This window comes from Paenibacillus sp. RC84, from assembly GCF_041260495.1.
Taxonomy (GTDB): domain Bacteria; phylum Bacillota; class Bacilli; order Paenibacillales; family NBRC-103111; genus Paenibacillus_F.
In genome coordinates this window covers 1-115,343 of record NZ_JBGBYL010000004.1, presented here as the reverse complement: position 1 = coordinate 115,343, position 115,343 = coordinate 1, and the positions used below count along the sequence as shown (strand labels likewise).

Sequence of the window (115,343 nt, the reverse complement as noted above, 5' to 3'; positions counted from 1 at the left end):
AAGGCTACCTCAAGAGAGAAATTAACCCGAACAACCGCCGGGAAATTCTCGTCGAGCTCGATCAAGCCGGATGGGATTATTTCGAACGTCAGCAGAAGGTCGAGAAGAGCATCGCGGAACGCTTTTATTCCAAACTGGACCCTGAGGAATTAAGCGCGCTGCGCAAAATCACGTTCAAGCTTCAAAAAATTATCGAAGCTGAACTAAGGTGACGTCCTGCGTCCCTTTTTGTCCAATATGTAAGTAATCTTAATTATTACGTTGACTTAATTATTTTTATAAAAATAGGATAATTGGAGGGATTACCATGCAAAACAAACAGAAACAACTTCAAGAACTTTTTACGGCCATGTCGGCGAAAGGAATTTTCAACGGAGCGTTTTTGGCGGCGGATAAAGGAGAAATTGTCTTTGAAGGCGCGTATGGCCTCGCGGATAGAGAGACCGGGCGCTCTCTGACCGTTCATTCCGTCTTCGAACTCGCTTCCGTTTCCAAAACCTTTACGGCCATGGGCATTCTTATTCTCGCCGAACAGGGAAAACTTTCTTTGAGCGATTCCGTGGAACAATGGATACCGAACTTCTCCTACAAGGGTATCACAGTGAAGGACCTTCTCCGGCATACTTCCGGCCTGCCTGACTATACGCCGCTTTTCATAAAAGACTGGGACCGCTCCAAAATCGCCACGAACTGGGACGTCCTGGAGTATTTTAATGTCCATCAGCCTCCGCTCCAGTTTCAGCCGGGGGAAAATTGGGAATACACCAATACGGGCTATGTTTTGCTGGCCCTGCTGATCGAAAAGATCTCGGGTCTCTCCTTTGCCGACTATATGAGCGAAACACTGTTCAAGCCTCTGGGCATGCATTCCACCCGCATTCATAACCGGCGTCTTACCGGAAACGTGCCGCCGGATTTCGCTTTCGGATACGTATATTCTTTCGAGACGCACAGCTACTACCTGCCGGACGAACAGCCTGCGACTGATTTTGTCGTATACCTGGACGGAATCCAGGGGGACGGGACCGTAAATTCCACGCTGCACGATCTATTGCTTTGGGATCAGGCCCTGTATACGGAGAAATTGGTCAGCAAAAAGACACTCGACGAAGCTTTCACTTCCGGAAAACTGCCGGATAACAAACCTTATTCGTACGGGTACGGCTGGATCATCGAACAGAAGGAGCACCTGGGTAAAGTCGTGTCCCACAGCGGCGGCTGGCCCGGCTACAGTACGAATCTGGCCCGTTACACGGATCACGGAAAAACGACGATTTATCTTTCCAACACGGATCGTCAGCTGGACATTCAGCAGCAGATTATCAACGAGGCGGAGAACATTCTGTTCGGGCTCCCCCACTCCGTTCCCGATGTCCCCGCGGAGCTGAAGTCCGTTAAAATCGACAAAACCGTGTATATGCGGTACAGAGGAGTTTACAAGTTGGATATGGGACTCGACCTCAGCGTGACGACCGGTCCCGAGCAAGATCAGCTGTTCATCCAGTTGAGCGGGCAGCCCCAGTACGAGATTTTACCGCTGTCCGAAACGCGTTTCTTTGTCCGGGAGCTTCAAATCGAAATCGAGTTTGCGGCCAAAAAATCGGGCAAACCCGCCGACGAGCTTACGCTGTATCAATACGGCGAACACCGGGGCGTACGGGCCAAGTAACGGGTGATCCCAGTCAAGCGGGCGCAATACCGCACGCCGAAGCTGCGCGCGATGCGTCAAGTAAGCGCCGGATAAACGCCAAAAGGATTCCCCTGCACGTTTAGCGTGCGGAGGAATCCTTTTTTTAACGGAGCCGGTGGTGGTTCAGTTGTGCCGCTTTATTACGGATTCCTTATTCCCGTAAGCTGTTCGACAAAGGCAGGAATAGGCTTGGGGGCGTATACCAGACTGTTGAATGAATCGCCCGCCCTGATCTTCAGACCGATACAAACGTTCCGTGCAGCGGGATCACATGCAGAACCGGTTTTAACGGAATGCAGATCTGCACCTTGAGGCCGCTCTTGTCCGACACGCACTGAATTTCTCCTTGAAGGCTCCGCACTCTCTGCTGCATCCCGTATATCCCCATGCTGCCGAACCCGGGTTCTTTCCGTTCCCCGTTTACTGTTCCAACTCCGTTATCCCGATAAGACAGAAGCAGATTCTGTTTGCCGCCCGTCAAAGTCACATGAACTTCCTCGGCCTTGGAATGCTTCATGGCATTGGACATGAGTTCCTGCGTAATCCGGTACACCGCAATCCGCTGCTCATCGTTCAAACAATCCCTGAAATGTTCCGCTTCGAAATAGATCGTAAAATCCGCGTGAAGCTGGATATGATCGAACAGGGCCTCCAAAGCCTGGACAAGTCCCCACTCTTTAAGAAAAGGGGGCCTGAGTTCGTTGCAGGTCAGGCGGATCTGGTACATCACATCGAGAAGTCCGTCTCCGATTTGAGCCAAGCCTTCTTTAAGTTCATCCGGGCCAAGGCCCGAAGTCCGCAGCTGCTCCAGCTTCCGGTACCAGATAATTTGCTCCTGAAGGGCCGCATCGTGCAAATCTTGGGACAGCCGCTTCCGCTCGTGCTCGGACAAACTGAAGAACAAGCGCAGCAGCCAGGTAGGGGGCTCCTGTTCCTCCATCGTCCGCTTCAGCTCAGCCGATAAGTCCTCAATGACAGTGAGATTTTCGTACACGACGTTTACGTAACGGATCAGTGTTTTCAGCCAAATTCTTTTGACGGGAAGACGCGTACTGTCCGTCAATTCTCCGAAAATGAGCCAGAACGTTCTGCCTTTGATTTCTCCTATTTTCAGAAAAGATCCTTCTTCGTATTCGAAAACTTCGCCGATCGAGAGCTGCTGGCTCTGGTGCTGCCGGATTTTGTCCAAAACGGCCCGGGGCACTTCGCCCGTTCCCGCTTTTACCGAGCAGGACGGATAACCCGCTTGGGTTTCGATCAGGGAGACGCGGTCGATTTGAAAAATCAGCTTCACTTCAGCCAGCAGACGCGCCTCCAGCTCCGCGATTTTCATAATACCGAACAGATCGTGAGAAAAACGGTCGAGACTCGCCTGAAGTGCGGAATATCTCTCGTCACTGCGGCGCAGCTGCTCCCTGCTGATATGGAGCTCCTGATTAATCATATTCAATTCAGCCGCGTAATAGCGGGCTCTATCATAAAAACCGCCCAGGAAATAAGCGATGACGATGCAAAAAACGGCACCCGCCGCCTGCATCTCCCAGGTATCCCCGACTACGAAATAGTAATGTAGAAAAAACACAATGCCCACAACGGCAGTAAATCCGGCGCCCGCAAGACGCCCAGTCCTTTTCATCCGCAACGTTCAGCTCTCCTTCAAACTACTTGGTGCATGTCCATCTTCGTCAATATATCATCCCCGGAACGAACCGATCACGCAAATTTGTTGCGTGCGCACGCAAAAATTTCCGATCCTGTAGAATCCGAATTGTGTCCAGTGCTATGATTCTAGTTAACCCGAGCCCCTGACACAGGAGAAACGATAAAAATGGAAATTCCAATAGAAAAGGGTCAAAAAGAGCTTCCCTTTTATCGGACCCTAATTACAGCCCTGATCGAACATGCGCCAGTCGGCATCTATATGATGGAAAACGGCGCCTTAACATATGCGAACGATTCTTATGCCAAGCTTGTCGGCTATGCCGCGGAAGAAATCCGCCGGGAGAAGTTTGGTTTTCTCGAGCTTGTTCACCCGGATGACCGTCTCCTGACCGCGCCTCTTTTTTCCGAATCGGACGGCAGACGGAAGGGCGCACCTGTCCGTATCCGGACGCGTCATAAAGACGGACATTGGATTTATACGGAAATCCACCCGTCCACAGCCCTTCTAAACGAAAAGAAGGTCCAATACGGCACCGTGATAGACATTACGGAGCAAGTGTTGGCGCAGCGGCAGCTTCTGGCCTATCATGAAGAGATTAAAGCGTTATTTATCCATAGCCCGGACGCCATCTTCTCCTTGGACGAGCATGGGAGATTTACAAGCACGAATCCCCGGTGCGAATCCTTGACGGGATACACGAAAGACGAGCTGATCCATAAGCCGTTCTTCACGCTCATCGATCCGGATGACCTGCAATCCGCCCTGGACCGTTTCGGCGACGCAAAACGATTTATTTCCGGCAGCACGAATCTCAGCATCATCCGTAAAGACGGAGAAAAAATTTCCGTGATTGTGACTCACTTTCCGGTAAAGATGGACGGTTTCCTTAGCGGCACCTACGGAATCGCACGGGATACGACCGACCAAGCAGCGGCGGCCCGAAAGATGGAAGAATTCGCCTGTGCCGATCCGGTTACCGGATTGCCTAACCGCAAGCTGTTCGAAGACCGGCTGGAGCAGACGATCCGTTTCTCCAAAGACGGACGTCTTCCTTTCGCCGTCCTTTCGATTAATTTGAACCGGTTCAAATTAATTAACGATTCTTACGGCCACCAGTTGGGAGACGACCTGTTGACTCTAGTCACCGCCCGTATCCAGGGGCATTTGCGGCTGACGGATACATTGAGCCGGTTTGCGGCAGACCAATTCACCCTCATTCTGCCCGAAACAGTGCAAGAAGAGGTCATGCGTCTCATCCGCTCCATCCAGGGCGGAATGCGGGAGCCATTCGTGCTGCACGGTCATTCCGTAGCCTTGACGGTCAGCATAGGGATCGCATTCAACAGTGGAAAAGGCGAAAGCGCTCAAGACATGATCCGGTACGCGAACATGGCCATGGATCACTCCAAGAAGCTTCGTACGGACGCTTACACCGTGTATACGGAAGAAATGGATCTCCAGACCTCCTACAAGCTGCAGATTCAGAGGGATCTGGAAACAGCTTCGGCCAAGAACGAGCTGGAGCTCTTTTACCAGCCTATCATGGCGTTAAAAACCGGCAAGCTGACCGCGATGGAAGCTCTGATCCGCTGGAATCATCCGCGGCTCGGGTACATTCCACCCTCGGATTTTATTCCGGTGGCCGAGGAATGCGGCCTGATTTTGTCCGTCGGCATCTGGGTTCTGCAAACGGCGTGCAGGCAGGCCAAAAAGTGGCAGGCTTCGGGAGCCGCTCCGTTCAAAGTGGCGGTTAACGTTTCGACCAAACAACTGCAGCAGCCTTTTTTCGCCGAACATGTCCTGTCGATTATGAAAGAGGTGGAGCTTGAACCCGCTTGGCTCGAATTGGAAATTACGGAAAGCGTCCTGCTGGACGATGTCCGTTCGATTAAGGAATGTTTGTTGAAACTTAAAGAGGCGGGGATTTGCATTTCTATCGACGATTTCGGGACAGGATACACCTCCCTTAACTATTTGCGTGAATATCCTTTCGATAAAGTAAAAATAGACCGGGCGTTCATCGAAGACATTAACCGGGACCTGAACGGGAAACGGATCGCGTCCGCCATCATCTCGCTCGCGCACAGTCTCCATATGGACGTGGTCGCCGAAGGCATCGAAAACGAGCTCCAGTACCAATACCTGCTCGGCGAAAACTGTAATGAAGGGCAGGGCTATTATTTCAGCCGCCCCCTTCCCGCAGATTCCCTGACCGGCCTGCTAAACCGCCCATGAAAACAAAACGCCTGCGCAAAGGGCTGACGCTGCGCCTGATTTTAAGCCTTCTCGTTCTTGCTACCGCTTTCCTGACGGCCGCCGTAAGCGGATATGCGGCCTATGAGGCCAATTTGAAATCCCTGTCCACGAGTTACCTGGAAAATAATTCTAATTATGCCGAGAAACTTTCCGCCAACACGGGCAACTTGCTCAATCTGATGCAGACAAGTATGAACTCGATCGCGCAGTTAGCGGGAAAGCAGTCGTTTACGGAAAAGGATCTCGAGATGTGGTTCACGTTTAACCGGCAGTACTTTAACTCGGTTTTTGTCGCGGATGACGAGCGGGATATAGAAGTGGTTCTGCCTGCCGACGCCGGTGCCGTTGTAGGCACACGGCTGCTGTCCGAAGCGTCCAAACGTGCGGTTGAGTTTAAAAAACCGTTTATTTCCGAGCCTTATGTCGGCACAACCGGACGCCTGATCGTGCTGATCTCCTCGCCAATTTTTAACGGGGACGGGTCCTATGCCGGCTTTGTCGGCGGCACGATCTATCTGGAGGAAGAAAACGCTCTGAGCAAGCTGCTTAAAGAGCATTTTTACGGGAACGGGTCCTACGTCTATGTCGTCGATAAGGAGTCCCGGCTTATTTTTCATCCCAACAAAGAACGGATTTATCAGATTATCTCCAGCAATGAAGTCATTCAAAAAGCGCTGGCAGGCAAAAAAGGCTCCCAAAAAATCGTAAACTCGGAAGGGAACGAATTTTTCGCAGGCTATGCGTTTGAGCCGATAAGCGGGTGGGGAATTGTTTCCCAGACGCCTACCCGAGTGCTCGAGGAACCGCTTGAACAAATGATTTCAAACTTGCTGATGCAAGCGCTCCCCCTGCTCGGCGTTGTGCTGACCGTCGCCTGGTGGCTGGCTAGCTGGATCACGAGACCTCTGTATACCCTTGCCCGGTATTCGGAAGAGTCGGCCGTCCACGCAAACCTGACGGTACCCGCTTCCCCCAGCATTCATTCCGGACTTTACGAGGTCAGGCAGCTGTACCAGAGCATCAATTCCAATCTCAACCGGCTGAAAGCGGAATCACTTACCGACGGATTGACGGGCCTTGCCAACCGGAAAGCTTTCGATCTGCTCATCGCCGAGTGGGCGGAGCGGAAAGTTCCTTTTACCCTTATTCTGATGGACGTCGATCATTTCAAAAAAGTCAATGATCTTCACGGACACCTGATCGGAGATGAAGTGTTGAAATATTTGGCTTCGACGCTTCACGCTTTTTCAAGAGAAGAAGATTTATGCTTCCGCTATGGCGGAGAGGAATTCGGGATTTTGCTGAAAGGCTGCGATCTCGGCCGAGCTACCCGTATTGCGGAGCGGTTGCGTGAAAAAGTGGAAAAAAGCAAAAGTCCGATCGCTCAGCCCCTGACGGTTTCGATCGGGGTCTCCTTTTCTTATAGCCGGGATACGGACGTCAAAACCATCATTGAAATGGCGGATAACGCGCTCTATCAATCCAAAACCGACGGAAGAAACCGGATAACGATTTATTCGTGACGGGGCGCATAACAAAAAACGGCGGAGAGCTTAGGCTGCAGCATGCAGCTTCTGTCTTTCCCGCCGTTTTTTTTGCCAAGCCCGCCTGCTGTATTCTCCCGCAGGGTGTCAGCCCAGCTCCAGCCAGGCCGTCATCTCCGCGTCGAGCCGCGTCTGCAGCTCTTCCCGCTCGCGCCACCGCGCTTCCAGCAGCGCGGTATCGCCGCAGCCGCCGAGCTGCTGGAGCTCCGCGTCCGATGCGGCCAGCTGTGCTTCCAGCGCAGCGATCTGCGCCTCCAGCTGCAGCCGCTTCCGCTCGGTTGCCCGCGCCTCGGCCGCCGCGGCTTTCGCTGCGGCGTTGGCCTCCCCCGCGAAGAGCGGCTGCTCGCCCGCGCGTACCGCGGGGCTGGCTGCGCGGGGCGCGCCCGCTGGCGGCTGCTCGCCTGCGCGTACTGCGGCGGCCGATGAGCCGGTCGAGCCTGCCGGCGGACGTCCGTGACCGGCAGCCGTCTGCTCCAGCTCGCGCTTTTTCGCCCGGTATTCGTCAAACTGTCCGATATAGCTCGTTATTTGTCCGTCTTGAAGCTCCCAGACCCGCTGCGCGAGACGGTTGATGAAATACCGGTCGTGGGAGATGGCAAGCACGGTCCCCGGATACTCCTCCAGCGCCTCTTCTAGAGCTTCGCGGGAAGCAATGTCCAAATGGTTGGTCGGCTCATCCAGCAGCAGCAGATTCGGCTTCCGCCGGACAAGCAGCGCGAGCCGGAGACGAGACCGCTCTCCTCCCGACAGCATGCTCACCGGTTTAAACACATCCGTCCCATAAAAGAGATACTTCGCAAGAATGCCCCTTGCTTCTCCTTCTTCTACTCCGGCCTCCAAGCGGAAGTAGTCTAGGACTGTCTTTTGAGGGTCTCTCGTTTCCTCCTGCTGGGCCATATAGCCGATCTCCACTCGCGAGCCTAGGCCCAGCTCTCCGCAATCCGGAACTTCCTGCCCAAGCAGCAGCTTAAACAAGGTTGTTTTCCCCGTTCCGTTGTCTCCGACCAGAACGATCTTCTCGCCGTAATGAAGGCTTCCTTCCGCACCTTTGAGAATCCGGCGCTCTCCGTACGATTTATGCACGCCTGAGAACTCCGCTACCCGTTTCGCGGAGCGGTCCTGAAGGCTCAAAGCGAAATCGGCGCTTTTCTGCTCCAGTACCGGACGCTTCATTACCTGCATCCTCTCCAATGCTTTACGCATTGAAGCCGCCCTTTTGAAAAACTTTTCGTTGTCCCCGACCCGGCCCCACTCTTCCAGCTTCCGGATCGTTTCTTTCATTTTTTTAATAACTTTCTGCTGTTCCTGATACTGCGCGAACTGCTGCAGCAACCGTTCTTCCTTCTCTTTCATATATCCGCTGTAGTTCGTTTGGTACGTAAAAGCTTCCCCGTCTTCCAGCTCGATCATTTTGGAAGCGGTACGGTCAAGAAAATAACGGTCATGCGAAACGAGGACACAGGCCCCCGTATAACCTTGTAAAAACTGCTCCAGCCATTCGATTCCCCTTAAATCCAGATGATTCGTCGGTTCGTCAAGCAGCAGCAAATCCGGCCGCATGATTAATTGGGAAGCGAGCGCGATCCGTGTTTTTTCTCCGCCGGAAAAGGTAGAGAACTGACGGGCATACGTCTCTTTCGAGATCTGAAGTCCGATTGCAACGGAGTCTATAGCGGCATCCATTTCATAGCCGCCTCCGCGCTCGAAGCGTTCCTGGACCGACGCGTACGCGTTCAGCAGCCCCTGCATGCGAACCGAATCAGCCGAAGCGTCCGGCTCTGCCATGTCGTGTTCCAGCGCCGTCATCTCCTGCTGACACGCTGTCAAATGCCGGCAGCCGTAAGCGAGCACTTCATATACCGTAAGCCCTTCGAACTCCACCGGTATTTGCGGCAAATAACCGATCGTGAGCTCTTTTTTGAGTGTCAGCATTCCCTCGTCTATGCTCTGATGGCGGGAGATGAGCTGGAGCAGCGTCGATTTCCCGCTGCCGTTTCGGCCGATCAGACCGATTTTTTCTCCGGCATGCACTTCGAATGTGACTCCATCCAGCACGAGGTTAGCTGCGTGGTATTTCTTTATCTGTTGACCGTTAACAAGTATCATAATGGATCCTCCTAGGAATGAAGACCCTTCTCCGTACGACAAAAAAGAGCCGCGGCAATAAGCCCGCGACCCTTCTTCGGATGTGAAATTATCCGTATCGGTTAAGGTAGGCGTCTTCTCGCGATTGGGTGTACCGTATTCGTGAAAATGGACAGACTTCTCCCGTTAACCGGAAAAGCATGAACGATGCCAGCCATAGCAATCGGCAGCTGGCTAATACGGTCGTTAACCTTCTCGAGATTCACCTACCTCACCTCCTCATCATTAAAGTTACGTTTACTTTAGCATGAAAATTGTAATTTTTGCAAGTTCCGTTCACTAATTGTGCAAGTTCCGCTCTCCAAAACAGACTCATGCGCTCTTTGGGGGCTTGAATGCTTTGGTCTTGGACGGGTTCCGGATACTATCAATCCAGATAGCTTGCAATCCCTTTATCCATGAGAAAGTCCATTTCGGCGTCCAGAATATTATCCACTGTTAGCTCATCCAGCTTGATATCGGGCCTGCTCAACACATAGTCGGCAATATCATCGCTGTCGATGTCGACCTCGCCCTTAGCATTTTTATGAGCTTTGTTGATAAAATCCTGCTCGTATTTCAGCACCGATTTTATTTTTTGCGGGTCCGCTTTAGTTTTTCCCGCTATGTAAGCTATGAGCTCCTGCTCGTTGATCTGTTCTGCCATCAATCGCCATCTCCTCGTCCATTCGGTGTCCAACTGCCATTGTACCACATCCGAGGAGAAAAAATTAAATCAAAGAAGCTCCCGCCCGGAACGGGAGCGGCGGATAAAACGGCGGCGGTAAAACCTACGCGGACATCCGCAGACTGCTTGGCAAGTGAGGCACGGCGCCTGTACGGCGTCTGCCGCTGCGCAGAATATGATTCTGGGCGAGACCCAAGGCAACTGCCGGCTCCACTTCATCACGCTGGGCAAGCTCGACAAGGAGAGCGATATCTCCCATTTCATAAGCGGCCGCCATCATACGCAGGTAAGCTTTCATTCCGTTCTCAGCCGGTTCGACCTGCGTGCCGGTCTCCATGTCTCTTCTAACGTCTTCCAAGGAATGACGAGCGCGGTATAGGGCCGCTTTAACCGCTCCTTCCGTAGTTCCGAGCCTAACAGCTGTTTCAAGACTGGAAAACCCCAGCACATCCCGGAGCAGGAAAACCGTTCTTTGCAGCGGGGGCAAATGCTTAAACAAAGCGCGAAAGGCTTCTTCGATTACCAAAAGTCCCTCATCCCGCCGCGTTACTGCCTGCGTCTGCTCACTTTTCATAATGCGGGCCAGGACCTGCTTTCGCCGCGATTGGTCGATCCACGTATTTTTAGCGATGCGAAGCAGCATAGCTTCTACGTTGGCGTGCCGCTTTCCTTGTGAAGACATCGCTCTCAACCAGGTCTCCTGGGCCAGATCCTCCGCATCCCATGAAGATTTTGTCATGGACAGGCAGTACCGTTTTAACGTCTGCTGAAACTGGTTGATCCGGGTGCTGTCCTTTTCTTTTCCTTTTAATAGAAAATCGGCTGTCGACATCCGTATTCGCCCCCTCTTTTTCCTGCAGCCGTTCAAATGCATCCGGCTCCCGGCCTGTAATGAACCTTTTTATATCCTAAGCGTCATTTTCCGGTTTTATTAATCCTTCTGCAAAACGGCTTCATTTTCTTCTTGTATTCGAATCTTAACGGCAAAGCCGTTGTAATCAGTAAACGAACGAACGTCCGAAAAGGATACGCCGTTTCACACATTCTTAAAATATTTTCAGGATTTAAAATTCTGTGCTGTCCTCGTATCTTTTGGAGAGCCGCATTCGTTTACAAGGAGAAATGCCATAACGAAACACATTGGAGGTTTTTGACGATGAGCAATTACGTCCCTTACGTCGTGGAGCAAACGAGCCGTGGTGAGAGATCCTATGATATTTATTCCCGGCTGCTCAAAGACCGGATCGTATTTCTGGGAGCGGCGATTGATGATCAGGTAGCCAACAGCATTATCGCCCAGCTTTTATTTCTCGAAGCCGAAGATCCGCAAAAGGAGATCAGTCTATATATCAACAGTCCCGGCGGCTCAACGTCGGCCGGATTTGCCATTTACGATGCGATGCAGCTCGTGAAGCCGCCTGTGCATACGATTTGTACGGGTTTTGCCGCTTCATTTGCCGCTATTCTACTGCTGGCCGGAGAAAAGGGCAAGCGCTTCGCGCTGCCGAACAGCGAGATCATGATTCATCAGCCTCACGGAGGCGTTCAGGGCCAGGCAAGCGACATCGCCATCAGCGCCAAGCGGATACTCGGCATACGTGAAAGACTGAACCGAATCACCTCGGAGCGCACCGGACAGCCCGTCGATAAAGTCGACCGGGACATGGACCGCGACTATTTTATGTCGGCTGAAGAAGCCAGGGAATACGGGATTATCGATCAGGTTGTAACGACAATTTCCTGACGAAACAAATCTGTCTGTAAGACGTACGCTTCCCCTAACAACCAGCACAGGTTCTATCTTCCGTTGAGGGCCTGTGCTCCCTTTTCTCCGAATTTCAATTTACCGGAGCGGCATTTCGGCGGATAAGATTTTTACATAGATTCCGTTTTCAGACTTCCTCCGCGCTTCTTCCCCCCATTTTTTCACGTTTTCGGATAATTCGGATGCTTTCCACAGCTTATTCCCCCTCAATACGTCAGGGTCGATCAGCCTCATTTTATTCGTCCGGTGCAGATCGTAATCGTCCACATCTTCTTGTACTCGTACGTTGCGGTGAAGGTGTTTTAGAAGCCGCTGAATATCCGGCTCATCCGATGCATGCATTAAACTCAGAACCTCCTTATCTGTCAAAAGCAGGCTGCTGAGCGTAATCACCTTTTTTGCCAATGCTGTTTTAAGCGCTTTCGCCAAAAAATGGCAGCTGTATGCATTCAAAGGGTGCATAAAGAAATCGATCACTTCGCGATAATAGGTTTTAACGAACCATTCAGCGGACTCTATTCGGGTGAGCACCATTTTTCCGTCAGCCGCCGTTAAGTTTTCCAGGAAAAATACGATCTCTTCCATGGTAATCTTTCCGTCATGAAACTGATCCCGCAGTGTATAGTCGACCCGGTCTGCGCATAACGCGGGGGCAGGCTGTTCAAGAAGCGTCCATTGGGAGTCTTCAAGCAGCAGATTCCGGTATGTATAACCATATTTCTTCAGCAGTTGAGGAATTTCGGATTCTTCGATAAACTGCTCATAAATGTTCTCATGGTAGTTTTCTTCCCTTTTGTCCAGCGCATAGTCGACCACATGTGAAAATGCCGTATGGGACACATCGTGAAGCAGCCCCGCAACCTGTTCTTCCAGAGAACCTCCGAGCCGCCGAATTAAGAGCATGACTCCTACCGAATGCTCGTACCTCGTCACATCCCACTTATCGTTCACCAGATAGCTCGCTCCGCCTTGGTAAACGCCTTTTAACCGCTGCACGGGTTGGCTGAGAACAAGCTCTTCCAGTAGTCCATCCACCACAAATTCTCCGTAAATTGGATCCGATATACGCAATTCGCACCTCCGCTAAAGTCACTAGTCAATAGATAAATTGAGCCTACCATAAGTCATGTACTTAGTTAAAGAGGCAGGCTAAAGTCTTCTTATGCCTTTTTCACCGGGTACAAAAAAAACGACCTCTCGCTTCAAGCGCAAGAGATCGTTTTCCGACTAAAACTGGCATAAGACGCTGCTTTGGTTACAGAAATTCTTTAACAACCGCGCCTTTACCGGCAAGGTCATCTTCCGTTTTTTCTTTGTCGGCGGTTTCCGAAGGAATCTGGAATGTCCTCACCGCTTTTAACGCCAGCAGCAAAACTCCGCATGCGACAATGACCAGAGCGCTGATGAACAAAACGCTGTTCAGTTCGAAACGCAAAGCGAGAATGCCTCCGATAAACGCTCCCAGCGGTAAAGCCGCGTTGGACAGCGTATGCAGGAAGGCCATCACCCGGCCCATCAATTGAGAAGGTGTGATAATTTGGATCAGCGAAGTCTGCAGCACATTAATAATACCAGTAAACACGCCCATCAAAAGGATTGCGGTAAGCTTCATCCACAGCGCGGGAACAATCGCGAACAGATACAGCGAAGCGCCCATAAGCAGCCAGGATATAGCGATCATAAGCCCGTTTTTTTTGAGCACGTTAATCAGCGCTGACCCTACGAATATGCCGACGAAAAAGGCGATGTACAGCAGGCTGTAATAAATCGGCGATCCGTAAGAGACCGACATGGACGGAACGGTGATGATGAGAATGGACATGGAGAAGTTGGTCAGTGCAAAGAACGGCAGCATGATTCTAAGAAACGGGCTGCTCGCGACAAACCGGTAGCCTTCCACAAGCTCGCTTGTATACTCTCTGATCTTCAGCGGACCTTTCGGCGCGCCTCCTGCGGTTTTCTCAGGCTCCATCTGTTTCTTAAGCTGCACATAGATGAGTCCCGACAGGAAAAGCATTCCGCTGGCCAGATAAAACGTGTTTTTCATCCCCAGCAGCAAAATAATAGAGGCCCCGACCAAGTATCCCGCTACATTAATGAGCTGGTCTGTAGACGAGATCATGGCATTTGCTTTGACGATTCTGTCCGGTGACTGGATCAACTGCGGAAGCATTTTATTGTTCGCCGGATAGAACAGCATCGAAAAACAGGATGCAACGAACACAAGGATAAGTATCGCCAGCAAATTGGCGCCCCCGTCAGTGATCAGAAACGGTACCGCCAAAATCAGTACGGCCTGAACGAATAAGGAGATGCTGGCCAGCAGCGATGGAGAATATCGGTCAACCAGCGGCCCCAACAGAAAGCTGAAGATAGAAGCCGCCGAAATAGCGGTAAACGTAAAGCTCGTAAACGAAACGGAGGCCGTCGATTTCTGAACGAAATACAGCAAGACGATCGAATAAATGCTATCCGCGATGTTGGCGGAGGTTCTGGACAAATAAAAGCGGACAAACAAACTGTTTTTAAACAAAGACATCTCATTTCAACCCCTTACTGCTTGATGGTCTGGAAGGTCGGAATCACGGACTCGAACATGCGGCGGATCGTTTCTTCGTCTTCCTCATAAGGCAGCAGGAGAGAAATGTGCAGAAGGTTGCCCGAATGCTGTACGGTGAAATAAATGACAGGCCGAACTTCCGTCGAATTAATGTCCGGATCGTCCAGTCTTTGGAGAAGTCCTCCGTCTTGCTGGATTTCGCCGAGATAATTCACAACAATCGGCAGCTTATGGAGACTGTTCTGTAAATAATAGCCGGACAGCGGATAATCTTCTGCCGTTTCCCGATTATAGATCAGGTTGAAAAAGTTCAGATTATGCGTCGAAGCCGCATGAAGAAGATTTTGTACGGAGCGCTTCTCTTCACCGGATATTCCGCCGAGCAGAACCGGAATCTGATCGATGCATTCGCCGATCGTATCGTAATAATGGCGCCCCGTATAATGCCTGCCGTAATTCGTAAGCCAGACCGGCACTTCTTCCAAGCCGAAATACCTTGAGAAAAACCGTTCCGCAAGATCAAGAGCCTTATGCCACATACGCTCGGCAAGATCCGTTCCGGCAGCCTGCTCTTCCATGTTAATCTCATGCAGATACTTTGTGGCTTTGGAGCGGTTTTTCCCCTGTAGGGCTTCTCCGATCACCAATGTTTGCTGGTAAAAAGATTCCAGTCTGAAGCGTTCGTTAATCTCGGCATCGCCGATTCCAGCCGGACCTTGCCGGACTTGACCAACATAGCTGCGGTACGAGTGGTCGGGCCTGTTTATTTCATGCCTTGAGGCCTCCTCCTCGCCCGCATTGTAAAACGCAAGCACATCTGTTCTGAGAATTTCACTGCTCATGCCGTCAAAGATGATGTGCGAGCACGGAAGCAGCAGGTAATGCTCCCGCAAGTTGAGCGAAACCAGGGCAAACCGGTATAGGACGCTGCCTCCCAGCTCATAAGGTCGGAAATAAAGCTCTTTCAACAGCCCTGACATGATTCGCTGCTGCACGGAAGGCAAGTAAGCCGATAAATCAACAACTGGAAGAGCAAATTCCGGTGATCTTTCTTTCAGTTCCCAGCCCCACTGTTCCCCCGTCTGCACGAGTTGGCTTCTCAGGAGATCATGCTTCCCGATCACCCGCTGCAAACCCGCATTTAACCGCTGCGTATCGATCATTTCGTCAAAAGATAGGAGCGTGCCCGATGCTTCGGGATAAGCCAGATGATATTCTTGGATCGGCGCCAGCGAGTACTGCTCGACAGTCGGCATCTGCGCCAGGGCGGTTCCCCAAGCCTCATGGGAGGATGAGACTTCTTTCTGAACATGCATCAGAGTATCCTGCAGGTCCGATTCCGTTAAATTAAGCGCTTCTGCTGACAGTTCTAGACCTGTCTTTTCATTCTCACCGGCTGCAACCCTTTCCCCGTTTCCATCTTCAGAAACGCCCTGCGGTACGATGAAATGAGGATGAAGATCTTCATGGAAGTTGGAACGGATAAGTTCAGTAATCTCCGGCAGCCGCTTCTCGTGATCAGGAATGAGCAGAAGAAGCACAACCTTTTTGTCCTCACGCATGTCTGCCTTTAACCTGAATCCGGGACCGAACGTGACGTGCAGTAGTTGCTCCGCTTCTTCGAAAGTCTTAACGCCAGCATTGTCCCTAACATGGACGGAATGCTTGCGGGGCGACTCTGATCCGGCTTCTTCAGCCTCCTTAAAGGCAGGAAGAAGTTCCGACAATCCGCGAATCGTCTGCACCTGGAACAACTGGTGCATCCCTATTTCCAGACCCAGCTCCTGCGCTTTGGATATAAGCTGGATAGCTTTGAGGGAGTGGCCGCCGAGTTCGAAGAAATTATCGTCGAGACCGACTCTCTCCACACCGAGTACGCTTTCCCATATACCTGCCAGAAGTTTTTCCTTGGTGCTTCTCGGCGGGGCATACGGGGATGAGGAGAGCCCGTCCTGCTCCGGTTCTGGAAGCGCGCGGCGGTCGATTTTCCCGTTTTTCGTGAGCGGCAGAGAAGGCAGGAACACGTAGCGGGCAGGGATCATGTAATCGGGAATGCGTCCGCTCAAGTATGCTTTCACCTCAGACGGCGTGAGGTATTCGCTTGTTCCGATATAAGCGCAAAGGAACTTAGAACCCTCGCCGGATTCTTTAACGGCGACAAATGCCTCGCGCACAGATTCGTGCCCAAGCAGCCGGGTCTCGATTTCCCCCGGTTCAATCCGGTAGCCCCGGATTTTGACCTGCTGGTCCATCCGCCCCAAATATTCGATGCTCCCGTCCGGCAGCCACCGTCCCAAATCGCCAGTCCGGTACATTCTTTCACCGGGTCGGAACGGATTCGGCACGAATTTTTCCCGGCTCAGATCTTCACGATTCAAGTAGCCCCTGGCCAGCCCGTCACCGCCGACGCAGATTTCTCCTTGAAGACCGACAGGCAGCAGCCTGCCCGACAGGTCCACCACATAGGCGGTGGAATTCGCGATCGGTCGGCCGATCGGAATGTTTCCATACTCCCGGTCGATAGGAAAGCAGCAGGAGAACGTCGTATTTTCCGTCGGGCCGTAGCCGTTGATAACCGTGAGCTGCGGGCAAGCGTTTCTTACGGAAGCGATCATGGTCGGCGACAGCACATCTCCGCCTACGAGCAGATACCGAAGCGGCGCGAACAAGGCCGGATTGGTTAACGCCAGCTGATTGAAAAGCGGCGAAGTCAACCACATCGTGGTAATTCCGTACGCTTGCAAAGCTTCCTCCAGATTGCCGGCGTGAAGGAAAACGGATTCCGGCACAATGCATAGCTGGAGTCCGTTAAGCAAAGCGCCCCAGATTTCAAACGTGCAAGCATCGAACACAAGCGCGCCGGTAAGCAAAATGCGGTCCGACGGTTCAAACGTAACAAAGTTGGTGTTTTTGACAAGACGGACAACGCTTCGGTGCTCGATCATGACCCCTTTGGGACGCCCTGTCGAACCTGATGTGTACATGACATAAGCGAGAGATTCCGCGTCCGCTGTGCGCGGTAAGTTGCTTTCGCTGCCGGCATACACAGAAGGGTCCGCCAATCCAAAAACGGTCCCTTTGAAGCCTCCAAGCAAACTTTGAGCCAAATTCGGGTCTCCTGCAAGCATTACAGCTGCCGCACTGTCATCCAGCATGTACGCGATGCGGTCTTCAGGGTACGAAGGATCGATGGGCAGGAACGCTCCTCCCGCTTTGAGAATGGCTAGTATTGCAACGATCATTTCAGGCGACCGTTCAGCCATAATCCCCACTAGCGTATCCTTTCCGACACCAATTTCACGCAGCTTCCAGGCAAGCTGATTGGCTTTCCGGTTAAGCTCGGCGTAGGTGATCTCCTTGTCTCCAAAAAGAACAGCCGCTTCATCGGGCCTCAGCGCAGCCTGTTGTTCAAACAATTCATGTACGGCGGCATCCCTCGGATACTCTGTCTTCGTCGCATTGAATTGTTCCAAAATCAGGTCCCGTTCACTCACGGTTAATAAATCGATATCCGACAGTAACATGTCCGGGTTCTCTGAAATTTGCTTTAATAGTTGCACATAATGATCGGCAAATTTTCGCACAGTGTCTTCTTTGTATAGCTTTGTCGCATATTCAAAACTGAAAGAAAGAAGCGGGCCTTCCGAGCTTTCCGTTTCCTGGGCGGTGAGAGTCAGATCAAACTTGGAAATTCCGTTGTGATGCTCAACCGCCGCAAACTCGACGCCATCCGCTCCCAGCTCGCGGGATTCCGTATTTTGAAGCACAAATACGGTATCGAACAGCGGGTTGCGGCTAACATCCCGGCGCAGCTGAAGTTTCAGAATCAGGTCCTCAAGCGGTACCAGTTGGTTTTCAAACGCCTGCAGGGCGTTCTGCTTCACCTCATCGAGGAAAGCCGCGAACGTCTTCGAACCTGACGGATAATTACGCAGAGGAAGAGTGTTTACGAACATGCCCAAAACGTCCTCCAAATCTGCATGAGGCCTTCCGGCTACAGGAGTGCCGATAACCAGATCATCCTGTCCGGAATACTGGGCAAGCAGCGCGTTATAAGCGGCAAGCAGAAGCATATAGAGCGTTGCACCCTGACGGGAAGCGGCCTGCTGCAGCCGCCGTGTAAGTTCGTGATTCGCCTCGAAACCATAGACGGCCCCTTCAAAGCTCTGCAGTTGGGGACGCGCATAATCCGAAGGAAAGTTCAGGACGGGAATCTCGCCGCTGAACGTATCCAACCAAAACTTTTCCTGCCGTGCCACGGTACCGTCTGCCGATAACTGATTCTGCCACATCGTGTAATCTTTGTACTGGACAGAAAGCTCCTCTAGTTCTTCTCCCCGATAAAGCCGGGTAAACTCCTCGGTCATCCGTTCAAGAGAAGTGCCGTCGGTAATAAGATGGTGTATATCGATCAGCAGCAGGTGACGCTCGGCCTCCGTCTTTACGAGACCCGCACGCAGAAGAGGGGCCGTTCCCAAGTCGAACGGACGGATAAAGCCATCTGCAATTGTTTGTATATGCGCTTCACTGTGATCGTCCGTCCAATCGGTGGACAAATTAGTAAGCTCCGTAACCTCTACCTGAAAAGAGACCTGCGCCGGATCATGAATAACCTGCACATATTCCTCCTGAATTCGGGTGAATGAAGTCCGAAGCGCTTCGTGCCTTGCAATCAGCTTACGGAAGGTCTCATTAACCTGCTCCGGATTAAGCGCCCCTTTTGCCTCGAGAATCAAAGGAACGTTATAGGCTGTTGCGGCTCCCGATATTTCCTGTACGACCAGCAATCTGCGTTGGGCCGGAGATACCGGATACCAGGGTTTTTCGGGAGCTTTAGGGATCGGTGCATACGCTGCCTCCGTTATGCCCTTTACGGTGATTGCAGTCGCCTGTGCTTGCAATGTCTGGGCCTCGAATACTTTTCGGAGAGGAAGCTCAACGCCGAATTCCTTCGAGATTCTGGCAAGAAGAAGCGCCGCTTTCAGAGAATGCCCGCCTCGTTCGAAAAAATTATCGTGGAGGCTCACACGCTCCGCGCCAAGCACTTCCTGCCACAGCGAAGCCAGACGAACTTCTGTCTCGGTTTCCGGTGCCGTATACTCATCGGAAGATCCATTGGACGGATCGGGCGCTTGGAGCGCTTTTCTGTCGATCTTGCCGTTAGGCGTTAGCGGAAATTCCTTCAATGGGATAAAATGAGCCGGCACCATGTAAGACGGCAAACCCGAAGCCATATGTTCGCGAAGTTCTGAGGCAGCCGGAGAGTCCCCTTCGGAGGTGTAATACGCGCACAGCGTTTTTTCCGATGAGATTTCGTGAACGAGAACAATCGTCTCCCGTACCCGGCCGTGCTGCAGTAGTCGCGTTTCGATTTCACCGAGCTCGATCCGGTAGCCCCGGATTTTGACCTGGTGATCGATACGTCCCAAATATTCCAGATTGCCGTCAGGCAGCCATCTGGCAAGATCGCCCGTACGATACATTTTCCACCCGGGCTCAAAAGGATTCGGAACGAATTTTTCGTCGGTGAGAGCTTCGCGATGCAAGTAGCCGCGCGACAAAGCCTCTCCGCCGATACAAAGCTCCCCGGCCGTTCCCCGAGGTACAAGCTGCAAATCGGCATTCACCAGATACACCTGCGTATTGTAAAGCGGCTTGCCGATCGGAATCATCCGGTGATTTTGCACGGCAGTACCCCGCTTCGCTTCCCATACAGTCGCGCAAATCGTCGCTTCCGTCGGACCATAAGCATTAAAATAATCCACATGCGGACTCCATCTGCGGACCAGTTCCGGTGAAGACTCGGAACCGCCCGTAATCAATATCCGCAGCGACGGCAAACGTCCGGGGTCCAGATAAACGGCGAAAGTGGGCGGAAGCATGGCAAGCGTTATTCCGTTATCCCGCACAAACGCTTCAAAGGAATCCAATTGAACCAGCTTTTCTTTCGGGGCCAGGTATAATCCTCCACCCATAAAGAGCGCCATATACATTTCCCAAACGGAAGCGTCGAATGAAAAACTCGCAAATTGCACGATACGGTCTTCAGGGCCCAATCCCAGCGTATTCTCGTAGAAAAGCTTCATGTTTGCCATACCCCGATGCTCGATCATGACGCCTTTTGGCTTACCCGTAGTTCCGGATGTATAGATCACATAAGCGAGATGGTCAGAGGTGACAGAAACGTGCGGATTGGTTTCAATCCCCGTATACCACTGCTCGTCCTCCATAAAGACCGTATGTCCGGTAAATTCCGTATTGCCCGCGAGATGCCGGTGCGTCAGCAAAATCCGGGTTCCGCTGTCCTCGAGCATGTACGAGATTCTCTCCTGCGGATACTCGGGATCTACCGGGAGATAGGCGCCTCCCGCTTTTAGAATGGCGAGAATGCCGATCACCATTTCGGGAGAGCGTTCGGGCATAATAGCTACAATGGTATCCGGCCCGACACCCAAATCTTGCATTGCGGCCGCCAGCCGATTAGAACGTGCATTCAGCTCGTTGTAGGTATACCGCCGATCCTCAAACGATATGGCGATACGGTCGGGGTGTTTTTCCACCTGCTCTTCGAATAAGCCATGTATCGTTGAAGTTCGGGCGTACGGTGCGGCCGTCTCGTTCAGTTCTTCCAGAAGCAGCCGCCTTTCGTCTGCGGACAACATGCCGATTTGCGAGAGCATTAAACTCCTGTTCGCCGAAATTTCCCGGAGAATCTGTATATAATGGCCGGCTAACCGCTCGACAGTCTGTTCTGCGTATAGTTTGGTCGCATACTCGAAAGTAAACGTCAGCTCTTCGTCCTCCTCCGCCAAAAGCGAAAGATCGAATTTGGAAACGCCCGACTGCGCTTCATAAGGCTCCAGGAGCAATCCGTCCATTTCCATCGACTGGGAACCTTTAGTCTGCAAGGAAAAAACCGTATCGAAAAGCGGATTGCGGCTGACATCCCTGCGAAGACCCAGCTTTTCAAGCAGGCTTTCCAGCGGATACTCCTCGTGGTCAAAAGCTCCCAGAGTTCCTTCCTTGATTTCGTTCAAGAAGGAGAGGAATGTTTTGGATCCGGCAGGTGCCTGGCGGATGGCCAGCGTATTCACAAACATCCCGATCAGCGGCTGAAGCTGTGTATGAGTCCGGCCCCCGACTGGAGTTCCGATGACGATGTCTTCCTGATCGGTATATTTATGAAGCAAAACGTAATAGGCCGCAAGCAGCACCATGTACAGCGTAGAACCGGTCTCCGAGGCCAGACGGCGGAGTTTATCCGCAAGCCCCCGGTCCGTCTCAAACTCGTAGCGTCCGCCTTCGAAGCTTTGCAATTGAGGCCTCGAGTAATCGGCGGGCATGTTCAGTACGGGAACTTCGCCCTCGAACACGTCCAGCCAGTATTTTTCCTGCTTGAGGAATACACCGTCGCGTATTCGCTCCTGCTGCCAATATGCGTATTCCTTGTAGTGCACGGGCAGTTCGAGCAGAATTTCACCGCGGTAGATCCGGTTGAATTCTTCCGCCAGAATTTGCAGCGACAGGCCGTCCGAAACAACATGATGCATATCCGTCATCAAAAGATGCCGTTCCGGCGCCAACCTGATCAATGCGGCTCTGAACAGAGGTGCCCGGCGTACATCAAACGGACGGATAAATGAGGAAACGCATCTTTCGATGACGCTTCTCTCTTCTTCCACGCTGGAAACCGTTTCTTCCGAATAGTCCAGCTTAAACAAGATCTCGCCCGGTTCATGAATGATCTGTTCGTACTCCCCATCCTTCTTCCGGAAGGAGGTACGCAGCGTTTCATGACGGGAAATCAAGACTTCAAACGCTCCTTGAATCTTCCCGACATTTACCGGTCCTCTAGCTAGCAGGACGAAAGGCATATTGTAGGCGGCGGCCGTATCTCCGATTTCCTGAATCAGAAGCAACCTTTTCTGGCCGGCCGATACCGGATAAGCGTCCATTTTCTCCAGGGGACTCGGCCCGGCCGACGTGCCCGCCCCGCCTCCCGCCGGGCGGGACGCGGACAATCCTTCCTGAGCGAGCCTCAATTCCAGAAGTTTACGTTTTTCCGGTGAGAGACTGGCTATTCGCTTCGATAAATCCACTTGGCGCACTCCCCTCTCCTGGTCTGTACCGTCTGCACCCTCTATACCTGTTCAAGCGCTTCGATTTCCCGTAAAATTTCCTCTAGCCTGCGAATCTCATCCAATTCCTTCCGGAGATGCTCTGCTATTTCCGCGATAGTCGGCTGCCGGAAAAGCTGGCGCAGCTCCAGTTCGATTCCCCATTGTTCACGGACTTGGGCAACGAATAAAGACGCTTTGAGCGAATGTCCGCCGAGCTCGAAGAAATTATCATGAACTCCCACCCTGGTAGCACTCAGGATGCCGACCCACATGGCGGCTAATTGTTCCTCGATCTCGTCTCCGGGAGCAACGTAATCGGCTGCGGAAGTTTGCACGGCATCCAGGCCGAGCAGCGCTTTGCGATCCGTTTTTCCGTTCGGCGTCAAAGGGAACTTCTCAAGCTGGGCGAATGCGGCCGGGATCATGTAATCCGGCAGGTTTTGTCCAAGGAAGGTACGGATTTCCGATGCCGGAATCTCCGTTTTCACAACGAGATATCCCGTTAACGTGTGTCCGCCGGAAACATCCTCTCTGGCGAGGACGACAGCTTCTTCCACGGCTTCATGGCGGACGAGAGCGGTCTCGATCTCACCCAGTTCGATACGATACCCTCTGACCTTGACCTGGTGGTCCAAACGTCCGAGAAACTCGAGGCTGCCGTCCGGGATCCATCTGGCAAGGTCGCCTGTCTTGTACATGCGCCCCCCGCCTTTGCCGAACGTGCAGGGAACGAATTTCTCCGCCGTCAGATCAGGCCTGTTCCAGTACCCGCGTGCCAGTCCTTCGCCCGCAATACAGAGCTCGCCCGGCACTCCGGCAGGCTGCAGCTTGCCTCCTGCGTCGACAATATAAATCTGTGTGTTGGCGATGGGCCTGCCGATATCGATGGAGGCGGCGTTCGTCAGGTTCTGCACGGCAGACCAAACAGTCGTTTCCGTCGGTCCGTACATGTTGAAAATGTTCAAATCCGGGAATTCCTGCAGTGAACGCAGAAGCGCAGTCGGCATAGCCTCGCCGCCTACGAGAATATTGCGGACGTTCTGCAGGCTTGAGGCCCCTTCAGGGCTCCCGAGCAGCATTTGAAGGCGCGAAGGCGTAATCTGCAGCGTATCTATACCGTGAACGGAAATCAGGCCGCTGAGCGCTCCCGGTTCCGTCTGATGCAGGGTTTCCGCAAGGACGACGCTCATCCCGCAGGTGAGCGGAAGCAGCGTCTCCAGCACGAAGATATCGAAAGATACGGTCGTTAAAGCCAAAATTTTACGACCGGGGACAAATTCGATTTTTTCCCGCATTCCGGTAAAGAAGTTCGATACGGAACGGTGCTGGAGCATGACCCCTTTCGGATTCCCCGTCGAGCCCGACGTGTAGATGACGTAAGCGAGATGATGAGGTTCGCTGGCAGGCTCCAAATTGCCGGTCTCGCCGCTGTAAACTCCTTCCTCATCAAGGGAGATGACGGCACCCTCAGTCTGTAAACCTTCCGCCAGTGCTCCCTCGGTCAGAAGCACACGGGCTTCGCTGTCTTCCAGCATGTAGGCAACGCGTGCCGCCGGGTAATCGGGGTCAATCGGCACATAGGCGCCGCCCGCTTTCAGAACAGCCAGGAGGCCGATCATCATCGAAGGAGAGCGCTCCGTCAGCAGCCCGACGAGCCGGTCCGGTCCGACTCCGTGACTTTGCAGCGTGCGGGCCAGCGAGTTCGCTTTTTCGTTCAGCTGCCGATAAGTAAAGACCTGATCCCCGAACAACAAAGCAGGGTCATCCGGAGTCAAGGCTACCTGTTCTTCAAACTGGCGGTGAATCGTTTTGTCGTAGGCGAATGCAGTGGCCGTATCGTTAAATGACTCCACAAGCATGTGTCGTTCCCGTTCTTCCAGCATATCGATTACCGACAGTTTCATGTCCGGATTGCGAACGGCAGCCTCCAGTATGCGAAGATAATGACCCGCAAGCCGCTGAACCGTTTCTTTTCTGAACAAGCCGGTTGCATATTCAAAGTGGAAATCGATGCCGCCGGTTTCGTTTTCTTCCGCCTGGAGTGTCAGATCCAGCTTCGCTACCGCATGTCCGAACTCGTAAGACTGGAACAGCTCACCTGGCTGGCCGATCTCTTCTATACCGAGATTCTGAAAAATAAACATCGTATCAAACAAAGGATTTCGGCTTAAATCGCGCTTGAGAGAGAGCTTGTCCAGAATCGTCTCCAAGGGAATTTCCTGGTTCTGGAACCCTTGTAGCGCGGTTTGCTTGACCTCTTCAAGCAACTGACTGAACGTCTTATCCCCGGCGGGAAAACTTCTCATCGGCAGCGTATTGACGAACATCCCGATCAGCGGCTGCAAATCCGCATGCGTCCTGCCGGCGACGGGCGATCCGACAATAATGTCTTCTTGTCCCGTATAGCGATGCAGCAGCGTGTTGAATGAAGCGAGCAGGACCATATATAAGGTCGCGCCGGCACGGGCTGCCGTTTGCTTCAACGCCTCGGTTTCACTTGATTCGAGCTTGAAGACAAACTGGTCTCCCTCGAAGCTCTGGAGCGGTGGCCGCATATAATCGGTCGGGAAGTTCAGAACCGGCAGCTCGCCGCTCAGCTTCTCCGTCCAATAAGCTTCCTGGGCGTCCAAAACGCCACTGGAACTGCGTTTTTGCTGCCAGACGGCGTAATCCTTGTACTGGATTTTAAGAGGAGCCAGCTCTTCTCCGGCATAAAGCCGGTTAAATTCATTGGCAATAACCGCCATGGAAACACCGTCGGCTATAATATGGTGCAGATCGATTAGAAGCGCCGTTCCCCCGCAGGTCAGATTCGCCGCTCCAACTCGGATGAGCGGAGCCTCCGCCAGGTTAAAGGGACGGATGAACCCTTCGATAACCCGGTCAAGCGCCTCTTTCTCGGCAGGTGTAAGGATATCTTGTACCGCAGTCCGATTTTCCGGATGATCGCTCGCTCCGTTACCGCCCGTATTTTCCGGTGCGATCTCTTCATCGGTTTTCACGATCTCCCATAATCCCGAAAATGCCGGAATCTCCTCAATCCCGCTCTTCTCCTTCGTTTCCCCGCTTCCGCCAAGTTCCGTTAAGGAAGTTTCCTCCGCTCCCGACAAAGAGATTTCTTCTACTTCAAAAACCACCTCCGGGTGATTTCTCTGAACGATATCGGATTCAATCTGCTCAAAGGAAGTACGAAGCGGCTCATGGCGGGCGATCAACTTCTCAAAAACGGTTTGAAGGCGTCTGCGATCCAATGGAACCCGGCTGATCAGCACATGCGGAATATGATAAGCCGTGCTCTCTTGTTCGAGTTGATCCAGCACCATTAATCTTTTTTGCGCCGAAGTGACAGGATAAACGTCACGTGGTTCGGCAGGTTCGATAGCTTGGTGAGCCGAGTAGGCTTCCTTGCGGATCGCTTCGGCCATGGAACGGATCGTAGGCGACTCGAACACCTGACGCAGTGGTAGATCAACCTGCAACCGTTGATGTATTTTGGAAACCAGCAGCGCCGCTTTCAGGGAGTGCCCGCCCCGGTCAAAAAACGAATCGCCGGCACCGAGGTGTTCCACCCCTAGCACTTCCTTCCAGATGGCGGCAAGCGCTTCTTCCATTTCGCCCTCGGGCGGAATATACCCGCTTTCATCCCAGACCGTGTCCGGTGCAGGAAGCGCTCTGCGGTTCACTTTGCCGTTGGATGTGAGCGGCATTTCCGGAAGGAATACGAAATAAGAAGGAATCATATACCCCGGAAGCTTTGCGGCAAGGGACTCCCTCAGAAGTACCGTTTCCGGAGCCGGGTCCGGACCGCAAACGAGATAGGCGCACAATACCTTCTGGCCTTGCCCGTCGGTCCTGTCCATCACGAGTGCTTCCTTTACCATCGGATGCCGGAGCAAAGCCGCTTCGATTTCGCCCAGCTCAATCCGGTAGCCACGGATTTTGACCTGGTGATCCAGCCGTCCGAGATATTCGATGTTGCCGTCCGGGAGCCATCGGGCCAGATCACCCGTTTTGTAAATGCGGCCGGAAGGATCGAAATCCGCTGCCGCGAATTTTTCAGCTGTCAGTTCGGGCCGGTTTAAATAGCCTCTGGCCAACCCCGTACCTGCGATACAGAGCTCGCCCGCAACTCCGACAGGCTGGAGGCGGCCAGCGTTATCCGTAATGTAAAGTCGGATATTATCAATCGGTTTTCCGATCGGCACGCGATCCAGCGGATTTTTTCCAAAGGAGCAATCAAAATAGGAAACGTCAATGGTCGCTTCCGTCGGTCCGTACAGATTGATCAGCCGGGAGCCGTTGGTCCGGTAAAACAGCGAATTAAACCGGTTCGCCTGCTGAGGATTGAGTGCTTCTCCGCTGGCGAATACATAGCGCAAACTAGCCAGAGCACCCGGTTCCAACCGGCTTTCCGCATGGTCAAGAAAAACGGATAGCATGGAAGGTACAAAATGTATCGTCGTCACATTGTACTTGTCGATAGCCCTTGCGATCTGCGCCGGATCTTTTTCCGCGCCCGGCTCCAGAAAAACGACTTTAGCCCCGTACGCCCCCCACCAGAACAGCTCCCAGACGGATACGTCGAAGCTGTAAGGCGTTTTCTGCAAAATGACGTCTTTTTCGTCCAACGGGTAGCGTTTTTGCATCCAGTGAAGGCGGTTGATCAGGGCGCGGTGCTCGATCATGACCCCCTTCGGATTTCCGGTCGTACCTGACGTATAAATGACATAAGCTAGATGCTCCGGTCCCGATCCGCGAGAAAGATTACTTCCGTCACCCGTCAAAAGATTTTCAGCATCGAGCTCGACAGTTTCTGCACCGGCCGGAGCACGTTCCAACAAATCCTTCTGCGCAAGTACAAGAACAGCCCCGCTGTCGGCGAGCATATAATCGATTCTTTCCTGCGGATGCCCCGGATCAATCGGCAGATAGGCCCCGCCCGCCTTCAATATAGCCAGCAGCCCGACCATCAACTCAATGGACCGCTCGCAAAGAATACCGACCACTGAGTCCGGCTCCACGCCCTTTAAGCGCAGCTGCCGGGCGAGACGGTTGGCGCGCACGTTCAGTTCACGGTACGTAAGACGCTTCTCACCGAATATGACGGCGATTTTTTTCGGTGTCATGGCTGCCTGAAGTTCAAACCAGCCGTGCATGGTTTTCTCGGCAGGATAGGAAGCGCCAGTGTCGTTAAACGCACGCAGTTGGCCGCGTTCTTCATCCGTGAGCAGATTTATGCTGTCCAACGGAATGTCAGGCGTTTCCGTAATTTGCTCCAGCACTTGATGCAGATGCCCGGCAATCGCGCGGATTCCCGCATGTCCGACAATCTCCGCATTATAGCTGAACTTGATTTCAAGCTCTCGTCCCGGTATTACCGTCAGCGTAAGCTCATAGTTTGTCTGCTCGAAGCCGTCCACTTCCGTGATGCGCAGGCTGTTTTTGGCCGGTTCCCCGTCCGTCCGCCCGCCTCCTCCGGTCTCATCTCCGGTTCCGATCAGTTCTTCGGATATCGGATAATTTTCGAACACAACGAGATGACGGATCAGATTGTGCTTTAACTGGGACTGCGCCTGGATGTCCGCAAGCGAAAGATAAGAATGCGCGTTGGATTCCATCCAGTCGCTCTGCACACGGCTCAATAAGGCGGCAAAACTTTCGCTCTTCTCCCCGCTGATGCGTAATGGAATTGTATTGATGAACAGCCCCACCATGTTCTCGATGCCTTTAATTTCTTCGGGCCGGCCCGAAACGACGGTGCCGAACACGACATCCGTGCTGTTGTTATACCCTTGGAGAAGCATGCCCCAGGCTGTCTGGAAGACAGTGCTTACCGTAACCTGCTGGCGCTTTGCGATCTGCTCCATCTTGTGTGTAAGTGCGGCGTCCAGCTTCAAAGAATGATGTTCAAGCCGGAAAGGGGTGTTACCCTCCGCCCGGCTGAACCCGGGAACTGTCGTTTCGTTTTCCAGGCCATCCAAGTATTTGCTCCAATAAGCTGCGGCTTCTTCCCTGTTCTGATTTTCCAGCCACTGGATAAAACTGCTGAACGGATACACCGGCTCCAGGTTGGCCCGAATTCCGTCCCGAAGCGAAGTATACAGGCTGAAAAAGTCGTTGGCGACGATGCCGAGGCACCAGCCGTCCATAACGATATGGGGAAAACTCCATACGAGTTTGCAGGTGGTTTCGCTCCATTTAAACAAAGCCAGACGAAGTGGAACGTCCTTTTCCAAATCGAAACCGTTCGTCCTGTCGCTTCCGGTAAACTGTTCAAGCGCAGCCGTTTTGCGAGCCTCGCTCAAGCCGCTAACGTCTTCCGTATGGACGGAAGGCGCCTCTCTTTCCTGGAGCACCACCTGAAGGGGACGCTCCGTTTCTTTATATACAAACACCGTGCGGAAAATATCGTATCTCTCTATAAGCAGCTGAAGGCTCTTCTGAACCAGCTCACGGTCCAACACTTCACCGACGGTAATGATATTTTGCTGAAAATAAGCTTCGGAATCCCGATCCAGCATGGAATGATACAGCATGCCTTCCTGCATGGGGGACAGCGGATAGATGTCCTTAATCTTCACTTGAGACACAATTTCACTCTCCTTTAAACTTCCGGCCGTCCCGCAGGACAGCCCGGAAGCGTATGTCCGCCTTAAGCGGTGAAACGGGGAGGACCAAAGGTTTTTAAAGTTTTAGTTTGCCGGCCAACTGGGCCGCCATATTCTCGAACTGTCCGATGGATAGGTTCTGGTAAGTAAAGTCGGTCGGGCTCTGCTCGGCGGTCTCTTTTTCGCAGCAGTGTCGGATCAGCTCCAGCAGGTGTTTCTTGAATCCGCCTGCCAGCTTCGCGACCGTGTCGTCCCGGTACTGATGACGGTTGTAATTGAAGGTTAAGCGAAAAACTCCATCCGAGACCTGCCCGTTGATATCGAAAGCGAACGGTCTCTCGCTGCCGCCTCCGATTTCATCGCCTGTCTGGTGAGAGGAAGGCCCGAATCTTGCTCCGCCGTCGCCCTCGCCGTCGAATTGTCCCAGGTAATTAAAACTGATCTGCGGTTCTTCGAAAGCGAAAGGGAGTTCCTCAAGATGGATGCCTTCTGTTAAATAGCGCAGAATGCCGTAGCCGATTCCTTTGTTCGGTACGCGTCGCAGCCCGTCCTTCACCAGCTTGATCTGATGCCCCAAGTCTCCCTGGCCGCTCATATCAAGCACAAACGGATACATGACGGTAAACCAGCCGACGGTACGGGATACATCCACATCTTTCATAATTTCTTCCCGGCCGTGCCCCTCGATGCTGACGGCAATCCGGGAAAATCCGCTCCATTCTTGGAAAGAAAGCCCTAACGCCGTAAGGAGCAGATCGTTAATTTCGGTGTTGTAGGCTTGCTGCGCGTGTTTAAGCAGCTTTTCCGTGCTGTCGCGGTCGAGCTCGATTTCAAAGTCTCTGTCGTCTTCGACTTTATCCGAAGCTGTCTTATTATCGTACGGCAGCGAATCCGGAATCTGCGATGAGACAGCGGACCAATAACTCAGTTCCGATTGAGCGCGGCTGCTGTTCGCATATTCCGCCAGCCGGGCAGCCCACTCGCGGTAGGAATCGGTTTTGGCCGGAAGTGAAACGGCAGGGCCGTCCAGCGCTTGTCCGTAGGCGGTTTCCAGGTCTTCCAGCAGAATTCTCCAGGAAACTCCATCGACAACCAGATGATGAATAACGATCAGAAGATGGTCGCTTTCGGCTGTGCGGAAAAGAGCGAGCTTTACAAGCGGGCCGCGATTCAGCGCGAATCCGCTTTGCAGCTTATCCGCAAGCGTCCCGATCTCTGGGCCGGGTTCTCGCGCAAGAGTAAGATCATAGGCCAGCAGATCGTATGCCTCTCCCTCTTTCCAGTCCCGCGTTTCAGCTGTAACGCCGCCTTCTTCCGTAGGCCGGAATACGGTGCGGAGCGCATCGTGGTGCAGGGTCAGCTTATCCCAAGTCTGGCGAAGCGCTTCTTCGTTCAGCCTGCCTTTGCTTTTCAGCATAACGGCCTGATTATAATGATGCCGGTCCGTATGGTGACGCTCGAAAAATCTCCGCTGAATAGGAGCAAGCTCCGTCTGCCCTTGGACGATCCCTTGGGGAATTGTCCGCTGCACAACCTGGATATAAGGAATCACCAGCTCGATCTGCGGATGGCGGAACAAATCCCGCAGCTCCATTTTGAGCCCTCTGCCGTTCAAACGTGCGGCAATCTGCAGAGCTTTGATCGAATCGCCGCCCAGTTCGAAGAAATTATCGCGCACTCCCACCTTCTTGATTCCCAGCACGTCCTGCCAGATTTCGGCCAATGTGTGTTCCATCTCCGTTTCCGGCTGGACGTAATCGGCCGTCAGCCTAACCGAGCCGTCCGGTTCCGGAAGGGCCCTGCGGTTGATTTTGCCGTTGCTTGTGAGCGGCATCGCATCCAGAAAAACGAACTGCGCGGGTATCATATAATCCGGCAGTCTTTCGGCGAGTCCGCCGCGGATCTCGGAAACCGTCAACTCCGCATCTTCCGTGCAAACCAGGTAGGCGCACAAATATTTCTGCCCGTTCGCGTCCGTCCGGTCCATTACAATCGTTTCTTTTACTTCGTCCCGGTTCAAAAGCCTCGCTTCGATCTCACCCAATTCAATCCGGTAGCCGCGGATTTTGACCTGATGGTCGATCCGCCCGATATATTCCACGCTGCCGTCCGGCAGCCAACGGGCCAGATCTCCCGTTTTGTACATCTTCGCATCGGGGCGGTGCGGGATCGGTACGAACTTCTCCGCTGTCAGCTCGGAACGATTCAGGTAACCTCTGGCCAAGCCCGTGCCGGCGATGCAAAGTTCCCCCGGTACGCCTACAGGCTGGATTTGATGCTTGGCGTCCACGATGAACAGCTCCGTGTTGTCAATCGGTTTGCCGATTGGCACCTGCTCCAGCTGCTGACCTGACGGGCAATCGAAATACGTCACATCGATGGTCGCTTCGGTAGGACCGTACAGATTGGCCAGTACGGCTCCGGCCGGGGTACCGATCAGCCGGTCAAACCGGTTGGCATGCTGGGCCTGAAGCGCCTCCCCGCTGGCGAAAACATAACGGAGCGAGCCCAAGTCTCCCGCCTGCCTGTTTTGCTCGATATGATCAAGAAAGACAGACAGCATGGAAGGAACGAAATGCAGGGTGGTCACGCGGCTTCGCTTGATTTCATCCACAATAAGCTGCGGCTCTTTCTCTCCGCCGGGAGCCAGGAATACGACTCGTGCGCCCTGTGTCCCCCACCAGAACAGCTCCCATACGGATACGTCGAAGCTGTAAGGCGTTTTTTGCAAAATGACATCGTCGCGGCCGATCGGGTATTTTTTCTGCATCCAGTGAATTCGGTTCACCAGCGCCCGGTGCTCGATCATAACGCCTTTCGGATTACCGGTCGTACCTGACGTGTAAATGACATAAGCCAGATTTCCGGGCCCTGCCGCTCCATCGGAAGACAGCGGGCTGAAATCTTCATGATAAGATTTCTCCTCATCCAGCAGGATGCACTCGTACCCGGCAGGCAGTTGCTCGGCCCACTTCGATACGGTAAGCACGATACGTGCTCCGCTGTCATCCAGCATGAAGCCGACTCGGTCACGGGGATGAGCCGGATCGACCGGCAAATACGCGCTGCCCGCTTTCAGGATGGCAAGGAGACCGATCATCATTTCGGCCGATCTCTCGGTCAAAATGGCGACAACTCCGTCTGGCCGCGCCCCTTTGGCCCTCAGAGTACGGGCGAGGCGGTTCGCACGCTCGTCCAATTCCCCGTAGGTGAGCCGGTTCCCGCCGAAAACGACGGCAATCCGGTCCGGATCCTCCGCAGCCTGCTCCTCGATCCACCCGTGGATCGTTTTATCTTCCGGGAACTGGGCCTTCGTATCGTTAAATTCCACGATAATCCGGCGTTTTTCCGTTTCGGTCAGCAGCTCGATATCGGCGAGATTCACATGCGGATTGCGGACGACGGTTTCAAGAATATTAAGGAAATGACGACTCAGCTTCTCGATCGTTTCCCGCTTAAACAGCTTGACCGCATATTCGAACGACAAGCCGAGCCTATCGGGGAACTCTTCGACGCTCAGCGTCAGATCGAATTTCGCGATCCCCATCTCGAACTCAACCGGCCGGAACGTAATCCCGTCGAACTGGAACTGGTTCATGCCGGTGTTCTGCAGGACGAACATCACATCGAACAGCGGGTTGCGGCTCACGTCACGGCGCAGTTGCAGACGCTCGACGACTTCCTCGAACGGAATATCCTGATTTTCGTAGGCATGCAGCGCTCTGTCTTTTACTTCCTTCAAAAATTGCGTAAACGGCTTATCGGCGGAAGGAAAGTTCCGCATCGGCAGCGTGTTGACGAACATTCCCAGCATCGTCTCCAGATCGGGGTGCGGGCGTCCCGCTACCGGAGATCCTACGACAATATCTTCCTGCCCGGTGTATCTGTGAAGCAGGGTATTGAAGGCAGCGAGAAGGACCATGTACAAGGTCGTCCCCGTCTGGGCGCACAAGCGGTGCAAGTCGGCGGTCAGTCCGCTGTCGATTTCATGGGTCAGGCTGTCGCCTTCAAAGCTTTTGATCGCCGGCCGGATATAATCCGCGGGCATGTCCAGAACAGGCACGTCTTCTCCGCCGCCGAAAAGCTCCTTCCAGTACGCGGCTTGTTTCTCGGCCGCCCCTTGGGCGATTTGCCCGTTCTGCCACGCGGCAAAATCTTTGTACTGGATGCGGAGCGGAGGAAGCGTCTCGCCGGCATAAAGACGGCTGAACTCCTCAACGAATACTTCGATCGAGATACCGTCGGTAATAATGTGGTGCATGTCGGCCAGAAGCAGATGCCGTCCTTCTTCCAGCTTGATCAGCTCCGCCCGTATAAGAGGCGCCTGCTCCAGATTGAACGGGCGGATAAATGGCCCGATTAGCGATTCCAGCACCGAATCCGGCTGCTTCGCTCCGACTTGCACACCGCCTGAGACGGCTTCGGCCTCTTCCGTGAGCCCGCTTACCAATGCCGTGGCGGCTTCAGCGCGGGCTTCGTGGTGCCCGTCCGAGTCCAGCTCGCGGTAGGAAACCCGGAAATCCAGCGCTTTGTGGATACGCTGCACAGGTGCTCCGTCGATGACGGCAAAAGACGTCCGCAGGGACTCATGGCGGCCGATCATCGTCCGGAACGCCTCGTCCAGCCGCTCTCTGTCAAGCGGACCTGTCATTTCCAGCGCGGCGCACATGTTATAAGCGCTCTCCGCGTCTCCCAGACGGTCGATAATGAGCAGTCTTTTCTGAGCCGGAGATACCGGATGGTATTCCTTCTCGCCGACTGGTTCTATGTCCGCAAAGGCGCTTTCCTCCGAGCCGGCGATTAGCGGGGCCAGCCCGCGCACGGTCGGATGGGCGAAAACTTCCCGCAGCGGCACTTCGACGCTGAACTGCTTGGCGATGCGGCCAATGAGCAGAACCGCCTTGAGCGAGTGCCCGCCAAGCTCGAAGAACGAATCGTCGATGCCGACGGTTTTGACGCCGAGCACTTCCTGCCACAGCTCCGCGAGCTGCGCTTCCGTTAAAGTGCGCGGTGCGGCGTAAGCCGACACCGGTGCCGGATCCCCGCTCGGCGCAGGCAAACCCTTGCGGTCAATCTTGCCGTTAGGCGTAAGCGGCAGGCTTTCCAGCCGCACGATATGGGCCGGAACCATGTAGCCCGGCAGCTCAGCGGAGAGCCGCTTCCGCAGCCCGGCCTCGTCGGCATGGCCCGCCACATAAGCGCACAAATACTTGTGCCCGCTTGAATCCGTGCGGTCGGTGACAACGGCCTGCGCGACTCCTTCAAGCTTTAGCAGCGCCGATTCTATCTCGCCGGGCTCGATGCGGTATCCGCGGATCTTGACCTGGTAGTCGATCCGGCCAATAAAATCGACGTTTCCGTCCGGCATCCAGCGGGCCAAATCTCCCGTCCGGTATAAACGTCCGCCTTCGGCAAACGGGCTGGGGACAAACTTCTCCGCCGTCAGTTCAGGACGGTTGAGGTAGCCGCGCGCCACGGAATCTCCGCCGATGCACAGCTCGCCCGCCACACCCACCGGGACCGGCCGCAGCGCGGAATCCACGATGTAGAAACGGTGATTTCCCAGCGGCTTGCCGATTGGAACGTTGCCGGATTCAGGCAGCTTGTCCGCAGCTTCCTCGTAAAAGCTCGAATCGATGGCCGCTTCCGTCACACCGTAGCTGTTCATGATCCGCATGCTTCCCGCAAAACGCGACAGCAGCGTCCGGTAATCGTGCACACTGCAGCTGTCGGAGCTCGTGATCAGCAGCTTCATCGCGCTGATGTCCGTCCCATGATCGTACACGTGCTCCATAAGCGGCAAAATGAGAGCCGGCGTAGATTCGAACACCGTGATCCGATGCTTTTCCAGATAGCTCGCCAGCGCGGAAGGATCGATCCGCACCTCCTGGGGACAAATAACCATCGTTCCCCCGTTCACGAACGTCCGTGCGAGATCGCCCGCAAATACGTCAAACGAAAAACTCGCGATCTGCAGGAGTTTTACGTCAAATCCCCCCAAACGATACCCGTACCGGTATCCGAATGAAGTGTTCACATAGTGCCGGTGTTCGATCATCACACCCTTGGCATTGCCCGTCGTTCCGGACGTGTAGATCACATAAGCAAGATCATCGGGTTTATTGACCGGCTCAAGGTTGCTTACCGCTTCTTTCGGGTTCAAACCGGAAAGCCAGGCCTTCTCCTCACCTGAATCCGGGGCCTCTTTCGCCCCCGCTTTCAAAGGCTTTACAAAACCTTGATTTTCCGCGGCTTCCAGAAAGCCCTGCATATCGAGAATATTTCCTAGATAGTCGGCTCCATGGAGCAGACCGGTCAGTTTTGCCTGGGTAAGCAGTACCCGGGCACCGCTGTCGCGGAGCATGTATGCAATGCGCTCTGCCGGATAAGTCGGATCGATCGGTATATAGGCACCGCCCGCTTTCTGAATGGCGAGAACTGCCGTCACCATATCGGCCGAGCGCTCAAGCAGAACGGCGGCCGGACTGTCCGGCCTCACGCCCTGTTTTCTCAAAATACGCGCCAGCACATTCGCCCGCTCATTCAGCTCCCCGTAGGTCAGCGAGGTCTCTTCGTACACGACCGCCGTTTTATCCGGAGTCTGCACCGCCTGTGCCTCGAAAAGCTCATGAAACGTCCCTTCCGGATAAGAGGCCGAAGTACCGCTCCATACTTCCGCAAGTTCTTTTCGCTCCGGCTCGGACAAAAGAGTGAATTCGGAGACGATTTTTTCCGGCTGGCTGGAGGCTTGGCCCAGAACCGTCTCCAAGTGCCCCTGAATTCTCATGATTTCCGCTTCGCCGTATGTGTGTCCGTTATAGGAAAGCGTGATGTTTAAAACTTCCCCGTCTTCTACCTCGATATTGAAATCGTAAGGAGTCTGCTCGGATAATCCCGCCTCCGTAATAGCGAATCCGAGCCGGTTTTCCAAATCCTCCTGACCGATCAGCTCCTGCAGCGGATAATTTTCAAATACGACGATATGCCCGATAAGATCCTGTTTCAAGGCCGATTGGGCCTGGATTTCCGCCAGTGAATAATAGTCGTACGCACGTGATTGAACCGTCTGCCGCTGAACTTCCTTCAACAAACCGGTAAACGTGTTGTCCGACTGCAGCGAGATCCGCACGGGAACCGTATTAATGAACAAGCCCACCATCCGCTCAATGCCTTCAATCTCCGGCGGTCTGCCTGACACGACAGTCCCGAAAACGACATCCTCGCTTCGGTTATAGCGACCGAGAATGAGTGCCCACGCGGCCAGGAACAAGCTGCTGATTGTCGCACCGCTGCGTTCCGCAATGCCGCGGAGCTGGCGAGCCGTATCCGCCCCGACCGTAAACTTCCGTTCCGACGGCAGGTAGCCTTTACCCCCGGATATCCCGGTATTGCCAGGCAAGCCCGACGGTTCTTCCACGCCTTCCAGCAGAGCCCGCCAGTAATCCGACGCAGCCGTCTGATCCTGCTTTTGCAGCCACTGCACATAAAGGCTGTAAGGCCGGACCTCAGAAAGGGACGCTTGCCGTCCGTTTTTCTCGGCTTCGTAGTAACTGAGAAGCTCTTCCAGCACAATGCCGATGCACCAGCCGTCCATGATAATATGGTGAAACGTGAAGAGCAGCGTATATTCCTGCCGGCTTGTCCGAAGGACAGTTAACCGCACCAGCAGTTCCTTGCTTATGTCAAAAGGACGATTTTTATCGGCTTGGATCAACGATTCAAGTTCGGCATTCCGTTCGCTGTCCGGTAACACGGCCAGATCCTCGAAAAAGACAGAAGCCTCCCGTTCTTTGAATACGATTTGCCGGGGCTTCGCGACATTTTTGTGATACATATTCGAACGGAGCGTTTCATGCCGCTTCACAAGAAGGCAAAAGCTCCTTTCCAGCGCCTGCACATCCAGATCTCCGCGTATGGACAGGCTCACCTGCTCCAGGTAGGCGTGCGAATCGGGATTCATCAGCGCATGAAACAGCATGCCTTCCTGTAAAGGCGTCAAATGGGACATTTTCTCAATTTCCAGCCCTTTACTCATCCGTAACTCCCCCTCTGCAACCCTTATACGCTCTCATAAAATTGTTTAATGTCCTCGAACTCATCGAGATCCAGATCGTTTGCCCCGACATCGGCCGGCGTTAACTCCCTCTCTGTTTTGGCCTCGCAGTGGCGCAGCACTTCATCCAAATTTTCTTCCAGACGATGAAGCAAATCCGAGGCTGTCTGTTCCGTGTACGCATGGCCGTCATAATCGAGCCGGAGGGTGAGGGCGCCCGATTCGATCGTGCTCTTGAGATACCAGCTGTACTCCCGTGCCGCCCACAAATCGTCTGTTATTCTTTCGCCCGCGTTAAACGAATCAAAATAAGGAGTTACGACACCCGAAGGCTCTAAGTGGACGAACCCGATCCGCGGCTTCTTCCGGACTGCGGTCTCTTCTACTTGCCGGCGCGAAGACGCAAGATCGTACAAAGCCCCGTACCCGATGCCTCCGTCCGGGACTTGACGCACCGTTTCTTTAACTTGTTTAAGATAGCCCGCCAAGTCACCGGAATTCGAGGTATCCAGCACAAGCGGATACTGCGTATCGAACCAGCCCACTGTCCGCGAGAAATCCAGCCTCTTGTCTGCGCACAGCTTTCTGCCGTCTGCCGTCAGTTCGACGCGGAAACGTTTGAGTCCGAACCAATCGCCGAATGTTTTGCCGAATGCGGATAAAATCGCTTCGCGGGCCTCCATCGAATAAATATCCTTCACCCCTGTGAGCAATCGGCTCGTCTTTTCCGCCGGGATAACCGTGCAGATCGAGTTTCGGAGCGGCGGAAGTCCCGCCTCGGTTTCTTTATCAAGCGGAACAGTCCATTCATCCGCATTGCCCGACAGAGTCCAGTACTCCCGCCCGGCCTGCGCCTGGTTGCTCTCCGCGTATTTTTCCAAATGGGCTGCCCACGTCCGGAAAGCATCTGTTTTCAGAGGAAGCGACACGCTTTCTCCCGCCACAAGCTGTCCGTAAACGGTCGCCAAATCTTCCAATATGACCGAAAAAGAAGTATCGTCGGTAATCAGACGGTGGATCGCGATCAGAAGATAGTCACCTTCGCCGGTCTTGAACAGCACGCTTTTCGCCAGCGGTCCTTCTTTCAGGGAGAGACCCGATTCAATCGCTTTACTTTGCAGCTCAACGGCCGCTCTGAGATCGGGCTTGTCCCCATCCAGACGAATGACGCTCAGTCCCGCAGCTTCTTCCTCCAGGGAACGGTGTTCCAGCTTCAAGTCCCCTTCCTTCAAAACGGCACGCAGACGAAGGGCGTCATGCTGTTTCAGCACCTTGTCCCAAGCCGAACGGACATGGTTTTCTTCCAGACCGGCTTCCGAAAACAACAGCGCCGAAAGCGATGAGGCGGATTCGTAACCGCCTTGTTCGAAATACCGGTTCTGCACAGGGGTCAGCACCATTTCTCCTTCGACCGGTCCTTGCGCGATTTCACGAACGGACGACTTCACGTACGCGCCGAGATCCCCGATGGACGGATGCTCAAACAACTGCTTGATGTCCAGCGCATACCCTTCCGCTCTCATACGGGCCACGACCTGGATACCTTTGATCGAATCTCCTCCTAGGAGAAAAAAATTGTCATGAATGCCGATGCCGTCCCGGCTCAGCACATCCTGCCATACGGCGGCCAGCGCCTCTTCCACTTCATTGCGGGGAGGGGCGTACTCCGTATCCGGACGGAACAGGTCATCCGGTTCGGGAAGCGACTTCCGGTCGGTTTTACCGTTTGGCGTAAGCGGAAGCTTATCTAGAAATACATAGTGCGAAGGGACCGAATAGTACGGCAGTTGTCTGGCCAGCTGCTCCCTGACCTCCGCCGCGCTTATCGCCGAATCCGACTTTGGCACGACATACGCGCACAAAACGGCCTCGTGTCCGCCGCTTTGATTGACCGTGACAGCCGCCTCCTGAACGGATGGCAGCCTTATCAAAGCATTTTCTATCTCCCCGAGCTCGATGCGGAAGCCTCTTACTTTCACCTGGTGATCGATCCGGCCCAGGAATTCCAGGTTCCCATCCGGCTTCCAGCGGGCAAGATCGCCCGTTTTATACATTTTTGTTCCGGCGACAAACGGATTGGGCACGAATTTCTCCGCCGTGAGATCTTCACGCTTCCAATACCCCCGTGCCAGTCCTTCTCCGGCTATGCACAATTCGCCCGGCACTCCGACAGGCTGCAGGTTGGAACGCGCATCGACGATATACACCTGCGTATTGGCGATCGGTCGGCCGATATCGATCCGGCTTGCCTGAGTCAGCTCCCTGACTGCGGACCATACCGTCGTTTCGGTCGGTCCGTACATGTTGTAGATTCTCAGTCCGTCAAGCGTCTGCAACTGCTCCAACAGCGCATGCGGGAGGGCTTCGCCGCCGACCATAATTTCCTTCACTCCGCTAAGTGCCCGCTTGCCTTCTTCGTTGGCGAGCAGCATTTGCAGACGGGAAGGCGTCATTTGCAGCATATCAATCTCACGCGAACGGATGAGTTCACCGAGAGCTTCGGCTTCAAGCTGATGATGCCGGTCTCCGATGACGACTGTCATTCCGGTCAGAAGGGGCACTAGAGATTCCAGAACGAATATATCGAACGAGATGGTCGTTAACGACAAAATCGTTTTATCCGCGCGGAAAGCAATCTCTTCTTTCATCCCGGTTACGAAGTTCATGACGGAACGATGCGGCAGCATGACGCCCTTCGGATTCCCTGTCGATCCCGACGTATAGATGACATAAGCCAGATGCTCTGGCTTTGTGCCCCCGGCGTCCAGATTGGAACCGTCGTTCCGGTAGATTTCTTCCTCATCGAGGAACAGCACGCTTCCATCGTAGTCCAAGTCCTCGATCAAGCTGCGGCTGGTCAGCAACACCCCGGCTTCGCTGTCCTGGAGCATATAGAGAACACGTGCCGAAGGGTAATCCGGATCGATAGGCACGTACGCGCCTCCGGCTTTCAGCACGGCGAGCTGGCCGATGATCATTTCGGCCGAGCGCGGCATCATCAGCCCGACAAGCCGGTCGGGTCCCACGCCCAGCTTTCGCAGCGTCCGGGCTGCGGAATTGACGCGTTCGTTCAATTCCCGGTATGTGAGGCTCCGGCCCTCGAAAACGAGCGCGGCAGCTTCCGGCGTTTTTGCAGCCTGCTCCTCAAACGCTTCATGGATCGTTATGCCAGAAGGAAACTCCGCCGCCGTGGCGTTAAACCCGCTGATCAGGTCCTCTTTCTCCGAAGCCGTGAGCATCCCGATATCCCCAAGCAGAATATCCGCCGATCCGGCTACCGTCTCCAAGATGGCCGAATAGTGCCGCGCCAGACGCTCCACTGTTTCACGCGCGAACAGATCTGTAGCATACTCCCAAGTAAACAGCAGCCCGTCTTTCTGCTCCGTAACATGCAAGGAAAAATCAACTTTGGAGATGCCTGTATTAAACTCCCCTGGCTTGAAGGAAAGCTTGCCTGCCTTCACGACATCCGTACCTACATTCTGCAGGCTGAAAATCGTATCAAAGAGCGGGTTGCGGCTTAAATCCCGCACGAGCTGCAGCTTCTCGACAATTTCCTCAAAAGGATATTCTTGATTTTCGAACGCTTCGAGAGACTGGCGTTTCACCTCTTGCAAAAATTGTCCGAAAGCCATTGAGGACTCGGGCTTGCTGCGGATCGCCAGCGTATTTACGAACATCCCCGCCATGTTTTCCGTATCGGCGTGTCTTCTCCCTGCGGCGGGCGTACCGACAAGGATGTCGTCCTGACCGGAATATTTGGCCAGCAGCACATTATAGGCAGCCAGCAGCACCATGTATAGCGTCGTTTCATTGTCTTTCGCCAGACTGTACAGCGCCTTTGTCAAATTCCCGTCCGGAAGCTGGACAAAGCTGTCCCCTTTAAAGCTTTGAGCGGCCGGGCGCGGATAATCCGTCGGCATCTGAAGAACGGGAAGTTCGCCTTCCAGCGCCTGGAGCCAATAAGCTTCCTGTCCGCTGAATTTACCTTCGGCCAACTGCTCGTTCTGCCAGATCGCATAATCTTTGTAATGCACATTTCGCGGAGGCAGAAGCCGACCCTGATAAAGCTGGATAAAATCATCCATAAGCACGGCCATGGAGTAACCGTCCGCCACAGCATGGTGAACATCGATCAGCAGAACACTGCCGCCCGTTTCAAGCTCGAACAGACCGGCCCGGAATAAAGGCGCTTGCGCGAGATCGAACGGCCGGACGAACTGCATCTGCAGCGTCTCTATCTCTTCCGCCCGCACTTCCGAAACGGGAACATCGAAATCGGCCTCTTCCGCGATTTTTTGTACCACTTCCCCGTTTTCCAACTCGAAATAGGTCCGAAACGATTCATGACGCGCCACCGCCTGCCGAAGTGCCCGGATAAGGCGCTCCCGGTCGATTTCTCCTTCTATAAAAAGGCGTCCCGGCACGTTGTAAGCTGTCCCTCCGCCACCCAACTGATCGAGGACGTACATTCTTTTTTGGGCCGACGAGACCGGATAAGACCGCTCCCGCTGAACCGGATGAATCGGCTCGTACGTTTGTGCGGAACCGCCCGTGATGTACAGTTCCAAGTCCCCGACCGTCTGCAGGGCAAAAAGCTCGCTTAACGGAATGTGGATGCCGAATTCTTTGTTTACCCGGGAAAGAATGACGGTCGCTTTTAACGAATCACCGCCCAGCTGGAAAAAATTATCCGTGGAATTTACATGAGCGGCGCCAAGCACATCCTTCCAAATAGCGGTGAGCTTGTCCGTTACGGTTCCTTGCAAGTTTTGTTTGCCGGGAACCGGCAAATTGCCGCCGGCGGGAACAGGTAAAGCCGCAAAATCCGTCTCTCCGTCAGGCAGCAGGGGAAGCTCCGCCATCGGGATCACATACCGGGGGACCGCATAATCCGGCAAGGTTTCATGAAGCAGAGAAAAACTTTCTATTTCTTTCCATATCTTTGAAGGGTTGGCAACGATGTATGCCGTCATATAGTCAACTGCTTCATTTTCAGGGTGAAGATGAGCGGTTACGGCACATGCCTCAAGGTGAAGCGTGTGCAGCAGGTGCTCTTCGATCTGATCCAAAAACACGCGGTTTCCGCGTACAAGGACAGAGCGCGAAGTTTTTCCGAGCCGTTTAATGGCTCCGCTGGCGTAGCTGTAGGCCCATTTCCCCGTACTCGTGAAACGGTTCGACGGAGATTTGACCTTTCCGCCCGAAACCGCGTAGACTTCGCCGATCGTTCCGGGCGGAGCCGGATACTTGTAGGCGTCCAAAATACATTCGTAGCTCCCGTTCTCATCCGCATGCAGGGCCCATCTCGCCCACACCCGCTCACTTTCCTCCGCACTGAGGAGAGACAGTTCGGGCAGGCGTTTATCGCCCCCTTCGGCGATAGATTCGAGCAAACGAATGAAATATCGGGACCAGGTTTCAACCGTTTCGGGCTGGAAAAGGTCCGCATTATAATCGAAATCGAGCCTCAGCTCTTTCGAAATTTCCGTCACGTTCAGGAAAAGCTCATACTTGCAATACGCCGGATCATGAACAAGCAGTTCCGTGTCAAGCTCGTGAAAAGCGAGCTTCGGCAGCGGACGGTCCATGTTGAATACGGCCGTAAGGACAGGCAGATTGCGCAGCCCGCGCTCCGCCAGCGCCGCAAACCTGTATGCCTGATAAGCGTCCAGCTCGTTCATTCTTTGCTTGATAGAACCCGCATAAGCGGCAAAGCTCTGCTCGGAAGAGGCACGGCTGATAACAGGAAGCAGATTGACGCAGTTTCCCATCAGAAAAGGAGCTTCCATCTGCGCCTGTCCGGCCGTGGGTACTCCGACCGTAATATCGCTCTGACCCGTTAACCGGTGCAGAAAAAGATGAAATCCCGAAAGCAGCGTCACAAAAAGACTGCTTCCGAGCTTTATGCTGGTTTTTTTCAGTTCTTGTACAAGAGAGGCCTGGAGTACAGTTGTATGCCTTCCGCCACGGGAGGTCGGAAGAACCGTTCCACGGACGGGGGAAGGCAGCTCGACCACAGGAACCTGCTTCTCGAAAAGTCCGTTCCAATAAGCGGCCGCTTGAGCGCTCTGCGGTTTCTTCAACTGCTCGGACTGCCAGGCGGCATATTTTCTGAAAGGTGCCGGTTCCGGCAGGCGATGAGCTTCCCGACGGACAAGAGCGGAATAAATCCGCTCCAGTTCCTGGACGAACAGAGCCATGGACCATCCGTCGGCAATCAGGTGATGAAAAGTGAACACGGCCGTATGCTCGTCAGCCGATGTACGGAGAAGATGAATACGGAACAGCGGTGTCTCCTGCTCCAAATCGAACGGCGTTTGACTCTCGCGATGGAGCCAATTCCGTATCCGGCGTTCCTGTTCCAAAGGATTCAAACCCGTTAAATCCACAACCGGAACCGGCACATTCAAGGCATCCGTTACGTTCTGGGTTTCACCGTCTTGGCTGATGACGAGACGAAGAGCTTCATGTCTGGCGGTAACAGCCCGGACAGCCTGCTCGAACACCTCATTCCTCAGCGGTCCGCGAAACCGCAGAAGTGCGGTTTCGTGAAGCGACGGGGAATCCTTGCGGTTGGAAACGGAGGCGAACCAGAGCTGCTTCTGGTCCGGAGTCAGCGGAAACGCTTCTCCTTGGCCGCCTTCCGGCTGCTTGTCGGCGGGAAGCCGGCTGCCGGAAGGATCGTCATCGTCCGGGGACGGGCCCCGGTCGGGAAGAAATCCGCCTTTCCGCAGTTCGCCGATGCTGTCTTTGACAGCTTGTACAATGCGTGAGATATCTTCTTCCGAGTGGGCGGTGGACAAGAAGCAGTTGCGCCCCTCCCAGATGTAAATGCCTTTATCGAGCATGTGATAATAGAACAGCTCAAGGTCGCCTTTAAGTACAAAGCGGAAAAGCGAACCGAAGTGCACCACCTTGATCGGCACGCCTTCCCGGCCGAAATACGTGTTCAGCTCATCGGCGAACCGCGCCGTGCGCGCATTCAGCTCCGCCTGGACTTCGCCTCCCGAAGCTTCCAGATGGTTCAGTACGGCGAGGGATGCAGCCATAGCCAGCGGATGATGGCAGAACGTACCTGCTACGAACGTTCTCCGGTGTTCGTTCTGCGGGAAAGAATCGTCGCCGAATTCCCAGGTCCCTCCGTCAATGCCGTCCATATATGCCGAGGAACCGGCAACGATACCGATCGGCATGCCGCCCCCGATGACCTTGCCGTACGTGACCAGGTCCGCTTTAATGCCGAACCATGCCTGGGCGCCGCCCGGATGCAGGCGGAAACCGGTAATCACTTCATCGAAGATGAAGGCGGTGCGGGACTGGGCCGTGATACGACGGATTTCTTCCAAGAATGCTTTCGGCTGGAAATCGGGTCGGCGGCTTTGCACGGGCTCGACCACCACGGCAGCCAGTTCATGGGCGTGCGTACGGATATATTCCAGCGAGTCTTCGCTTCCGTAATTGAGCACGACCACGTCGTCGACCATATTTTGCAGAATGCCCGGAGCCAGCGGGGTCGAATGCTCCTTGTTCGCTCCCGCGCTTCCCAACGCGAGCACGCCGTCGAACGTACCGTGATAAGAACCGGCGAAAATAACGACCTTGGCACGGCCGGTTGCGGCACGGGCAAGCCTCAGGGCAACCATAACGGCTTCCGTTCCGGAATTGTACAGCGCGATGCGCTCAACTCCGGTCATTCTGCAGATGGATTCGGCGACCTGACCCGCTAGATTGGACATCGGGCCCACGCACATGCCGTTCGCAAGCTCCCGCTCAATCTTTTCGCGCACGAACGCGGGGTTGTGTCCGAACAGATTCACACCGAATCCCATCGTCAAATCGACATACTCGTTGCCGTCGAGATCCCACAGTTTGGAGCCCTCGGCACGTTCCGAAATGATCTGGTAAACCATTTCTTTCAAAAGAGGCCGGAAGCCGGCGACATTGCGGTTGTTCGCATACACATCGCGGTACTGCTGGGTGTACGCTTTCGTACGGCCCGTCCGTGCCGTATACCGTTCTATCAGCTCGCGGACATGCTTTTCTTGTCTCTGCGACAGCGATTCGCGGGCTTTCAGGTCCAGCGCTTTATAAGGAACGTAAGGCTTCGGCTCCTCGCCGTTTGCCTGTTGCGAGGCCGGTCTCGTTTCGACGGCTGCGGCGACTTCTCTCGCCGTTCCCGCATGCAGCCGGGCGTCAGGCTGCGCCGGAGACGCCGCAATCACCCTCACGGCAGGCGCCGGTGCGGGCACGGCGGCCGGTTGCACGGACAGCGGCGCTTGCGCTGCCGGACGGCTTCCGAGCGCTTGCAGCTGCTGTGACATCAGCTGAAGCTGCTGCTCGACGATGCGCTCGACTGCGGAGGAAGCTGAGCTTCCGGCGATACCTGCGACCGGAACGGACGCGGCCTCTGCCTGTCCTTGTCCGCCTGCCGCTCCGGCAGGATCGCTGTAGCTGTACGGCTCCGCAGGGACAGTCCGCTCGTAAACGGCAGACGCCGTATCCGCGGGAGGCGCTTGCAGGGCCGCATCTGAACGGATAACGGACGCGGTTTCGGCCTGCGGCACCCGTTCGACGATATAGGCCGTCAGCAGGTCCAGGTTTGTGAGCGATTCGAAGAAATCGCTCATGGGAACATCCAGTCCGAACGCGTCTTTAATGCTGTGACGGACCTGGGATAAATTGATGGAGTCCAATCCCAGCTCCAAGAAATGTGTCTGAGGCTGAAGCTCTTCCGTACTGAGCTGCGATACGTTGCCGATCATCGTAATCAGCGTCTGACGGACGGAATCGGCGTGACGGGCGGAGGCTGTTTCCGCCTGTAGCTGTTCGTTCACCACACTCACCTGCTCCTTTGCGGATATATATTGCTCCCGTTCCGGTTGACCCGTTGGCGCCAAATGCCGCGATTGCGCCGCAGTTGCCGCCTGTCCGATCTTGACGGGAACGTCGATCCAGCATCTTTTCCGCTGGAACGGATACGTCGGGAGGGATACTTTTCTGAATGAACCTTTCGCATACAGGGCCTTCCAATCTACGGATGCTCCTTGTACATACTGGCGGGCCAGTTCTTGCACAGCTTCCGCACCAAGATCGGCGAGATTTCCCGGATGCGTGTATTCTTGCGCTTGAGCGCTGTCTATTTTGCCGATATAAACGCCGTCCGAACCCTTGCCTTCCCTGTGAAGACGCTGCAGTTTCTGTTTCAATTCGTCTGCGCCGGTTGCCGTAACCGCCAACCGGTAAGTCAGATGGCTGCGGCCCGTGCCGGCCGTATAACATACATCCTGCATATCGAGTTCATCCGAATGGGCAAACAGCTTGTCGTAATCCCGGATAAGCTCCTGCAAACCTTCCTCGGTTTTAGCCGAAAGGGTGAGCAGCAGCGGGACGCTGCCTTCGGATCCGCCATTTGCCGCAGATGCTTCGGGCAGAGCTTCGCTGGCTCCGGTGTACTCTTCCAGTACGACATGGCAATTGGTTCCGCTGAAACCGAACGAGCTGATCCCGCATCTTCTTGGAGCGCCCTCCGTTTGCCACTCTTTTAACCGGGTATTCACATAAACCGGCGATTCCTCGAAACTGATTTTCCGGTTCGGAACCCGGTAATGAACGGAAGGGGCGATCTGCTTGTGCTGCAGGGAAAGCACCGTCTTGATCAACCCTGCGATGCCGGCCGCTTCATACAAGTGACCGATATTGGATTTAACCGTGCTGATGGCACAGAACTGCTTGCGTTTTGTCCTTCTGCGGAAAGCCTTCCCGATTCCGTCGATTTCGACCGGATCGCCGAGTTTGGTTCCGGTTCCGTGAGCTTCGATATAAGTTACCGTCTCCGGATCGATCCGTGCATTGCGCCAGGCTTGGGAAATGACATCCGCCTGAGAGGATGCGTTCGGGGCCGATATGCCCACGGTGCTTCCGTCCTGGTTAATCGCGCTCCCCTTGATCACCGCAAGGATGTTGTCCTTGTCTTTGATCGCTTTGCCGAGAGGTTTCAGGAAAACGGCGCCCACGCCTTCGCCCCAGCCCGTGCCGTCCGAACTGTCGTCGAAAGCCCGGGCACGGTCGTCGGAGGATTCCATGCCGATGCCCGCCTTTAGCGGCAGCAGAATCGTTTTCACCCCGCCCGCAAGCGCCATATCGCAGTCTCCGCTCAGAATCGCTTTGCAGGCCAGATGAACGGCTACCAGCGAGGAAGAACATGCGGTATCAACGGTGACGGCAGGTCCTTTGAGATCAAGCAGGTACGATATCCGGCTGGAAATGATCGAGGACAAATTTCCGATCGCAAAATTCGGAAGAGAAGCAGGGGACACTTCGGACAGAAGCCGCTCGTATTCGAAGCTGGTTTTGGAAAATCCGACGTAAACGCCTACTCGTTTGCCGGAAAGATTGGAACCGCCGTAGCCCGCATCTTCGATCGTGCTCCAGACGGTTTGCAGAAAAAGCCGCTGGTTCGGATCCATCAGCGAAGCTTCGCGCGGCGTCAGCTTGAAGAACGAATAGTCGAACGTATCGATTTCGTCCAGATAACCGCCTTCCGCGAGCGACAAATCCCGGCCCTCCGTATTCAAATGAGAAATGAACGCTTCGGCGTCCTTTCTCCTCTTTTCGCCATACGGGGCGATACAGTCACGGCCTTCGGAGATGTTCGTCCAAAACTGCTTAAGGTTGTCCGCCTGCGGGAATTTTCCGGACATTCCGATAATCGCGATATCGCCGTCGGTTTCCTGACCGGAATCCGCCAGTCTATCGCTCTGCTCGAAATGTTCGGCCTCATCCCCCTGCGAAATAAAGGCGGCCAGCTTCGAAATCGTCGGATAGGAGAAAAAGTCCGTCACGGATACTTGAACGCCCAGTTGGGTTTCGAGTTCTTCGACGATTTGCACGAGCTGGAGGGAGCTGGCTCCGATATCGAAATAGCTCTCGTTCGTATCAATCTCGTCAACCTGCAAAATTTGCTTCACGATGGCAAGCAGCTTCTGCTCCGCTACGCTGCGAGGAATGACAGCCGCACGCGCAAGCTGCTTTTCCTGCTCCCAAATTTTCTGGAGTCCCGCAAGCGTTTCTTCAAACTTCCCGTCCGTATAGTCCTGGGCAAGCTTGTACCGCTGCACTTTGCCGCTGGTCGTTTTCGGAATCCGCCGGATGGGGAGAACCGCTTGAATGTCCCACCCTCCCCGGTAATTCAAGTGTCCCTTGAGACGTTTGGCCAGCGGGGCGAAATCTTCGATTTTTTTCGTGTGCATCACAAAAACGATAATCCGGTCCTGGCGGGTCGCCGGATCGTAAGCGCCGCAAACCGCTACTTTCCCGAGCTCCACGCCTTCCACTTCTTCCGCAACCCGCTCGATGTCGTGAGGATACACATTTTGCCCGTTCGCAAAAATGATATCTTTCGCCCGGCCCGTAATAATGAGCCGGCCTTCGCGCATAAAGCCCAGGTCGCCCGTGATGAGCCATCCGTCCGGAGTAATGACCTTGGCGGTCGCTTCGGGATTGTTGTAATAGCCGGACGTCACGTTCATGCCGCGGATTTGAATATTCCCGATCACGTAATCGTCCAAAGGCAGGTTCGCGTCGTCACAGATACGGATATAGCTGCTTCGCAGCGGATGACCGACATCCACAAACGTCAGGCAGCGGTTATCCGAAGCGTCTATCTGAACCACCTTTTCGCCGATATTCAAATGCTCACGATCCAGGTGAAGACGCCGGAAATTTTCTTCCAAAGGCGGCAGAGACATGCCCACGCTTGCCTCGGCCATGCCGTATACGGTAAACATGGCGGTACTTCTCAGGCCGTGTTTGCTCATAGCCTCCATAAACACATCGCAAAGCTCGCTGGAAATCGGCTCCGCCCCGTTATAAATCAGACGCAGCCGGGACAAGTCCCAATCCGCCGCATTTTCCGGTTTGTACTGGGCCAGAAAAAATTTATACCCGAAATTGGGCGAGCAGGTCTGGGTAGCCTTATGCTCCGACGCTTTCTTCATCCACAAAGACGGGCGCCGGATAAACAGCGCGGTCGGCATAATAAGCTGCCTGGTGTTGGACATGACGCAAGTCAGATGAAAAGCGATCAATCCCATGTCATGCGTGAGCGGCATCCATCCGAGATAGGCATCCGTTTCGTCCATCTCCGTTTGAACGGCCATGTCCCTCGTGTTATAAATCAGATTTTCATGGGTCAGCATGACCCCTTTAGGATCCCCCGTCGAACCTGACGAAAACTGGATAAACGCCAGATCGGACGCCTTCGCCTCATGAATAACCCCCTTATCCCCAGTGGAATAATGTACTTTATCCGTAAAAAGGGACACTTCCCTGACCTTTTCGAACACCTCCTCTTTTCCGTTTTGGAGGGCATATTTCTCCAGGTTATCCAATGCTTTTCCTTCGGTGATCAAGTAAGGATTGTTCAGAGTATCCCATATTTTAAACAGTTTCATCTTGTGCTCGTCATTATTGCCGACCGTTACCGGTACCGGGATAATTCCCCCCAGCAGGCAGCCCCAGAACACATTCAGAAAAGACCTGTTATCGTCGATTTGCATAAGAAGCTCGTCGCCCGCTTTCATGCCCGAGCTTTGGAGATGGTAAAGGACGCCAAGCGCGTCTTCAAGCAGCTCTCCGTAAGTAATACTCTCTTCGTTCTGGTCACCGTTAATAAAGGTTATTCCGCTGGACTTCTTGTCTCCCCTGTCCCGGATAACGTCAATCAGTGTCTGAAATTGTTCCACCTTCATCCCTCCGCAGTTATCCCCTTGTCACAAGTTTTTTGTAAAAGAGCCCGTAAACAACCGGCGAATCGTCTCGTCTTGTTCCTTCTCGGATACCTTCTTCGTCCGAAGCACTTGCCGAACGCATTCCTGTACGTCCTGCCTCAGACCGTAGGCATCCCGGACGGAACCGTTCGTTTCCGTGTAAGAACTCAGCATTTCACGCACGCGTCTTACCGGCTCCAGCACTCCCTGCGCATACTCTTCCTCGTCCCAGTTCGCATTGGGCGCCGAAACCGCGGCAGAGAATCCTTCCTCGATTAACTGCCGGACCGGAAACAGGTCCGCCAGATTCCCCGCATCCGCTTCCCGGTCATAAGCGTAAGGCCGGATCTGTTCCGAGCTGTCCCGGGTCAAGTTTTTCAGAACCGTTCTCGGACCCAGTTCAATGGCCAGTTCAACGCCTTCTTCCGCTAAAAACCGAACCGTTTGCAGCCACTTCACCGGTTTGGTCATCTGATCGACAAGACCCCGGCGGATAGCCGCCGCATCCGGATAAGGAAGCGCCGTGGCATTGGAAATGACCGCCCAGCGGCCCTCCTTGAATGTGACCTTGTTCAGCGCTTCTTCCAGGCTCTCCGCCGCAGGCTGCATAAGCACGCTGTGGAACGGTCCGCTGACCGCGAGCCGGGTCACTTCGATGCCGAACCGCTCCAGTTCCTCCGCGGCGCTTGCCACTGCGCTTCGGTGTCCGGAGACGACCAGCTGGCTGCCGGAATTGTACCCGGCAATGGCCGCCGGCTGCCCGTCGGAAGAATGCCTGCGGCACAGCTCCTCCAGCATAGGCTGATCGGACGTGCGGACAGCGATCATGGAGCCGAGGCCGGCTTCCGCCGCCTCCTCCATGAACTTGCCCCGCTGGATGACCAGTCCCAGCGCCTCCGCAAATGTGAGGACGCCGCTGCTCACCAGCGCGGAGTATTCACCGAGGCTGTGCCCGGCCGAGTATCGGGGTTCGATCCCGATCTCGTGCAGGTATACCCGGCTTGCCAGAACGCTTACCGTAAGCAGCGCCGGCTGTGTAAAAGACGTTCTGGAGAGCCGGGCGGCGCTTCCTTCGAAACACAAAGATTTCATATCGTAGCCGGCCAGATCGCTTGCTTCTTCGAACAATGCTTTCGCCCCGTCGTAACGGGCATACCAGGCGGCCCCCATGCCGACATACTGGGAACCCTGCCCGGGAAATAACCAGGCGGTAGTAACCATACCCCGCTCCTTTCTTACGCGTACAAAGATGAGTAACGGATTCCCAGGGAAGCGTGCAGGATATCCACGATTTCTTTCTGGAAGTCATTGATGAAAAAATGCCCGCCGTCAAACGAATGAGCCGTAAAAGCGCCCGTCGTATGGCGCCTCCAGTCGAGCACATCCGTTTCCCGCATCGTATCCCGCTTCCCTGCCAATACCGTCATGGCGCAGTCCAGCTTCTCCGCTTTCTCGGCGAAAGCGTATGTTTCGACAAGCCGGAAATCCGCCCGGAGAAGAGGTAAAAACAAATTCATCAGTTCTGAATTTTCAAATAATTGAGGAGGAGTTCCCCCCAAATCCGCAATTTTCGTTTTGAACAATTCCGGCTCCAGCCCGTGCAAAGGAGGCTCTGTCCGCTGTATATGAGGAGCCATCCTGGCAGCCGCGAAAAAATGCAGCGGGCTTTGTCCGTGCTTCTCCCTAATGCGGTGGATGAGTTCAAAGGCAATCAGGCTGCCCATGCTGTAACCGAAAAAAGCAGCCTGACCTTTGTCGAGATAAGGTTCCACTACGGGCAGAAGATCATTTACGGCTTCGTCCACATTTTCGTAGAAAGACTCGCTAATGCGCCTTCCCCGGCCCGCCAGCTCCAGCGGTACCAGCTCAATGCCGGAATCCAGCAGGGGCTTCCACCTTGTGTAAATCACCGACGATCCGCCCGCATAGGGCAGACAAAACAAGAAAATCTTTTTCATCCTGTCACCTGCCCCATTCGTATCCATTTTGTAAAAGCTTGCGTAAGGCGGTTAAAAATTAAACCGGCTCAAGCGTCGCTTCCTTGCTCGTGGACAGCCCCGCCTGCTCGAAATAAGCGGCAAGCGCTTCTTTGACGATCGTGCAGCCCTGCTCCAGCAGCTCGGAATCGATCGTCAAGGCCGGCATCAGTTTCACGACTGTGTCATTTCTTCCGGACCGTTCGATAATGAGACCCTGGTCGTAGCAGCGGGACGCCACGAATTTGGCTGCCTGCTCGCCGCCTTCCAGTCCGCCCAGATCGATTCCCCAGATCAGGCCGAGTCCACGGACTGTGATGGCCGGGTGCAGGGGAACGATCTCTTTTTGCAGATAGTCGCTGACCCATGCTTCCTTCTCTTTCACCGATTCCTCCAGGTTCGAAGAAATTCTGAACTCCAGCGCCGCCGTCGCGCCGACGAAAGCAAGCTGATTTCCGCGGAACGTTCCGTTATGCTCGCCCGGCTGCCATACGTCCAGCTCCGGCTTCAGGAGAAGCAGCGACATCGGGAGCCCGTAACCGCTGATCGATTTCGACAGCACGACAAGATCCGGCTGAATACCCGCCCGTTCGAACGAGAAGAACGATCCCGTACGTCCGCAGCCGACCTGGATATCGTCGACGATAAGCAGAATGTCATGCTCTTTGCACAGAGCGCTCAGCCGCTGCAGCCACTCCACCGGAGCCACGATTACGCCGCCTTCGGCCTGAACTGTTTCAAGAATGACGGCAGCGGGCTTCTCGATACCGCTGTTCGCATCCGTAAGCACATTCTCCATATAGCCGATCGTGTCGAAAGACTCATTGAATCCGTAAGGATATGGCATGAACGTCACGTTGTCCAGCGGAGCGCCAGCGCCCCCGCGATTGTACAAATTCCCCGTTGCGGCCAGGGCGCCGTAAGACATACCGTGAAAACCGCCGCTGAACGAAAAAATACCGGTCCGTTTCTTCGCCTTTCTCGCCAGCTTCAGAGCCGCTTCGACCGCATTTGTGCCGGTAGGCCCGCAGAACATCAGTTTGTAGTCCAGACCTTTCGGCGCCAGGATCAGTTCGTTGAACGTTTCGATAAAAGTCCGCTTGGCCGTCGTGTACATATCCAGACCGTGAACTACCGCATCGGACCCGATATATTCCAGCAATTTCCCTTTGATAAAATCGGGATTATGCCCGTAATTCAAAGCCCCCGCTCCAGCGAAAAAGTCAAGAAAGCATTTGCCCTCTTCCGTAAACATCATGGAATTTTTAGCCGTGCGGAACACATCCCCAAATACCCTGCTGTAAGATCTTACATTTGACTCCAAAAGTTCGAACGAATTCATCATTTCATCCTCCATCTGTATTTTTTTTGCAGGACAAATAACCGCTGATAAAGCAGCATTTTAAAAAAATGCTCGAGGTCAGCTTCAATCCGAAAAGCTATTCAGGCAGTTCATGATGAGGGCAGAACTTGTTCCAGTAATGTGGGCTGGGTTCTTGAGGTGTCCTTAGTCCAAACGCCCGACTAAATTGTAAGACTAACGAATCATGTGAGGAATTCTTGGAGGTCTAAAGTAGCAAAAGAAAGTCGAATTTACCAATTCTTTCATAAATTATGATAGAGTAGGTTTACAAATGTTGTCAATGCATTTTCAAATAATAAAAAATTGAAATTATTGTTACTTATTTTGTCTTTTAATTATTTAATTTTTAATTATTATGTTTTGGTAAATAAGGTGATTTTATATAGACATTTCCATTTTTAATGTGTATACTCTTCTTTGATATCTGGTTATTTTGTTAATATTTGTTAGATGTGAGGTGGCCGACATCCTACTTTCAATGAGCAATATCGGTAAGCAGTACCAGGAAAATGTATGGGGGCTCCGCCATGTCGATTTGCAGGTACAGCCCGGTATTCTAGGTCTACTTGGTCCTAACGGAGCCGGGAAATCTACCTTGATGCGGCTATTGGCCACCATTTCGGAGCCTTCCGAGGGCACGATTACGTGGAACGGAGTCGGCATTAGTGAAAACCCCGAAGAGATTCGCCGTATTCTCGGCTATCTTCCGCAAGATTTCGGTGTCTATCCGCATCTCAGCGCCCATGAATTTCTGAACTATATGGCGGCGGTAAAAGGGATAAGCGGCAAGGCCGCGGAGAAGCGCATCGACGAGCTTCTCGGACTGCTGCATCTGTATGACGTGCGCAAGAGAAGAATCGGCAGCTTCTCGGGCGGCATGAAACAGCGAATCGGCATCGCCCAGGCCCTGCTCAACGATCCCAAGCTGCTTATTATCGACGAACCCACAATCGGGCTGGATCCCGCCGAGCGCTTGTCGTTCCGCAATCTGCTGACCGACCTGTCAGGTGAACGTCTTATTATTTTCTCCACTCACATCGTATCGGACATTGAAGCGACGGCGGACAGAATCGCCATCCTCTCCAAAGGCCGGCTGATCAGCGATTCCAACCCCGGCGAACTTCTGCGGCATGTACAGGGGAAAGTATGGAACGTTGTCATACCCGAAAGCCAGCTCCAGGAAGCCCGCGCCAAATGGCTCATCAGCGCAACGGTCCGGCGCGAAGACGGGCTGCTGCTCCGAGTGGTGTCGGAGACTCCGCCAAACGAGCATGCGGCAGCGGTTCATGCGGGAATTGAAGACGCCTACCTCTATTTGAGCGCAGGATAAGGAGGCGTTACGCGTGATGAACGCATGGAAGATTACATACCAGGTAGCCCTGGCGGATTTTCTGGAAAGAACCCGGCGGTTCAGCTTTCTCGTTACGCTCGGTTTGACGATTCTTGCAGCTTATCTGTTCGTGCCTCCCTCGGATGCCGGATATGTTACGCTGTATTTCGAAGAATTCCGGGGGATCTATAACTCGGCCTGGGTGGGCGGAACAACGGCGGTTTCGACCTCCTTGTTTTTATCCTTTTTCGGCTTCTTTCTGGTCCGAAACGGCATCGAGCGCGATAAAAGGACCCGTGTGGGCCAGATCATCGAAGGCTCCTCGCTGAAAAAATCCCATTATCTGCTCGGAAAAGCACTCAGCAATTTTCTGGTTTTGGCGGTGATTGCCGCCGTTGTCATTCCCGTCGCGATCTGTATGCAGTGGGTCCGGGGCGAAGACTACACGCTTCACGTGGGTGCTTATCTGGCCCCGTATCTGTTTGTTGTGATTCCTGCCCTGGCGGTTGTTTCAGCCATGGCCGTCCTGTTCGAAACCCGTCCGGTGCTCAGAAGTCCGTTCGGCATCGTGCTTTATCTGCTTTTGTTTACCGGCGTTACGATGTCCACACTGTATTCGGGCATGGGGAACGACGTCATCACCAAAGCGATGCGTGAAAAGCTGATGCTCACTCACGCCGATTATGAAGGTACCTACGGGCAAGGAATTCTGTTCCTGGAAAGCCCGCTTAAACTATTCGTCTGGGACGGCATAAGCTGGACCTGGGACGTAGTGATCAAACAAGCGGCTCTGCTGCTTGTCGCGGTCTTGGTCTGCTTGCTGGCCTCACGCCTTTTTCGCGGATTCAAGGAGAGCCCGGTCGTCGTTCAAGGGCCCAGTGCCGGAACCGCCGCCGGTCAGGCCATACCAGCCCGTTCCCGCGGCGGCAGAGCGCCAGCCCCGGAGCAGGCGAAAAAAGCGCCGGCGGAACCCGCTGCAGCCAAAAGTCCTGCCCTCACATCGGCAGCCGAGCTGACGCCTGTGCGGGTGAACAACCGGTTTCTGCCTCTCGTCGGAGCGGAGTTCCGGCTTCAGTTCGCCAGTTTTCCACCCGGCTGGTACGTTGTGGCGGTGATTCTCGCTCTTCTGTGCCTGTTCCTTCCCTTTACGACGGCACTGAGATGGATTTGGCCGCTTGCCTGGATCTGGCCGATTTCACTCTGGTCTTCGATGGGCAATCGCGAATACCAGTACGGCACACTGTCCGTACTCGCTTCGTCACCCGGCTATGTCAGAAGACAGATCCCTGCCGTGTGGCTGTCCGGTTTCCTGGCCGTGCTTCTTACAGGGAGCGGGATGCTCATCCGTTTTATCGTAACGGGCGATGTGGTCCATCTGATTTACGCGGTCGCGGCTGCGTTTTTCGTACCGAGCTTTGCTCTCGCTTTGGGCATATGGACGGAATCCAAACGTCCCTTTGAGCTTATTTACATGCTCCTGTGGTTCCTCGGTCCTTTCAACCAGCTGTTTTATGCGGATTTTATGGGCACCGCAGTCCTCGCCGGCTCCGTCAACCATCTTACTTCCGCTTCCTTGCTTATTATCGCCGTTCTTTTGTCGGCATCGGTTCTGCTTGTTGCGGCGGTGTATTCAAAACGGAAATTAAAGGTTAAATAAAATTGTTAACCTTACCCATATTTTGAAGGGGTATCCTTTTGTAGGCCGTCTAAGGGTTAAGAAAGTAAAAAGAGGCAAGTGAAGGAGGCGTTTGACAATGGCTGCATATATTTTCCGGTTTTTAAAGCCGTTTGTTCTGCTGGGAGTCATTCTTGGGGTCATCGTGTTTATTCTGAACGTGCTGGGTCTGGAAATTCCAATGGTCGTCGGAAATACGACCTACCGCGGTACAGAGGCTGCCATCATGGAATTGATCGGAATTCCGGTCGCCCTCGTTCTGTTGGGTACCATCATCGGGTCAATCGCTTATATGTCCAATAACAGTCAGAAATACTAAACACCCGCCGCTCAAAAATTGCGGCAAACAAAAAAAGCCTGATCACCAGGCTTTTTTTGTTTGTTTTATTTTAGAACCGACGTGCTGCCGTTGATCCACGCCGCGATATCTTCGATAACCGTGTCCGGTACGTTCGCGGGAATCTTGTAATTCCCGATGCCGTTCTCCAATTTGCCTTCCGTAAACAAATGCGTCAACTTCGGGTACGTTTTATAGGTAACGGCCGTGTTCCCCGCGTATACTTCCTTCCAGCCATTCAGGCTCGCCAGCGGCACCTGAAAGTCTTCTTCTCCCTGCAGCACGAGCATGGCTGCGCTGCGGAGTTTGGCTTCATCGGCCGGTGAATAACCGCGGATATCGTGCCACCAGTAAGGATTCGGCGGCAGCTCGAAAGCGGCCGGAGGCGACTTGGGATCGAAAGAATCGGCCTTCACCAGATCCAGCTGCTTGCGGTAATAGGCCAGCTGTTCTTTCGGAATCATCCCGCCGAGTTCTTCGTGCTCGTAAGAATCGATCTCCGTGTAGCGAGGATCGGCTCCCGCCAGCACCACGGCTCCTTTGATAAGCGACTCCGTGTCCTTTGCCAGCAGCCGCGGTATCATCCAGCCACCGCGGCTGTGGCCTGCCGCGTATATTCGGCCGGGATCGATGTCCGGATCTAAACGGGCCGCCTTGACCGCCGCAAGCACCGGTTCCACGAACTCGTCCCGGATCGTGTAATGACCGTTAAGCTGCGCGAAATGCTCCCGGGTCGTCTTGTCCATCCGGAGCGTCGCTACCTGGTGATTGGCCAATCCGACGGTGAGATCCCGGAACGGCTTTTGGGCGAACACCGTGCTGTCCCGGTCCAGTTCCCCGTCGCCCTGCAAAAGAATCACCAGCGGAAACGGGCCCGTTCCGGCCGGAACGGTCAAGGTGCCTTCTACGGCATGGTCGCCGGTTCCGATAACCATCCTGCGCTCATTATAAGCGCCGGGCTTGTCGTACGAAGGCGCCTTATACCCTGCGAAAGACATCCCCGCGTAAAAATCGTCCACATAACCGTCCTTGTCGAACCGGATCTCCAGATCGAAATTCATCTGCGGGCTTTCAGAGGTGAGAATGACAGTCCGGTGGACTGCGCTGCTTTCGATCCGCTCTTGGGTGATCGGAAACTGTGCAAGCTGTTTAACCAACTGGACCGTTCCTTCCGGAAGTCCGGCTTCCTTGAATGCGTCGTTCGTTAGGGCGTCTGTGCCTGCACGGTTGTTTTTTTGAAGCTGCGTTACAAAGGCTCGGGCTCTTGCAGCGAGATCGCGGGTCGGGATCTCCAGCTTTCCGCCGCGCCAAGCCGCTTCAATGCCGTACGCTTTAACGGCTGTTTCCCGCTTAATATAGGCGATGCTGTCAAGCAGGATCACTTCATCCGGCGCTAAAGGTATGCCTTCCAGGTCAGCCGCAGGCATACCGGATTTCGCAAGAACGAAGCTAAGAATACCCTTGTCTTTGGCGGCCGTTACGGTCCGTTTGGCTTCGTCCCATTCAATGGGAATGCCCACCCATTCGCAAAGCGCGCGAAGCGGCAAATAGTCTTCTCCGGCAGCCGGAGCGTGTGAAGCGAGTGTCTGCGGGATTTTCCCGTCCTGGGATGCCATGACGGATACAGGTATGCAGCTGCCGATAATGGCGGCTGACAAGAAGATAGTAAGCATACGCGGTGGTTGTTTTTTCATCGGTGACTGTACCCCTTTACTGGTATCGTGTTGCTTCCAGCGTAACGGATTCCAGGGGAAGATCCCATCGATTTCCATGACAAAATACAGGGGCAGCTTACAAAATTGTAAGCTGCCCCTGTTGGTCGCCAAACAGCCAAAAACCTGCCGGATAAAGCCGGCAGGCTCCGAAACGTTTTATTCGATGATTTTAAACATGCGGTAATAGCCCGGGACAGGCACATAACCGAGCTTCCGGTTAATGGCAAGCATCGGCGCATTCTGGGAGTCGTTGTTCGTCCGGATATAGCCGTAGCCCCGCTCTTTTGCCAAAGAGATAGACGCGCGTTTGAGTGCGAGAGCGATGCCTTTTCCTCTGTAATCCCCGTCTACACATGTATAGAGATTGTAAACGCTGTTGGTTTCCTTCATTTCATACAGCTCGGCGGCTCCGACCGGTTTGTCTCCGTCCAAAGCGAGCAGAAACAGCGACGGATCGAAGCTTTCCCGTTCCAACGTCTCTTTACGCCACTGGCTGTACCACATAAATTCTCCCTCGGAGCCGGGAATGTCGGGGTAGGTTTTCCGGTTGAGCTCATAGATCCGCTTCTCCATCTCTTCTCCCGGAACTTGCGCCAGCGTGGTCAGCGTGATCCCTTCCGGCGCGTCTGCCGGTCCGCCATCTGTCTCAGGCGCCAGCCCGTCCAATTCGATGAGGGATTCAAACTGGTGACGGTCCCTGACAAAACCGCGTCCGGACGCATAAGCTTGAGAATCCGGATCATTCTCGCGGACCATACCTACGATTTTATCGGCGCCGTTTTCGTCCGCATAAGCAGCCAGCTTCGCGTAAATTTCGCGTCCTATGCCGTTTTTCCTTTCCGCCGGATCGACGAGGACCTTTTGGTACAACGTACCCGGAGCCGTCCAGGGAGCACGCCAGGAACAGCCGTAGCCGATAATTTTACCCGACTCGTTTACGGCCACAAGACGCTGGCGGTCATGGCCGGTCAGTCTTCCGTTCTCGTCACGTGTCAACGCGCCCTTCTGCGGAATCGCGGCATCCTCTTCACGCATGCGCTGTACCGTAATCGGCTCCGAATAGAATGTACTAAGCAAAACGGCCGTGCCTTCGTAGTCTTCGGGTATGTGCATGTTTCGGATCGTAATAACCATACCATTTCTCCTTCATGACTATTTCCCCAAATCATACCATGATCACCGGCAAAAAAACGGGTGAAATTGATTTTACATAAAGTTTACTTGGGATGGAGGATTTCATAAAAAAAGCCCCTCTTCCGGATGAAGAGAGACTTTTTGCCTGATGGTATGGGAGGTAATTTTCTTATTTAAACGATGCGTACCCTTGGTCGACCATGACTACGCTGCCGTTAATGGCATCCGCTTCTTCCAGCGAAAGGAGGTAGACGGAGTTTGCCACCGTTTCCGGCTTCGTTAACTCGCCGCCCATCACTTTGGCTTTCATGCTTTCGAGCATGCCGTTATCTTTGAAGCCCTGGATGATCGGTGTATCCACCGCGCCCGGTGCTATCGCAATGACACGGATGCCGTGAGGAGCAAGCTCCAGTGCCGCCGATTTCGACATCATGATAACCGCGCCTTTGGTCGCATGGTAGGCAAAAGTTCCGGGAGAAGCAAGGAAACCGAAGACCGATGCGGTATTGATGATCACACCTTTAATGCCAAGTTCTTTCATTTTGTTGCCTGCGGCCATAATACCGTATGCGACTCCGTGCTGATTGACCGCGATCGTTTTGTGATACAGATCCATGTTTTGAGTCAAAACAGGTCCGGCGCCGCCGATTCCCGCATTGTTGAACATCACGTCGATACGGCCGTACTTGGCAACCGCTTCATCTACGAGAGCTTGTACGCTTTCTTGACTGGAAACGTCGACTTTAACGAAGACCGCCTCTCCGCCTTCTTTTTTTATCTGCTCGACGGTTTCAATACCGCTCGCTTCATTGAAGTCCGCTACGACGACTCGGTCGCCTTTGCGGGCAAATTTTAAACAAGCTTGACGGCCGATACCGCTTGCGCCGCCTGTGATTACTGCTACACGTTGAGTGGTTGTCATAAAAGTTCCGCCTCCAAAAAAATCTCGTCTGGTATATCTGTCGGTGGTGTGCGCTTTGTCACACGTTGACCTTGATTAGATCGTATCATATACTCAAGATTAATTATATTTCACATTAGTTAACTAACCTTAACTCAAAGTTAACATCAAGGAGACGTTGGAATGAATCTGGAACAACTGGAATTCATCGTAGAGGTAGCCCGGGCGGGAACATTGACCCAGGCTGCGCACAATAAACATATGACGGTAGCGGGAATCAGCCGATCCCTATCTTTCCTGGAGAAAGAACTCGGCGTACGCATCTTCAACCGCTCGCGTACGGGAGCGGTTCCGACACCGGAGGGGCAAATGATTCTCAGCAAAGCTGCGGCAATCCTAAGCCAGGTCCATCAGCTGCAAGCGGAGGCGAACAGCTACGGAAAGCTGCAAAACGCGAGGCTCCGGGTCGCTACGATTCCGGGCCCCGTCTCTCTGCTCGTCGATACGCTGACGGAACTCAAAAAAGATTTTCCCGGCATCCGGCTGGAAATGATCGAGAAGGGCACCAAAGAAATTATCGAGGATGTGCGCCATAACCGCGTCGATATCGGGTTTATTTTGTTTCCGGATACGATTCTGGAAAAAAACGCATGTTTGCATGCCGATCCGCTTGTCGAAGGGCGCATGGTCGTCGGCGTGAGCCGGCATTCCGCCCTGGCCTCGGCAAAATCACTCTCGCTGAACCAGTTGGCCGATCATCAGCTTGTCCTTTACCATGACGAGTATATTGCCCGGTTTATCGCCACGCTCGGCGATTCCGTAAATGTGTTGTTCACGAGCAACAATATCGACGCGATCATGAAAGCGGTCCGGGAAGGAATCGCCGTCACGCTCGGAACGGATTACACGTTTTACGGGAACCCGGATTACGAAAACGGCGATATTGTGATGGTGAACGCGGAGCTTCCGGGCGAACAGCCCTCGTATCTTTGGTGCATCCATCCCAAAGAACAGCCCTACTCCCAAGCCGCTTATCTGTTCGTCAACCGTCTCAAAATGCAGCTTAAAAAGCGGCAGTAATATTCCGTACGTTATGAGACTTCCTGTTTCAATATGACTATTCGCTAGGAGAATCGCTCTTTCTTGAGGGAGCATCGACTATTTCGAGCAAAAAAAGACCTATGTCCACGGACATAGGTCTTTCGGTTTATTACGGGTTGCTACCGTCTGCGAAGAACGCGTCCGAACACGAACAGGATGGGCAGCAGCAAGACCGCCGCGGTCGTAAGCGACGCCCGGACGGACAGCCGGTTGCCGATCCAGCCTACGAACGGACCGCCCGCAGTCTGGCCGAGCGCATCGGATTGGCTCATCATGGAGAGCACCGTCGCCCTCGCCCGGCTCTCGATGTTGAGATTGAGCCAAGTCTCGAAAAGCGGAGCGCTCACCGTTCCTATGACTCCTACGGCGAGCAGAGACATCAGTGCCCAGCCGAAATTCGGCGAGAAGGCGAACGAAAGGACGGCTGCGATCCGCAGCGCCGTCAGCACGAACATGCTTTTGAATACGACACGCTCATCCAACGTATTCAGCCGCTTCTCGGCGATCCACATCGCGAGCATGCTCAGCAGGATCGTCAGGACGGAGATAAGTCCGAACCAGAGAGCGGCGGACAAAGGCAGTTCGGCCGGGAACGTAATCTCTTTCAAGAGATGTGCTTCCCACAGCCGGTCATAGCCTTCGGATGCCGCCCCGCTGAATACGGTCACCGCCAGCATCATCAGCAGGACGGGCCGGGAGGAAATCTCCCGGGCACCGGCGAGCCAGGTAGACTTGAGTTCCGTCCACGGACCGCTTCCCGGCGGCCTCTCTTGACGGACGAACTTGGTCTCCTTCATGTGAAGGAGGAGGTATACACCCAGTGCCGCATATAAGACGCCGCCTGCCAGAAAAGGCAAGTTCGTAGCCAGCGTAGAAAGACCCACGCTGATTCCGATTCCGAACAAAGCCGCGGTCAGCGTCCATCTTTTGGCACGCATAAAGACCGGGCCCGCATGTTCTTCACCGACTTCGTCGACGAACCAGGCGGTATCCGCGCCACTGAGGAACGTTTCACCAAATCCGCGGATAGCCTCGGAAATAAGCACCCAGACGAACAACGAAATAACGGGCACGGCAGCACCGGCCCCTATCACGCTGCCCTCCAGCAAAAAACTGCCGCTCATCACGAACATTCCGAGGATGACCGATTTTCTGCGGCCATACGTATCCGCCACGACACCGGTAATTCCTTCGAACAGGAGCACGGTCAGCTCCAGAACGGTTCCGACAAGCAGGAGTTCCAGCGGTGTCAGTCCCAGCGTCTGGATAAAATACACCGCATACGTCGTAAACATGACACTGTTGGCCAGTGCAAGGCCGAATTTTAATCTTAAATAAACTTGTGACGCGTGTAAATTCATGAATCGGTCCGCCTTTCAGGCAGACGGCACGTCACGTTTTCTTCGAATCAACTTATCCGCTCATCGGCAAGCTTTCCGTACGTGCCGTCTTCCCCACTATTTTAGTTGTTGTTCTTTTCTGCGCGGGGTTTTCATTTGAGCTTTGTTGCATGAACGACACCTCCTGAGTAGATTGCTTTCAATTATAAAGGGCGTTTGCCAAAAAGAAAGGTTAAAGTTTGATTATAACTAAAAAAGCCCACCGGTTTCCCGGCGGACTTTTTCCATAGCTTATGTTATAAGGGTCTTTACGTGTCCGATTGTCTAAGGCAGGTTCATTCGCGGTCGCGCTGGCGGGCTCTTGCTTCGCCGCCTTTGCGTCCGGCTTCTTCGCGGCTCATTTTACCGTCGCCGCCGCTGTTGCCGCCGTTTCCGTTATTTCCGTTGTTGCCGCGTGCTTCGCCGCCTTTTTGACCGATTTCCTGATAGAAATCTTTGTCATGGTTGCGGGAAGTAGCTTCGCCGCCCTTTTCACCAATTTCCTGATAAAAGTCTTTATCATGATTTTTGGAGGTCGTTTCTCCACCTATACGTCCTGCTTCTTCACGGCTCATTCTGTTGTCATCATTACGTGCCATTTTGAATCACTCCTTACAGGTATTGAATTTTTTAGGCGTTGTGGCGTTGCCTATGTCTTATTTACCCTTGGTCAATTATTTGAAACAAGCTTTTTCGCCGCATCAGGACGGTTCTTGGCACAATGGTGTAACAAACCTCCGGTAACATACATTTTGCCGTTCTAACGGCAGTTCAATTACAGGAGGGTATTACGATGAGAAAACAGCTTACATGGAGCCTTGCCGCGATTTTATGTGCAGGGGCCGCTGCGGGATGCGAAGGCAGGGAATCGGCGAAAGCGGTTATTTCGGCGACCGGCGCCTATGCGCATAAAGATTTTACGTTCGACGTCAAACCCGAAACTTTCGAAATCACGCTGTCGAGAAACGGGGTGAAGGAATCCGTCTCGCTGCCCCTGCCGGTCTCGCCCGTCTCCCGCATGGTCTGCGAAGCGGATACCGTAACCTGGAGCATTCCCGGAAAAGCGGACATTCAAGTTCGCAAGAAGGAGAATTATCTCGATGTCACGATCACCTCGACCGGAGCGGAGACGTTTCAGTGGCCGCGGGTGACGGCGGACAGCTACCTGCTTCCTCTGGGCGAAGGCAAAAAAATTCCCGCAAACGATGCAAGCTGGATGCAATTTTTAAAGGAAGAAACGCTGAATTGGAGCGAATCGTTTTCGATGGACTTTTTTGCCCTGAACAAGCAAGCTTATTCCATCGTTTACATCGTCAAAAACAAATTTAACAACGAGGTTCGTTTTAAAGGGGATTCCGCCATCGGTTTTGATTTCAGCCATGAGTTTCCTTCCCTCACCCCCGATAAAAGTTACGGATTCCGGCTGTATGTGACGGACAACGATCCGGTGTCGGCCGCGAAAACTTATCAGGCGTACCGGCATGAAATGGAGCCGTTTCTGACTCTGGCCGATAAAGCCAAAGCGAATCCGGAGGTTGCGAAATTATTCGGCGCGCCGCATATTTACTTGTGGAACGAACAGCTGCTGGCGGAAACCGACGTGGACTGGAGCAAAATCCGGAGCCGGCTGGAATCCCCGCTGGGGCCTTGGATCGCGGAGCTTCTGGCCGCTCATACGGAGGACGGAGCCGGGGAATTCAACTCCGTCCTGAAACAGATGCGTGCGCAGGACTATTTCGACGCCTATCAGAAAAAAGTCGTCCTGCGCGCCATGAACGCCGTGCTAAAGTTGAAACCCTTTTACAAGGCGGAGCTTTTTCCCGATCTGGATTCCGAGACTCTGCAGCTGGCCGCAAAGGGTACGGACCGTTTAAGCGAGCAGCAAACGTATGAACTGAACAAGAAAATTCTGAAGAGCGCACTGCAGGATGCCGTGACGGATATCGGCACATGGGGCGAGGACCATTCGGCCAAGCTGGTCGAGGACATGAAACAGGCCGGTATCGCCAACGCCTGGATCGGTCTGCCGAACTGGTCAGACGGTCTGATGAATCCAGGATTTGTCCGGAAAACGAATGAGCAGGGATATCTCATCGGTCCGTATGACTCCTATCATTCGATTCAACAAAAAGAAAATCCGTCGTGGAACACCGCTTATTTTCCGGATTCTATCCTGTACGAGCAGGCGACGATTGCCAAGAAAGACGGAACCAAAATCGGCGGTTTTCTCGGCAGAGGGAGAAAGCTGAACCCTACGCTTTCCCTGCCCAGCGTGAAACAGCGGACCCAGGCGATTTTGCAGGACGGCATCGCCTTTAATTCCTGGTTCATCGATTGCGACGCGACCGGGGAAATTTACGATGACTACACGGCCGCGCATCCGACCACGCAGCTGCAGGATCTCAAAGCAAGGCTGGAGCGGATCGCCTATATCGCCAATGAGAAAAAAATGGTGGTCGGCTCCGAAGGCGGCAGCGATTACGCTCACAACACGATCGCATTCGCCCACGGTATCGAGACACCGGTCATTCAATGGGCAGATCCGGACATGAGAACGGACAAATCGAGTGAATATTACGTAGGCGGTTACTATTCGCCCCAAGGAACGATACCGGAGCGCTACGGCAAGCAGGTGCCGATCAAACCGTTGTATCATACCATTTACACGGACCCGGCATACTCGGTTCCCCTGTATAAACTGGTGTATAACGACTCGGTTATTACGACTCACCACTGGGAATGGGGCAGTGACAAGATTAAAGGCGGAGTCGGAGACAGAATGCTGAAGGAACTGCTGTATAACGTCCCTCCCCTCTATCATCTGGACCGGCAGGTCTGGGAAAAGGAAAAAGCGAGAATCACCGCCTACCTGAAGGTGTGGAGCCCTTTCCACAAAAAAGCGGTGAACCGGGAAATGACCGGTTTCCGGATTTTATCGGAAGATCGGCTTGTCCAGCGTACGGAGTACGGGCCGGATTTGAACGTCACCGTCAACTTCTCGGACAAAGAAGCTCGGATCGGAGATCAGGTCCTTCCCGCCAAATCCGCCGTTATCCAGGACGGCCCGGACCAGATCCGGTTTGACCCGCAGATTTTACTAAAATAAATAGGCTCCTTGCAAAAATGCCCGGGCGAGTTATCCGTCAGATAACCGCTTCGGGCACTTTTATCGTTAGGGCGCGGACATGCGAAAGTTTAAGATGGACTGCCGGGCTTGCGCGACAGGGTAAAAACGGACAGCTCCGGCTCGCTTCCCAGACGGATTCTCATCCGTGTCGTTCCCGCTCCCCGGTTTACATACAAGAGCCGGCTGTCGCCGGTTTCGCCGATTTCATACATGCCCGACTCGTATTTCTCGGCCAGCCTTGTCTTAACCGGGGCGCCCAGCACGGGCAGGCGAACCTGGCCGCCGTGGCTGTGGCCCGACAGCTGAAGATCGACGGGGTACGGCAGGAGCCGGTCCGCCACGTCCGGCTCGTGCACGAGGAGCAAGTTGAACTCCTCCTTATTCAGGCTGGATAAGGCCTTCTTCTCGTCTGGCCTTCCGAGCAGATAATCATCCAGTCCCGTAATGGTCATGGCTTTGCCGCCGGGCCCCTTCATACGGTACGCCTCGTTGACAAGCACGCGGAAGCCCGCCCGCTGCATAAGCGGCGCAAAGAAGGGACTGCCTCCTCCCCCGCGGTCGTGATTGCCGTACACCGCAAATTTGCCGAGCGGAGCATGGATTTCGGCCAGGACGGACGAAATTTGCTCCCGGCCGGCTCCGTACCTGCCCATCGAATCGAATAAATCGCCGGTAAACACGACAATCCCGGGTTTTTCGCCGTTTATAAGAGCGACTGCTTTTTTTAGCTGCTGCAGGGTAAAATCCGGTCCGATATGCGTATCGCTGAATTGAACGATTTTTGTCTCGCTGAAAGCTTCCGGAACTTTGCCGGAATAGACACTATGCCGCGTGACGCTTAGCCTCGCAGGTTCTATCCGGACTGCGTAAAGTACCGTTCCCATGAAGAAAATTATCACGATGAGGCCCAGGGCCAGTGCCGTTTGTAACCAGGATTTTGTTGTGTTCATGCCGCTGCCATCCTCCACATCTTGCGTGCGTACGCACGGGTTCTCGTACGAAGCAGTTAAGACATACGTCCGGCATCATCGTAACGCCCCTGTGTTACATGAAGATGACATCGCAAAAAACACTTCCGCTCATCCGGGCGGAAGTGTTTTTTTATCGCTTTGGATTTCCGAAGAAACGAGCGGCAGCGAGAATGTAAAGACGATCTCCTCTTCCTGCGCCACGGCGGAAAAGGGAACCCCGAGCTTCTGCAAGAGAGTGCTAGCGATAGAAAGGCCGAGGCCCGTACCGCTGAGCCGCTTGTTTCTGGAACGTTCCCTGACGTAAAACGGCTGCCAAAGGTTGTCGATATCTTCAGGGAGCAAGCCGTCTGTGCCGTTGCGGACGGAAAACGTCAGCCGGCCTCCCCTTTCTTCGAAGCTGGCTTTGATCCGTCCGTCGGCGGTATACTTCACGGCGTTGCTCATAAAGTTATCGAGGACGGTTTCGACTTTTTGCGAGTCGCTCCAAACCCGGGAAGAGCCCCCTTCGGGAGTTTCAACCTCAAAGGCCAGCCTGTTCCTGCGGATCTCGATGGCGTATTTAGCCGCCACCTTCCCGAACAGGAGCTGGAAATCGAAGGCCTCCGGCCGGTTCGGGTCGTTTTTCATCCGCGCGAGCTCCAGCAGCCGGTCCACCAGACCGGCCATTTCATCGGCTTGTTTATGGATCACGCCCAGAAAAGTTCCGTCGTCCATACCGTCCCGGATGCCGGACGAATAAGCCTTGATCAACGCAATCGGCGTTTTGAGTTCGTGGGAAATATCCGAAATAAACGTCTGCAGATTGTCGTTCTGACGCTGCAGTTCTTCCCGGGCCTCCTTCAGCTTGAGGCTCATCTCGTCTATGCTTCGTGACAACAGCTCGATTTCATCGCCGGTCCGCACGTCTGACGTCTGAAAATCAAGGTTCGAGATGGCTTCCGCCGTCTTCTGCATAGCCGTCAGCGGCCTCACGATTTGTCTGGCGATGAGCCACGACAATCCGATCGTCAGCAGCAGCGCGCCCACCGCGATATACAGGTTGAACCGGTTGACGGCTTGAAGCGATTTCTCGGAATGGGCCACGAAATCTCCGACGAGAAAGACAGTCTGACCGATGTTCAGCAGCGTGACCAGGTAGCTCGTCTCGAGCTTGCCTTGATCGTATATTTTGTACACGGGTTCATGACGGCTCAGCTTATCCAGGCTATCCCCGGTGATCCAGAACTTCGCCAGCGTAATTCCTTCCTTGTTCAGCTGCGTCCGCACCGCATCATTAAACGCATTCACGTTCGCGTTCCCGCCCGCGGCCGCGTTGAAATCCAGGGAAACGATCGTCACTTGGTACTCCTGCTCCAGCCTGTTTTTGTCGAGAACAAGCGCGACCGCGTCCTTTTGCAGCATTTCGCCCGTCAAGGCGGCTAAATTCATTTTTTTCTGGTAGAGCATGTATTTGGGCAGAAAATATTCGTTCACCAGGAAAGACAGGACAAAAACGAAACAGACAAGCAGCGAGAGACGCCAAAACAGCTTACGGCTCAGCTTATTCATGTACACCGTGGCCTTTCTCCTGCTCCTTGCGTCCGGCAAGCTCCCGGATGGGTTCCTGGGGTTCCTGGGGTTCCTGGAGTTCCCGGGGTTCTTCCAGGCTGTAGCCCATGCCCCGGTATGTCTTGATGAGCCCGCCGCCGATTCTCTCCCGCAGCCGCCGAATATGCGTATCGACTGTCCGTTCCTCCCCGTCGTAATCGAATCCCCACACATGATCCAGCAAAGTTTCCCGGCTCAAAATTTTGCCTTTATGCTCCAGCAGACATTTCAGCAGCAGAAATTCCTTGTTCGCGGCCCCCAGATCGGTTTCCCCCCTGAAAATTTTACCGCCTTCCATGTCTACGCGCAGTCCGCCGATATAAATGTCCCGTTCCGCCCGGATTAGCTTTTTGGCCCGCAAAAGAAGAATCTTCGGCTCGAAAGGCTTGCGCACATAATCGTCCGCCCCTGTCAGCAGAGCGTTCCATTCGTCTTCGCTGCCGCTTTTGGCCGTCAGCATCAGCACTTTGGCCGCGTGGCGTTTTTTAATTTCTCCGCAAACCCGGATTCCGCTTACGCGGGGCATCATCCAATCGAGCACGGCCAGATCGATTTTATGCGCAAAGCAAATGTTCAACGCTTCTTCCCCGTCCAACGCCGTGTAAACGGTAAAGCCTTCTTTCTGAAAATATAAGGTTAAAATCCGGAGCATGTCCGGATCATCGTCCGCGATCAGGATGTTCAACTCAGCACCTCTTCCAAGCCGCTCTCATGCGGCTGTATTCCCGTCTACCATTGTGCCCCGTCTTTCCCCGAAAAGCAAAAAAAAGCAGGCTGCATCCACCTTCCTGCTCTTGTTTGCTTCCCGGAAATCGCCTATAAACGGAAGCGGTAGCCCGCGCCCCATACGGTTTCGATGTACTCGGAGTTGGAAGGGTCCAGCTCGATTTTCTCCCGCAGCTTTCGGATATGGACGGTAACCGTCTGAGAATCGCCAAGCGAATTCATTCCCCACAATTTCTCGAAAAGATGATCCTTGCTGAACACCCGGTTGGGGTTGCGCGCGAGAAACCAGAGCAGATCGAACTCCTTCGTCGTCAGCGTGATTTCACTGCCGCGCAGAAAAACCCGGCGGGAACCGAAATGGATTACAAGCTCCCGGATGGACACTTCCTCCTTGCTTTTCGGGGGACCGATCAGCCGCTCGTAACGGGACAAATGCGCCTTCACACGGGCGACGAGTTCGGCGGGTTTGAACGGCTTGGTAATGTAATCGTCGGCTCCGAGGCCCAGACCCCGGATAATGTCGATGTCTTCTTTTTTGGCCGTGACCATCAGAATCGGAATGTCTCTTTCTTCCCGGATTTTCCTGCATACCTCAAACCCGCCGATGCGGGGAATCATGAGATCCAGGAGGATCAGATCGTAGTTTCCGCTCAAGCCGAGACGCAGTCCGTTCTCCCCGTCCTCCGCGATTTCGACTTGGAACCCGTGAACCTCCAGGTAATCTCTCTGCAACTCGGCTATAAGCCGCTCGTCTTCCACGATCAATATGGATTTCATACGGAATCACTCTCTTTATTCGTTCGGATCGGAAGCACGATCGTAATACAGCTGCCCTCGTCGGGAAGGCTGCTTGCCCGGATCGTACCCCCGTGACCGTCGATAATCTGCTTGGAAATGGCGAGACCGAGGCCGCTGCCTCCGGTATCGCTGTTGCGCGACGGGTCGGCCCGGTAAAACCGCTCGAAGATATACGGAAGAGATTCCGCATCGATTCCCCGGCCGTTGTCGGATATTTCGATACGGACTTCCTGCCCGGTTCCCAGAACCTTCAGGCCGATCTGTTTATCTGGTTTATTCATATATTTGACGCTGTTATCGACGATATTCACGAAAACGCGCTTGATTTTGTCCCGGTCTATCGCCAGTTCCGTATGCGGTTTCAGCCTGATATCGGCCGAATAACGGATGCCTTGTTTACCGAGCTCGAATTCCAGCTCCGAAGATAAATCTTCGATAAACGCGTGCAGATCAACCGCCTCGAAATTGAACGGCAGCCGTTTTAAATCAAGCTTGGAGTATAAAAACAGCTCGTCGATCAGGTGATCCATCTCCTCCGCTTTGGAGGTAATAATGCCGATATATTTCTCCCGTTTCTCGTCGGTATCCGCAATGCCGTCCCCGAGCCCTTCAACGTACCCCCGTATGGCCGTCAGCGGAGTGCGGATATCGTGGGAAATATTCGAGATGAGCTCTTTGCGGTTTTCTTCATATTGAAGCTGCGTCTGGATGGATGCTTTAAGCTTCATCCTCATCTGCTCGAAAGCCGCGCTCAGCTCCCCGATTTCATCCCTGCCCGAAGGCACGACCCGGGAATCCAGATCGCCGGCCTCTATCCGCTTCATGGCGGCTTTCAGAGTATTCAGCGGTTTAATGATGCTTCTGGAAACGAAATAAGTCAGCAGCGTATGCGTAAGAATGAGAATGACGATTAAAGCGATAAACAAGATCGGAAAAAACTTCCGGGCGAAAGTGACGAACGGGCTCACGGCCGTCACGACGAACAGGCTGCCTTTCTGACCGTCTTCAAACTTGAAGTCCGCATGAACGACTTCGACAAGCTGTTTGCCGATCCGCTCGGGCTTGGACATGACCACGTTCCCCGGCCGCTCATATGCCGGCAGCTTCTTTAGAAGCTCCGGATAAGGAAAGGCGGCGGCAGCGTAGACAATTTCATCGCCTTTGCGCAGGATTAGATTGGACTGGTTCCGCTGCAGCTCCCCGTCGATTTCCGCGAGGTAAGACGCATCTGTCCATGCCGCGGGGTCAATTTCCGTCGTGCGTTTGATTTCTTTGAGCAGCCGCTCGATGCCGCGGTTCTCGAAACGGCTTTCGCCTTCGCCGTACTGGTCTTTGATCGACTGCAAATCCCCGCGGAACACCACGACGAGAAGCATTGCCGTAATAAGCATCATAACGAGCGGGATAACAAGCATCGCGGCATACGAAAGCAGCAGCTTGAAACGGATAGACATAGGCTTTTCCCCGTTCACACTTCTTTTCGATCAAATTTATAATAACCGAGAGCAAAAAACAAGAGGCTGCTGGAAAGCAGAAACAGAGCAGCCGTCATCCGTCTTCCCGCCGGTACCCCGTCATTCAGCCAAAGCAAATGCCAATCCGTGTACGACACGGGCGAGAACGCCGGGAAAGATTGGACGAGGAAAGGAGCCAGCTTGGCGGCCGCATACAACACGATGCCGAAGACGACGAATCCGCTGGCGCTTTTGAAAAACTGCGCGGCAAAAACAAATACGGCCGACAGGGCAAGCATGGCGGCAAACGCGGCCGCATACGCTTTGGCGGCTGACAGTCCTTCGGCTAAGCCCAAAGGCGTTCCCGTGAACATCGCGCATAGCAGCGTAACCGTAAAGAGCAGCGCCAGCAGGACAGCGACGGCGGTTCCCTGGGCGGCCACCTTCGCGGTGAATACGTGAAAGCGTGTGTTGGGACGCAGAAAAGCGAGTTTAAGCGTCCTTGAGGCGACTTCGTGAGGAAACTGGTCGCCCGTAAGCGTCAAAATAAAGAGGGGAACCCACAGCGCCGTGTAGAAACCGAGCGTCTGAACCGGAAAAGACCCGCTAACCGCCATCACTCCAAGCAAGGGCCCAAGCGCTTGTAACGAGACGGCAAACAGAATAGGAAGCAGGACCGAGACCGCCCCGAAGATGCCGATCTTTTTCCGGTACAGCAGCAAATAAAGCTCGTTCACGTAACCCGCTTTCCATCTATGCACCTTGAAGCTCCCCCTCGTCCCGGATTTCTTTCATGTAAAAATCTTCGAGCGTCCCGCCTTCCAGCACCAAACCGGAGACATCCGCCTCTATCCTCAGGCTGCCGCCGGCCAGAATTCCCGCCCGGCTGCAAAGCTGCTCGAGCTCGTGGATCATATGGCTGGAAATAAGGAACGAGGTCCCTTCTTCCGCCGACATCTTGCGGATCAGACTTCGGAACATCACCGTCCCCTCGATATCCAAGCCGTTCGTGGGCTCATCCAGCAGGACAAGCTTCGGCCTCGGCAAAACGGCCGCCGCCAACGCCAGCTTCTGTTTCATGCCTGTCGAGAAGCCTTTGATTTTCTCCTGCCGAACCCGAAGCAGTCCGACGGTATCCAGCACCTCCTCCATCCGCTGTCTCGTCACCTGCGGATAAAAGCGTGCGGACTGCCGGAGATACTGCCAGGCCGTCAGAAAATCGGGAAAATCGGCCGATTCGATCATGCAGCCGACATTTGCCATCGCCTGCTCGTGATGGAGGTTCCTGTCGGCGCCGAACAGGGTAACCGTGCCGCCGTCGGCCCGGACCAGACCCGTGATCAGCTTCAGGAGCGTGGTCTTACCCGCTCCGTTCGGGCCGAGCAGACCATAGACGTCGCCGGCCTCCAGCCGCAGGCTGACCTCTCTTATTCCGCGTCCGCTTCCACGGTATAGCTTCGTTAAGCCGCTGACCTCCAAAATAGGTTGCATCCGTATAATCTCTTCCTTTCTCGTCCGGCAGCCGGCAGACGTCCGGTAACCCGCGTCTATCGGCTGCGGACGAAATAATATGCGGCTGGTTCAGCCGTTTTTGCCCTGCCACTTGTTCCGGTGCTCGGACTCTATCGGCTGTACGTTTTTGCCGTTCAGATCCACCGTATCCGGCGTGGTGCTATCATATCCGGACAGATCCGCCTGAAGATGTACGACGACTTGATGAGTTTTGCCGCCGGCATCCTTGCCGGATACGGTCAGCTCCGCCTCCTGGTGCTGAATATAGTTCGAAGGACTGATCGTCGCGTTAACGGCCACCTTCTCCAGGCGAATATCATCGGTCAGCTCGGGAGCGGCATCCTTCAGAAAATCGTTGCCGAACGGGTTGGCCGTCGTGTCAGCTTTCTTCTCCGGCTGTCCGTGCTCCTTAGACGCCTGCTTGATGACGATCGGCGCAATCGCCTGAACAACAGCGGGCAGCTGAGCGCCGTCCAACTCCGCCGATACGCGCTTGCTCCCGTCCTCTTTCACATCAACGGCGACATAATCTTTCAGATTGCCGACCAGCGCGTCGACCACGGTTTCCACGTGCTGCGGCATTTCTTTTTCCGCGGAGTCTTTAAAACGCTTATGCGTTTCGGCCGCCGCATCTTTTACATAATACACATCGCCGCTTCCCGGTTTGAAAATGGCTTGATCACCCTGCTTGTAAAATTGAAGCGCTTGTTTCGCGCCGCCGGCGGAAACTTCACCCGCACCGCTTGCCGAGCCGCCTTCCCGGCTCATTTTAAACGTCCCGTTTGCGCTCAGTGCCACATTCCCGTTGTCCTGCAAAGATCCTGCCGCCTGAACAGTCACACTTTGGACTGTCTTGGTGTTCTTCAACGCGGACTTGTAGGCGTCGTACCCTGAAGTTCCGGCCATGGCGCTTATTCCCGTCGTGACCATCATGAGACTGCTGATTCCGATTACGCTTCCCAGCACAAGCCATTTCTTGTTCATCTTCATCCTCCTGAACCATTCGTATTTGACTTCCACTGTCATCATAGGCAACAAAAATAAACCCCTTATGAAGCATCTATTAAAACTTTCTTAAATCACTTTCCCAGGATCATTTTTCAGATTCATCGCATAAAAAAAGCCCCTTTCGCAGGGACTCATTTCATTTCGTTCCATCGGCAGACGGCATTTAACGGCGCTGCCCAAAATCGGATGGGAAAAGAAGGCTTATTTTTTTTGTACTTTATCCGGATATAACCCTTCCGCCAGCGTCTGCAGAGCGATCGGGGCGCGGATTCCTTCGGAAGCGGCCGACAGAGGGAGAACGAGCAGCCGCTTGTTCTTAATCGCCGGAATATCGGCCAGCTCCCTTTTACCCAGGAGAAGCTCTTTCTTCTTCTCTACCGGCGTGTCGCCGTAATCCATAATGACAATCACGTCCGGGCTGCGGCTGACGACTTCTTCCCAACTGACTTCTACCCAGCTTTTCTGAATATCGTCGAAAATATTTTTGCCGCCGATCATATTGATCAGGCTCGTAATGTAGGTGTTGGCCGCCGTAAAAGCTTTGTCTTCGCCGTTGTCGTAAATGAACACCTTCTGAGGAGTCCCGACCGTGCCGATTTGGTCCTGAATGTCTTTCAAGCGCTGCTTCATGCCGTCCACAAGCTCATTCGCTTTGGCCTCTACCCTGAAAATGCGGCCGATGTTCAAAATATCCCGGTACACATCCTCCAAGGTCGGAGCGGCTTTATTGGAAGATTCCTGCACATAAGTCTGAACCCCCTGTTTGGCGAGTTCTTCCCGGGTGCCCAGACTTTTCTCCGTAAACGCGCTTTTCCAGCCCGCATAGGCAAAATCCGGAGCGGCCTCCGCGAAAACTTCCTTGGACGGATATGTTTTCGCGAGAACGGGAACCCGTTTGTAAGCTTCCTGCAGCTCCGGGAGGATCTGATCGTCCAGGTAGGCGGTGCCGGCCATATTTTTCTCCAGGCCAAGCGCAAGCATCACTTCCGTAGCATGCTGATTTAAAGTGACGGCCCGTTTGGGCGCTTCCGAAAAATGAAGCTTCTGCCCCATATTATCAAGTTCTACGGCTGCCGCCGGTGCTCCCGTTGACTCCGCGGTCCCTCTCGGTACAAGTGCTTTGGTTGAATCGGAAGCGGAGCAGGCGCTTATAGCGGCCATGCACACAAGAGTGAGGCATAAATATAAAGAAAGTTTAAGAGATCGCATAAGATTCAAAAGGATTCCTCCGTCTGTTTTAGTCCGGCGTTATAAAAAGATTCCGGCAAGTACGTAATGACCGGCTTGCCTGTCAGGGCGTGCCGGTTCACCTCGGCGTGAACGCCGAATATGTCCCGGAGAACAGTAGGGACGAGAAGTTCCGCGGGCGTTCCTTCCGCCGCAATCCTTCCCTCGCTGATGATGTAGAGACGGTCGCAATAGTAAGCCGCCATATTCAGATCGTGAAGGGCGGCCAGCGTCGTGATCCCCAGCGAGCGGACAAGCTCCATGATCTGGAGCTGGTAGCGGATATCCAGGTGGTTCGTCGGCTCGTCCAGAATCAGAAACTTCGCCTGCTGGGCCAGCGCCCGGGCGATAAGCACCCGCTGCTTCTCGCCGCCGGACAAGGTCGCGAAGCTGCGTTCTCCGAAGTGTCCGAGTCCGACCGTTTCCAAGGCCCGGAAGCATATTTCCCGGTCCGCTTCCGTATCGCTTTCGTACCATTTCTTGTGGGGATATCTTCCCATCAGAACCATGTCCGCCACGCTGAAATCGAACTCGACGGAAGATTCCTGGCTGACGACGGCCATCAGTTCGGCCGCTTTTTTGTAGGGCAGATTCAGCAGTTCCCGCTCATCCATAAACACTTGTCCCGCGTCCGGCTTAAGCTCGCGGTAGACCGTTTTGAGCAGGGTCGATTTCCCGCTCCCGTTCGGGCCGATCAGGCCGATAAACTCGCCTTCGCGGACGGCCAGGTTTACGGAGTCGAGGATTTTCCTGGCGCCTATGCTCAAAGTGAGATGATTCGCTTCCATGTTCATTTAGAAGCACCTCCGAACGCGTATGAACTTCTGCGGAGCAGCCAGATGAAGAACGGGCCTCCGCATATCGCGGTGACGATGCCGATCGGCAGTTCTTCCGGCGCAAGCGCGAGCCTGGCCAGAACGTCGGCCCATATGACGTAGACCGCCCCGAAAAGGACGCTGACCGGAAGCACCTTGCGGTGGTCGGAGCCGAGCACCAGCCGGACGATATGGGGAATCATCAGGCCGACAAAACCGATTGAGCCGCTGACGGACACGATCGTTCCCGTGATCAGCGCGGTCACGATCACCAGACAGGTACGGAACGCCGGCACATTGACCCCCATCGTTCCCGCTGCGCCTTCCCCCACGAGAAGAGCGTTCAACGACCGGTGCTGAAAGAGCAGGAAAACGATACCGGACACCACGATCAGAGCCGGTGCGGTGAGGTATTCCCACTTCGCGCCGGCCAGGCTGCCCATCAGCCAGTAAACGACGGAGCGGATGCCTTGGGCATTCGGCGCCATCGTGACGATGAAGCTCGTAAACGCCGACATCATGCTCGCAACGGCTGTTCCCGCAAGCAGCAGCCGGGTGGTCGAAATGCGGCCTCCTACCTTGGCGAAGGTAAAGACAAGCGCCATCGCGACGAGGGAACCGATAAAGGCCGAAACCGGCAGCGCGTAAGCACCGAGAAACGAGAAGCCGCCGAACAGCAGAACAAGGGTAGCCGCAACCGACGAGCCGGACGATACCCCGAGTATGTAAGGATCGCCGAGCGAATTGCGGATTAACGCCTGGATCGTCACTCCGACCGCGGACAGGCCCGCTCCTACGACAAGACCGAGCAGGACGCGGGGAAAGCGGATGTTCCAGATAATATGCTCCTGCGCTTTCGTCCAATCCCGCTCGACCAGGCTGCCGATTCCCGGCATGTGAGATAGAGCGATCTTCCAGACCGTGACGGGCTCGATCCGAACGGAACCGAGCATGACGGCTATCGTCACGGAGATCACAAGGAGAAGCGACAAGCCGCCCAGCAAGAGCGGAAAAGCGGTTAGAGTGCGCGCCGTCCCGTATTTTTTTGCGGATGCGGAGCGGGCGCCCCTGGCCTCCCCGGTCTCCCGTACCGTTTCTTTATTGCAAACCGATTGCAAGTCCTCACCTCGACCGTTGATATTTTTAGGGCTGTCCATGCAAAAAAGCGCCTCCCCCTTCGTTTGCAGACAAAGGGAAAGACGCTCGTAATTTCAGTACGGAACGCATCTAACACCTCCCTATCTCCCGTAGGTTGCTCGTGTTACGGATACAGGCAGGTCTCCTGGCTATCAGCGTCATCATCGGCAGCAGTCTTCCCGGCATGGATACCAGTGACTGTGGTTGCTGCGACTCTTCTGTTACAGTGGCGGGACCGCGCCGGTCTTGCACCGGACTTCCCTATTAAGCTGTACCGCGTTAAGATTCCAACGGCAAGCACCTGTACCGACTTATTCAATTCATCGTCCGGCCTATATTTTACTTGAAATACGGAATGTGAACCGGAAGCATCTTGTCTATCATAGCGGATACGTCAAGAATCGGCAACATTTGACATCCCGCTTAATCCGGAAGCAGGCCCTGGATCTGCTCTCTGACCGTAGGATTATCCAGATCATGACCGAGAACGGACACCATGCCCCGGTCATCGCGTGACCGGATTAAGCGCCCGATGCCCTGCCTCAGGCGGAGCAGCATGTAGGGCATATCCACGTCTTCGTACGGCTGAGCCGAATCTTTCCGCTTGGCCGCAAAGACGGGATCGTCCGGAGGAAACGGAAGCTCCCAGACGATTACATGGGACAAGGACGGTCCCGGAATATCCAGTCCTTCCCACAGCGTTACCGCACAGAGGACACTTTCCTCGTCGTTCTGAAACGACGAGATGAGGTGGCTGATTTCCGCCGAGCCTTCAAACAAAAACCGGTAATCGGCGTACTCGGGATACCGTGTCATGTTCCGTTTGAAATCGCCAAGCGCCTCGCGGGACGGGAACAGGATAAGCGCCCGCCCGTCGGATTCCTTGAGCAGTTCCAGAACCCGTCCGGTCTTGTCCTCTTCCGGCTTGTCGGGATACAGATTCGCCTTCATTTGGGCGCTGTAATCGTAAGGGGAGGGAACGGAGAACGAAAGGAAGCTTTCGATGCCCAGGCTGCCCGCCATATAGTCGAAAGAGCCGTTGACGGACAAGGTCGCCGAAGAAAACACGACCGGCATTTTTTTCGAAAAGACGCGGTCTCTTAAAATTTCCTTGACCATTTTCGGCATGATGACCAGGGTGATTCCGTTGGAATCCTCCGTAACCCATGAAATGAGCTGACCCGGCTTATCGAACAAGCTCAAAGCAAGCTGAATCATTTCCAGGTGTTCCTCGACGATTTTGAGCTGGTAATCGTCCAGTGTGGACAGTCCGCTTTCGAACACAAGCTCTTCCTCAATCACGTCGATCAGCTGCCGGAACCGGCTTACTTCCCGTTTCAATTCTTCGCTCCAGGCGAATTCCTTGCGTTCCGAGGCCGGGACGGAATAACTGCTCTCGTCCAGCACGCGGAACAGCGTTTCACTCTGGACGATGGCCTCCTCGATGGCCAGGGCCAGCGTTTCTCTGACCTCGCCTTCCAGAAGCCGGATGACGATGCTTTCGAATACCGAATGCTTCAATTTGTAGGTGAGCGCGTTTTGCGCAGCCGTTTCAAGCAGATGCCCTTCGTCGAATACGACGGAACTGTGGTCCGGCAGAAGAGGAAGCTGACCTTCCCGTTTGCGGGCCTCGTAGGTCCAGACGTGTTCCATGTAGAAATCATGGGAACAAATAATCAGGTCGGCGGACTTGCGGTAATGCTCGCGCGACAACGTCTGGCCGCAGCGATGCCGCTGGCTGCAGACGAGGCAGTCCTGGAACACGTCCCAGCCGATACGTTCCCACTGCTCGTCCGTCAGCTCGGGGTACTCCTTACGGTTGCCGTACGGATAGAACGACTGGAGCGTGTCCGGGTAGTGGACGAACGAAGGAAGGCCGTGATAAATCTCGCTGAAAACTTCCTCGTCGTCAAAAGCGCCGCCCCGGGTGTCGTCCAGTTTATTCAGGCAAATGTACTGATGCTGCGACTTGCCCATCCGGGCGTCAATCGTCAGATCGAGATGCCGGGCGAGCTTGGCGATGTCCCCTTCGGGTTTGACCAGCTGCTCGATCAGCGACTCGTCCGCACAAGCGATAATCGCGGGTTTTCTCGTATAACGCGCATAAGTAAGAGCGTAAAGCAGATACACCAGCGTTTTCCCGGTTCCCACTCCCGCTTCCGCAAAGATGGTCTGTTTCTCCTGGTAAGCCCTCTCCAGCTGAAACGCCATATAAATTTGTTCGTCTCTCACTTCAAAACCGGCTTCCGGCAGAAGCTCGTAAAACACGTCGGCAATCCAGTCGCTTGCCTGCTGAATAAATGGTTTCGTCGGATCAAATGCAAATGGATAATTTCTCAATCTGGCCGTGCCTCCACATCATCGTTACGTACATCTGTCCATTATACCGCAAAAGATCCCGCTGCGAATCCTCCTTTTCTTAGAAGCGCAAAATAAAAATCCGCCCGGAGGCGGATTCTAAGTTTCAGTCACTATCGTTCAGTCATTGAAGTTTTTGGTGGAAAAGCATTGCATGACACATTCCGTTTATGCAGCAAAAAAAACCTCCCCTTCGCCGGGAGGCTTTTCCTTCTACACTTGCATGATTTTAATCAGATTCGTCGTTCCCGTCTTGCCGATCGGAACCCCTGCCGTGATCACGGTGTAATCGCCGGTTTGCAGCAGCCCCTGTGCGGTGCCGCTGGATACCGCGGCCTGAAACATGTCGTCGGTCGTCTGTACAAACTCGCCTTTCACGGGCAGCACGCCCCACAGCAGGCAGAGCTTGTTCAGAACCTCGTCGCTAGGCGCAATGGCGATGATCGGCGCTTTCGGTCTGTGCTTGGACACCATCCGTGGGGTATACCCGCTCATCGTCGGCGTCAGAATCGCTTTCGCTCCGATCGCCTCGGATGCGCGGACAGCCGCCTGACTGATGATCTCCGTCACATTGACCTCTGCGGGAACGCCCGCCTGCTGACGGCCGGTCTCCTCCATGTAAAGCCCCTCGGCTTTCTTGGCGATCGTGGCCATCGTGCGCACCGATTCGACCGGATACTTGCCGGCGGCCGTCTCGCCCGACAGCATGATCGCGTCGGAGCCCTGAAGAACGGCGTTCGCGACATCGCTCACTTCGGCCCGGGTCGGCCGCGGGTTGACCTGCATCGAATCCAGCATTTGAGTGGCGACAATAACAGGCTTGCCCGCGCGGTTACAGGATTCAATCATCACTTTCTGGAGGACCGGAACATCTTCGACCGGAATTTCAACGCCCAGGTCGCCCCGTGCCACCATGATTCCGTCCGATGCCTCCACGATGGCTTCCAGCTCGTCTACGCCTTCCTGGTTTTCGATCTTGGAAATGATCTGGATATGACCGCAGCCTTGGTCCTCAAGCAGCTGCCGGACTGTAAGCACGTCTTCCGCTTTGCGCACGAAGGACATGGCGATGATCTCAATCTTTTCGCGGATGCCGAATTCGATATGGCGGATGTCCCGCTCCGTGACTCCGGGGAGCGTCGTATGCACGCCCGGCAGATTAACCCCTTTGCGCGGCTTGATAACGCCGCCGTTGATCACTTCGCACGACACTTCCGTTCCCGCCGCCGAAACGACTCTCAGTTCGATCAGCCCGTCGTCGATCAAAATTTTGTCCCCGGCCTTCACGACTTGCGGCAGTTCGGCATAATTGACCGAGATGCGCGTGCTGTCTCCCGCGATTTCTTCGCTTGTCAGCGTGAGGCAGTCCCCCGCTTTCACTTCGCACGACGCTTCTTTGAGCAGGCCGATCCGTACTTCCGGTCCTTTGATGTCCATCAGCACCGGTACGATGGCACCCGTTTCTTTCGCCGCCTGACGGATCCGGCTGATCTGCAGGCTGTGATCCTCCAGCTCTCCGTGAGCCATGTTAATTCTCGCCACGTTCATTCCGGCTGCGATCAATTCCTTCAATACCTCGACGGAGCGGCATGAGGGCCCCATGGTGCAAACAATTTTTGTCTTCCGCATATGATCGGTCCTTCCTCTTCTTTAGTTGTCCCTATTGTAATTCGTTTCCGTTCGGGAGAAAATGAACTATAGTATTGCAATTGTACTATAGTACGTTCTATGAAGAGGGAACCATGATCAAATTAACAAACATCCGGCACGACCGGCTGGCGGAATGGTACGAGGAAAGCGAGCCCGGCGGCAGTGCGGCCGCTTCGTTCATCATGCTGAGCTACGGCCGCTGCCTGTACTGGATCGGAAACGACAAAATTATGCTGGAGCAAGGCGACCTTCTCCTGATCGGAGAGGGCGTATCCTATTACGGCAAAAGCATTCCGACCTTCTTGCACAACAAATATGTCGCAAGCTTCCATATTACGGAAACCGGTCACGAGCTGCCGCTTCTGACGAAACCTTGGGTAAAAATTCGCTCCGGCATGGCCGAATTTTTGCTTGAACGGACCCGTAAGTGCTACTCCGATTGGAAAGAGAACGAACCGTACGCGGCAATTCGCGGACAAGCCATTCTCCTGGAAATGCTCGCTCTGCTTAACCGCGAAGCGGATCAAGCGGCGGTTTCGTCCGAAACGGGAAAACATGCGGAACGGATGAAGCAGTATATCCGCGACCATTACCGCAAGAAAGTGACGAAAGACGAGCTGGGCGAATTTATCTCGAAAAGCCCCAACTATGCCGCCGCTCTTTTCAAAAAAGTAACGGGGCAAACCATCAGCGAATATGTCCATGCCGTACGCGTGAAAAAAGCCGTCTATATGCTGATGGATTCGCTGCTGACGATCGCCGAGATCGCCGAATTTGTCGGGTACGAGGACGTTTCGTACTTTCAGCGGATTTTCAAAAAAACGACCGGCCGCACCCCTTCCTCCTATATGAAGGAAAGGCCGCCGAGGAATTGACCCGCGTGTACGGATGAATCGGATGATCACGGCGGGAGCCGACCTGCAAATGTGCCGCGCCTAACAAAAAAAGCCCGCTCGGGGCTTGGTATTCATGCGTTCCGGCCGCTGCTTTTTATGAAAAAAGGCCGTGTTTTCAACTTTGTTTACTGACCCAAGTTCTGGATCTTCTCGGTAAGCTGCTTCATTTCGTTCACCTGCTGAATCACCGGGGACTGGAGAAGCGATTTATAATCGAGCACCTGGCCGTTAAGCTGCTCCAGATGTCCGTTAATCGTGCCCAGCATCGTTTCGTTGTACCCGACGATCTGCTTATGCAGGTCTTCGGCGAAGCCCGGCGCGTCCAGTCCGTTAAAACTGGAAATATTCTCTCTCATCGCTTCCAGTTCTTTTTTTACCTTATCCCCCGCCTGGGGATCGGTTACGGCTTCCTGGGCGGCGGCGGGCAGGTTTTCGGCGAAAGCGGCCGCTTCCTGGAGATACGTTTTCGCTTCTTCCCCATAGTTCAAGGTGCTGCTCACACCGTCCAGAAGCGAACAACCCGATAGCATCAAAACGGTCAAAACCGCAAGGACGAGTCTGATTTTCATGAATCGAAGGCCTCCTTTTGTTTCGGTTTATACGGTAATACTGTTTTGGCGGAATTCGGTTTCACTATGCGGAGACGCTTCTTGCAGGCCTCTGTCCTGTTTTAAACACAAAAAGAGCTGCACAACGCAGCTCTTTGGCAAATAGACGGCTTGTTGCAGCCCGATGTTTTTTATCTCCTTGCCCACAATCCTGTCAGCCGCAACGCACCACGGAAGACGCCTTTCGGTAAATCCCGGTCTGCGCTCTTCGTCGGCACGACACGGTGACTTTCCTTATTTTCCAAGCACAATACCAATCCGGCCGTCCTTAATTTCCAGTTCGTATTTCTTCACCCGTGTCCGGTCGCTGAACAAGGACTTCCCGGTTTTGATATCGAATTCCCAGCCGTGCCAGGGACAGCGCACAATTTCGCCCTGGCGGCTGTAATCGTATTCGTAGACGTCCGACGGAAGATTCGTCCCGGAGACAAGCCCCGCGCACATCGGCGCTCCCTGGTGCGGGCAGTAATTGTGGAGCGCGTAGAACTCCCCACCGATCCGGTAAATGCAAATTTCCCGCCCCTCCACCTCGACCCGGACATGCCCGCCTTCGGGAACGTCTTTCACATTCAGCACCTCGTGTACCGCCATGATCGAATGGCCTCCGTTTACGATAAGTTGTAGAGCCTTTTCGCGTTCTCGTAAAAAATTTTGCGCCGGGCTTCCGGCTTCAGCTTGCGCAGGATCATATCCGGCGCATCGAAGTCCCAGTGCGGATAGTCGCTGGAATAGAGAATCATGTTCTCCGCGTCGAACATGTTAAATAAGTCGACCAGATGCTGCGGATTGTCCGGCTCCTCAATCGGCTGCGTCGTCAGGAAGCAGTGCTCCGCGACATATTGGCTCGGCATCTTCGTCAGCCACGGAACGGTGGAGCGGAGAGCCTTGTAGTTCTTGTCGAGCCGCCACATCAGCGGCGGCAGCCAGGCGATGCCCCCCTCGACGAGCACAACCTTCAGGCCGGGGAACTTGGCGAATACCCCTTCGCATACGAGGCTGACCAAATGGGCCATGAACATTTGAGACAGGCACGTATGCCACTCGATGTATCTCGCCGGATACCCGGCCGCCGTAGGCGCGGTCGAGCTGCCCCCTCCTTCGGCACCCGGATGGATGGCGACGGGCAGGCCGTGCCGCTCCGCCGCTTCGTAGATCGGGTGGTAGAAGCGGTGCCCCAGCGGCCAGCGTGCGGCGCTGGAGATGATCACTTCGACGATGTCGGGATGATCCCCGATCCGGTCGATTTCCCTGGCGGCGAGCTGCGGGTCGAGCGTCGATACCGCCATGGCGCCCTTGAACGCCTTATGCTTGCCGAGCCATTCGGCGATAAGGAAGTCGTTGTAGGCGGAGCAGACGGCCGCCGCGTAATCCGGGTCGTGCGTCGTCGAGATGTTGTAGACGACGCCCGTCAAGACGGCGTACTCGACGTTGTAGCCTTCAATGAGCTGCTTGATCATGAAGTCGGGATCGGAGCCCGCTTTGCCTCCTCCCGGCGGAATCGAGTCCTTCTTCATGACGCCGATCGGCGAGTAATAACCGGAGCCCGAGTAACCGATGCCCGTGGTCGCGACCCTGGATTTCCAGGGCTCCGGTAAATACGGGATCAGGGCCGAGTCGTTCTGTTCGTTATGAACGTCAGTATCAATGACTTTCAGCTTTTCAGCTGCTGCCACAGCTTTCCCTCCTTCGTACTGATGCTTCCCTTGTACCCGGGCTCAAGATCTACTTCTTGCCGTACGTCCGGGTATAGGCCGTATTGTACATGTTCAGTAAATCGTCCGCTCCCATCTTCTTAACCTGATCCAGGAACTGCTGGTAAGTCGTATCGTTGATCGGTGTTTTTCCGGTGACGAACTCCGTTAATTTCTGTTCCAGGAATTTGTTCAGGTTGTTCAGCTTCGATTTTTCCAGCTCCAGCTCTTCCTGCGTTTTTACGATCTGTTTCGGGGACGGCACGATAAACGGCTCATACCGCTTGTTGATATCCTTGCTCTTGTCGCTCAGCCCGCGTTCCCAAACCTCCCGGGATTTCGCATTGTCCAGCGTGATCAGGTCGTACCAGACGCCCCAGTCCTTGCGCAGCGTATTGAACGGGGAAGCGCCGAATTCTTTCATATAAACGGGCTTGCCGTTTTCCATCGTGTACGTTTTGCCTTCGATGCCCAGGGACAGATAGTTCGAGCCTTCCTCGCTGACGAGGTAGTCCAGGAACTGGACCGCCCTTTCCTTATCTTTGACTTTGGCGGAAATCGCGCGCCCCACAGCTCCGATTACGGGACGGGAGAACTGGTAATTTTTAATGCCGTCCGCGGCAAACTGCGGAATCGCGTCGAGCTCGAAGGCGGAGGTGCCCGCTTTGCGGCCTTTGTCCGTTAGCGACTCCAGATCCGCTTTCCAGAAGTAGGTCACGAGCGACCTGCCTTTCAGAATGCGTTCCTCCCACTGGGCCTGGGTGAGCAGGGAATACTCGGGATCGAGCAGCTTTTCGGTATACAGCTTATTCAAAAAGACAAGCGAGTCTTTGTAGCCTTTGTGATACGGGGCGAACGCATATTTATCGGTCGTCGGGTCGATGTTGAAGAAGCCTTGGATGCCCGTAAACGCCCGGCCGAATACCGTATACAGCCCCGTATCGCCCACGATCGCATTGGGAATGAGCGGATACGAGTTCGGTTCTTTTTCCTTGTACGCCTTCAGGAACTGGTAAAATTCATCCAAGGTAGCCGGCGGCTTCAGACCGTACTTATCCATGAGATCTTTGCGGGTATACCAGATGAAGTTAAAGCCTTTGCCCTCGGCATCCCCTTCGATCACGGGCACCGTGTAAATGCCGCCGTCCGCTCCGCTGGCGACCGCTTTGGCTTCCGGGTATTTCTCGTAGAAGGCTTTCAGGTTAGGCGCTTTGTCCAGGTAGTCCTTCAAGTTCAGAAATACTTTGTCGGGACCGTGCTCCCTGCCCTCCTGGGTGCTCACCTGGATAAAATCCGTGACGGAGTTCGTGGCGATCATGATCTGTCTTTTCTCGGTGAGTCCTTCCTGGCTGACAATCTGGAAATCGACGCTGACGCCTGTCTTTTTCTCGATCTCTTTGAAAATCTCCCAGTCCTGCCGCACTTTTCCCTCTACCCGGTCATAAGCCAGCCATGAAAATTTGACGGGTTTCTTGGCGTCCGATCCCCCGCCCTCCCCCTGTGAAGCCCCCTGATCCTTGCTGGAACATCCCGCCGCAACGACACCGGCAAGCAGAGCGACTGTCAAAATCACGGCAAACGGTCTTTTTTTCATTTCCTAACCTCCCCATAATGGTAGCTTCTGTTCTACTGGCTAGCTTTACTGGTGATGATGGTCCTGCCGGTGGTGCTGGTTATGCTGGTTATGCTGCTCATACTGGTCCTGCTGGTTATGCGGTTCCCGCCAGTCTTACCGGCTATGCCGGCATAACCGCCGCTTTTTGCGGCCTCTTCATGCTCTATAGCCATGAATTCCACCGGGAATTCAGAACTATCTCCATATCCGCCTAGCCTTTGATGCCGCCGATCATGCTTCCCTGTACAAAATACTTCTGGATAAACGGATAGACGCACAGGATCGGAAGCGTAGCGATCATGATCATCGCGTATTTGAGCGTCTCCAGATGATTCAGATCCCCCTCGCCCTGAACACTCGTTCCGGCGATGAGAATGTTGCGCAGCATAATCTGCAGCGGATACATGCTTCTGTCATTGAGATAGATCAGCGCGTCGAAGAAAGCGTTCCACTGGTTGACTGCCGTGAATAGGCCGATTGTCGCCATGACAGGCATGGAAAGCGGCAGGACGATCCGCAGCAGCACCTGCAAGGAACTGCATCCGTCGATCGTGGCGGCGTCCTCCAGTTCCTCGGGCAGCGCTTCGAAGAACGTCCGCATGATAAACAGGTACCACGTCGAAATCAGGGACGGCAGGACGATGGCCCAGATCGTATCGAGCATGCCGAGCTTTTGAACGACCAGGAAGGTCGGAATCATCCCCCCGCTGAACAGCAGGGTAAACGCGGCCAGGAGCAGAATGGTCCTGCGGCCCGGAAGCCATTTTTTCGATAAAGGATACGCCATCGCCGCCGTCACGATCAGGGTAAGCGCCACATGAAGAACGGTGTAGCGGATCGTATTCCAGTAGCTGATCCACAGATCGGGATTGGTGATAAGCCGCTCGTAGGCGACCAGCGTGATCTGCTTCGGCAGAAGCAGCACCTCTCCGCTCGCCACCAGGGCGTTATTCGAAATCGACGCCGAAAACACGTACACCATCGGATAAATCATGACGATGACAAGCAGCAGCATCAGAACGATGTTGAGCGTGTCAAACACTCGGGATGCCAGGCTGGTTTTGATTTTCAACGGAATCCTCCTCCTACCACAGACTCGTTTCGGAATATTTGCGGACGATCCGGTTGGCCGTTACGACCAGGATAAGCCCGATGATAGACTGGAACAGGCCGACGGCCGTCGCGAAGCTGAAATCGGAATCGAGAATGCCCCGCCTATATACGAAGGTGTTGATGACGTCCGACGTTTCGTAGTTCATGGAGTTGTAGAGAAGCAAAATTTTCTGGAAACCCGTCTCCATAAAATGACCGAGCGTCAGCACGAACAGGACGATCATGACCGGCAGCATACCGACAAGCGTAATATGGCGGATCTGCTGAAACCGGTTCGCTCCGTCCATTTTGGCCGCTTCGTACAGCGTGGGGTCGATACCCGCGATAGCCGCCAGGTAAAGGATTGTTCCCCAGCCGATCTTCTGCCAGATTTCGGAGCTTACGTAAATGGTCCGGAACCACTCGGGAATGCCCAGGAACATGACAGGCTCCATTCCGAATACCTTCACGAGAAAATGGTTGACGACCCCGGTCGTCGGAGACAGAAACGTCACGAGAATGCCCGCGATCACAACCGTGGAGAGAAAGTGAGGCATATAGCTGACGCTCTGGACAAATCCCTTGAACCATTTGTTTCGCAGCTCGTGGAACAAAATGGCGAGAACAATCGGAGCCGGGAAATGGAACAGCAGGTCGTACACGTTGAGCATGACCGTGTTGCGGATCAGCTTCCAGGAATCCGGCGTGACGTAGAAGAATTCGATAAAATGCTTCAGCCCTACGAATTTGCTTTCGAGGATGCCCCGGCCGATGGAAAAATCCTGGAAAGCGATGATGATGCCGTACATGGGCACGTACTTGAAAATGATATAGTACAAGATCCCCGGAAGCATCAGCAGGTAGAGCGCTTTGTGTTTTCTGACGAGATACCAGAAGCGGGCACTCTTCGTCATGGCCTCTTCCTCCTTTTAAGTAAGCGCTTGCAAATGGTGATGGCCTAACTATAGAGAACCCTGCCGTTACCGGTAAAGCGTGCATATTTGTACCCGGGTGCCATTTCCTCTCTGCCTTGCGGGCCGGGGCTTTCCGGGTATGTTCAGGAAAAAAAAGAGACTCCGGAAAATTAGGAGTCCTGCCGTATTCACTGATGAATCGTCCGGTATTTCGCGGGGGTAATGCCTTCGTATTTCCGGAACATCCGGATAAACGAATTTCTTCCCCAGTAACCGACTTTTTCGGCGATATCGTCCATTTTCAAATCCGTTTGAAGAAGCAGTTCTTTCGCTTTGACCAGCCGGTATTTGGCGATGTACTCCACGTATTTCTCCCCGACTTCCTCCTTGAAGGTCCGGCTGAAATGCCCCACGGACATATTCATGGAATTCGCAAACTGTTCGATCGACAACTCTTCATCGTAATGCTCATGAATATATGCCAGGATGTCGGTAAATTTGCAGGCCCGCTCATCCGGCTTGGCAGGTTGGAAAAGCAGCTCGTGAAACTCCTGGAAGCAGCGCTTCACTTCCTCCAGCGTCATGCAGGCGTTGACCTTGTCGAACAGGCCCGCATAAAAAGGCACGTTGAAGTCTTTGCGATCGGTTTTCGCCGCCCGTACCCACGTATTTAAAATATCCGTGCACAAATATTTGATCTGAACGGCCGTGGCGTTTTTGCGTACGGCTTCTTCCACCGTTTCGTAGGCCGACTGCAGCAGCTTGTCGTAGTCGCGCGTTTTGCAGCGGTTCAGAATGCGCCCCACCTCCTGCACGCTCAGGAATGTATCGCACTGGGTCGAATCCGGCGCGCTCTGCTCGCTGCAAATCTCGACGCCGGCGCTCAGTCCGCGGCGCTGCAAAACCGATACGGCCTGCTCGTAAGACAAGTGAAGCTCCTCAATGCCGTATACCGTCCTGCCAATGCCGATCGTCGCTTTGAAATAGCTGCCGTACAGCTGCAGAGCCGCCCGGATCAGGTTCGCCTCCTCCTCCGGGCTCCGGCTGAGGAAAGGGTCCTTTTGAATCACGCAGACGAGCAAGTCGGACTTGATTCCGCACAGCCAGATTGTCGAGGGCACGAGCTGGAGAATGCGCTCTTTCAGCTCCGCCGTCAAGAACGATTTGGACGTCTCCGAAAGCCGGCCGTACACGTCCGGATCATAGTGCAGCGCTATGCCGAGCACGGTCCGCGCCGCTTTTTTCGTATAGGCAAAACCGATTTCTCCGGCGTATGTCTCGATGGAGAGGGCGTCCCTGTATTCGCCCAGCAAAATTTTGGTCACAAAATGCTCCTGCACGATCGGAAACATGCCCGTCACCCGCTGGTTAAGCTGTTTGTTTTCCGAAATGATCCGCTGCGAAAACCGTTTGATCACATCGTAATCGTTCCCGTCGCTTCGCATTTGCAGCGCCTGGGCAGAGCCGTGCGATTTGAGGCCCTCTTTGATCTCCAGGATGGGCCGGTACATGCGGCGGCTCAAATAATACGAGACGAAACTCCCCACCACAATGAAAAAGGCAAGAAAAATCCAGCTGATAAGCCGCGTAAGATGGGCAGGCTTCATGAGCGTAGGCAAATCGACAAGGCTCAAGTAATAGGACGTGTCATCAAAACCCGATTTGACCAGCGAAATCGCTTTGTCCTCCGTAATCAGAAATTTGGATTCGCCCGAGGCGTCCGCCAGAGGCGACGGAATCCGGCTGATACCGTCCGACACAATCCCGTTAGAGCTGATGATTTCTCCCCGGCTTCCCAGAATCGCGGTACCGGCCACCCAGTTTTCCCGGATCTTGATCAACCGCTGCAATTTATCCCTGCTCACATCCACCACCAGATACACTTCGGGAACATTTGTATTAAACGGGTAGCTCATCAAGGCGGACAAGGCGGAGCCGTCCGGCTTCGGTTCCGTAAACTCCATCATTTTCTTGTTTGTAAACTTGGCCAGGTATGCCGCCTTCTCCTCCGCCCCCATCGGATAGCGGAAATCGAAATAGTACGACTTATCGGTATACGTATCCACATCAATGACAAGGTCATGATGAACGAACACCAGATACGCTTTCGTCACCAGCTCATCCGATTGCAGCTTAATCAGCTGCTCCCGCAGAGCGTGGATCAGCTCCATACGCTGGGGGTTCTCGCCGGACAGATCTCCGGCTTCTTTAAGCAGGCTGCGGATATTGGAGGTGCTGAGCATGTTAATCATATTCGTTTTCAGGGAATTGAAAGCGGTGTCCGTCTGTTCGGAGAAACGGCTCATGATGACACGGTTTAATTTCTCCGCATCCTTCTCGATCAGGGAGACGACGAGGAAATGGGCCAGCGTGCAGGCGACAATTACGGGAATCAGAATGACGACGAAATAGTTGGCGAAATGACGCCAGAACAAGGCGATACGGAAAGAACGCGGTCTCGGAATCGGAATCATGGTCGGCCTACCACCTTTTCACGGAAGGTTGAAAGAAAGGAATGCGGGAGAGTAATCGGGGACCAGAAAAAATGGGGGACGAGAAACCGGCAGCACCGGAAACGATCAGATACAGCATCCCGACAGGACGAAATGAGAGCGCTCTCACGCCATCCTTTAGTTGTATTATAGTGGGGGTGAAATAATAATTCTACAATTTTGTGAATTTTGAAATAATATTTTTTGGACAATGTGAAAAAACCTATTTCCTCCGGGAGGAAATAGGTTTTCATGCGGACCGTCAGGCCATTCGTTTTGCTTCTGCGACAGACAGGTCATAACGGAAGGGTCATCGTAATCGTTCTCGGAGCGAAGCCCAGCGACTCATACAGATGAAGCGCATGATTTCCGGCATACACGCTGAGGCGTACTTCGGGATAGCCCAGGCTTTTGAGCTGCTCCACCGCTTCCTGCATGAGTTTTCTGGAGATTCCGCGTCCTCTGAAATGTTCAAGCACATAGAGCTCGTATACAAATCCGATAATCCGGTCGGTAAACGAATCTTTGCTCTCCCCGATCAGAACCCATCCGGCCAGCTGCTTCTCTTCCGCTGCGATCAGATAGTAGCAGCCTTTTTTCAGAAGGGGATCTACGAGCTGCCTCACTTTGTCCCGGTTCGGTTCGGCATTTCCGAGCGTTCCCTCCGCTAAAGCCTGCGGCGAAAGCCTCCGGATCTGCTGAATTTCCTCCGGAATCGGTTTGCGGATTTCCATTTCGTTCGCTGCCCCCTTTGCGTTCCCTTGTGCCCGGTTTCTTCTCTTCCGTACGGTATAACATACGACCCCGCAGGGCGGGTTCCTTCTTTTACCCGTAAAAATCGAGCAGCTTCTGCACGTTGTGCTCCAGCGTGTCCCCGTTCGTACGGATAACCAGCTCCGGGTTTTCCGGAACTTCGTACGGATCGCTGATGCCGGTAAAAGCCGGAATTTCGCCGGCCCGCGCCTTCGCGTACAGCCCTTTCACATCCCTCCGCTCGCATTCCTCAAGAGGACAATCCACGAACACTTCGATAAATCGCGGCAGGTTCTCCCTGGCGTACGCCCGCATTTCGCGATACGGGCTGATCAGGCTGACCACGGTCGTGACGCCGTTGCGGTTAAGCAGACCGCTTATGTAGACGGCCCGTCGGACATTCTCCATCCGGTCCTCCCGGCTGAAGCCAAGACCCCTGCCGACATGCTGCCGAAGCTCGTCCCCGTCCAGACATTCGACGGCGTGCCCCCGGGCCGCAAGCTCCGCTGCGAGGGCCTTGGCCGTCGTGGTCTTGCCCGAACCGGAAAGTCCCGTCAGCCAGTAAGCGAGGCCGGCCGGTACCTTTTTGCTAAGCGTGTGCATCACAACTCTACACTCCTTCTTCGTAAACGCGCGGCATCTGCCTCTCTGAACCGGCCCCTGCGATACGTTCGAGCAGCCCGTCGCCGTACCGCCCGCGAAGCTGCAGGTCCGGCATATGAATGTAGCCGATGTAGCAGTCGCAGAAGTCCATCCCGCACGGACGCGGCTGCGAAAGCGCGTCCAGGCCGTCCCGGTACAGATGGCCGATGACCCGGCGGTCTTTGTAGCAGCGCTTCACTATGCCGGGCCCCTGTACGTAGAAAACGTCAAGACCCGTGCCGCACGCCCGTCCCCGGCTCTCGTAATCCTCGGCGTTCAGGTCGAAAAGCGGATCGAGGCCCCGCAGGAATGCCCGGTCTTCATCCGTGTAATAATCCCGCTTGTCTTTGAACGCATTGACCCACATATACACGTCGGAAGGCAGCGAACGGCGAAGCGACTCCAGCCGGCCGAAGGCGCTTTTGACTCCTACCGATCCGACACTGAACGGAATCCCCCGATTGTAAAGCTGCAGAACCTGCCCCAGAAATTTCTCTTCCGTCGTCTGTCCGGGATGATAGGTGACCCAGAAGGCGGTCTTCTTCGGATCCAGTTCCCCAGTCCATGCAAGACCGGCGGACAAATTCGTCTGGATCGCGACTTTATCCACGTGCTCCATATGCGAGAGCCGGACCATGGCCTCCTTGTACCAGCGGTGAGTCAGCCCTTCCCCGTAAGGATTGAAGAAAACCGACAGGCGGTGGCCTTCGGCTCCCTGGCTCTCTGCCCAGTCCGTAAAAGCTTCGACCTGCCGCCGGTCCTTCGCCAGCGTGGCTGCGCTGTCCTTGTTCTTGCTGAACGGGCAGTACGGGCAGTCGTAATTGCATGACGACAGGCTCCCCCGGTAATACAGCGCCGCCTTCATGCGAAGGTGTATCCTTCCATCAGGGTGCGGGTTTCCGGGGAGATGAACCAGTCTCCGATGGAATCGGAAAGGGCGATCCCGTCGTCCGTCAGCCGGAAACAGCCGCCGCCTGTTCCCATTTGCGGAACCCGCTCGGCCAGCCCCGTCTCCGTCAGCCGGTTCAGCTCCGGATGGTCCTCCAGTGCCTCCGTGCCGAACCGGCTGGCGTAGGACGCGAGCTCCAGCCCCTCGCGGTGAAGGAGCGCCTTCAGAATGAAGCGCCGCTTCCGTTCCGCCTCGTTCAGGATGAAGCCGTAGTCGACGAGGTCATGACGCTCCGCAGCGACATAGTCGGCGATAATGCCGGCCGTCGCGCTGCGGCTCACCGCATAGCGGGTCGCGTAGTGCACGCTGTGTGTGTACGAGCGGGCACCGCAGCCGAGACCGACCATGCCATCCTCCTGACAGCCGTACGGCAGGAGCGTTTTGGGCGATGAGGCGCTCGCGCGCGCGAACCTCCTCATCGAATACTGCGTATACCCTGCGGCCAGAAGACGGTCGCGCGCCGCCGTGTAGCAGGCCATGCGGATATCCGCGCCCCGCTGCCGGATCTCTTCGGGCTTGACGATCGTATGCTCCCGCGTATACAGCGGGTAAATAAAAATTTCCTCCGGCTCGTAGGCAAGCGCCCGCTCCAGGGAGTAAAGCCAAGTATCCACGGTCTGGCCCGGCAGTCCGTAAATAAGATCCAGATTGAGGATCGGGAATTGGTACCGCTTCAGCTGTTCCAGCGCCTTCTCGACCACCAGCGGCATTTGCGGACGGTAAATGGCCGCCGCCTCCGCTTCCACAAAGCTCTGGATCCCCATGCTCACCCGGTCCACTCTGTGCGCCTGCAAAATATCCAAGCGCTCTGAGGTGACCGTCTCCGGCGAAGTTTCGACGGAGATGGATGCTTCTCCGCTGTCCAGTCCCATAACGTCCTCCGCTATCCGGAATACGCGGTCGAGCAGCGCCGGTTCCAGCAGCGTAGGGGTTCCTCCTCCGACGGCAAAACGCGCGAATTTCTTGTGCCCCACATGAGGTGCCCACTGGCGGGCCTGCCGCTCCAGCGCATCGACATATTGCTCGTGGGCGCCGGTCCGCTTGTCCGGCAGGGTGAACAAATTGCAGAAGCCGCAGCGCGCCCCGCAGAACGGGATATGCATATATAAGAAGAAGGTTTCCGCCGGCTCGTCCGCCCACAGCTCCTGCAGCGGGATTTTTCTGTCCAGCTCGCGATAAGCCGTCTTGTGCGGATACGAATACAAATACGAGCGGTATGGCGCCGAACGAAGATTTTCTTCCCAAGCGGAAACGGACATTTCTTCTGCTGACGGCACCGGTTGGTTCCCCAATTGAGAAGAGGACATCGGCCGTTCACTTCCTTTTCGTCAATTTACAAAATAAACTCGCGGTAAGGCACATTCCAGACCGCTTCATGCGCGAGCCGGTGGCCTTCGTAGCCGTCTTCTCCGTAGCACGTTCCGTGGTCGGAGAAGGCCAGGCAGAACACGGGCCGCTCCCGCTTCCTCATCGCTTCGAACAAACGGCCCAACTGGCCGTCCACGTAGCGAAGCGCGGCCCTCTGACTCTCGACCGAATCTTTTTTCGCGCCGGGAAGGAAATAATGATTGGGCCCGTGAATCGCCGAAACGTTCAGGAACATAAACAGCTTCTCGCTTTGTTCCGTCCGTTCGAGAAGCTTGAGGGCATGATTGACCTGATGCTCGGTGGAGCGCGGGTTCGTCACCCCGAAAGTCATCCGCCAGTAACTTTCCCGGAAATAGCCGGGGAGCACCCGGGCAAGCGGAACTTTTTTCGTAAAAAAAATTACACCCCCGATACAGACCGTCCGGTAGCCTTCTTCCTGAAGACCGGACACCAGATCGGGTGTGTCGAAGAGCCATGTATGGGGATGGGTTTTAAGCCCCGTATTCTTGGAGTGGAAAAGCCGGATATGCTGCGATTTGTCCGTCGTCGCCGGAGTCGGCAGAAAGCCGCCGAAAAAAGCGTGATGCGCCGCATACGTAAAGCTGCCGGGGGTGTGGCGCTTCTCCCAGGAACCGCCGCCGCACAGATTCGGGCAGTTGGCTTCCTCCAGCACGGCGGCGTCGTAACGTAGCGTGTCCAGCGTAATCATCAGGATATCGTGGGTACCCACGATTTCGTTCATATTCATCCTAGCGTTCCTCCCTCGCCCGGAGATCCCGCTGCGGCTTTAGGCTACCCGGAAGCTCCGGTTCCGGCAGACCCGGTCAAACCGGCACGCCCGGAACCCTTGAAAGCCCCGGAAGCTGTCGCAACTTCCGCGGAACCGCTTGCGAGCCGGGTCATCTGCCATTCGTAAGGGTCCATTCCCTTGTGAACGACCCGGTACAGCAGATCTCCGAACGGATTCATGTCAAGTATGTAAGGCGCATGTGACGCGCTGTCGAGCAGAACATCGACTCCCGCTGCGAGGGAGCGCGGAAAAGCGGCCAGCGCTTTTACGGCGCAGGCCGCAGCTCCTGCCCGGATGCCCGGCGCCAGACCGAGGTCATCCACGCTCACCCTTTCGCTGCGCAGGTGCAGGTTCGTGATCGGCGTCCGGCTTACCCGGGCGATGCTGTGGCAGGCTTCTCCCGCCACCACAAGCTGACGGATATCGAACGTCCGGTCGCCGTAAGACGCTTTGGCGATCCACTGCTCGACGTGAGCGCCGTGCCTCAGGATCCAGCTCAGCACCTGGCGGATCGCGGACGGGTCCGTGTAACGCCGCAGCTTCATCGCGTTATAGAATACCGGGGCGCGGGCGCCGTAGTTCTCGACGCCGACGGTCGTAACCGCCTGCTCCGCGCCCGTACGCGGGTTGATGCGGTAAGCGACGACGCCGCAGGCGCCGGAGCCGGAAGCGAGCTTCACGAAGACCCGGTGAACCCTCCGGGAGAGCATCAGCGTGCGAAGCGCCTCGCAATCCGCGATCTCCTCCGGCGGAGCCAGGAGACGAGGCACCGGCACGCCGGCAGCGGACAGGATGCGGTGCGTCTGCCGCTTGTCGAACATGCCGGCGATGTCCTCCGGCGCGTTCGTCCACTGCGGCTGCGGCCACAGCTCCTCCGCTTCCCGCCGCAGGCGGGCGAGCAGCCGCGCGAAGCCGCGGAACCATTGGGACGGGTGGTACTGCCGTCCCTCTTGCTCCGCGAGCGCGAGCGCGGACCGCACGGAGAGCGGTTGCGGATCGCTGCGGCGCCCGAACGGAAGCAGGCGGTCGCCGTGCGCCGCCTCTTCGTGGTCGGGAGCGCCCAGGGCGATCAGCCCGCGCTCTACCGCGAAGAGCTCGCCGGGCGCGTCCAGCCGCAGCAGCGGGGCCGGTTCGCCCGCCCGCTGTGACGCCGCCCCGGCGAGGCTTGCGGCCTGCGCGAGCGATGCGCTGCCGTCCAGCAGCCCGGCGTACGGCAGCACGACGGCCGGAGGCAGTCCCAGCTTCGCCCGGGCGTTCTGCAGCCCCGCCGTGCGGCGGTTGTCCGGGTTGCCGATCAGGATCATCCTCTGCGGCATGGCCGTTATTCCGTAAGCGACGGATACCGGTAATCGTCGTCTTCGTCCATATCCTGCTGATCGTCCGTATTCACGTTAAGGCCGGACGATTTCCAGCGGTTTACCATTTCATCGGACATATAATGATGGCTTAAGTCCAGGTACTTCAGCTTTTTTACTCGCTCGCTGTTCAGCAGCGCTTCCGCCCCTGTATCGGACAGCGTTCCGTCCGACATATCAAGGGTATGCAGCTGATCCAGAATCGGGGCATCCGCCAGTGCGATTGCCAGCTCGTCCTGAATTTCGCTGTTTTTCAGACCGAGATAAGTCAGTTCGGGGAATTTGCCGGGCTCCGTCAGCTTCAGCACATCTTCCAGGCTGCCGTCGAATCCGTATTCGTCCACGCCGAGATACAGCTCCAGCTTTTTGAGACGCGGAAAAGACCCTTCGTAAATTTGATGGATCACGTCCTTGCCCAGGCCGCCGCAAATAATCGTCAGCTCCTCCAGGTTTTCGTGACGAGCCGGGTTCAGATCCAGTCCCGTGCTTCCTTTGATCGTGAACGACCGGAGAGCGGGATAAGCCTCCAGCAGCGGGGCCAGGTTGGTCTGCATAATCCAGGACACTTCGCATTCCTCGAAGCCCATGTCACCGATAAACAGACTCGTCAGTTTCGGAAACCGCTCCTTTAGAGCGACAAGCGTTTCGACGGTTTCTTCGGAATCGTTTTCGTAAGCACCGCCCCAATCGCCGATAATAAGGCTTGTCAGCTCCCCGCTTTGCGGGCTGTCCGCAAGCTCCTCGAGCAAATCTTTCATTTTCTTGCCGGCTTCGTACTGGTCGTAATCAATTGATAGTTTAACCTCGGACATAACGGTCCCTCCCATGTAAACTTTTTCCTTCTATGTACGATATAATCCTAACTATAAACGATTCTAAAAAAGACTTGCAAACATTTCCGGACATCCGGGCACGTCTTCCGCCTTGTTTCTTTTTCGTTTTTCAGGGTCTGTTTCGTATGGAAGCCCCACCGGATGCGGGTTTTGAGCGATGGATAACGTCTTCTTCCCATGGATCTATTCGTAAAAAAAACCACCGTGTGGAGTGCTCGGCGATCGAATGGACTGCCGGGCCGGGAGACAGTAACCGCACCGACAGGCAGTAGTGGCTCCCCGGGGGACCGGTAAGGTTACGGTTTGCTTTTCTTAGGCGCCAGCCCGTCTTTTTCCGTCAGTACCTAAATATCCGCCGTAAACAAAACGATTTTTCGCGGAATGTCACCTTCAGCACCATGGAGTAATCGTTGATTTCCGGTGCGGAAAATACTTTAACCGCACGATTAGATGAAGATAATAGAGTTAATCTGACAAAAAGTATCGCCGCAAAATAAAAAAATCCGCTCCCTGGCGGATTCCGATAAAATTCACTAAAATGCTAAGAAAAAGGCTAACGACCTTATCGGCAGCCTTTTTCCATAGCCTTCCGGCTCCTTTATTACACGGTCTTCAACTCCGAAACCGCACCTTCTTCCGCATTCTTCTTCTGGAATATCATCCCTTTATCCTTGAAGAGCAGGAAGAACACTAGCGCGACGACAGCCGCCACGACAGCCGGGTAAATCCAGAACTGCTGCCACTGCTTCAGCGCAGCCGCCCCTTGATCCACGACCGTATGATTGAAAATATAACCTGTGACCGAAGAAGCGAACAACAGCCCTAGCCCGTTCGAGATCATGAACTTCAAGCTCTGTGCCTGCGCTTTAATCGTCACGTCCGCTTTATTGTCCACATAGATGTCTCCCGCCGTGAAGAAGAAATCCCAACAAATCCCTTGCAGTGCCAGCGCAATGACGATAACGAGAATGCCTGCATCGACTGCTGCGAAGGAGAACAACAACGAACGAAGAACCCACGTGATCGCGCCCCACAGGATAATCTTTTTGAATCCGAATTTGAAGAGAAACAGAGAGAGTAAGAACATAAAGATAACTTCCGTTGCAATACCGATTTGCATAATCGTAGCTGCATTATTAAACCCTAGCGCGCCCAGGAATACCGGCACATAAGCACTGTAAGCTGTTTTAGGAATCATCAAGAAAATCGTACAGACCATAAATACCGTAAAGTTCTTATCCTTGAACAATGCGAGCGCATCAAGACAGAGCAGGTCCTTCATCAGGAACTTCTTACCCTTGCCAGCTGCCGGTGTATTCGGAAGCGTGAAGCAATAGATCCCGAGCACAATGGCAGAGATTGCTGCAATTTTGAAGGTCATAACACTCCCCGAGAAGCCCATCTGTCCGAGCAGGAACCCGATCACCATAAAACCAAATGTTCCGAACACCCGAATCACCGGAAATGTTTTGGCGCCATGAATATGTCTGAAGCTGATGCTATTCGACAGTCCCGTCGTAGGATAGAACAACACACCGACAATAAAGATCAATACGAGGAACATCGTCGCGTTGCCCGATTGAATCTGAGACGGAATCGCGAGCATCACACAAGCATTAACAACATGCAGGATGCCCATAATTTTCTGGGAGGCGATGAACCGGTCCGCGACCATCCCGATGAACAGCGGCGACAGAATCGTCGCGATGCCGAGCAATGCATAAGAAGTACCGATGATGGAAGATAAGCCCGATGTGCTGAGAACTAACCCTAAAGTCATATTCCAAGCGCCTTGAACGAAATATTGCAGAAACATCATAATTAATAGTCTCGGAACGATAGTAGTCTTCATGTGTAATATCCCCTATTAAATAAATTTGATGAGACCGTCGTAAGCCACTTCGATACCGTGAGGCTTGAATATGTCCACAAGCTCGTCATGCATGAAACCGCTGTTATGAGATAAATGCGAGACGATGATCTGGCTCGATGCCGAGTGAATGCCGCTATCCAGCAATCGCTTCTGTGTCTCCAACACGGTCTCAATGCTCATATGACCATCGGAATGCGGATTCTGATTGTAACCATGTGTACATTCGAGTACCGTCAGATCGATATGCTTGTCCGCAAGCCACGACCACGTCAATTCCGGGAACCATCCTGAATCATGACCGTACAGCAATGTCTTGCAGTCCTTTTCGATAAAATAGATCAGACACGTTTCCCACTTCGCATGATTGGCGAGAAGCGGCGTAATGCGCGCTCCGCTGGTCTCTACTGTCACGAATGGAATCATCCGAGTGAATTGAAACCGTTGCGGACTGTAACCGGACAACACATCCAGACAACCATTAACAGCACGATCATTCCCGAAAATATGCAACGGATGCGTAACGTGGTGACCATACCCTTCCATCCGACTGAACAAATCTCCTGCGTTAAAATGATCGGGGTGCGTATGCGTGAAGAGCAATTCCGTAATACGAGTAACATCCACATCATCTCGCATGACTTGGTAGCTGTATTCTGGCGGGAAATCAATCTGCATCGTATCATCCACAATCGCAGTTGACCGCGTTCTTATATTTTTCCCTTTCTCGCTTCGCGTCTTCTCGCAAACCTCGCATTTGCAAAATGGATTCGGTATCCCTTCTGACGCGGCAGATCCCAGAAAATGAACTTTCATATAAATATCTCCTTTTCGATTCGTAGGTATGCAGGAATTCAGATACATTCCTTCTCTTGTTGTTTCCTGGCAGCATCATTGCTGCTTCTTGATTTCCGATCATATTCCGGGTTGTTCATCGGAAGAAATCGACTGATTCTTGCAAGGAAAAAAGTTAAGACGACGGAGAAAATGACGATGCCATAGTACCCCGCTCCAATGCCAATTCCGACGCCGCCTGAGAAAAATATCATGGCCGCCGATGTTAGCCCCTTAACCCGTTCCCCATCCTTAAGTATGACCCCCGCTCCGATAAATCCTAAGCCAGATACGATTTGAGCCGTTAGCCGCATCGGATCGGCGCGCATGAGCTGACCCGTTTCATTGTAATGACTGGCGGTAGAGATGGAAATAATCGTAATTAACGTACAAGCCACTGAGGTATAGGTATACGTTTTCATACCGGCGGGCTTATGTTTATGTGATCGATCCCAGCCAATAAACAGGCCCATCAATGCACTCGCAAGGATTCGGACATACATCTCCCAATGTCCGAACATCTGGCCATATTGGATTGGATCCACAGCATTCCTCTCCTCCTTAAATCATGATGTCGTGCAAATCTCGATCAACCGTACTGACAAACGATCAATCCACATATGATGTTAACGCTTTCTTTAATAGAATTCTAACACATTATTGGAACGAGTCAATAAATATTTGATAGTATATTTTCGAAACTCCTGGTAATCCTGCATAAAATACCGCAAAAACAACACTTAAACGTTCGTTTGGAACACTTTAAAATATTGGAACGTGTCAAAATAACGTGATGGCATGTCAAAAGAAGACCCGATATAATTAATTTAGCCAAATATCATCAAAAAGGGGGCAGGATGAAGCATGCCTACGATCAAAGATATCGCCAAAGCTGCGGGGGTGTCGCATGGAACGGTATCGAATGTGCTGAACGGAAGAGGAAATGTAAGTCTGGAGAAAATCAATCTCGTGGAAGAAGCCGCTCGTAAAATGGGTTACCAGATCCACGCGCGGGCTAAATCTTTACGTGAAGGAAGCACGACAACCGTCTCCCTCATCTTGCCTAACATTTCATCGGATTCCTATAACAAGCTGTATATCGCAATCCATAGCACCCTTCTCCGTGCGGGGTACACGACAAATTTATATCTCACACAAGATCAGAAAGAAAATGAACAAGCCCTCCTGCAAGAAATTGCTGCAAATCGGGACTGCGCTGTAATCACGGTCTCCTGTGTGGACGATGCCACGGAATATTATGACCTGCTCGGCATTCCACGGGAGAACATCATTTTTGTCTATCGTAAATTGCAAAACGCAATGAAATTCGCCAGCTTCGATGCGGGTACATCCGGACGAACGATTGCTCAGAAAATAAAAGAAAAAGCGCACCAGAAGATCGGAATATTCACCGATTTGCTCCAATATTCCTGTGATCGGGATTTTAGAAATGCCATCATGGAAGAACTATCCCCTCTGGATTTGCGCATACATACGATTGCCGCTGCGCAATCTACGGCCTATAATCATGCATTTGATTTCTTTGCAGGGGATGCCTTCGATTGCATTGTGACCAGTGATCTGGAACGAGCGCGTTATATCAAAAATGCCCATTTCTTAGGGAGTACGGGCCCAAGTCCGGAGATATACAGCTTGGCCGATTCCGAGTTTTTAACCGAGGATTTCATTAATAAGTATCACATCAATTATCAGTGGCTAGGCAAAGAAATTGCCGAGACGATTCTACGTCATGAGACGACGGACCAGCGTGACGGAGCCCCGATCATCGGGTTGAATCGCGGGTTTATGTTCGATGACCAAGCGCTTGGTCATCCAACGGCAAACAAGACGCTGAACATTCTTACGATCCCGAGTCCAACCACGGATGCGCTCAAGAAATTAGCGCCGCATTTTAAGAAGACGACCGGTATTGATCTTCGACTAGCTGTCTATTCGTTCGAAGAAATTTACGACATCTTATCCGATATCGACAACCATAAGCATTACGATATCATTCGTGTTGATATGGCCGGGTTATCTTGGTTCGCGGGCCAGACTTTAAAGCCGTTAAGCCCGGAGATGCGGGAGTTGCTGACGAATTATCCTTCACAGCTTATTGATCGGTTTACTTATGTGAACGAGATCCCTTACGCCGTACCTTTCGATCCGAGCATTCAAATGCTCTTCTACCGTAAGGATATTTTCGAAGATACCAAAGTGCGAAGAATGTTCTATGAGCAGTATAAAGCCGAACTGCGAACGCCCTCCGACTTCGAGGCGTTCAATCGGATTTCTGCATTCTTCTCTCGAGCGAGTAACCCCGAGTCGCCTTTATCCCATGGATCCTGCGTAACGACGGGAAATTCAGAGATTATCGCTTCCGAATTCCTAGTCAGGTATTATGCCGAAGGCGGACATTTGATCCAAGAAGACAATAAGCTGGCTCTATCCAAAGAGATTGCGATGGATGCCTTTCATAGCTATATCGATCATTTATCCATAGCCAGGAACTTACCTGCCAAATGGTGGGACGAGTCCATCTCGTTATTCGAAGACGGTCAGATCGCGATGCTCATCGTGTATATGAACTTATTCTCGAATATCGCCCACAGCGAGATATCCCCGCTCATTGGGTTTGCAGAGGTCCCTGGCCAACAGCCGCTGCTCGGCGGAGGCTCGCTAGGCGTATCAAAATATTGCCGGAAGGACGACGAAGTCTCAGCCTTCTTCCGTTGGTTCTATGATCATGATATCGCCGAGCAAGTCACGCTGCTCGGCGGCGCTTCGGTCAACGATTTCATCTACAGCAACCAGAATGTCATGGATCAATACCCTTGGCTGAAGTTCGCCAAAGACTTAGAGTACCGCGGGGTACGAGAATCCGCCTTCCCGACAGGACATAACTTCAATCTGCGGAAAGTCGAGAAGATTATCGGTCTCGGCGTGAAAAATGTGATGAATCAGATGATGAGCATCGAGGAAGCGATTGATTATATTAATGCAAGGTTATCCGAGAAAGAGTTTCTTGCCTTATAGGAGACGCAGCTCTTAAGAAAACAGAAAAAAGACAGGTCAATGATCGCCGCGATATGGTCATCCCCCCGTCAAGTAGACGCGAATAAAAAGACATGTCATTAAGCAGCAGCCGTTTCCCGGTATTCAACCGGGGAACGGTTGTTTAATTTTTTCTGAAAACGACCATTATTGTAAAACAAGATGTAGTCATGAAGGGTTTGTTCCAGTCCGGAAACAGTCTGGAGAGAAGTAAGATAGACGTTCTCTGTTTTTAAGTGAGAGAAGAAAAATTCTTAAGTTCATCTGGATACTTGTTATTTGTTCGACCTGTTTTCCCCATGAAAAATCCCCTCCGGTAGGCAACGTTTAAGTCCATCTTAACAGATGTCTTTTTTTCGTTGTCTACCGTAAGCCTTCTGTCAGGTGATAAAAATCCGTGAAACTAATTTTGTTGATTTTATTAGGATTTTTCGGGACATTTGATAAACGCGTAACAAAGAAAGTTTGGAACCACTAGAATTTACTATGTAAAGAAAGCTAGAAACTAATTTAATTAACTGAACTTTCGCAGACCAGCTTGTTTTCTTTGATAAACGCTCAAAGCTGCTCTTTTATCCAGACTCTAATTCAGTCAAATCCAGCAATGAATGTTGCCTCAGCTACATAGAAGCTTGTTTGCCAAGTTTTTTATATTCACTCTCATAGTTTTTAAATAATACTTAGAATATTTATAACGAATATATCTGGAAACTTCTTCTTCATGAGTGGACATGATAATCTGTTTTTTTCTAAATTCATTTCTTAGTAATTCAATTAATGAAGCAACGTTTATTTCATCCATAGTTTGAACAGGATCATCAAGCAATAATAAACCAATTGAATTCTCCCCATATACTTTGTTTAAAGCTAATGTGAACGCAATTACTAATCCCGACAGTTGGCCTGAAGAAAGGTAGTTAATTGCGTCGTGATCTGATTTAATATTAGAAACAAACCTTATACTTTTTTGTCCAAAGCTATCATTCTCATAAATAAAAAGCCCACATCCTCTTTGATAGTTCTGAATGATCTTGCCACTATATATAAAAGGGAATTTCAATATCTGTAATTATCTTTTTCCGATGATTTAAAATTTGTGCTTCATAAACTTTAATCAATGTTTTTATTTTTTCCTCTGCTTTTTCTATTTTCTCCTTTTTTACATTCATCCGATTTATCTCTACCTGTAGGGCATTTATGTTTTCTGAACTATTATAATAATATTGATAATCTATATACTGAACTTTTTTGAGAATATCATCTAAATTAACTCTGCGCACTTTATTAAAATCACCATTAAATATTATGTCATTTTTAGTAGTTTCATGATTTGCATAAGAGCTATCGACAATTTTAATTTTTGTAGCAAATAATCTATAAGTTTTTGTACTCGAGTATCAATATCTTCTAAATATCTAAAATCACGCCTGTTGATTAACCATATATTTGAATTTCATCTATAGCAAATAATCGCTCTCTATTATTATGAAAAGCGAGTTTTACAACCCAAATATCCGGCAACAATTCCAGCAAAAGAAGACCCATACACGATCAAAGCAACATAAAGTTGGCCATAGACCGCATTTTCAGATGTGCCAAACAAGGTCGGTACGTTCAAATGTTGGTTGATCCAACGGAAAAAAAGCTCAATTTTCCAGCGAGCTTTATACATGTCAGCAATTTGTTCCGCCGAAGTACCCAGTAAATTTGTAACCACTCGAATATCACGTCCATGTCCATCATCAAACATGACTACGCGATGTCGCCAACGAGAGCGACATTGCTTGGTTCCAAGCTGACTGGTAATGTCACGTGTGACAGGCGAATCCTTTGGTTTCTGCCTCCGTAAGGCGCGGGGTTTTTGCAAGTGAACATTTTCTTTTAATCGAATGACAAAATACTGACTTTCTGAAACCTAGTGATCCTACCGTTCAATCTTTCCATAGGCTCGGTCTTGCACGAGAATAAACGCTTAATTTGCAAGCTTTTCACCAACAGGACCATCATGCCGGGAGGCTGTTGTCTCTTCCACATCCCAAAGTTGATCGTTGCTTGCACGCTAAGCAACATGTAGCTTTATACCCGCACGTTCACCGTGGAAAGGGGCCCAAGATAAGCGGTTTTTCCCTACTGTAACGGTGGTTGAGTCAATAAGCAGCAGCTCTTTTGGTACATTCAAATGTCTTCTGGTTTCCCGATTGCATTTCTTAAGGACAATGTCGAGTAATTTCTTGAAAAGTTCAAAGGGAACATCTTTTGCTTTCATTGAAAAGGTTGAATAGTTGACAGCCGGAAGCCCTCTCAAGGTTGCTCGATCTGCACCATCACGAAAGCCATTCCACTGTTCAAAAGCAGCCTGTGCCCAATATTAAAGCAAGGTATATACACTGAACGTACGTGCTATTATCCTGATAGCCAGTCCGTTCAACTACCGATTCGACTTCTTCTTTCAACAATAAAGGTTGCAGCGCAGCTTGAACATGGTACAATTTTCCATAGGATCGCCTCGTTTCGAAATCGAATTGTGTGGTGCAATCGATTTCACAGAAAAAGCGGCCTTTTTGCTATATATTTTTATGTATATTATTGGTTAATCAACAGGCGTGCATCGTTTGTTTTGATTGCATAATTCAAAAAAGTGAAGCTTGCTGCATAAAACACAAACATTAGAATGGACGGAATCCATTTGGAGAATCCTGCGGAATATTTCATAGAAATCGTCCCGGACAACTCTAAAATTATGGCAAGCAGTAACAGCAGCCAACCCTTCAAATGCACCTCTTCCCTTCTATGATGTTAATGAAGTCCATTGCAATTGCTCATAATGACTAATCTGTTCTTCTTCGCCGTCACTAGCTTGTGTTCTTTCCAGACCAATTCGAACGATGCCGGCAAGCTTCGCCTCCCGGGCCATTTGAATATCGGCTTTCGTATCGCCGAACATGAGTGTGCGCTCCGGTGCAATCTGAAGCTTAGCGCAGGCCGCAATAGCCAAATCCGGATGCGGCTTCCCATTTACATGGCCGTCACTGCCAAGAATAACCTGAAAATGTTTGCGCATCCCAAGCCACTCCAGATGCTTTACAGCGGCTTCGGTATCATCCGATGTGACAATTCCGATCGGAACACCTTCCCGGCTCAGCTGTTGTACGAACGAGAAAACACCGGGCATAGCCCGAACTGGACGCAGCTCGTCGATCTGTGTGGATACATGCTTCATATCGGTCAATACTGCCGTAATCGCCTCATTCCATGCCAGGCCGGAAAGGTACAAGTGTCCTGCAAGCAGAGCCGCGATTTCCCGGTTGGAGCCCATCGCAAGCGGGCCAAGAGGGTCGTAATGAAATTTCTCCCCGTCACGACACAAGCCAAGAACAGTCTCCCAATTTACACCCAGCGCCCTGTGACGTAATCGATCCACTAGCAGACTGCTCCAAGTCCCCCAAAGATATGCAAAATCAAGCAGTGTTCCATCCTTGTCGAACAGAACCCCATCCACCTCCCACGATGATGCCCCGCATTGAATTCGAATTCTCATAGCTCTGCGTTCACTTCCTCCCACGTCAATGAAGCACATCCGATCGGATTGGCATAGATTGGGTTGATAAACGCTAACAGTGTCCCATATTCTGATCTGAGCTCCACTCTTAACCAGCGATAGGCTTCTCCCGTCCATTCTGTCTCATATACGTAAGGTCCATCCTCATTAACAACCGCTTCAAATACGGGCAAACCATTCAATAACCAGATCAGCTTACCTTTCTCCTTTATACCTTTTATAGCAATACTATAGCGGATCGGGACTGCCGCTTGTGCATCCATACTTACTTGATCTCCCGGCAGTATTTGCCTTCCTCCGCTATAAATGCAGGGCTCAAGCTGCGGGCCTCTAGATACGATACAGCGCCCTTTCTTTACAGCGTCCAATAGCTGAACTTCGCTTAGCTCGTCACAGTACACGTAAGTGGCCGGATCGCCTGCCATAGAAGGAGGTCCTCCTTCCATGTAGCTTTCATGGGGCAACAGATGCGTATCGCTGCCTCCGATCCCTGCCAGACGCAGTCCTCTCGCCCAGCAGGCGTCCCACAGCATCAATGCGCGTTCTGCCGCTTCGGCGTTGCCTTCATAGGTCGGATCATTCCATATTTCAATCGCGTGGAACAAGCTCAGCTCCGCCCTTCCGAAACGCCAATCCCATGGAGCCAAATAAGGATGATTCAAGCTGCATACCGCGCCTTGCTCGCGCGCTGCGGCGATAATTCGATTCATTCCTTCGGCGTCTTCCATCGTAAGAGTCCCATCCTCATCATACAAAGGAAGCCAATCCGTGTTTCCCAGTACATTCCAGTGGCCTTGAAACGCCGTCACTTCCATTCCTGGCAGCGCAAGGAGTCTGTCGTGTGAAGGCCACGCCGTATGCCGATGGTTATGCTCAGTCACTACGATAAAGTTCAACTGCTGCCTCAATGAGGATTCCATCAATTGCTCCGGAGACTGCTTGCCGTCAGATAACAATGTGTGCATATGGAAATCGCCTTTATACCATCTTGCGCCGCAGTTGAGCCGCTCCTGCTCATACCGATCATCAGCGTCTAACGTTATCCAAGGTGTCCCGATTGCAAACGGGACGGTAGACGATTCCGCCGACACGCCTTTTCCGTGCATCCATTCCAGCTTAAACGTGCTATCTTCATCTCTAGCATAGGCAATCACATCTGCCTTCCAAGTTCCCGCTCCAACATCTCCCGGTACAGAGCCAATAGAGCAATTCTCTTGCAGCCTTCCTAGCAAAATCCGTTCCGCCCGCTTCTTGCCCGTATATTGCATTCGGATGAATCCATCGGGGTCCTTCACGAATATTTGCATCCAATTCAACTTCTCATACGTTATAACGAGTGAAATCCAATCCATCGGCTCTTTCATGCTAAATGAATAAGTCAGCAAGGAAGGACCGGGAAGCAGGCTTGCTTCCCGGACTTCAGTGCAGATTGCCGTCCTCTTCATCGTGTTACTTCACTCCTGTCACTTTATCGAGTTCTGCCTGCGCTTTTTGCTGTGCTTCCTTCAGCGCATCAGCTGCAGGAACATTCTCGATTTGCACTTTATCTGCTGCGATCTTCAGCGCATCATCAATTTTGCCGCCTGTCTGGTCAATAAAGGCGCTGCTTGCTGATTGCGCCTGCATCAGCGGCACTTTGATTTGCGGGTTTTGCTTACTGAACGCTTTGTAGTCCGGATCTTCAAGTGCAGAGGAACGAACTGAGATATATCCTGTGTTAATGGACCATTTAGCGGTATTCTTCGTATTCGAGAAGAAGGTCAGCCATTCATAAGCAGCCTGCTTCTGTTTATCTGAAGCCAGAGCCGGGATACCGGCCATCAGCGCTCGTGCCATAGGTGCTGGTGCACGGTTCGCCCAGCCAGGCTGCGTATGCGCAGCTACAACATTGAAATCCAGATCGCCTTGGTCGCCGCTAGAACCTGTATAGCCTGCAGCTCGTCCCTGCATAACGTCATCGATAGTTTTGTACCAATATTCCCAGCCCTGACCACCGGAGTGGATCCCCATAATTTGTTCTTCATGAATCCACTTTCGGAATTGCTCCCATGTTTCGATCCATTCCGTGCTGTCAATCATTACGGTTTTGCCGTCTTCACTCAAAATTCTGCCGCCGCGGCTCAATGCCGCGTCCATCATATTCTCGCGGCCCCACATCGGCATCCAGCCGAATACCTCCGTTGTATCGCCTTTCTTTACCGTCATCTTAGCTGCTGCATCTGCCAGAGTCTCCCATGTATTAAACACATCTTCCGTCAATCCAGCCTTCTCCAACATACCCTTGCGGTAATACAGTACCTGCGTCGTGCCATACATCGGCAGGAAGAACTGCTTATCATCCACAACACCTTGCTGCAGAAACGCCGGAATGAAATCGTCCTTGTTAAAATCGACATCAACCGCAATATAGTCGTCTAATGCTGCAAAGTAACCTTTGCGAGCCCAGTCATTGTTTTGTGTCAATACAGCCGCAGGCACTTTCTTCGAGGCAATAGCCGCCTGCAGCTTCTGCTGTGTCTCCTCATAGTTGCCTTGCACTACACCTTTAACAATGACGCCATCCTGAGCGGCGTTGAACTCCTTAATCAACGCTTCTACATTCTGACCCAGCTTGCCGCCGAGCGCATACCAGAATTCAATTTCGACTGGCTTTTTCGCTGCCGCCTCTGCAGAGTTCTCATTTGCTGCAGCATTCACCGGCTCCACATTCCCGTTGTTTGCGTTTTTGCCATTATTGCTGTTTTCGCACGCCGCCAAGAACATTATTACGATGGCGATCATCAGCAGAAGTCTACCTCTTTCCCATGTGTTTAGCATGCTTCTCCTCTTTCTTCTCTCATAAATTTTTAACATCAACCTATATTGCCTTCTCATTCAAACTAGCCTTTATTGACGCTGTAAGACTGGCTCACCCCCTTCATAATGAATTTTTGAGCGAATATAAACAGGATAAGCAGCGGCAAAATAGTAAATGAGCTGGCCGCCATCACCTGCGCCCAATTCATCCCGTAAGCCCCGCCTTCGATGAAGAAGCTGCGCAGCCCGGCAGACACAAGGTATAGATCGGGATTATGGGTAATTAGCGACGGCCACAAATAGTTGTTATACATTTCAATAAAAGTAATAAGACCCATCACAACAAAATACGGTGCAGTCAGCGGAATCACCATGGTCCAGAGAATTCGCCGGTGGGGAGCGCCGTCGATTTTCGCCGCTTCCACCACCTCCTTCGGAATTTGCCGGAACGCTTGATAGATCATGAAGATCGTGAATACACTCACCGAGTTGGAAATAATGAGCCCTCCGTACGTATCGATTAATCCGAGATTCGATAAAATGATGTAACCCGGCAAGTAGGTCGCCGCACCCGGCAGCATATAGCTAACAAGAATGATTGCCAGCAGCGGCCGTCCCAATGGGAAACGCATATGGACAAGTGCGTAAGCCATCATCGCGGAATTCACCGTCTGAATCAATACGATACATACCGATACGAATACGCTGTTGAATACATAAAGATCGAAAGGCGCCGCGTGCCATGCCTTCGAAATATTCTCCCACAGCAGCTTGTCTGGAAGCAGGACAGGCGGATAAGCCCAAATCTCATCATTCGTCTTGAACGCACTGGTGATCATCCATATAAAAGGAAACGCCATAATAAAGCTAAATGCAGCAAGTATGACATGATGCAGCGAGCGCACTATCATTGATCCGACTCTCATTTGGAGTTCCTCCTATTGCAAATAATGAACGGAGCGGCGGCTCATCGTCACGGAAACTAAAGAGAATAAGGCAGAGATGAACACCAGCACAAGTGCAACCGCCGAAGCTTCTCCGACATTAAAGCTGTCAAAAGCAGATTGATAATACATATACAACAGCGTGCGCGTGGAGCCGGATGGTCCTCCTTGAGTCAAAATGCTGATCTGATCATAAGCCTGGAACGACTGCAGCCACAAAATAATAAACAGGAAGAAGGAGGTCGGCGAGATCAACGGCAGCGTAACACTTTTGAAGATGCTCCATCCGCCGGCGCCATCCATGAAAGCTGCTTCCCGCAAATCCTTCGGCACCCCTTGCAGTGCAACCAAATAAAAAACCATTGCCCAGCCGACATATTTCCACACGCTGACAATAATGACGCAAAGAAGCGCCCACTTCGAGCTTTGCAGCCAGGGCAGACCGTCAGCCCCCAGTCCAATCAAGATCGAATTCGCTAAGCCTGATCGCGGTTCGAAGATCCATGACCATACAATCGATACGGCTACCGTCGGTGTAACCCATGGTGAGAACAAAATTGCCCGGTATACGCCGGACCCTCTTCCTTGCCTGCTAAGAATAAGAGCCAAAGCTAATCCCCCTGCCATCGTCGGAACGACCATCCCAATACCGAATAGCAGCGTCACCTTTAATGCTTTATAAAACTCTTCATTCGTAAACAATTCCTTAAAGTTTTCAAATCCTACCCAAGTCTTCACTGGACTCATAAAGTCCCAATCCGTAAAGCTTAAATAAACGATATACACCATCGGAACCAGCCAGAATAAAGTGAGCGGCACCATAGCAGGCAGCACGTAGAAGTAAGCTGCAGGTTCACCCCATCGCTTAAATTTTTTCATAGCAACCTCACTTTTGTTCAATTTTTTTTGAATATAGTTTATTTTTTGATATTTTACTTTGTTTTGAACAATATTCTGGTGATGTAGGACAAACGATAATTTATCCCAAAGAATAAAATGGATTCGCTCGTTTAGATATTCAGTTTCGTCATAGTAAAACTCTAACGGAACCTCTTCAAAGTTGTTTTTAGTTTGTTTACAATCTCTCGTAGACGTTTTATTTGATTGTATCTGAAGTGAACTTGTGCGCGGATTTTGGGAAGTAAGGGGGCCACTGCTGAAGTTTCATCTTTTCTCGTTATTTTTGCAGATTCTATGGCATTCTTTCTTGCATCATAATCACGATTATCAAAAAGAAAATCAGGAAGTATGTATTTAGAAAAGTAGCTCTGTTCTTCAATTGACACTTTAGAATTTTATCCATTTTGAAACATTAAACACAAAAGATCTATAGTAGGTTACAAAAGTCTGTCTCTGTCGAGATGAATGATCAGGATGTACTTCACCATCCAAATATTTGTTAATATGAACATAGCTCATTTCGCCCATCGTTTTTATTTCTGACGCCGTAAAAATGTCTCGGAACTCTTTATCACACTCTTCCATTATCTCGAATAATCTATCTTGGAGATCTCTAACATTATTTTCATTAAAAGAGTGCTCATACACTAGTTAAATTTCAGAAAGGTTCTACAGTGCTTTTTAGTTGAGTCCGTAAAATTATGTAAAATAGCTTCTTCCAATAAATGAAGAGAGCCATATTCAAATCCCTCAAGTAGAATGTAGTTGTCGAGACAACAAACTAGTGAGGTAGATTTGAAAATGGCTCAATAGCAGATTAACGCAGATTCGAATATTTTGCATTTATTTGCCCGATACCATCGTACTGAGCAAGCTTTTGGATTTGTTGAATTCGTTGATTCTGTTTTCTGATGTGTTTATGCTTGATTGAAGTGTGCCTCCTGTGCTGGGGTTTGTTCTTTGGATCAAACGTTCCCCAGTATACAGAAGGTACTTTTTTCATTCAAACCACGAATTCATTTTATTTCAGGAATGGCTCCTATCATACTTTGCTATTATGTTTATTTTTCAAACTGACATGCTGGACAATCTGAATCCATCTTGAAAACAACGTTTGAATATAATCCGAATTGAGGGTACGATTTAAAATCTTTGCCTCAAAATAAACAGCTTCTTCATTCATAGTAAAAGAGAATGAGAAATCACAGTATTCCGTATAGCCTTTATCTCCTGTGAACTGATATAAAAACATCGGAAATAACCCATTTTGCTTGTAATCAATAATAAATTTTGCTTGTGTACATTTTGGAGCTGCTTGTTTCTTACTTTTTACGTTCTCCAACAATACATTCAAATCGTCGTGATTACTGATCTCGAACGATGAAAAAGTATTATTCGCCCCATAGCAAACCGACAGCTCCTGCTGACCTGTCGCCTCGATAACACTATAGGTGTACAGAAACAATAGCCACGACTCCAGTGCTGTCTCGCCCTCTGATTGCATTTCCTTCAGTGCATGAAATAAATCACGATTATCTTGGAAATGGAATACGAATACCTTGTTCCTACTACCTAACAGATACGAATCTGGGAACGGAACTTGTGCACATCTCATTGCTGTTTGACTGCTTACATCAATGAATGTTGCCAGTTGAGCGATAGTAGGGTTTGCGAATATATCGCCCACTTTTACAATCCCCGGGTACCTTTCTTCAATTCGAGCCAACATACTCATGATCAATAATGAATTTCCGCCTAGTTCAAAGAAATTATCATGAATGCCGATTTGCTCACTCGCAAGAATGTCACGCCAAATGGTTACAAGTTCCTTCTCCCTATCGTTTTGCGCGGCAACAAATGTATCGTGTCCCATAAGGGCACGCACGTTTGGCGAAGGCAACCGATGTTTATCCACTTTCCCTGAGCGTGTGACAGGAATTTGCTCCAATTGCATAATAAACGATGGAATCATGTACGATGGAAGGATCTTCTTTAAGTGTTGTTTAATCTCAAATGGATCAACCACTGTATGAGATACTATATACCCACATAACGATTGGATTTCAAGATTATTAGTCGCAATCACAACCGCATCTTGGATCCCTTCCAGCTGCCGCAGTGCATTTTCCACTTCTCCCAGCTCGATCCGGAACCCCCTGATCTTCACCTGGTCATCCATACGACCCAGATAGGCGATGTTTCCGTCCGGCAGCCATTTGGCTAAGTCCCCTGACCGGTACAGTTTTCCTTCCCCGTATGGATTCTCAATAAACTTCTCTGCGGTTAGTCCCGGAAGGTTCAAGTACCCTTTTGCCACACCGCTGCCTGCAATACATAACTCCCCTGGTACACCTATCCCGCACAACTTCATGCCATCCATAATATAGATTTGCGTATTGCTCGTTGGTTTCCCAATAGGTACAGGATAGGGAATGTCACTCTCTCCATCGTATTCCCATCCCGTTGCCAATACGGTACTTTCCGTCGGTCCATAGGCATTGATATATCGTGTACCGCTCCCTGCCTTTTCGATCATCTCCGCGTTTGCTGCCGATCCCCCAGTCGTCAGTACCCTTAGTCCGCTTATATCCGTCTGCAGATAGTATTGCGGCGGTAGCAGCGTCAACGTGATTCCGTTTTTCTTAATAAAGGCGTTAAAGCTGCTCACATCCGATAGAACCCCTTGGGACACGAGGGTTAGCTTTGCACCCAGCAAAAGCGACAGTGTCATCTCCCATACGGAGGCGTCAAATATATAGTTGGCAAACTGAAGCACGTTATCTTGCTGCGTCACTTCATACTTCTCCTGCAGGTAACTCCTCATCGCAACTACGCCGCTGTGCGCTAACATCACCCCTTTCGGCTGCCCCGTCGTTCCGGATGTATAGATAATATAAGCCAAATCATCGGGGCGATTGACTTGCTCCGGATTACCGCCTTGCCCTTCCCAGAGCTTATCGTCCGCCAGATTAATCGTCGGCAAATCCGTTTCAATCGTAGTTTTATACACAAGCACTGCCTTTGGTTTGCAGTCATTTAGAATAAACCGCATACGTTCTGCTGGGATTGTAGGATCGACAGGCACATACGCACCACCTGCCTTGATGATGCCATACATCCCGGCAATCATCTCCACACTTCGCTCTGCCACGATAACCACGCGGTCATCAGGTTTAATGTGCAGTCTGCGAAGCGCCCGTGCCACTTGGTTGATTTTTCTGTTTAACGCGTCATACGTCACAGGGTTGTCTTCATATACAACGGCGATTGCATCCGGTGTGTCAGCCACCTGCTCTTCCCATAATGCCGGAATCGTTTTATCCTTTGCATACGGTAAGTACGTGTCATTAAATGCACCTAGTATCTGCTCTTTTTCTTCCTCTGTTATCGTCTCAAGTTCAGATAACTTCCTTTCTGGGTTTGCTGCTAAAGCATGTAGCACATGTTCTAGCCGCCTAAGCATTTGTACAATGTCCTCGTCCGCATACACATTCGGATTGTATAGTATTTCACAAACTATTTTCTCTCCCGACTCGTATGCGCATAACGTCAAGTTATATGGGGGTTGGTCGCGGGATGACGTAATCTCGTATGTGAAATCTGTAAGCTTATCCTCATCCACATAATAGTTCTCAAACGCATAGAGCACTTGAATCAAGTGCTGTTTCTGCTCCGTCTGTGCTTGAATCTCTGCAAGCGAACAATAGGCATATTGTTCACTTTCCGACGCTTGCTGCTGCATTTCTTTGAGCAGCCTCATTACATTCATGCCTTCTTTGCTCGTTACACGCACGGGGATCGTATTAATAAACAGACCGACGATATCTTCTATTCCCCGCACATCGCTTTGCCGTCCAGATGTTACCTTCCCGAATACCACATCTTTTTGTCCGCTGTATGCTTGCAAAACAACTCCCCAGGCGGTTTCCACTACATTACTCACCGTCATTTGATGGGCGGATGTCAGTTCTTTTATCCGCAATCTGTCCTCAGGAGTTAATGTAATCGCTAAGCGCTGCACTTGCTCTTCGCTCTCTTGCGGTGTATGCACTGGCTTAATTTCGGCGACTTCTTCATACCCTGCTAATACGTCTGACCAGTAAGACAGCCCTTGTTCTTGATCCTGTTTTTCTAGCCATTCGATATAATCCTCGTAGGATGTCTGATCCTTCTTGTCCTTTATCACCTGCTCCTTTAGATCAGATGTCAAAGCACCTTTTTGCAGCGCTTTATAGAGTCGATTGAACTCCCCATATACTGTCGATA

Annotated in this window: 70 protein-coding genes, 2 pseudogenes and 1 riboswitch (1 of these 73 running past the window's edge); of the genes and pseudogenes, 12 read left to right on the top strand and 60 right to left on the bottom strand. The window is 53.0% G+C overall.

From position 1 onward, the window contains the following. Both ABH899_RS10820 and ABH899_RS10815 read left to right on the top strand, forming a co-directional pair. On the top strand, nucleotides 1–212 hold the final stretch of the coding sequence (locus tag ABH899_RS10820) for a MarR family winged helix-turn-helix transcriptional regulator (protein ID WP_009674103.1). The gene continues 232 nt to the left of window position 1, outside the view; the window shows 212 of its 444 coding nt (coding positions 233–444); the start codon falls outside the window, past its left edge; the stop codon is at nucleotides 210–212. Between the two features lie 95 nt (nucleotides 213–307). After that, the gene (locus ABH899_RS10815; protein ID WP_369996068.1) at nucleotides 308–1,669 is read left to right on the top strand and encodes a serine hydrolase domain-containing protein; all 1,362 of its coding nucleotides are present in this window, start codon (nucleotides 308–310) and stop codon (nucleotides 1,667–1,669) included. Between the two features lie 256 nt (nucleotides 1,670–1,925). On the opposite strand, the gene ABH899_RS10810 is transcribed toward ABH899_RS10815, so the two are convergent. After that, nucleotides 1,926–3,326: a sensor histidine kinase gene (locus ABH899_RS10810; RefSeq protein ID WP_369996066.1), complete on the bottom strand. Its 1,401-nt coding sequence runs from the start codon at nucleotides 3,324–3,326 to the stop codon at nucleotides 1,926–1,928. A gap of 192 nt (nucleotides 3,327–3,518) precedes the next feature. Here ABH899_RS10810 and ABH899_RS10805 point away from each other — a divergent pair, with 192 nt between their 5' ends. Together ABH899_RS10805 and ABH899_RS10800 are read left to right on the top strand one after the other, a co-directional pair. Further along, complete coding sequence (locus tag ABH899_RS10805) at nucleotides 3,519–5,588, top strand: putative bifunctional diguanylate cyclase/phosphodiesterase (protein WP_369996065.1); 2,070 nt, start codon at nucleotides 3,519–3,521, stop codon at nucleotides 5,586–5,588. Beyond that, nucleotides 5,585–7,132, top strand: a complete 1,548-nt coding sequence (locus tag ABH899_RS10800; RefSeq protein WP_369996064.1) for a sensor domain-containing diguanylate cyclase — start codon at nucleotides 5,585–5,587, stop codon at nucleotides 7,130–7,132. Before ABH899_RS10805 ends, ABH899_RS10800 begins: the two co-directional genes overlap by 4 nt. Nucleotides 7,133–7,240: 108 nt before the next feature. Here the strand turns inward: ABH899_RS10800 and abc-f are convergent, their stop codons facing one another. The 4 genes from abc-f to ABH899_RS10780 all read right to left on the bottom strand — a co-directional run bounded on the left by abc-f (nucleotide 7,241) and on the right by ABH899_RS10780 (nucleotide 10,797). Continuing rightward, the gene (gene abc-f / locus ABH899_RS10795) at nucleotides 7,241–9,259 is read right to left on the bottom strand and encodes a ribosomal protection-like ABC-F family protein (protein WP_369996063.1); all 2,019 of its coding nucleotides are present in this window, start codon (nucleotides 9,257–9,259) and stop codon (nucleotides 7,241–7,243) included. A 101-nt stretch (nucleotides 9,260–9,360) separates the two neighbouring features. Further along, nucleotides 9,361–9,504 (bottom strand): RAxF-45 family protein, encoded by a 144-nt coding sequence (locus ABH899_RS10790; RefSeq protein ID WP_170318615.1) that lies wholly within the window; start codon nucleotides 9,502–9,504, stop codon nucleotides 9,361–9,363. Nucleotides 9,505–9,665: 161 nt separating this feature from the next. Next, nucleotides 9,666–9,944 (bottom strand): hypothetical protein, encoded by a 279-nt coding sequence (locus ABH899_RS10785; protein ID WP_369996061.1) that lies wholly within the window; start codon nucleotides 9,942–9,944, stop codon nucleotides 9,666–9,668. Between the two features lie 124 nt (nucleotides 9,945–10,068). Then, entirely contained in the window at nucleotides 10,069–10,797 is a 729-nt protein-coding gene (locus ABH899_RS10780) for an RNA polymerase sigma factor (RefSeq protein ID WP_369996060.1), read from the bottom strand. A 324-nt stretch (nucleotides 10,798–11,121) separates the two neighbouring features. On the opposite strand from ABH899_RS10780, the gene clpP reads away from it, so the two are divergent. Then, a complete protein-coding gene (gene clpP / locus ABH899_RS10775) occupies nucleotides 11,122–11,709 on the top strand; it encodes an ATP-dependent Clp endopeptidase proteolytic subunit ClpP (protein WP_009672474.1) in 588 nt (195 codons plus the stop codon). A 99-nt stretch (nucleotides 11,710–11,808) separates the two neighbouring features. Here clpP and ABH899_RS10770 read toward each other — a convergent pair whose 3' ends face one another. The 9 genes from ABH899_RS10770 to ectB all read right to left on the bottom strand — a co-directional run bounded on the left by ABH899_RS10770 (nucleotide 11,809) and on the right by ectB (nucleotide 53,159). Continuing rightward, nucleotides 11,809–12,801: an HD domain-containing protein gene (locus ABH899_RS10770; RefSeq protein ID WP_369996058.1), complete on the bottom strand. Its 993-nt coding sequence runs from the start codon at nucleotides 12,799–12,801 to the stop codon at nucleotides 11,809–11,811. A 184-nt stretch (nucleotides 12,802–12,985) separates the two neighbouring features. Then, on the bottom strand, nucleotides 12,986–14,269 hold the full coding sequence (locus tag ABH899_RS10765; RefSeq protein ID WP_369996057.1) for an MFS transporter: 1,284 nt from the start codon (nucleotides 14,267–14,269) through the stop codon (nucleotides 12,986–12,988). Nucleotides 14,270–14,283: 14 nt separating this feature from the next. Continuing rightward, nucleotides 14,284–22,389, bottom strand: a complete 8,106-nt coding sequence (locus ABH899_RS10760) for an amino acid adenylation domain-containing protein (protein WP_369996056.1) — start codon at nucleotides 22,387–22,389, stop codon at nucleotides 14,284–14,286. 41 nt (nucleotides 22,390–22,430) lie between these two features. After that, nucleotides 22,431–29,000, bottom strand: coding sequence for an amino acid adenylation domain-containing protein (locus ABH899_RS10755; protein ID WP_369996054.1), 6,570 nt, complete (start codon nucleotides 28,998–29,000; stop codon nucleotides 22,431–22,433). A 94-nt stretch (nucleotides 29,001–29,094) separates the two neighbouring features. Continuing rightward, on the bottom strand, nucleotides 29,095–37,053 hold the full coding sequence (locus tag ABH899_RS10750; RefSeq protein ID WP_369996053.1) for an amino acid adenylation domain-containing protein: 7,959 nt from the start codon (nucleotides 37,051–37,053) through the stop codon (nucleotides 29,095–29,097). Between the two features lie 23 nt (nucleotides 37,054–37,076). Then, the gene (locus tag ABH899_RS10745; protein WP_483312619.1) at nucleotides 37,077–49,817 is read right to left on the bottom strand and encodes an amino acid adenylation domain-containing protein; all 12,741 of its coding nucleotides are present in this window, start codon (nucleotides 49,815–49,817) and stop codon (nucleotides 37,077–37,079) included. A 27-nt stretch (nucleotides 49,818–49,844) separates the two neighbouring features. Beyond that, nucleotides 49,845–51,062, bottom strand: a complete 1,218-nt coding sequence (gene fabD, locus ABH899_RS10740) for an ACP S-malonyltransferase (RefSeq protein ID WP_369996050.1) — start codon at nucleotides 51,060–51,062, stop codon at nucleotides 49,845–49,847. A 14-nt stretch (nucleotides 51,063–51,076) separates the two neighbouring features. Further along, nucleotides 51,077–51,799, bottom strand: a complete 723-nt coding sequence (locus ABH899_RS10735) for a thioesterase II family protein (RefSeq protein ID WP_369996049.1) — start codon at nucleotides 51,797–51,799, stop codon at nucleotides 51,077–51,079. A 58-nt stretch (nucleotides 51,800–51,857) separates the two neighbouring features. Further along, the gene (gene ectB / locus ABH899_RS10730; RefSeq protein WP_369996047.1) at nucleotides 51,858–53,159 is read right to left on the bottom strand and encodes a diaminobutyrate--2-oxoglutarate transaminase; all 1,302 of its coding nucleotides are present in this window, start codon (nucleotides 53,157–53,159) and stop codon (nucleotides 51,858–51,860) included. 499 nt (nucleotides 53,160–53,658) lie between these two features. Here ectB and ABH899_RS10725 point away from each other — a divergent pair, with 499 nt between their 5' ends. From ABH899_RS10725 to ABH899_RS10715, 3 genes are all read left to right on the top strand, one after another. Continuing rightward, complete coding sequence (locus tag ABH899_RS10725) at nucleotides 53,659–54,510, top strand: ABC transporter ATP-binding protein (protein ID WP_369996046.1); 852 nt, start codon at nucleotides 53,659–53,661, stop codon at nucleotides 54,508–54,510. 16 nt (nucleotides 54,511–54,526) lie between these two features. Next, nucleotides 54,527–56,167, top strand: coding sequence for a Tat pathway signal protein (locus ABH899_RS10720; protein WP_369996045.1), 1,641 nt, complete (start codon nucleotides 54,527–54,529; stop codon nucleotides 56,165–56,167). Nucleotides 56,168–56,264: 97 nt separating this feature from the next. Beyond that, entirely contained in the window at nucleotides 56,265–56,504 is a 240-nt protein-coding gene (locus ABH899_RS10715) for a hypothetical protein (RefSeq protein ID WP_009672440.1), read from the top strand. A gap of 65 nt (nucleotides 56,505–56,569) precedes the next feature. Here the strand turns inward: ABH899_RS10715 and ABH899_RS10710 are convergent, their stop codons facing one another. The 3 genes from ABH899_RS10710 to ABH899_RS10700 form a co-directional block, all read right to left on the bottom strand. Continuing rightward, the gene (locus ABH899_RS10710; protein ID WP_369996043.1) at nucleotides 56,570–58,216 is read right to left on the bottom strand and encodes an alpha/beta hydrolase family protein; all 1,647 of its coding nucleotides are present in this window, start codon (nucleotides 58,214–58,216) and stop codon (nucleotides 56,570–56,572) included. Nucleotides 58,217–58,393: 177 nt separating this feature from the next. After that, nucleotides 58,394–59,371: a GNAT family N-acetyltransferase gene (locus ABH899_RS10705; protein WP_369996042.1), complete on the bottom strand. Its 978-nt coding sequence runs from the start codon at nucleotides 59,369–59,371 to the stop codon at nucleotides 58,394–58,396. Nucleotides 59,372–59,540: 169 nt separating this feature from the next. After that, nucleotides 59,541–60,293, bottom strand: a complete 753-nt coding sequence (locus tag ABH899_RS10700) for an SDR family NAD(P)-dependent oxidoreductase (RefSeq protein ID WP_369996040.1) — start codon at nucleotides 60,291–60,293, stop codon at nucleotides 59,541–59,543. 162 nt (nucleotides 60,294–60,455) lie between these two features. On the opposite strand from ABH899_RS10700, the gene ABH899_RS10695 reads away from it, so the two are divergent. Continuing rightward, nucleotides 60,456–61,352 (top strand): LysR family transcriptional regulator, encoded by an 897-nt coding sequence (locus ABH899_RS10695; protein WP_369996038.1) that lies wholly within the window; start codon nucleotides 60,456–60,458, stop codon nucleotides 61,350–61,352. 140 nt (nucleotides 61,353–61,492) lie between these two features. Here the strand turns inward: ABH899_RS10695 and ABH899_RS10690 are convergent, their stop codons facing one another. Together ABH899_RS10690 and ABH899_RS10685 are read right to left on the bottom strand one after the other, a co-directional pair. Then, nucleotides 61,493–62,734, bottom strand: coding sequence for an MFS transporter (locus ABH899_RS10690; protein ID WP_369996037.1), 1,242 nt, complete (start codon nucleotides 62,732–62,734; stop codon nucleotides 61,493–61,495). A 314-nt stretch (nucleotides 62,735–63,048) separates the two neighbouring features. Further along, a complete protein-coding gene (locus tag ABH899_RS10685; RefSeq protein ID WP_369996036.1) occupies nucleotides 63,049–63,351 on the bottom strand; it encodes a KGG domain-containing protein in 303 nt (100 codons plus the stop codon). 194 nt (nucleotides 63,352–63,545) lie between these two features. On the opposite strand from ABH899_RS10685, the gene ABH899_RS10680 reads away from it, so the two are divergent. Continuing rightward, nucleotides 63,546–65,858 (top strand): glycoside hydrolase, encoded by a 2,313-nt coding sequence (locus ABH899_RS10680; protein ID WP_369996034.1) that lies wholly within the window; start codon nucleotides 63,546–63,548, stop codon nucleotides 65,856–65,858. Between the two features lie 89 nt (nucleotides 65,859–65,947). Here ABH899_RS10680 and ABH899_RS10675 read toward each other — a convergent pair whose 3' ends face one another. From ABH899_RS10675 to pyk, 13 genes are all read right to left on the bottom strand, one after another. After that, nucleotides 65,948–66,829 (bottom strand): metallophosphoesterase, encoded by an 882-nt coding sequence (locus tag ABH899_RS10675; RefSeq protein WP_369996033.1) that lies wholly within the window; start codon nucleotides 66,827–66,829, stop codon nucleotides 65,948–65,950. A gap of 129 nt (nucleotides 66,830–66,958) precedes the next feature. Next, a complete protein-coding gene (locus ABH899_RS10670) occupies nucleotides 66,959–68,398 on the bottom strand; it encodes a sensor histidine kinase (protein ID WP_369996488.1) in 1,440 nt (479 codons plus the stop codon). Beyond that, nucleotides 68,391–69,122 (bottom strand): response regulator transcription factor, encoded by a 732-nt coding sequence (locus ABH899_RS10665; protein ID WP_369996032.1) that lies wholly within the window; start codon nucleotides 69,120–69,122, stop codon nucleotides 68,391–68,393. Before ABH899_RS10665 ends, ABH899_RS10670 begins: the two co-directional genes overlap by 8 nt. Before the next feature lie 131 nt (nucleotides 69,123–69,253). Beyond that, nucleotides 69,254–69,940, bottom strand: coding sequence for a response regulator transcription factor (locus ABH899_RS10660; protein ID WP_218230096.1), 687 nt, complete (start codon nucleotides 69,938–69,940; stop codon nucleotides 69,254–69,256). Continuing rightward, nucleotides 69,937–71,415 (bottom strand): sensor histidine kinase, encoded by a 1,479-nt coding sequence (locus tag ABH899_RS10655; RefSeq protein WP_369996030.1) that lies wholly within the window; start codon nucleotides 71,413–71,415, stop codon nucleotides 69,937–69,939. Before ABH899_RS10655 ends, ABH899_RS10660 begins: the two co-directional genes overlap by 4 nt. A 14-nt stretch (nucleotides 71,416–71,429) precedes the next feature. Continuing rightward, on the bottom strand, nucleotides 71,430–72,176 hold the full coding sequence (locus ABH899_RS10650) for an ABC transporter permease subunit (protein WP_369996029.1): 747 nt from the start codon (nucleotides 72,174–72,176) through the stop codon (nucleotides 71,430–71,432). Next, nucleotides 72,169–72,906 (bottom strand): ABC transporter ATP-binding protein, encoded by a 738-nt coding sequence (locus ABH899_RS10645; protein WP_369996027.1) that lies wholly within the window; start codon nucleotides 72,904–72,906, stop codon nucleotides 72,169–72,171. The genes ABH899_RS10650 and ABH899_RS10645 overlap by 8 nt, the downstream gene beginning before the upstream one ends. Before the next feature lie 90 nt (nucleotides 72,907–72,996). Beyond that, nucleotides 72,997–73,911: a hypothetical protein gene (locus tag ABH899_RS10640; protein WP_369996026.1), complete on the bottom strand. Its 915-nt coding sequence runs from the start codon at nucleotides 73,909–73,911 to the stop codon at nucleotides 72,997–72,999. Nucleotides 73,912–74,136: 225 nt separating this feature from the next. Beyond that, the gene (locus tag ABH899_RS10635; protein ID WP_369996486.1) at nucleotides 74,137–75,144 is read right to left on the bottom strand and encodes an ABC transporter substrate-binding protein; all 1,008 of its coding nucleotides are present in this window, start codon (nucleotides 75,142–75,144) and stop codon (nucleotides 74,137–74,139) included. 5 nt (nucleotides 75,145–75,149) lie between these two features. Next, nucleotides 75,150–75,956, bottom strand: a complete 807-nt coding sequence (locus ABH899_RS10630) for an ABC transporter ATP-binding protein (protein ID WP_369996025.1) — start codon at nucleotides 75,954–75,956, stop codon at nucleotides 75,150–75,152. Then, entirely contained in the window at nucleotides 75,953–77,134 is a 1,182-nt protein-coding gene (locus tag ABH899_RS10625) for a FecCD family ABC transporter permease (protein WP_369996023.1), read from the bottom strand. The genes ABH899_RS10630 and ABH899_RS10625 overlap by 4 nt, the downstream gene beginning before the upstream one ends. Nucleotides 77,135–77,232: 98 nt before the next feature. After that, nucleotides 77,233–77,434: riboswitch (cobalamin riboswitch) on the bottom strand. A gap of 103 nt (nucleotides 77,435–77,537) precedes the next feature. Then, a complete protein-coding gene (locus ABH899_RS10620; RefSeq protein WP_369996022.1) occupies nucleotides 77,538–79,454 on the bottom strand; it encodes an ATP-dependent DNA helicase in 1,917 nt (638 codons plus the stop codon). 231 nt (nucleotides 79,455–79,685) lie between these two features. Beyond that, nucleotides 79,686–81,101: a pyruvate kinase gene (gene pyk / locus ABH899_RS10615; RefSeq protein ID WP_369996021.1), complete on the bottom strand. Its 1,416-nt coding sequence runs from the start codon at nucleotides 81,099–81,101 to the stop codon at nucleotides 79,686–79,688. Between the two features lie 113 nt (nucleotides 81,102–81,214). On the opposite strand from pyk, the gene ABH899_RS10610 reads away from it, so the two are divergent. Next, nucleotides 81,215–81,997: a helix-turn-helix domain-containing protein gene (locus tag ABH899_RS10610; RefSeq protein ID WP_369996020.1), complete on the top strand. Its 783-nt coding sequence runs from the start codon at nucleotides 81,215–81,217 to the stop codon at nucleotides 81,995–81,997. 146 nt (nucleotides 81,998–82,143) lie between these two features. On the opposite strand, the gene ABH899_RS10605 is transcribed toward ABH899_RS10610, so the two are convergent. The 17 genes from ABH899_RS10605 to ABH899_RS10525 form a co-directional block, all read right to left on the bottom strand. Continuing rightward, a complete protein-coding gene (locus tag ABH899_RS10605) occupies nucleotides 82,144–82,587 on the bottom strand; it encodes a DUF6376 family protein (protein WP_369996018.1) in 444 nt (147 codons plus the stop codon). A 273-nt stretch (nucleotides 82,588–82,860) separates the two neighbouring features. Beyond that, nucleotides 82,861–83,217 carry a Rieske (2Fe-2S) protein gene (locus ABH899_RS10600; protein ID WP_009672423.1) on the bottom strand — a complete coding sequence of 119 codons (357 nt, stop codon included), beginning with the start codon at nucleotides 83,215–83,217 and terminating at the stop codon, nucleotides 82,861–82,863. Nucleotides 83,218–83,234: 17 nt separating this feature from the next. Further along, nucleotides 83,235–84,299 carry an amidohydrolase family protein gene (locus tag ABH899_RS10595; protein WP_369996017.1) on the bottom strand — a complete coding sequence of 355 codons (1,065 nt, stop codon included), beginning with the start codon at nucleotides 84,297–84,299 and terminating at the stop codon, nucleotides 83,235–83,237. 49 nt (nucleotides 84,300–84,348) lie between these two features. Continuing rightward, nucleotides 84,349–85,911 carry an extracellular solute-binding protein gene (locus tag ABH899_RS10590; protein WP_369996016.1) on the bottom strand — a complete coding sequence of 521 codons (1,563 nt, stop codon included), beginning with the start codon at nucleotides 85,909–85,911 and terminating at the stop codon, nucleotides 84,349–84,351. A 232-nt stretch (nucleotides 85,912–86,143) separates the two neighbouring features. Further along, the gene (locus tag ABH899_RS10585) at nucleotides 86,144–87,004 is read right to left on the bottom strand and encodes a carbohydrate ABC transporter permease (protein WP_369996015.1); all 861 of its coding nucleotides are present in this window, start codon (nucleotides 87,002–87,004) and stop codon (nucleotides 86,144–86,146) included. A gap of 13 nt (nucleotides 87,005–87,017) precedes the next feature. Continuing rightward, nucleotides 87,018–87,938, bottom strand: coding sequence for an ABC transporter permease (locus ABH899_RS10580; RefSeq protein WP_218230083.1), 921 nt, complete (start codon nucleotides 87,936–87,938; stop codon nucleotides 87,018–87,020). Between the two features lie 188 nt (nucleotides 87,939–88,126). Further along, on the bottom strand, nucleotides 88,127–90,412 hold the full coding sequence (locus ABH899_RS10575; RefSeq protein WP_369996013.1) for a helix-turn-helix domain-containing protein: 2,286 nt from the start codon (nucleotides 90,410–90,412) through the stop codon (nucleotides 88,127–88,129). Between the two features lie 314 nt (nucleotides 90,413–90,726). Then, the gene (locus ABH899_RS10570) at nucleotides 90,727–91,164 is read right to left on the bottom strand and encodes a GNAT family N-acetyltransferase (protein ID WP_326054711.1); all 438 of its coding nucleotides are present in this window, start codon (nucleotides 91,162–91,164) and stop codon (nucleotides 90,727–90,729) included. Between the two features lie 91 nt (nucleotides 91,165–91,255). Further along, nucleotides 91,256–91,789, bottom strand: coding sequence for an adenylyl-sulfate kinase (gene cysC / locus ABH899_RS10565; protein WP_369996012.1), 534 nt, complete (start codon nucleotides 91,787–91,789; stop codon nucleotides 91,256–91,258). 4 nt (nucleotides 91,790–91,793) lie between these two features. Then, nucleotides 91,794–92,690 carry an STM4011 family radical SAM protein gene (locus ABH899_RS10560; protein WP_369996011.1) on the bottom strand — a complete coding sequence of 299 codons (897 nt, stop codon included), beginning with the start codon at nucleotides 92,688–92,690 and terminating at the stop codon, nucleotides 91,794–91,796. Continuing rightward, the gene (locus tag ABH899_RS10555; protein WP_369996485.1) at nucleotides 92,687–94,033 is read right to left on the bottom strand and encodes an STM4012 family radical SAM protein; all 1,347 of its coding nucleotides are present in this window, start codon (nucleotides 94,031–94,033) and stop codon (nucleotides 92,687–92,689) included. Before ABH899_RS10555 ends, ABH899_RS10560 begins: the two co-directional genes overlap by 4 nt. Before the next feature lie 74 nt (nucleotides 94,034–94,107). Continuing rightward, complete coding sequence (locus ABH899_RS10550) at nucleotides 94,108–94,890, bottom strand: STM4013/SEN3800 family hydrolase (RefSeq protein ID WP_369996009.1); 783 nt, start codon at nucleotides 94,888–94,890, stop codon at nucleotides 94,108–94,110. Nucleotides 94,891–94,934: 44 nt separating this feature from the next. After that, nucleotides 94,935–96,248, bottom strand: a complete 1,314-nt coding sequence (locus tag ABH899_RS10545; RefSeq protein WP_369996008.1) for an STM4014 family protein — start codon at nucleotides 96,246–96,248, stop codon at nucleotides 94,935–94,937. A gap of 5 nt (nucleotides 96,249–96,253) precedes the next feature. After that, a complete protein-coding gene (locus tag ABH899_RS10540; RefSeq protein ID WP_369996007.1) occupies nucleotides 96,254–97,099 on the bottom strand; it encodes an STM4015 family protein in 846 nt (281 codons plus the stop codon). A gap of 622 nt (nucleotides 97,100–97,721) precedes the next feature. Continuing rightward, nucleotides 97,722–98,972: an MFS transporter gene (locus tag ABH899_RS10535; protein ID WP_369996005.1), complete on the bottom strand. Its 1,251-nt coding sequence runs from the start codon at nucleotides 98,970–98,972 to the stop codon at nucleotides 97,722–97,724. Between the two features lie 15 nt (nucleotides 98,973–98,987). After that, nucleotides 98,988–99,806, bottom strand: coding sequence for an MBL fold metallo-hydrolase (locus tag ABH899_RS10530; protein WP_369996004.1), 819 nt, complete (start codon nucleotides 99,804–99,806; stop codon nucleotides 98,988–98,990). Nucleotides 99,807–99,844: 38 nt separating this feature from the next. Next, a complete protein-coding gene (locus ABH899_RS10525) occupies nucleotides 99,845–100,345 on the bottom strand; it encodes an MgtC/SapB family protein (protein WP_369996484.1) in 501 nt (166 codons plus the stop codon). A gap of 343 nt (nucleotides 100,346–100,688) precedes the next feature. Here ABH899_RS10525 and ABH899_RS10520 point away from each other — a divergent pair, with 343 nt between their 5' ends. Next, a complete protein-coding gene (locus ABH899_RS10520) occupies nucleotides 100,689–102,860 on the top strand; it encodes an extracellular solute-binding protein (RefSeq protein WP_369996003.1) in 2,172 nt (723 codons plus the stop codon). 98 nt (nucleotides 102,861–102,958) lie between these two features. Here ABH899_RS10520 and ABH899_RS10515 read toward each other — a convergent pair. The 11 genes and pseudogenes from ABH899_RS10515 to ABH899_RS10465 form a co-directional block, all read right to left on the bottom strand. Continuing rightward, nucleotides 102,959–103,120, bottom strand: a pseudogene (locus tag ABH899_RS10515) (IS3 family transposase); the annotation flags it as partial. Nucleotides 103,121–103,494: 374 nt separating this feature from the next. After that, nucleotides 103,495–103,938, bottom strand: coding sequence for a P-loop NTPase family protein (locus tag ABH899_RS10510; RefSeq protein WP_369996001.1), 444 nt, complete (start codon nucleotides 103,936–103,938; stop codon nucleotides 103,495–103,497). Continuing rightward, nucleotides 103,916–104,158, bottom strand: coding sequence for a hypothetical protein (locus ABH899_RS10505; protein ID WP_369996000.1), 243 nt, complete (start codon nucleotides 104,156–104,158; stop codon nucleotides 103,916–103,918). The genes ABH899_RS10510 and ABH899_RS10505 overlap by 23 nt, the downstream gene beginning before the upstream one ends. 263 nt (nucleotides 104,159–104,421) lie before the next feature. Next, nucleotides 104,422–105,210: pseudogene (locus ABH899_RS28595) on the bottom strand (IS4 family transposase); the annotation flags it as partial. A gap of 251 nt (nucleotides 105,211–105,461) precedes the next feature. Beyond that, a complete protein-coding gene (locus ABH899_RS10495) occupies nucleotides 105,462–105,656 on the bottom strand; it encodes an SMR family transporter (RefSeq protein WP_369995997.1) in 195 nt (64 codons plus the stop codon). Between the two features lie 10 nt (nucleotides 105,657–105,666). Then, entirely contained in the window at nucleotides 105,667–106,416 is a 750-nt protein-coding gene (locus ABH899_RS10490) for an HAD family hydrolase (RefSeq protein ID WP_369995996.1), read from the bottom strand. Next, entirely contained in the window at nucleotides 106,413–107,882 is a 1,470-nt protein-coding gene (locus ABH899_RS10485) for a CehA/McbA family metallohydrolase (protein WP_369995994.1), read from the bottom strand. The genes ABH899_RS10490 and ABH899_RS10485 overlap by 4 nt, the downstream gene beginning before the upstream one ends. A gap of 4 nt (nucleotides 107,883–107,886) precedes the next feature. Further along, nucleotides 107,887–109,254: an ABC transporter substrate-binding protein gene (locus ABH899_RS10480; RefSeq protein WP_369995993.1), complete on the bottom strand. Its 1,368-nt coding sequence runs from the start codon at nucleotides 109,252–109,254 to the stop codon at nucleotides 107,887–107,889. Between the two features lie 62 nt (nucleotides 109,255–109,316). Beyond that, a complete protein-coding gene (locus ABH899_RS10475; protein WP_369995992.1) occupies nucleotides 109,317–110,159 on the bottom strand; it encodes a carbohydrate ABC transporter permease in 843 nt (280 codons plus the stop codon). A gap of 12 nt (nucleotides 110,160–110,171) precedes the next feature. Next, on the bottom strand, nucleotides 110,172–111,056 hold the full coding sequence (locus ABH899_RS10470) for a carbohydrate ABC transporter permease (protein WP_369995990.1): 885 nt from the start codon (nucleotides 111,054–111,056) through the stop codon (nucleotides 110,172–110,174). A gap of 1,063 nt (nucleotides 111,057–112,119) precedes the next feature. Further along, nucleotides 112,120–115,343, bottom strand: a 3,224-nt coding sequence (locus tag ABH899_RS10465; RefSeq protein ID WP_369995989.1) for a non-ribosomal peptide synthetase, incomplete at its 5' end; no start/stop codon positions are given.

What these genes read in the sequence shown, in the direction of transcription:
- ABH899_RS10815 (WP_369996068.1), top strand. Translation starts at nt 308, where the DNA reads ATGCAAAACAAACAGAAACAACTTCAAGAACTTTTTACGGCCATGTCG.
- ABH899_RS10810 (WP_369996066.1), bottom strand. Translation starts at nt 3,326, where the DNA reads ATGAAAAGGACTGGGCGTCTTGCGGGCGCCGGATTTACTGCCGTTGTG.
- ABH899_RS10805 (WP_369996065.1), top strand. Translation starts at nt 3,519, where the DNA reads ATGGAAATTCCAATAGAAAAGGGTCAAAAAGAGCTTCCCTTTTATCGG.
- ABH899_RS10800 (WP_369996064.1), top strand. Translation starts at nt 5,585, where the DNA reads ATGAAAACAAAACGCCTGCGCAAAGGGCTGACGCTGCGCCTGATTTTA.
- abc-f (WP_369996063.1), bottom strand. Translation starts at nt 9,259, where the DNA reads ATGATACTTGTTAACGGTCAACAGATAAAGAAATACCACGCAGCTAAC.
- ABH899_RS10785 (WP_369996061.1), bottom strand. Translation starts at nt 9,944, where the DNA reads ATGGCAGAACAGATCAACGAGCAGGAGCTCATAGCTTACATAGCGGGA.
- ABH899_RS10780 (WP_369996060.1), bottom strand. Translation starts at nt 10,797, where the DNA reads ATGTCGACAGCCGATTTTCTATTAAAAGGAAAAGAAAAGGACAGCACC.
- clpP (WP_009672474.1), top strand. Translation starts at nt 11,122, where the DNA reads ATGAGCAATTACGTCCCTTACGTCGTGGAGCAAACGAGCCGTGGTGAG.
- ABH899_RS10765 (WP_369996057.1), bottom strand. Translation starts at nt 14,269, where the DNA reads ATGTCTTTGTTTAAAAACAGTTTGTTTGTCCGCTTTTATTTGTCCAGA.
- ABH899_RS10750 (WP_369996053.1), bottom strand. Translation starts at nt 37,053, where the DNA reads ATGAGTAAAGGGCTGGAAATTGAGAAAATGTCCCATTTGACGCCTTTA.
- fabD (WP_369996050.1), bottom strand. Translation starts at nt 51,062, where the DNA reads ATGGTTACTACCGCCTGGTTATTTCCCGGGCAGGGTTCCCAGTATGTC.
- ABH899_RS10735 (WP_369996049.1), bottom strand. Translation starts at nt 51,799, where the DNA reads ATGAAAAAGATTTTCTTGTTTTGTCTGCCCTATGCGGGCGGATCGTCG.
- ectB (WP_369996047.1), bottom strand. Translation starts at nt 53,159, where the DNA reads ATGAATTCGTTCGAACTTTTGGAGTCAAATGTAAGATCTTACAGCAGG.
- ABH899_RS10725 (WP_369996046.1), top strand. Translation starts at nt 53,659, where the DNA reads ATGAGCAATATCGGTAAGCAGTACCAGGAAAATGTATGGGGGCTCCGC.
- ABH899_RS10720 (WP_369996045.1), top strand. Translation starts at nt 54,527, where the DNA reads ATGAACGCATGGAAGATTACATACCAGGTAGCCCTGGCGGATTTTCTG.
- ABH899_RS10715 (WP_009672440.1), top strand. Translation starts at nt 56,265, where the DNA reads ATGGCTGCATATATTTTCCGGTTTTTAAAGCCGTTTGTTCTGCTGGGA.
- ABH899_RS10710 (WP_369996043.1), bottom strand. Translation starts at nt 58,216, where the DNA reads ATGAAAAAACAACCACCGCGTATGCTTACTATCTTCTTGTCAGCCGCC.
- ABH899_RS10705 (WP_369996042.1), bottom strand. Translation starts at nt 59,371, where the DNA reads ATGGTTATTACGATCCGAAACATGCACATACCCGAAGACTACGAAGGC.
- ABH899_RS10700 (WP_369996040.1), bottom strand. Translation starts at nt 60,293, where the DNA reads ATGACAACCACTCAACGTGTAGCAGTAATCACAGGCGGCGCAAGCGGT.
- ABH899_RS10695 (WP_369996038.1), top strand. Translation starts at nt 60,456, where the DNA reads ATGAATCTGGAACAACTGGAATTCATCGTAGAGGTAGCCCGGGCGGGA.
- ABH899_RS10690 (WP_369996037.1), bottom strand. Translation starts at nt 62,734, where the DNA reads ATGAATTTACACGCGTCACAAGTTTATTTAAGATTAAAATTCGGCCTT.
- ABH899_RS10685 (WP_369996036.1), bottom strand. Translation starts at nt 63,351, where the DNA reads ATGGCACGTAATGATGACAACAGAATGAGCCGTGAAGAAGCAGGACGT.
- ABH899_RS10680 (WP_369996034.1), top strand. Translation starts at nt 63,546, where the DNA reads ATGAGAAAACAGCTTACATGGAGCCTTGCCGCGATTTTATGTGCAGGG.
- ABH899_RS10675 (WP_369996033.1), bottom strand. Translation starts at nt 66,829, where the DNA reads ATGAACACAACAAAATCCTGGTTACAAACGGCACTGGCCCTGGGCCTC.
- ABH899_RS10670 (WP_369996488.1), bottom strand. Translation starts at nt 68,398, where the DNA reads ATGAATAAGCTGAGCCGTAAGCTGTTTTGGCGTCTCTCGCTGCTTGTC.
- ABH899_RS10660 (WP_218230096.1), bottom strand. Translation starts at nt 69,940, where the DNA reads ATGAAATCCATATTGATCGTGGAAGACGAGCGGCTTATAGCCGAGTTG.
- ABH899_RS10655 (WP_369996030.1), bottom strand. Translation starts at nt 71,415, where the DNA reads ATGTCTATCCGTTTCAAGCTGCTGCTTTCGTATGCCGCGATGCTTGTT.
- ABH899_RS10645 (WP_369996027.1), bottom strand. Translation starts at nt 72,906, where the DNA reads ATGCAACCTATTTTGGAGGTCAGCGGCTTAACGAAGCTATACCGTGGA.
- ABH899_RS10640 (WP_369996026.1), bottom strand. Translation starts at nt 73,911, where the DNA reads ATGAACAAGAAATGGCTTGTGCTGGGAAGCGTAATCGGAATCAGCAGT.
- ABH899_RS10635 (WP_369996486.1), bottom strand. Translation starts at nt 75,144, where the DNA reads ATGCGATCTCTTAAACTTTCTTTATATTTATGCCTCACTCTTGTGTGC.
- ABH899_RS10630 (WP_369996025.1), bottom strand. Translation starts at nt 75,956, where the DNA reads ATGAACATGGAAGCGAATCATCTCACTTTGAGCATAGGCGCCAGGAAA.
- ABH899_RS10625 (WP_369996023.1), bottom strand. Translation starts at nt 77,134, where the DNA reads ATGGACAGCCCTAAAAATATCAACGGTCGAGGTGAGGACTTGCAATCG.
- pyk (WP_369996021.1), bottom strand. Translation starts at nt 81,101, where the DNA reads ATGCGGAAGACAAAAATTGTTTGCACCATGGGGCCCTCATGCCGCTCC.
- ABH899_RS10610 (WP_369996020.1), top strand. Translation starts at nt 81,215, where the DNA reads ATGATCAAATTAACAAACATCCGGCACGACCGGCTGGCGGAATGGTAC.
- ABH899_RS10605 (WP_369996018.1), bottom strand. Translation starts at nt 82,587, where the DNA reads ATGAAAATCAGACTCGTCCTTGCGGTTTTGACCGTTTTGATGCTATCG.
- ABH899_RS10600 (WP_009672423.1), bottom strand. Translation starts at nt 83,217, where the DNA reads ATGGCGGTACACGAGGTGCTGAATGTGAAAGACGTTCCCGAAGGCGGG.
- ABH899_RS10590 (WP_369996016.1), bottom strand. Translation starts at nt 85,911, where the DNA reads ATGAAAAAAAGACCGTTTGCCGTGATTTTGACAGTCGCTCTGCTTGCC.
- ABH899_RS10580 (WP_218230083.1), bottom strand. Translation starts at nt 87,938, where the DNA reads ATGACGAAGAGTGCCCGCTTCTGGTATCTCGTCAGAAAACACAAAGCG.
- ABH899_RS10575 (WP_369996013.1), bottom strand. Translation starts at nt 90,412, where the DNA reads ATGATTCCGATTCCGAGACCGCGTTCTTTCCGTATCGCCTTGTTCTGG.
- ABH899_RS10570 (WP_326054711.1), bottom strand. Translation starts at nt 91,164, where the DNA reads ATGGAAATCCGCAAACCGATTCCGGAGGAAATTCAGCAGATCCGGAGG.
- ABH899_RS10560 (WP_369996011.1), bottom strand. Translation starts at nt 92,690, where the DNA reads ATGAAGGCGGCGCTGTATTACCGGGGGAGCCTGTCGTCATGCAATTAC.
- ABH899_RS10555 (WP_369996485.1), bottom strand. Translation starts at nt 94,033, where the DNA reads ATGTCCGTTTCCGCTTGGGAAGAAAATCTTCGTTCGGCGCCATACCGC.
- ABH899_RS10550 (WP_369996009.1), bottom strand. Translation starts at nt 94,890, where the DNA reads ATGAATATGAACGAAATCGTGGGTACCCACGATATCCTGATGATTACG.
- ABH899_RS10545 (WP_369996008.1), bottom strand. Translation starts at nt 96,248, where the DNA reads ATGCCGCAGAGGATGATCCTGATCGGCAACCCGGACAACCGCCGCACG.
- ABH899_RS10540 (WP_369996007.1), bottom strand. Translation starts at nt 97,099, where the DNA reads ATGTCCGAGGTTAAACTATCAATTGATTACGACCAGTACGAAGCCGGC.
- ABH899_RS10535 (WP_369996005.1), bottom strand. Translation starts at nt 98,972, where the DNA reads ATGAAGACTACTATCGTTCCGAGACTATTAATTATGATGTTTCTGCAA.
- ABH899_RS10530 (WP_369996004.1), bottom strand. Translation starts at nt 99,806, where the DNA reads ATGAAAGTTCATTTTCTGGGATCTGCCGCGTCAGAAGGGATACCGAAT.
- ABH899_RS10525 (WP_369996484.1), bottom strand. Translation starts at nt 100,345, where the DNA reads ATGTTCGGACATTGGGAGATGTATGTCCGAATCCTTGCGAGTGCATTG.
- ABH899_RS10520 (WP_369996003.1), top strand. Translation starts at nt 100,689, where the DNA reads ATGCCTACGATCAAAGATATCGCCAAAGCTGCGGGGGTGTCGCATGGA.
- ABH899_RS10490 (WP_369995996.1), bottom strand. Translation starts at nt 106,416, where the DNA reads ATGAGAATTCGAATTCAATGCGGGGCATCATCGTGGGAGGTGGATGGG.
- ABH899_RS10485 (WP_369995994.1), bottom strand. Translation starts at nt 107,882, where the DNA reads ATGAAGAGGACGGCAATCTGCACTGAAGTCCGGGAAGCAAGCCTGCTT.
- ABH899_RS10480 (WP_369995993.1), bottom strand. Translation starts at nt 109,254, where the DNA reads ATGCTAAACACATGGGAAAGAGGTAGACTTCTGCTGATGATCGCCATC.
- ABH899_RS10475 (WP_369995992.1), bottom strand. Translation starts at nt 110,159, where the DNA reads ATGAGAGTCGGATCAATGATAGTGCGCTCGCTGCATCATGTCATACTT.
- ABH899_RS10470 (WP_369995990.1), bottom strand. Translation starts at nt 111,056, where the DNA reads ATGAAAAAATTTAAGCGATGGGGTGAACCTGCAGCTTACTTCTACGTG.